We start from the raw sequence: 115,343 nt of genomic DNA on the forward strand, positions 1-115,343 counted from the left end.
TCTGGCGGCAGAAATGGCCAACACGAAGGCAGGCAGAGGCCGCTATCTTCCAGTACATAAACGGGTTCTACAACACCCGAAGACGCCATTCATATCTGGGCGGCATCAGCCCGCTCGCATTCGAAGCAAAGGTGGCATAATGAGATCAGTGACCGGCACAAAACCGGTACAAGTCCAAAAGGACCCAAAGCGAACGAGTGCATTCCACAAAAGTCAGTGGGATTTATCCTGACATATGACGGGTGATCTTGTAGGCTGTGTTGAACCCGGGGGTTCATTTGGACCGAGGTCCATAGGCGCCCAATGCACCAAGTGCCGCGCGCCAGATTCTAGGTTTTTGAGGCGCAATAAGCTTAGTGATGTGTCGGGCATCGGAGGGGCATCAGACGACTTTGATTGTGCGCGTGGACCTGAAAGGGCCTGAAGCGATCCAAACCGGTGAAGATATCTGTGACCAGCAACTTGTGGACGATCTAGGCAGACCGAGAGCGATCTGTGCAGACGTCCAGCCGCGCTTTTAATCAGTAGGTCGCTGGTTCGAACCCAGCAGGGCTCACCACCTATTTCCTTAGCCATTTTCAGATGAGGAATAGCCGTCTGCCCGGTGGCCTCAAAGCAGCGTTGTGCTCACAATCTGTTTACCAAACGCCTTCCAGCGGTGGTTGGGAAGGGGGCGCGCGGCGCCATTTGCGCTTTCTTGTTACCGGTTCGGTTGCTGCCACCTTCGCCGCACAGTGCGATGGTGAACTGGCGGCGGCTGGAAAAGCCTTGGCATGATCACGGCTCAACCGCTGTCCTCACAACAGGAAAAACGATCAAATACTCCGGTATGACGTGTTGGAGGACTGTCATCAGTCCAGTGTGCCCGCCCACATATTGCCGCGCCGCGCGCCTGGTTCAAACGGCGCTGGGTTCCAAAGGAGCTGACGGCCGGCACGGTACGCTGCGGCCCTTACAATCACTGACCAATATATGGTTATGATACGGCATTGGCGTCCGATCATTAATGAAAGTCGCGTGACTTGGGCAGAATTCTGACATCGCGAGGGTGACGATGGCTCGGCCCAGATGTGGGTTGCCGGTGGGCGACTTTGTCTCCAAATGAAGTATCGAGCATCGGGCAATGTGTCTGCGATAGCCGATCGAGATCGCTCGTCCGATCAATGATATTGCTTGCCATTAGGTGGACTACGCCCTCCTTGCTGCGCTGAATTTCTCCTTCAATCAACATCAAGCGCGAAGCCATGACTTGTCGACGCAATCTGTTAAGATGCCGGGCCCATAGCAGCGCATTCACGATACCCGTTTCATCTTCGATGGTAATGAATATTGCATTGCCCTTACCCGGGCGTTGGCGCGTCAGGACGACCCCGGCAGTACGTATGCGAGCGCCATTTTTCGCCGAATCTGCTTCCGCACAACTCAGCACGCCTGCTGCGTGAAAACGCTCACGCAGAAATGCCATTGGATGGCCCTTAAGCGAAAGCCGTGTTGTCTGGTAATCGGCCACGACATGATCGGCAAGCGGCATCCTTGGCAGCGGGGTATCGTTTTCCTCACGCAGCTCGCGCTCCTTTACGGCGGCAAATAGGGGAAGCTCGCCCTTGGGGATGCGCCGCACGTCCCACAATGCCTGCCTGCGGTCCTGCCCGATAGAACGGAATGCGTCTGCATCGGCGAGAAGGCGTAGCGCGCGGCGCGGCAGACCGGCGCGGCGGGCCATGTCTTCGATGCTGGCGAAGCCACCTGTTTGGCGTTCCTGCAGCAGGCTCATCGCCCATTCTTTGCGAAATCCATCAATCTGGCGAAACCCGAGACGCAGTTCCAGTTGAGTATCCTGCCCGCTCTCAAGCGTGCTATCCCACTCACTTGCATTCACATCTGCCGCCCGCACGTTTCGGCCATGCGCACGCAGATCGCTGACCAGCTGTGCCGGAGCATAAAAACCCATCGGCTGCGAATTCAGCAGGGCGCAGGTGAAAATTGCGGGATGGTGGCACTTGATCCAGCTCGATATATAAACAAGCCGAGCAAAGGATAAGGCGTGGCTTTCGGGGAAGCCATAGCTGCCGAAGCCCTGGATTTGCTGATAGCACCGCTGGGCAAAGTCGCGCTGATAACCGCGCGCAACCATCCCTTCGACCATTTTCTTTTCGAATTGTTTTATCGTGCCTGCGTTGCGAAAAGTGGCCATTGCGCAGCGCAGGCGATTGGCATCTTGGGGTGAGAAATCAGCCGCAACGATAGCGAGCTTCATTGCCTGTTCCTGAAACAAAGGCACGCCTTTGGTCCGGCCCAGCACGCCAATCAGTTCGTCGGGATCATGCGGAGGATCAGGTGACGGATATTCGACCGCCTCTTCCCTGCAGCGGCGGCGCAAATAGGGATGCACCATATCGCCCTCTATCGGGCCTGGACGGACAATCGCAACCTGAATTACAAGGTCGTAAAATTCGCGCGGGCGCAGGCGCGGCAGCATGTTGATTTGCGCGCGGCTCTCGACCTGAAAAACACCGATGGAGTCGCCTTTGCACAACATGTCATAGACCTGTTCGTCTTCATGCTGGATGGTGTCGAGCTCATAATCACCAAGCCCGTGCTTGCGCATCAGATCGAAGCTCTTCTGGATACAGGTCAGCATGCCCAGAGCCAGCACATCGACCTTCATCAGCCCAAGTGCATCGATATCGTCCTTGTCCCATTCGATAAATGTACGATTTGCCATCGCCGCATTGTGAATTGGAACGATTTCATCAAGACGGCTTTGACTGAGGACATACCCACCTACATGCTGCGAGAGATGCCGAGGGAATTGCAAAATCCGGTCGACCAGCAGTTTGAGCCGGGCAATCTCAGGGTTGTTCAGATTGAAACCGTTTTCCTCGATCCGTGCATCATTCATCAATCCTGAATGGCTGCCCCACACGGTGCTGACCATGCGATCGGTCACGTCTTCGGACAGACCCAATGTTTTGCCGACTTCGCGCACTGCGCTGCGCGGCCGATAGTGAATGACCGTTGCACAGATCCCGGCGCGCTCTCGGCCATAGCGCCGGTAGACATATTGCATCACCTCTTCGCGCCGTTCATGCTCAAAATCGACATCGATATCCGGTGGCTCGGATCGTTCTTCTGACATGAAGCGCGAAAACAGGAGATTATGCCTGACCGGATCGACCGAAGTAATTTTCAGCAAGTAACAAACGATCGAATTGGCGGCTGAGCCGCGCCCTTGGCACAGAATTGGCGGGTCCTGGTCGCGCGCGAATGTAACCAGGTCATGAACGGTAAGAAAATAACAGGCATAGTTCGCTTTGCGGATCAGGGCGAATTCTTCTTCTATCATTGCCTCAGCTTTGTCGGGGATCCCCTCCGGCCAACGCTCTTCCGCTGCTTGGGAGACGAGGTGTTCGAGCCACTCCTGCGGTTGCCAGCCATCAGGTACAGGTTCGTTCGGATATTCATAACGCAGATCATCAAGAGTGAAATGGATACGCGCCAAGACATCCTGCGTGGCTGCTATCGCTGCGGGATAATCGGCAAACAGGCTGGCCATTTCTGCCGGGCCTTTCAAATGGCGTTCAGCATTTGCGGCGAGCAGCTTTCCAGCATGTGTAACTGTGATACCCTCACGGATACAGGTAAGTACATCGTATAGCTGGCGGTCCTCCGCTTCGGCATATAGCGGCTGGTTGGTAGCAAGCATAGGGATCGAGAGTTCATCGGATAGCGTTGACAGGTATGATAGTTTGCGATGATCGCGCCCCGAACGCGGCATTGTGGCACCCAGCCAAAGACTTGTCGGAGCAGCATCGCGCAAGCTGGCAACAGCAGCCTTATGAACAGCGTCCTGCGGATCGGCCATCGCGATCAATACCATGTCGCCGTAATGATCGAGCAGGTCTTGCAATTGCAGGTGACAGTCACCTTTGGATGCGCGCAGATTGCCGACTGTCAGCAGCCGTGTAAGCCGGCCCCAGCCAGAGCGCGTGGTTGGATAGGCGATTATATCCGGGGTGCCATCGACAAAGCACAGGCGTGCGCCCACAACGAGGCGGAATGTTACCGCTGCACGCTGTTTACCGGATAGCCCTTCGACTGCATCGCGCAAGGCGACATGTGCGCGGACTACACCGGCGACGCTGTTGCGATCGGCGATACCAATACCGTCCATACCCAGATTGAGTGCTTGTGCAATCATATCACTCGGGTGCGATGCACCGTGGAGGAAGGAGTAATTTGTTGCTGCGGCAAGTTCGGCGAAACGGGTCATCAGGCAAACAACCCATGAAGATACCAGTTTGGATCGTTTGTCTCTCTGCCATAGAGGCCATGACGGAAAACCCAGTATCTGCGTCCATCTGCATCCTCAACCCGGTAATAATCTCGGCTCAACTGATTGCGCCCGAGCACGTCGTTTGTATCTTTCCACCATTCTGCACAAATCCGCTCAGGCCCTTCATGGTGCACCACATCGCGTAATTTCCCCCGCCAGCGAAAGCGCCTCGGCGGGCCGTCGGGAATTTCGGCAATCACTGTGATATTCTGTGGCGGGTTGAAAAGTTGCAGCGGGCGCAAGGGCGGTTCACCTACCTTTGAAGATGGCCATTCGAAGGGGTGCGCAGCGTCAATCGCTGGCACAGCCGCCTGCACGTTTTCAGGTATATGGGTGTTTTCCGGGCGAAAACGCAGCAACCGATTCCGGCCCAGTCGAATGGCCAGAACATCAAGAGTTTCGTCAATCGGATTAGAGCGGGCTGCTGTCTGTTCGATATCCTGCTGCTGGGCGCTCAACAGCTCGCTTTGCACAATAGCAAGCTCTACACTGTCAAAGCCAAATCCAGGATCAAGTGGATCGGAGAGGCTGTCGAGCCGTTCATCGAACAAGCCGGCAACCTTGGACGCATCGCGAGTCGGTAAGCTGGTTTCAACGCACAGCCTCTGGACCCGTCCGTCTACCCGGTGAAAATACGCCTCGAACGCGCGTCCGCCGAGATCCTGTTCCGCCAAACTTGCATTCGCTTCATCCAGCAATTCGCGCAGCATTTTGAGCGCATAAGGCTTGCTGGTGATGGGTTCTGCGAAACGGCGGCGGAAAATGCTTTGCACCGGCGGCGCGCGCAGACCGATGGGTTTGGCCGCCGCACTGATCAGACGTTCGAGACGATAGACGCTCGCCGAGCCAAAGCGCGCTGCAATGACATTGCGCGGCCGGTCCATCACATCGCCAATTGTCTTGAGGCCCGCCCGGCGAAGCCCGAGATCGGCTTCTGCATCAAGCTTCAAAGCCGCCACCGGAAGCGCGCGGATTGCTTTGCCCTCATCGCTTTCTGGACCGCGATGAAAGCGGGCGAGGGCATGGGCTGCTTCCGCAGAGGAACCGCGCGCGAGGCAGGCCTCAATCCGTCTGGAACGGAGCCATTCCTGGATAATATGTGCCAGTTGCCCCTCAGTACCGGCGAGATGTATGCTGCCTGTGATATCGAGCACAATCCCATCAGGGGGCTCTACCGCGACCATCGGGGTGTATCGCATACAGCCATCCGCAATGTGGTCGAGTAATTCGGCATCGGCAAAAGCATCATGATCATGCACCACCAGATCGGGCACCAACGCTCGCGCGTCGGCAAGTTTTGTCCCGATTGCCAGACCACAATGCAGTGCCTCGCGATTAACAGCGGTCAGCCGCATTGCACCATTCTGTTTTTCGGCAAAAACGAGCGGGTGTTCGGGTGATGCGTGCAAACGGTTTGCGCGCTGTATTCTATCCGACGCCAAAAACGGGAACCACATCGCCAGGAAGCGGCGCTGGCTGATGCCCGGCATCGCACTCTGTTTGGGAGGGAGTGCGGAAAGTCCGCCCGTCACGATCCCACTCCACCAGCCAGCTTTTGCCCGATGGTCCAGCGCGCTGACGCAGCAAGGTCAGCTCCAGCATTGGATAGCCAGGCGCATTGGCCGCAAGGGGGTTTGATCGCGCCGATCGCACAGCCCAGCGCGTACAGGCGGTGCTCGGCTGCTCCGCAGCGCCAAGCCGCAGCATCACTGCTGTAACCCCGCTCCGTTTTGCGGAAAGCGTCAGACGCCGAGAAGCGGTCAAATCGAGTATGGCAGGCGAACCCCAGCATTCGATTACAACGATCCCGAAACCATCGCAGCGCAAGGCATCGGTGGCAGAGCGCAGCAGCGCCGTTTCATCAGGTGCCACCGCCATAAGCAGGGCCGATGGATCACCGCCCAGTTCGGCAAAGCCTGCCAGATTGAACCGCCCACCATTGCGGATCGCGCTGAGCGTACGCAGCCATAAAATGGTCTTGCCAGGTTCCAGACCGCATTGCGCGAGCATGACTGCAAAGCCAGCTGCAGAGCCATTATCATCAGCACTGCCCGAAAAGATTTCATGCAATTGTCCACGCTGAAAACCTCCACTGAGATAGGCATCAAGAGATAAATGGCCTGAAACGAAAAACTGTCTGCCGCCCGCTTTCTCCAGCAACCGGCCATCGGAACGCTGACCACCCGGCCATTCTTCCGCCACCCCATGACGCACAGGAAGAATGTAAGGCGAATCGCGCATATGTTCCTATTTTGTTCTATTTCAGCTTATTGTCAACTTGCAAAGGCCGGTGCAGCGTATGAAAGTGGAGGCCGAGCAGAGCGCGGCGCGGATCGTTTCATGGCAATGCATTTTTGCCGTATGCTGCACGGTAATGCGCGGTTAGGAAATCGCTTTGTAATAGTGCTCTTGCAACGTCTGCTGGCCAGTTTCCGGCGTTGCTGTGCTGTCATATTCACCGGTTGCGGGGTTCATTACCAACATCGATTCTGTCGCGTAATATCGGCCGATACGAGCATATTCGGCCTTGGCCGCAGCGCGTTTTGATAGCTTGCCGGCAATATTGAGCGCGGCGATAAGCGCGTCCATTGCGCCGACCGGTATAGTCCGGAAATGCGGTTTTCGGCCAGTGAGATCGAACAGCATATGTGCCTGCTCAAGCGGAGTGATGGCAGGGCCAGGGCCGCCAATCGGCAGAATGGCACCGCGCCGCGCGGGGTCATGCAGACAATCGGCGATATAGCGGGCGAGATCGCTATCGCTAATTGGCTTGCAGGATGTGAGCTTCCCATTGCCAAACACCAGAAAGGGTTTGCCGCGGCGAACCCGGTCAATCTGGCCCGAAAGTGACTTGAAAAAAGCTGTCGGCCTGACAATCGAATAGGCTATGCCAGAGCGGATCAACGCGCTCTCAAAAGCAAGCTTCGCATGCTGGAATTCCAGCATTGGCTTTTGCACGCAGATTGCGGACAGCAAGATGAACTGTTTGATGTCCAGCGCCTTTGCTGCGCTGAGTATTTTCAGGTTAGCGGCATAATCCACCAGCCATGCGTCGTCTGGCTCTCCGCTCCTTGAAGCGATGCAGGAAATGACGGCATCAAAGCTGTGGTTTTGAAACAGGGCTTCCAGATCGCAGTGTGTGCCGGTTATCTCAGCATAATGGTACCGGGCCTTGGCCAAGGGCGGCGGCGCTGTGGTAAACGGTTTGCGCATAACGCAGGTTACGTTATGTCCAGCTTCGATCAGTGCGGCAGCGGTCGCCCGACCGATCGTGCCGCTTGCGCCGAATAAGGCAACTTCTTTGGATGCACCCGCAGACATGGTCTGTGCCTACCATGCTGCCCGGAAGGGTCAAATGGCTGTGCCGGTTGGCAGTTTGCGCCGGGTTGTAATTGACCGGCGGGGCAGCACTGGTAAGTACGGGTTTATGGCTACCTTTCCATTTAGCGCCATCGTTGGCCAGCAGGAAATGAAATTGGCGCTGCTTGCGTCCGCTGTTGATGCACGCATTGGCGGGGTCATGATCTTTGGCGATCGCGGGACCGGCAAATCCACTGCTGCGCGCGCGCTGGCATCCACTCTTCCGCCGATCAGGACTGTCGAAGGATGCCGGTATAATTGCGAGCCCGAAACCAGCGGCACGTGCCCCGATCCCTGTACCAGCAAGCGCATACGCAAGATCGCCGTGCCTTTTGTCGATCTGCCGCTGGGTTCGACGGAAGACCGGGTGCTGGGCACGCTCGATCTGGAGAAAGCTCTGGCACGCGGCGAGAAGCGATTTGAACCAGGCCTTCTTGCCAAGGCGCATCGCGGTTTTCTGTATATTGACGAGATCAACCTGTTGGAAGATCACGTTGTTGATCTGCTGCTCGATGTGGCCGCATCGGGCGAAAACCTGGTTGAACGCGACGGGCTGAGCGTCAGACATCCGGCACGTTTCGTGTTAATCGGCAGCGGCAACCCTGAAGAGGGCGAATTGCGCCCGCAATTGCTCGACCGGTTCGGCCTGTCGGTGGATGTGCGCACACCGGATGATATTGACGAGCGGGTGGAAATTATGCGCCGCTGCGATGCGTTGGAGCGTAATCCTGATGCGTTCGCTGCCAAATGGAAAAGCGCCGATGCCAAGGTCCTGCGTCAGATTGAGCGGGCGAAAACCGGGCTGCCAAAAATAAAAACGCCCGCCAAGATACTGCGTGACACCGCAGCCCTGTGCAAAGCCGTGGGTGCAGACGGATTGCGCGGGGAACTGACTTTGATGCGCAGTGCAAGGGCGTTGGCTGCGCTGGAAAGCGCGCCGACTGTCACCCGAGAGCATTTGAAGACGATGGCGCCGCTGACTTTGCGGCATCGCTTGCGCCGCGATGTTCTGGATGAAACCGGCTCTACTGTTCGCATTGAACTGGCGCTGGCAGAGCTGTTCGGTTGATCGCGGAATATATCGCATCAAAGGCAGATGACCGGGCCATCGCGGATACCATTATGGCAGCGCGGCTGTTTATCAGCGATCCGCTGCGCTTTGGCGGCATCGTGCTGCGCGGATATGGGGTGGTGCGTGATCAGATTTTGGCGCGGATGGTGGCTGTCATTGCTGCCGACCGGCCAGTGCAGAAAATACCCATCAATGCCGATCATGAACAATTATTCGGCGGGCTGGACTTAACCCAAACGCTGGCCAGCGGCACCGCCATAAGACGGGCCGGATTGATCAAGCAAGCGGCAGGCGGCGTCGTTATTGTCCCGATGGCGGAACGGATAGAACCGGGGTTGGCCGCCGGTCTGGCGCAGGCAATGGATAACGCCGATGTGGCCATAATTTTGCTGGATGACGGGCTTGCAGATGATGACGCGCCGCCCGAGATTCTGCTCGAACGATCAGCCTTCCATTGCAATCTGGCGCAGGCGCGCTCGCTCGATTTCGATATCCCGACGCACGGCTATGCTGAAAAGCCTGTCCCCGCCTTGAGCCATGCCCAGCGCGCCGCGATTGCCGCCGCTGCTTATGCGACAGGTATTCATTCTGCCCGGCCAATCATATTTGCAGAACGCTGCGCATGCACGCTGGCGGCGCTGCAGCGGGCGGAGGCTGCTGATGACGATGACTTGCAAGCCGCAATGCGGTTGGTTCTGTCACCACGCGCCCGGTACGTGCCCGAAAGCGGTGAACAGACAGGTGAGCCCGCGCCAGACCCTCACGCCAATGAGCCGTCACAGCAGGCGGAAAATGATCGGGCCAATGATAAGGATAATACAGATGGGGAACGCGGCGAGGGCGACGTCCCGCTTGATGAACTGCTGATTGCAGCCGCGCAGGCTGCCATTCCGCCGCATATTCTTGATCAGATAAAGCGTAATGCCGTGCGCTCTTCAGGCGGCCCGTCAGGCAAGTCAGGCCAGCAGGAAAAGTCTGCCCGACGGGGGCGTCCGCGCGGTTCGGAGCCGGGTCTGCCGCGCGGCGGGCGCAAGCTCGCTCTGATTGATACGCTGCGTGCTGCAGCCCCGTGGCAGACGCTGCGGCGCCGCGAAATTTCCGGCATATCAGCGGTGCCGCAAGACCCCGGACACTCGCTGCATATTCGCAAATCGGATATCCGCATCCGCCGCTTTATCCAGAACCGCGAAAGCCTGACGATTTTTGCGGTCGATGCATCGGGATCATCGGCGTTGGCGCGGCTGGCCGAGGCGAAAGGCGCGATTGAGCTGATGCTCGCAGAAGCGCATGTGAAGCGGTCGCAAGTGGCGCTGATTGCCTTTCGTCATCACGGCGCGGACATTCTGCTTCCTGCGACCCGCTCGCTCACCCGTGCCCGCCGCGCTTTAACTGCGCTGCCTGGGGGCGGGGGCACTCCGCTTGCTGCCGGTTTGATCGAAGCACGGCTGATGGCGGATAGCGCCCACAAACGCGGGCAAACGCCCACCATTGCTGTCCTGACCGACGGCAAAGCCAATGTGACTTTGGCTGGCATGGCAAATCGGGTCACTGCGATGAACGAAGCGGAACACGCTGCCAAGGGCATCGCGGCTGCGCGCCATAATGCGATCGTGATCGACATCGCGCCGCGCCCGCGTGAAGAGGCGCAAAGCCTGGCCGCGGCGCTGCATGGCCGCTATGTCCCGTTGCCGCGTGCCAGCAGCGCCGCGATGGTCGCCGCGATTGAAAGCATTGGCGCTGATACGGTGGCTTTATGAGCCGCCGCTATCCCGATTGGAATGTCGAAGGGGCCCATTGGCCCAATCGCGAAGCCAGCCGTTTTGTGACAGCGGATGGTTATGATTGGCATGTGCAGGAAATGTCAGGCGAAAATGCGGATAAGCCGGTTTGCGTGATGATCCACGGGACGGGCGCGGCAACGCATAGTTGGCGTGATCTGATGCCGGCACTGGCCGGGCAATACCGTGTCATCGCGATGGATCTGCCAGGTCATGGTTTCACTCGCCCCAATCATGCGCGCCGCGTGACATTGCCAGCGATGAGCAGGTCGATTGGTATCTTGCTGGACGATCTAGGCGCTGTGCCTGATCTGTTGGTTGGCCATTCTGCTGGCGCGGCTATTGCATTGCAGCTGGCATTGGAAAGGCAGTGGAGCCGGCCCTGTGTGGGGCTAAATCCGGCGCTGTTGCCATTCCCCGGTATTGCCGCAAAAATCTTCCCGACTCTGGCCAAGATATTGTTTACCAACCCGTTTGTGTCGCAGATATTTGCCCGCCGCGCGCGCTATCCGGGCGAAGCGGAGCGTTTCCTTAAAAAGGCGACAGGCTCCAGGATTGATGGCGTGGGGCGTGAGGCCTATCGGTTGCTGCTGACCCGGTCCGGCCATTGTGACGGGGCGATCCGGATGATGGCCAGCTGGCAATTGGACGAGCTGGAAGCGCGACTGGGCGAAATTTCATCGCCGGTTATGCTTGTGCATGGGCGCAAAGATAGCGCGATCCCTCGTTCTGCGGTGCAGAAGGCTGGCGCGTTGATAGCCAATTGTCGTTATGAAGAGATTGCAGACGCTGGCCATCTCGCGCATGAAGAGCAACCAGAACAGATTGCCGCATTGATCACCGGGTTTGTCAAATCGATAAGAGAATAAAGGGCAGGGCATATGGAACCGACTGCATGGGATAATCTGGGCTGGGTCGAGATCATTTTTTCAGGCGCAGTGGCGCTGGGATTTGGCATTTATCAATTATGGTCGGTCAACCGCGAAATTGCCAAGGACAAAGAGCTTGCCGCAGCCAGAAAAGCCGCTGAAGCGGCCAGCGATCAGTCAGATTGATAAAGCCGGTTCGGTAATACTACTCCCTGGGCATCTTGTAAGGCAGCATGAACTGGACGACCGGATTGATCAGCCGGTCTAGCGAGATGCTTTCCTGCACTGCCGTAACGTGCCGGCCAAACATGCCCATCGACAATGCAGATCGGGCATAAAACGGCGAATCCTCCCATGTTCTGATGATCGCAGCATGCCCGCGATCCGCGCGCGTCTGGCGCTTCATGCCCCATAATGTCGGCGGTAACGGAGCGACGAGCGGCAATTCTTCCTCATGCGGCACACCGTGCTTGTCGAACCGTAATGCACTGGCGAAATGGGTGCCATCTCGCCGGTTGCCTTCATAGATCACGCCGACATCTTCGCCAGCATGGGCACGGCACCAATGCCAGTCCTTGAACCCGTCCTCGATCGGCTCGCTACCATGATTGCCGTCGAGATAGGCGCTCCCGCTCCAGCGAATATCGGGCCTATCCATTTTTACCTCGATGCGCGCACGCGGCGCAATGGTGTGCCAGCAATGCTTGCCCTTGCTATCCAGTTTGAAAGATTGCGCATTGAGCACTTCAGGCGTCAGCACAATCTGCCCTTTGACCCGCCGCCGCCACGGAATGCCAAGGCGTATGTCGCGCTCCTCAATATCGATGATCAGCCGGTCACCATTGCCATCGGATTGCCAGCGCATCGCGCTCGGTCCGATGTGCAGTTCATCGCGCATCTGTGACGTGTCCGCCGCGCTGCGCTCGGTCATGACCCAGCGAGCGCCGCGTTTGCCGTATAAAGCAATATTCAGGCAGCTGTGATCAAGCGGCATATCGCGCCCGGATTTCTTGTAATAAGGCGAGAATACACTGCCGACAAAGCCGATAATTGTCAGCCCGAATGCCCCGTCATTGCTGAGCGCGTCGACATACCACCAGCGATATCCTTGCGGCGGAACAGCGGCGTCGAAATACGGTCTGACAGCACGGCTTCGCTGGCCAGTTTCCCCGACAAGGCGGCCATCGGCACGCCCGCGCCAGGATGGGTCGCACCGCCCGCGCAATAAAGCCCAGGGATCCTCGTTCGGCAGCCGGGCCGGAGGAAGGAGGCCGCCCAGCCGTGCGACGCCCGCCCATAAAGCGCCCCGCCGGTCGCCGGGAAGCGTTTCGAGAAATCGCTCGGCGTTACGAGATGGTGTTTCAGCGGTGTGTCCAGCTCCAGCCCGCATGCGCTCAGTCGGCTCAGCATGTTTGACGTGCATTGGTCTTTCTCCTCGGCGGAATATGTATGGCGGTCGCCATTGGCAGGCGCGTTGACGATAATTTGAAAGCGCCTCTGTGTGCGCGGCGCAGCGGCTGGATCATGGTGATCCAATGAACAGACATAGGCGGTGGGGTCTTGGGGGATGCGGCCCGCTTTGATTTGTCCAAACTCGGCCGGGTAATCGCGCGAAAAGAACACATTGTGATGGTCCATCGCAAAACCCTTGGTGCAGCTTTTGGCGAGCCATACCATTGCTGACAGGGAGCGATTTTTCGGAGCCATAGGGCGGGCCGCCTTGCGTGCCGCTGCGCCAAATAATCCGGCACCCAATGCGGATGGGTCGGCATTGCAAATAACCGAGCGCGTTGCGATTGTCTCGCCGCTCTGTAAGCGTACCGCGCGCACACCTCTGCGGTCTGTGTGAATGTCCGTCGCGGTTGCGCCATAGCGGAATTGCGCTCCGCTTTGCCGTGCGACTTTCTCCAATGCGCTGGCAAGCGCGCTCATCCCGCCCTTGATCGCCCACACGCCCTGCGCCTCGACATGAGCGATCAGCATCAGTGTGGCGGGCGTATGAAACGGAGAGGAACCGCAATAGGTGGTATAGCGGCCGAATAATTGCCTCAGACGCGGATCGTCAAAATGCTCGCCCAAGACTTTCCACAAACTCTCATAGGGACGGATAGCAAGCAGAGCATTGAGCCGGTGCAGCCCGATCCGCCACATCAGGCCGGGGGGGTATGTTTTGCTGCCCTGCAGGAACGGTTTATCGAGAATGTCGAAAATCCGGCGGGCTTCGGCAGAGAAGCTGCGGAACCCGGCGGCGGCTTTGGCGCCTGCAAACTGCCCGATTGCATCGACAGTTCGTGCGTGATCGGCAAACACATCAAGATGCCCGTTATCATCCCACGCATGGCGCGCCAGAGTGTCTGCTTTGGTGAGTGTGAGGAGATCGTCAGTATTGGTGCCCGCACTGTCAAAAATCGCATCAATGACAGGCCGCATGGTAAAGACTGTCGGGCCTGCATCAATCGGCGATCCATCGACATCCAACTGGCGCACTTTCCCGCCGCCGGTCATTTCTTTTTCCAGCACGATCACCGGCACACCGCGAGCGGCTAGCAAAACCGCGCTGGTCAGCCCGCCAATACCCGCCCCAATGATGATCGTCGGTGTCTCTGTCATGCGCTGTGCGGCGGTTAAATCCCTCTCTACCATCTTTAAGTTTGACCGAATTGCGCGGAAAGTCCATCTAAATAGACATTTGATTATGTCCAAAATATCAGACTCATCCTTCACAACACTGTCATGGCGGACCCGTTTGGTGCTCCGCCGCAACCGGATTTTGGGAAGTTTGAAATTCCAAAACTGGGCCGCGAAAGTGCCGGTTTTCCGCATGGTTGCACGGCGTAAAGCAGCAGGTCAGTTCGATCTGATCGCAGGGTTTGTCTACTCCCAGATTACTTATGTGTTCGTCCAATCGGATCTGATTGGTTTTCTCGCCTCTCGCCCGCGTAACTTTTCAGAGATTGTTGATTTTCTTGGCCTTTCACCGGCTGCAACCGAGCGCATTGTGAAAGCTGGCGCGGCTTTGAAGCTGTCCGAGTCGCCTCAGGATGACGTGTGGACTTTGGGGGAGGTTGGGGCGGCTATGGCTGTCAATGACGGGGTGATGGCGATGATCCGTCATCACGCATTGCTCTATCGTGACCTGGTTGATCCGCTTGCATTGATGTCGCAGCAAGGCGGCGTGAATAGTGAACTGTCTGCGTTTTGGACCTATGCCTCGGATACACCAGACAGTGCAGAGGCGGCTGCACCCTATTCGGATCTTATGCGCGCAACCCAGCCGATGGTGTGGCAGCAGATACTCGGTCGATATCCGTTTTCCCGTCACCAGAAAATACTCGATATCGGGGGCGGTTCCGGCGCGTTTGCCGAAGCCGTCGGTACGTCTGCCCCCAATGTGCAACTGGGCGTGTTCGATCTGCCCGGTGTAGCGCCGCTGGCGCGCGACCGGTTTGCGGGTTCCCCTCTGCAGCCGCGGGTGCAGATACATAGCGGCAGTTTCCGCGAAGATGCTCTTCCGCGCGGGTACGATCTCATCACCTTGATCCGCGTGTTGCATGACCATGATGATGCTGCGGTGCAGGCCTTGCTTGCCAAGGTGTTCGAGTCGTTACCAACAACGGGCAGATTGCTGATTGTCGAACCGATGGCCGAGACGCGCGGTGCCGAAGGTATGGGCGATGCCTATTTTGGACTCTATTTGTGGGCAATGGGATCGGGCCGGCCAAGATCGTTCAAGGAGAACGCCAAAATGGCCAAAGAGGCCGGTTTTTCGTCTGTAAGAGAAATTTCGACCCCGCTTCCTCTGATCGCAAAAGCCCTCATTGCGATCAAGTGACTGGAAAAGTGTCCAGTTTAGTTGACAATCAAATCTGTTTGCGTAATTTAACACTCGCAAGGGTCTTCACTTCGCGAGACTCGGAAGGGATATTTTGCAGACACCGGCCATCATACTTGACGCACCGGGGCGGTTGGCGATGCGGGAAACCGCGCTCAACGCTATGGAAGCGGCGGATGTGCGGGTTGATATCCATTGGAGCGGCATCAGTACCGGGACCGAGAAATTGCTTTGGACCGGCAAAATGCCCAGTTTCCCCGGGATGGGCTATCCTCTGGTTCCCGGCTACGAGTCGGTCGGGCGGATTGTCGCTGCCGGGCCTCAAGCCAGCAGCCGGATTGGCGAATGGGTATTTGTACCTGGCGCCAATTGTTACCGTGATGCGCGCGGTCTGTTTGGCGGCTCTGCCAAAACCGTCATTCTTCCATCGGTACGGACATTGCCGGTTTCAGAAAGTCTGGGGCAAGACGGTATCCTGTATGCGCTTGCCGCAACGGCGCTCCACGCGATTGCGCATGGCGACTCGCCAGAACTGATTGTCGGCCACGGTGTGCTGGGGCGTTTGATGGCCCGCCTGACGGTTGCAGCAGGCGCCAAACCGCCGGTCGTATGGGATACGAATGCCAGCCGCCGGGTCGGGGCGCAGGGTTATTCGGTCATTCATCCCGATGATGATGATCGCCGCGATTACGCCAATATTTATGATGTCAGCGGTGATGCCGGTTCAATCGAGAGCTTGATTGCCCGCCTGGCCAAGGGCGGCGAACTGGTTCTGGCAGGTTTCTATAACCAGCCGATCAGCTTTGCATTCGCGCCAGCATTCCAGCGCGAGGCGCGTTTGCGGATCGCCGCAGAATGGCAGCCTGATGATCTTGCCTCAATCAATGCGCTGATTGAAACCGGCGCGCTCGATCTGTCGGGCCTGATTACGAATGTGGCGCCAGCCAATGATGCGGCCACCGCATATCCCACCGCCTTTGAAGATGCCGATTGCCTAAAAATGGTACTCGATTGGAGAGACGTCGCATGAGTGTACTGGATATCGAAACGCTTCGCCAGGAAGCAGCTCAGGAGCCCGCCCCTGTCCATACAGGTGAGGTGAAGTCCGAAACGCAAGTGATCGCGATTTACGGCAAAGGCGGTTCGGGCAAAAGTTTCGCTCTGTCCAATCTCAGCTATATGATGGCCCAGCAGGGCAAGCGTGTATTGCTGATCGGCTGCGATCCGAAATCGGACACCACCAGCCTGCTGTTTGGCGGCAAAAGCTGCCCAACCATTATCGAAACATCTTCAGCCAAGAAGCTGGCTGGCGAGGAAGTGACTATCGAAGACGTCTGCTTCCAGCGCGACGGTGTGTTTGCGATGGAACTTGGCGGCCCCGAAGTCGGGCGCGGTTGCGGTGGCCGGGGAATTATTCACGGTTTCGAATTGCTCGAAAAGCTGGGTTTCCACGAATGGGGCTTTGATTACGTCCTGCTTGATTTCCTCGGCGACGTTGTGTGCGGCGGCTTCGGCCTGCCAATCGCGCGCGATATGTGCCAGAAAGTGATCGTCGTCGGTTCGAACGACATGCAATCGCTCTATGTCGCAAACAATGTTTGCAAAGCGGTTGAATATTTTCGCAAAATGGGCGGCAATGTCGGTGTCGCCGGTATGATCATCAACAAGGATGACGGCACAGGTGAGGCCAAGGCGTTCGCCGATGCTGTCGATATTCCTGTTCTGACAGCCATTCCTGCCAATGAAGATATTCGCCGGAAATCTGCCAATTACCAGATCATTGGCACGCCCGGCGGCGAATGGGCCAGCCTGTTTGAGGAGCTGGCGATCAATGTCGCAGAAGCGCCTCCACAGCAGCCCAGGCCGCTGGAGCAAGACGGTTTGCTTGGTTTGTTCACGCCCGAAGAAACTGGCGGCAATGTTCAGCTCGTGCCGGCTACGCAGGCCGATATGCGCGGCGGAACCTACGAAGAAAAACCCTCCCTCGAAGTCGTGTATGACGAGGTTTGATGGATGACTGACGCTTTCGCCCCTGCTGCCAGAACGCCCAAACGCTCCCCGGACCGGATCGATCTCGCTCCGGCCGAAGGCGTCGGCGCTGCGCCGGTTACAGAAGGCTCAGGCTGTCACGGCGGCGCAGGCACCATGCGTGAAGCCGCGAAGAAGGCTGGCAAAAGCGACATTCTCGACCAGTATGAGAAAGATTATCCCGTCGGCCCGCATGACCAGCCGCAAAGCATGTGTCCAGCGTTCGGGTCTCTCCGCGTGGGCCTTCGTATGCGCCGCACTGCAACCATCCTGTCAGGCTCTGCTTGCTGCGTGTACGGTCTCACGTTTACCTCGCATTTCTATGGCGCCCGCCGCAGCGTTGGATATGTCCCATTCAGTTCCGAAACGCTGGTGACCGGCAAGCTGTTTGAAGACATCAAGGACGCTGTCGAGCAGATGGCGGACCCTGAAAAATACGATACGATTGTGGTCACCAATCTGTGCGTTCCCACCGCCAGCGGCGTTCCGCTGCGCCTGCTGCCCGATGCCATCAATGGCGTGCGAATTGTCGGTATTGATGTGCCTGGTTTCGGTATTCCGACACATGCCGAAGCGAAAGATGTGCTTGCTGGCGCGATGCTGAAATATGCCCGCGAAGAAGCCGAGCAAGGCCCGGTTGCCTCTCCTGAACGACGCAATGACAAGCCTTCGGTCACGCTGCTGGGTGAGATGTTCCCCGCTGATCCGGTCGGTATTGGTCAAATGCTGGCGCCGCTGGGTCTGGCGGCTGGCCCGGTTGTTCCGACACGCGAATGGCGCGAGCTTTACACCGCGCTTGATGGGGCGGTGATTGCGGCCATCCATCCTTTTTATACTGCCAGCATCCGTGAGTTTGAAGCGGCTGGCCGTACCGTGGTTGGCTCTGCGCCGGTCGGGCGCGATGGAACGGCTGCGTGGCTAAGAGCGATTGGCGAAGCTACCGGCGCAAGCGCAGAGCATATTGCCGCTGCGCAAAATGCCATGCTCCCTGCCATTGATGGCGCTTTGCTGGCCAAACCGATTAAGGGACGGATCACCGTTTCGGGCTATGAAGGGTCGGAATTGCTGGTTGCTCGCCTGCTGATCGAAAGCGGCGCTGATGTTCCCTATGTTGGCACCGCCTGCCCGCGAACCAAATGGTCCGATCCAGACCGCGACTGGCTGGAAGCCAAGGGCGTGCGCGTCAATTACCGCGCCAGCTTGGAAGAGGATATTGCGGCGGTGGACGAGTTCGGACCCGATCTGTCAATCGGCACCACACCGGTAGTCCAGCATGCCAAAGCCAAAGCCATTCCGGCGCTGTATTTCACCAATCTTATCTCGGCGCGTCCCTTGATGGGCCCGGCCGGTGCTGGAAGCCTTGCACAAGTCGTCAATGCGGCAATGGCCAATAAAGCCCGTTTTGACCGGATGAGCGAATTTTTTGAAGGTGTCGGCGAGGGGTATACGAGCGGTATCTGGAACGAGACACCGGTCGACCGGCCAAAGTTCAAGAAGAAATACGCCGCGCAAAATGCGATGGCTGCCAAAGCGGCAGAGGCGGTGGGCTCATGACTTTGATCCTCGATCATGACCGGGCCGGCGGTTATTGGGGCGCTGTCTACGCCTTTACTGCGATTAAGGGCTTGCAAGTCATTATTGATGGGCCGGTTGGGTGTGAAAATCTGCCGGTTACATCGGTGCTGCACTATACTGACGGTTTGCCGCCCCATGAATTGCCGATTGTTGTGACTGGCCTTGGCGAGGAGGAGCTGGGCAAAACGGGCACGGAAGGCGCAATGCGCCGTGCCTGGAATGCGCTCGATCCGGATATGCCTGCGGTTGTTGTGACCGGTTCGATAGCCGAGATGATCGGCGGCGGAGTGACCCCGGAAGGCACGAATATCAAGCGTTTCCTGCCTCGGACTATCGATGAAGACCAGTGGGAATCGGAAGACCGCGCATTGACCTGGCTATGGACCGAATTCGGCCCTAAAAAAATGCCGGGGCCGAAGGTTTTGGCAGACGGTGAAAAGCCTAAAGTCAATATTATCGGACCGTCCTACGGGATGTTCAACATGCCGTCTGATGTGGCGGAAATTCGCCGGTTGATCGAGGGTATTGGCGCTGAGGTGAATATGGAGTTCCCGTTGGGGAGCCATCTTGCCGATATCCGCCAGCTGGCCAATGCATCGGTCAATGTGTGCATGTACCGCGAATTTGGCCGTAATCTGTGCGAGAAACTGGAACGGCCATATCTGCAGGCGCCCGTCGGGCTCGATTCCACCACCAAATTTCTGCGCCAATTGGGGGCATTGACTGGCCTTGATCCAGAGCCGTTCATTACCAAAGAAAAGCACACCACCATTAAGCCGCTTTGGGATTTGTGGCGGTCAGTTACGCAGGATTTCTTCGGCACTGCCAATTTCGGCATTGTCGCTAACGAGACCTATGCCCGCGGCATACGCAATTTTCTTGAAAATGACATGGGTTTGCCCTGTTCATTCTCATTCAACCGCAGCGCCGGTGTGAAGCCGGATAATCAGGCGGTCCGTGAGGCGATTTTCGATAACCCGCCGATGGTGATGTTCGGCAGCTATAATGAACGGCTGTACATGGCGGAGGCAGGAAGCCGGGGAATATATATTCCGGCATCATTCCCCGGCGCAGCCATCCGCCGCCATACCGGTACGCCTTACATGGGATACTCCGGAGCGACCTATCTGGTGCAGGAAGTATGCAATGCGCTGTTTGATGCGCTGTTCCATATCCTGCCGCTATCCACCCAGATGGACGCTGGCGATACGGCGACGCCGACCAAAATCGATGCGCCGATCGAATGGGACATAGCCGCAAAAGACAAGTTGGACGCAATCGTCGAGGCTCAGCCGGTTCTGGTACGAATATCCGCGGCCAAAAACTTGCGCGATGCGGCAGAGCGCGATGCGCGCTTTGCGGGCGAAAGCCGTGTCACTGCCGACCGTTTGGCAGCGACCCTGTTAAAAGGGGCGAACGCATGATCGCCCCAAGAAACGTGTCTGGCACCTGCCGGGCATCTGCATCCTGCGCGGCATACTCCGCCGCATGGGCAATACTCGTGGGAGACGCCCCAGGCGGCTTGCATGGGGCTAACTTGGAGATGGAAGTATGAGTGAAGATAACGACCGCTTCGGTCCCGGGGCATATCTGACCCCAGAAGAGGCCAAGGAGTTCCATAAGATTTTTATGATGAGCTTCATTGGCTTCACAATTGTCGCGATCATCGCGCACGTATTGGTGTGGATGTGGCGCCCCTGGTTCCCGGGTGTGAACGGCTACGCCGCTTTGGATGATGGTATCCGCATGGCACAGGCCACGCTGATGCCGCTATTGGGATAGGAGAGAGACTATGTGGAGAATTTGGTTAATATTTGATCCGCGCCGGACGCTGGTCGCACTGGCGATCTTCCTGTTCGTACTTGCGCTGCTGATTCACTTCATTTTGTTGAGCACTGATCGCTTCAACTGGATTGAAGGCCCTGGCGCAGCTGAGGTTGCAGCAGTCGCGATTGAACAGACAGAACGCCTAACTTGATCCTGGCCCCATAGGAAGGTGCGGTGTTTCGTCGCCGCACCTCCCACCAGGCCGATCACTACTTTTACGAGCGCACCCTATTCCGGGTGACGAGAATGAGCGCGCAGGGGGAATACCATGTCGCTATTGAGTTTCGAGAGAAAATACCGGGTCAGAGGTGGCACTTTGATTGGCGGCGACCTGTTCGATTTTTGGATCGGGCCGTTTTACGTCGGGTTCTTTGGAGTGGTCACCGCAATTTCGGCGATACTCGGGACAGCACTGATATTCTATGCGGCTTCGCAAGGGACCACATGGAACCCCTGGCTAATCTCCATCAATCCGCCGGATATTTCCTATGGTCTTGGCTTTGCCCCGCTGAATGAAGGCGGGTTTTGGCAGATCATCACGATCTGCGCGACCATCGCCTTTATCTCTTGGGCACTGCGAGAAGTAGAGATCTGCCGCAAGCTGGGCATGGGATACCATGTTCCCGTCGCTTTCGGCGTGGCAATTTTTGCCTATCTCACGCTGGTGGTATTCCGCCCGCTAGCAATGGGTGCCTGGGGGCACGCATTTCCTTATGGCATATTCAGTCACTTGGATTGGGTGTCCAATACCGGCTATGCCTATGTTAATTTTCATTACAATCCAGCGCATATGATCGCGGTTACATTCTTCTTTGTGACCACATTTGCATTGGCGTTGCACGGGGCCTTGATCCTGTCGGCCGTGAACCCACGCAAGGGCGAAACGGTTAAAACGCCTGAATATGAAGATACGTTTTTCCGTGACTTCATCGGCTATTCCGTCGGCACCATCGGCATTCACCGGCTCGGCCTGTTTCTTGCGCTGAATGCAGGATTTTGGAGCGCCGTGTGCATCTTTATCGCCGGACCATTATGGGCCGAAGGCTGGCCCGAATGGTGGGAATGGTGGCGCAACATGCCGATCTGGTCGTGAGGGGAAATAGATAATGGCACGCTATCAAAACATATTCACGCAGGTGCAGCTCGCACATGCGCCCGAAATGGGCATACCGCTTTCCGATCTGGAGCAGGGTGAGCGGACACGGTCGGCCACGTTCAGCTATCTGATGGGAACATTCGGTCAGGCGCAGATTGGGCCAATTTATCTTGGCTGGCTGGGGCTTGCCTCGATATTGTTCGGATTTCTCGCGATTGAGATTATCGGTCTTAATATGCTGGCATCGGTTGACTGGAATCCGATCGAGTTCATGCGTCAATTCTTCTGGCTGTCGCTCGACCCGCCAGGGCCGGAATACGGCTTTTCGCCATTCGTCCCGTTGAATGAAGGCGGCTGGTGGATTTTGGCGGGGTTTTTCCTGACAACGTCAATCCTATTATGGTGGGTGCGGACCTATCGCCGCGCTATCGCGCTGGGTATGGGCACGCATGTCGCCTGGGCTTTTGCCAGCGCGATCTGGCTCTATCTGGTGCTTGGTTTCATTCGCCCGTTTTTTATGGGCTCCTGGTCAGAGGCGGTGCCGTTCGGTATCTTCTCTCACCTCGAATGGACGAACAATTTCTCGCTGCTTTACGGAAATCTGTTCTACAATCCGTTCCACGCCCTTTCGATCGTCTTTCTGTATGGCTCGGCTCTGCTGTTTGCGATGCACGGCGCGACAATTCTTGCCGTGGGGCGATATGGCGGTGAACGCGAGCTTGAGCAGATTACCGACCGGGGCACAGCATCAGAACGCGCGGCGTTGTTCTGGCGCTGGACTATGGGGTTCAATGCGACGATGGAATCGATCCACCGTTGGGCATGGTGGTTCGCCGTGTTGTGTACGTTCACCGGCGGCATCGGTATTTTGCTGACCGGGACAGTGGTCGACAATTGGTACCTTTGGGCAATTGAACACCATTACGCGCCGGAATATTGACGCCGCGCTGCGGCTTGCAACAAAAGCCCGGTCAAATGGCCGGGCTTTTTTGCTTGCAGCCTTGGTGGGATTTGCCCTTGCGATGAAAGCTCTGGTGGCTGCCCGCACGACGCGCGTTTCCTGAAAACAACAATCGCTGCGGTGATCGCCATGGATTTCATTCATCTGGCAGGGCCAATCTATCCGCCGTGCATAGAATGAAAGATGCATAACATTGGGCGGGCTGTTCGGCGCTGCTCTACCGGCGCTGCGGTGCTCGCCACGGAGCCATTCCGCGCCGCGAGAGGTCATAAAGATGAACGGGGAACGCTGCCGCCAAAGGGAACGCAATATACGGCCAGGACAAGCCAGTGAGGGCGGACCGCAAAGCAATCATCATCAATATGGCGGGAAGGAGCGCCGCCACTATATCGGCCCACTTGCAGCGCCGTATTTTCAGCCAGACAGCTTCCGCTAACAATACTGCAAAAACGACATCAACCGCGCGGCCGCTGGTGAAGAACTCCTCCACCGGTCCGCGCTCAGCCAAACGGCCCGTTGAGCTGAACAACTTGATAATTTAGCGTCCCGGCGATGGTCACCCAAATCAGATAGGGCAGCAATAGCAACGATGAAATCCTGGAGAAACGCCCGCAAAACAGCATCAATACAGCAATCGATAACCACAGCATTATCAGTTCATAAAACGCCCAATCGGGGCGCTGCATGCGGAAGAATAGAAAGCTCCAAGCAAGATTGAGAAAACCGTTTAAGGCAAACATACCCAGCATGATTTCTGCATCACGGCGTGTGGGCGCTTTTTCCCAGCCAAAGAACCCAGCAACCGCGATCAGCGCAAAAACACAAGTCCAGATCACTCCAAACATATAGCCAGGCGGTGCCCAGCTTGGTTGCTGAAGGGCATAATACCATTCATCCAATACAGTGATGGTACCGCCAACCGCCGCGGTAGCGAGCGCCAGTATGGCGGCAATCGCAATCGGAAAAAGGGATGCCCGGTTCATATATTTACAGGTTTCAATCCAAATAAGTGGGCCAGATCTTTGAAGAATATCTTCAGATGGGCTTTGGGTTCCCGTTTGACCAGTTCCTTGTTCATATAAGCGTCCCAGGTCAAGCGTTGGACATCGGGATCATCGCACATTTGGACAAAGCGTTCGCGGCGCTTGTCGCTGCTGTACCAGAAATATTGCATGACTCCCAAAATCCAGAATACGCGGCCATGCGCTTTCATAAAGGCTTTGCGGGCACCTTTCAGTGCGTTGGGATTGCCCGTGGAGAGGAACTCGTCAACCGCGTTGGCGCTCATTCGGCCAGCGGCCATTGCATAGTAAATGCCTTCGCCAGATGATGGTGCAACCACGCCAGCGGCATCGCCTGCGACCAATACGTTTTTGCCGTTATCCCACCGTTTAAGCGGTTTCAACGGTATGGGTGCGCCTTCCTTGCGCACGGTTTCCCATTTCGAAAAACCGGTCTGTTCACGCATCAACCGCGTCGTTTCGCGCAGAGGGAAGCCCTTATTCGCACTGCCAAGGCCGATGCTGGCTGTTTTGCCATGCGGAAATACCCAGGCGTAGAAATCTGGCGATAAATGCCCCTGATAATACACGTCGCACCGGTCGGGTTGATAGTCCGCATCGACATTGTGTGGAACCTTGACGATCTCATGATAGGCGAAAACGCATTTCACGTTCTGCCCATTGGGAATGCACTGCTGCGCAACGCGCGAGCGTGCCCCGTCCGCGCCGATGACACAGCGCGCCGTTACTGTGGTGAGTTTGCCATGCCGGTCCGCGCGGTAGCTGATTACGGCCATGCCATCGGCGCGATTGAGCACGTCTTCGCATGACCCGGTCATTCGGGTTACGCCGTTTTCTTCAGCGCGATTGCGCAACCATTCATCGAAAACGTCACGGTCGACCATGCCGACATATCCGTCACCGCACGGCATATTTACGGTTTTGTTAGACGGCGCGATGATCCGTGCTGAATTGGCATGCGCCACCAGCAGCGATTGGGGAATATCGAAATCCTTCAGCAGGCGAGGGGGCACGGCACCGCCGCAGGGTTTAATCCGCCCCGCCTTGTCGAGCAGCATGACTTTGTGGCCCTGCATGACAAGGTCGTGGGCAGCGGTTGCGCCCGACGGGCCTCCACCAACGACGACCACATCATAATCCGCAGCGCCCTGCGCCGGTAGTTCTGCCGGTATACGCGTCTGCACTGTCATAATGCCATACTCTCTTCCTTGCCGGCCGGGCGGATCAAAGTGGTGCCGGTTGCGACCATAGCTGCGGCGAGGAACAACAGTGCCTCCATCAAAAAGACGACCTGGAAAGCGGCTGCATCTTGCCCGGTAAAAGCGCGCAACTGGTCCACCAGGACGGCGCCTGTCAGCCCGCCCAGTCCAAATGCAATGGCCTGTGATGCGCCCCACACACCCATTCGTGCACCTTCGCCGGATGTTTTACCGTTACTGGCCAGGCCAAGCATTGCCCCCACTGCGGCTACTGCAAAAATGCCGTTGGAAACGCCCAATCCAAACACATTGGCCGTCAGCGGCCAGTCGCCCCCGCGCGTCGCGCCGGCGGACAAACCGCCCAGCATAATCGCTGAACCAAGGCATCCGATCACGATCCATAATTTCAGATCTTGACCGTAGCGTTTGCTGTACAGGCTGCCCCCGGCACCAGCGATCGGCATCCCGGCAAGAATGCCGCTATGCTGTAGACTCGATAATTGGGTGGATTCGCCCGGCGTCATTGCAAAAAGGAAACCTGCAAAGGGTTCCATAATCAGATCCTGCATCGAATATGCGAGCATCGACACGAACACGAAAAAAGTGAACCGGCGGGCTTCCTTGTCCTGCCAGATTTCGCGAAGAGCATCTTGGAAACTTTGCGCCTCCGCCTTCGCAATGGGCACGGCTGCTGGCTGCGTCGTCGCTTCAAGATCGTACAAGCCCGCCATAGCAATGCAGAACGCGACAAGAACGACAATACTGCACACTATGGCGAGCCTCGCTTCGCCAAATGGATCAAGAAATGCGCCCGACAGCCCGGCCGCAATTACGATACCGGCAATCATCATTGTCCAACTGATCGCAGCGGCGGCCGGTTTACGGTCAGCACAGACGCGTGATGCCAGCAGTGCAAGCAACGCCGTGCCTGACATCCCGACACCGAAACCGATCATTGTAAAGCTGACAATCGCCAGAACGGTGCCCCAGAAACCCGATGCAGCGATCATAATCGTCGCGTCGACCGCGAGTACGGAACCGAAAGCCAACAGGCTCATCCCGCAGACTATCCACGGTGTCCTGCGCCGTGATTGATCTGATGTGTGGCCCCATAAGGGGCGCGTAATCTGAACGGCGTAATGCCACGCCACCAGTGCCGCCGGGATGGCCGCAGCCACAGAATATTCCACCACCATAACCCGGTTGAGCAAAGATGTGGCGAGCATCACCATCGCGCCAATACCGGCCTGGACACTGCCCAGCCGGATAATGCCGAACCAGCCGATGCCAAGCGGTTCAGAACCGGAAGAAACGTGCGATGTCATATATATCCCCCAAGGCCCAATGCGGCAGCGAGCATGCCCAGGACGTATAGCAAGACACCTGTGGCGTTATACCACGGTGCATAGCTGCACGGATCGCGGACAAGCCGGACCATGCACGCCAGTTGTGCGGCCAGCAATAATGATACGATCGCTGCGGACATGGCGAATTGCTGTATAATCAGCAGCGCAATCACCGCGATTTGTGACAGCGCCATCACCGCGCACGCGGTCAGCGCCGCCCCGCGCACGCCAAGGATCACCGGCAGCGATCTCAGCCCCGTGGCCGCATCGCCTTTGACAGCCTTAAAATCGTTAAGTGTCATAATGCCATGCGCGCCGAGGCTGTAAAGCAGCAGCACAGCGATGATATTGGTGTTGGGCATGGCGTCCAGCATAACCGCTGCGCCGGTAAACCATGAAAGGCCTTCATAGCTTAACGCGCATGCTGCCGGACCCCACCAGCCATTGCGCTTGAGCCGCAAAGGGTGCGCGCTGTAAGCCCAGCCAAAGAACAAGGCGACGCAGGTTGCCAGAAACACCCACACCCCCAGCATGGCGCCAACGACAAGCGAGATAGCGGTGCCAGTCAGTGCAATCCAAACGCCCCAACGGCCCGGTATACGCCCAGAAGGGATGGGCCGGCGCGGTTCATTGATGGCATCAACATGGCGGTCACACCAGTCATTGATAACCTGGCTGGTTCCGCACACGATCGGCCCGGTCAGCACAATGCCCGCCAGCAAAAATGCCCAGTTCTGGGTAAGCGACGCTCCGGAAGACACCACACCGCACATGAAGGCCCACATTGGCGGGAACCATGTGACAGGTTTGGTCAGTTCGGCGATATCCCTCAGCGCCGGAATGCGGATCGAAGGATGGGATAAAGTCGAGTCTGACATCACGCGATGCTATGCCTGATAACGCGGTGTGTCAAACTTTTTGGACAGTTAAAATGTCCAGTTGAAGCCTTGTTGGCAATCAGTCTTTTTCAGGCAAATTCCCAAGACCGTGGCGATGTAATTTTGAATAGAGACTCTGGCGGCTCAGCCCCAGAATTTCAGCAGCCGACGCGCGGTTGTCAGACGTGTGGATCAAGGCGGCTTCAATGCACATCCGCTCGATCAAATCGGTACTTTCCCGGACAATTTCTTTCAACGTCTTGCGCCCGACCAGCTCCGTCAGTTGATCAACCGAACGCAATTCTGTGTTGGCGTTTGGCAAATCGCGTTCGCGGCGTCCAATGGTCCGGACTGAATAGCCAAATAACGGCTCGTCGCGTTCGATCATGATCGCTGAGATCTCGACCGGCTCCTCGCTCCCGCCCAGATCATTGACGACAGAACTGAAATTGCGGACGTTCTGGTAATCTTTCAACTGCTTGCGCAGCAGGTTCAGATCAATATTGGGCCGGCCGATAAATCGGTTCAGCGATACGCCAATCAATTGCTCCAACGAACCCGCCTGAACCAGTTCGGCAAAGGCGCGATTGGCGACGACGATTTCCTGATTATCGTTGGTCAAGACGAAAGCATCGGGCATTTTCTCGACCGCATCCAGGATATACCGGTCCGACGGATTGCTGGGAATGTTATGTTCGCCATCATCGAGATTGATCAGCCAAAACTGCTTTCCCGATTGGCGGAAAGCCGACATCGCCAAGCGTACGGAAACATCCTGCCGGGCAAGCCGCACTTCAACCGGCTCGAAACTATTGCTGACCGAGGCGGCACCAATATGGGCGAGCAGCCGGTCACGCGAATCTGCATGAACCAATTGCGTCAATTTTGTTCCGTCAAGACTGCCGGGAACGGCCTTCATCAGGCCGTGCAAAGAGCGATTTGCCTGCTGGAGCTGCAGATTTGCCGCATCGACAATCATGACCGGATAGGAAATATTATCAAACAGCAGACGGTAGCGCGTTTCGGTCTGGCGCAAATTAAGATAATCGCGTTCCATCGATTGCTGGGTTTTTAGCAATTTCTGCTGAAGCATCGATATCGCCCGCAAATCGCGCCCGACCGCAATCGTCCACGAGCCGTTTTTTGGCTTTATTGCCCGGTATTGTATCGGGATGTCATCACCATCACTGCGATGGTTGACCTGCCGCCACGCAGTGTTGCGATTTTCGCCTTCAGCAAGCATCTGCTCGATCTTGGCCACGCTTTCGACCGTGACCGTCTCAGCCCATTTTTTCCCGATCCACTGATTGGCAAGTTGATAGTCTTTGCCGTTGATGGCGACATCACGAATAATATTGCTCTCGTCAATTGCGAGCATGAAATCGCCCGCGCAATATGCCAGCTCAATAAAGTCCTGCGTCGTAAAACCGGCAAACATCGTTTCGCTATCGCTAAACGCGATCCGCTCGCTGCCGGTTGTATGAATGTCCATCGTGCCAGGTCCAGCCTATGCCAGAAGAGCAGACGAGGCCGCTTTGGCTGCGACAAATTCATTCGCCATAAGTACCGCGTTTTGCGCATCCGCAGCGGTTCCATCGGCGCCGCACTCGTCAGCTATATGCGGATTTTCGTTGACGAAACGTCCGCCGATCATGACACAAATTCCTGGATTGCTGGAAACTGACCTGATCGTGTGGATCAAATCGCTAAGGACGCCGCTAGGGCAATCATTGCTCAGGGTCAATCCGATCATGTCATAATGCCGGTTGGCAAATTTCCCGGTGAGTTCGGACTGGGTAGGCTCCATTAAAACGTCGGTATCCCATCCGGCACGCTGGAAGCATTCGGCCACCATCAGCGTACCCAGACTATGCTGTTCACCTGGCATGGTCGAAAATAGCGCAGAGCGTTGCGGGATGCCCGAACTGATGGGCGGAGGTACCCGCAAGGCCAATTCCCGAAGAATTTCCTGTATGCGCCATAGGCCCATAGTAACGTCAACGAAATCGCCGGTATCCTTTTCCCAATATTCGCCAAGCCGCCGGGCAGCGGGCGCCAGCAGGTCGATATATATGGCCTCGACCGAGCTGCCAGTGGCGAGGCAATTGTCGACGAAATCAAGCAGTGTACTCGCTTCGGAACAGGTCGTCATCGACGTGAACGTTTCGACATCGTCAACGGTGATCGGACGTTTGCGATTTGTGCCGACAGTTTCGGCTAGACCACGCTCGCTGACCCGATTGGCCGGATTATCCCGGTCTGCCATTAATTTCGGGATGACTAGATTCTCAAGTAGAACCGACAGATCGAACGCGCCTTGCGAATCCTCGACGATACTGCAGATGTGCGGCTCCGCATGGCTGTTGGGCGGTTGGAGGCTGGAGGATGATTTAAGGCCAGCCGTCAGATCGACATCCGCCAGGTATTCCGTACCGCGCACGCCATCTTTGCGCCCGGTGCGCCAGTTGTGAAATTTGGATCGAAGTTCCGACATTCCGAAATTCGTGGCCATAGTCAGACTCTCCCAACGAAGTCTGTTCGGCGTAACATAACGCCAACGCGCTGAAGATTTTCATGACGCGCGACTCGGATGCTAAGCCAAATCAAGGACTTTGGCAATTCGCAGTGTCAAAAACATTAGATGTCCAAAAAACTTGACACTTTGATCTGACAGGGCGTAGTTTCGACTTCGAGCAGAGGTGGGAGAAAATACACTGTCCTCACAGGCATCAAAAGCATCGGTGCAAATGTCCGGTAAGCCCGCACAGAACGGGGCATTGCGTGCGTTATATACTCCGGCCCAGCGCAAGCGCCGTGACGAATCGGTTTGGACGCTGGTGCAAGGGATATTGGCCCCGATCCAGTTCCTGATTTTCTGTGTCAGCCTGGTTCTGGTGATCCGATTCCTGACCAGCGGTAAAGGCGAAGCGGCAGCGCACATTTCGATCCTGATGAAAACTCTGACGCTTTACACCATCATGATAACCGGCTCCATCTGGGAGAAGGTGGTGTTTGATGCATGGCTGTTTGCCAAACCATTTTTCTGGGAAGATGTGTTCAGCATGGCCGTATTGGCTTTGCACACGGCTTATCTGTTGATGCTGTTCAATGGCTGGGGCACCGCGCATCAGCAGATGTTCGTCGCGCTGGCCGCTTACGCAACCTATGTGATTAATGCCGGGCAGTTTGTGTGGAAGCTGCGAATGGCGCGCTTGCAAGGACATACGCCGATGGTGGCGGCATGAACGCGCCGGCGGTTTTGCAGACTTCTGGCTCGGGGGCTTTTGGCGGTGGTGATTGCGCGCCGGTGCTAAAAGAGCGCGGCCAGCGCGAGGTGTTTTGCGGGCTGACAGGTATCATCTGGCTCCACCGGAAAATGCAGGATGCGTTTTTCCTTGTCGTTGGATCGCGGACCTGTGCACATCTCATCCAGTCTGCTGCGGGCGTGATGATTTTTGCCGAACCGCGTTTCGCGACAGCGATTATGGAAGAGCGCGATCTGGCCGGATTGGCCGATGCGAATGAAGAGCTCGACCGGATCGTCAACCAATTGCTTGCGCGCCGTCCTGAAATCAAATCGCTGTTTCTGGTGGGAAGCTGTCCATCCGAAGTGATCAAGCTGGATCTGGCCAAAGCGGCGCAGCGTCTGGGGGCGAAACATGCCCCGCAGGTGCGCGTGCTGAATTATTCGGGCAGCGGCATCGAAACAACCTTCACGGAAGGTGAGGATGCTTGCCTTGAGGCGCTTGTTCCCGAAATGCCGGTGCTGGCGGATAACGCTCCTGCTAATTTGATCATAGTCGGTTCGCTGCCCGATATTGTCGAGGATCAGTTCAAGCGCCTGTTTGCTGAAATCGGCATCCAGAATGTCGCCAGTCTGCCAGAGCGCGCAGTGGCTGATTTGCCGGGTGTTGGCCCAAATACACGGTTCCTGCTCGCCCAGCCATTCCTGAATGACGCGGCGCATCTGCTGACCAAGCGGGGTGCGAGACGGATCGACGCACTGTTCCCGTTTGGCGTGGAGGGAACCAGCAATTGGCTGCATGCTGCGGCGGCGGCCTTCGGTATTGACGCAGCACATGTCGACAGGGTGATTGCACCCTATCAAGACCGCGCCCGCACAGCATTGGCACACCAGCGTGACCGGCTGGCAGGCAGAACTATATTTTTCATGCCGGATTCGCAGCTGGAAGTGCCGCTTGCACGTTTTCTGGCTAATGAATTGGGGATGATTCCGATTGAGGTTGGTACACCCTATCTGCACCGGGGCAATCTGGCGCAGGAACTCGCCGCACTGCCTGACGGCGTGCAAATAAGCGAAGGGCAGGATGTAGAAAAACAGCTCGACCGGGTGCGCGCAGCGACGCCTGATTTGACTGTGTGCGGGCTTGGTCTCGCCAATCCGCTTGAGGCTGAAGGCCTTTCGACCAAATGGGCGATTGAGCTGGTATTCTCCCCGATCCACGGTTTTGATCAAGCGGGTGATCTGGCCGAGTTATTCGCCCGTCCGCTGCGCCGCCGCGACGTGTTGCAGGTTTAAGGGAGGGGAGCGAGAGCATGCAACTTTCCGTATGGACATATGAAGGCCCGCCCCATGTTGGCGCTATGCGGGTTGCAACGGGTATGAAGGGTATTCATTATCTGCTGCATTCGCCGCAGGGTGATACCTATGCCGATCTGCTGTTTACCATGATCGAGCGCCGCGATCAGCGCCCACCAGTTACCTACACGACTTTCCAAGCGCGCGATCTGGGCAAAGACACCTCGCAGCTGTTCCAGGATGCGGCGCGGGATGCGATCAAACGGTTCACGCCTGACGCGATGCTGGTGGGTGCATCCTGCACCGCAGAACTGATCCAGGATGATCCGGCGGGTCTGGTTGAGAAAATGGGCTTGCCGATCCCAGTAATTCCGCTGGAATTGCCGAGCTATCAGCGCAAAGAGCATTGGGGCGCGGCGGAGACGTTCTACCAGATCGTCCGCACACTGTCTGACCGAAGCCGCAAGGCGAACAACCCCGCTAGCCGCCGCCCGCTTGCAAATCTGCTGGGACCAACCGCACTGGGTTTCCGCCACCGCGATGATATTATCGAGGTGACCGGCCTGCTTGCCAAGCTCGGCATTGATGTGAATGTCGTTGCTCCGCTGGGGGCGAACGCCGCTGACATCGCCAAATTGGGCGAGGCCGACTTCAATATCGTCATGTACCCCGAAACCGGCGATCTCGCGGCGGAGTATCTCAAGCGCGAATTCGGCCAGCAAGCGATCCGTACCGTGCCCATCGGTGTCGGCGCAACGCAGGATTTTATCCGCGAGGTTGCCGAAATGGCGGGCGTCGATGCAGGGCCTCTATTGGCGGAAGGCCAGTCGCGCCTGTCCTGGTGGAGCCGCTCGGTCGATTCCAATTATCTTACAGGAAAGCGGGTTTTCATTTTCGGTGATGGCACGCACGCAGTCGCTGCGGCGCGCGTTGCAGCCGATGAAATGGGTTTCAAAGTCGTCGGGCTGGGCTGTTACAACCGCGAATATGCACGCGAGGTGCGGGTCGCTGCCAAGAAATACGGTGTAGAACCACTGATCACGGACGATCATCTTGCGGTCGAACGGGCCATACAGGATGCGCAGCCTGAGCTTGTTCTGGGCACTCAGATGGAGCGTCATATTGCCAAGCGGTTTGGCATTGGTTGCTCCGTCATTGCCTCGCCAGTGCATGTGCAGGATTTTCCCGCGCGCTATTCGCCGCATATGGGATTTGAAGGGGCCAATGTGCTGTTTGACGAGTGGGTCCATCCGCTGGTGATGGGGCTGGAGGAGCACTTGCTTACCATGTTCCGCGATGATTTTGAATTTAATGACGGCGCGGTGCCCTCGCATCTTGGCCCGGGCCACTCAGTCCCTTCACAGGAACAGAGTGCCGCGCCTGCCAATGATGCGGACGCCGTGTGGAGCGACGATGCTCAGCGCGAGCTTAAAAAGATCCCCTTCTTCGTTCGCGGTAAGGCGCGCAAGAACACGGAAGCCTTCGCAGCCCAGCAGGGCGTCGCGACGATCGAGCTGGCCACTTTGTACGAGGCGAAAGCGCATTATGCACGGTAGTCTGCCCCCGTCAGTGCGCGTGGTGATTATCACGCTCGACAATCACCTGGCCGGTGCGGTGGAGCGCGCCAATGTGCAGCTGGCCAAGGATAATGTCAGCGCGGCTTTGTATGCTGCGTCTGATTGGGACCGTGATCCGGCAGTGCTGGAGCGTGCGATAGAGGATATTGCTCAGGCCAACGTCATTATCGCAACTATGCTGTTCCTTGAGGATCATGTCCGCGCAATCCGGCCCGCATTGCTGGCGCGCCGCGATGAGTGTGACGCGATTGTCGGCCTGATGTCACAAAGCGATATTGTGAAACTGACCCGGCTGGGCAATTACAGCATGGACAAGCCGGCAAAGGGCCCGCTGGCGCTGCTGAAAAAATTGCGCGGATCGAAAAAGCCGGGTGGAAGTTCGGGCGCGGGGCAGATGCGGATGCTGCGGCGCCTGCCCAAGATTTTGAAATTCGTGCCCGGCGCAGCGCAGGATGTGCGCCAATATTTCCTGACGATGCAATATTGGCTCGCCGGGTCTGACGATAACGTCGTGGATATGATCCGCGGTCTGATTGACCGGTATGCCGCGGGCGAGCGCGCCAGCCTGCACGGCAATATGGCCGCCCAGCCGCCGCGCGAATACCCTGAAGTCGGCGTCTACCATCCTGCGATGAATGGCCTGATGGCACAGGAAGCATCGGCGCTGCCCAAAACGCCCAGGCGCGCAGCAACCGCAGGAACCGTTGGTGTTCTGATGCTGCGGTCCTATCTTCTTGGTCGCGATACGGGCCATTATGATGGCATGATTGCAGCACTGGAAGCCAAGGGAATGAAAGTCATTCCTGCTTTCGCAAGCGGTCTCGATGCGCGCCCGGCGATTGACAAGTTCTTTATCAAAGACGGTCAAAGCATCGTCGATAGCGTGATCAATCTGACCGGTTTTTCGCTGGTCGGTGGCCCGGCTTACAATGATGTTGATGCGGCGGTTGATACGCTGACGGATCTCAATGTCCCGTACATCGCGGCGCATCCAATCGAATTCCAGTCTTTGGAACAATGGGGCGCAAGCAAGCAAGGTTTGCTTCCGCTTGAAACCACCATGATGCTGGCTATTCCTGAACTTGACGGCGCAACCCTCCCCAGCGTGTTTGGCGGAAGGGCCGACGGTTCGCCGCAGGGCTGCACGGGTTGCGCAAGGAATTGCCATTTCGAAGCATCTGACAGCGGTGCATCAAGCAGTGTCCGCGCCATGCGATGCTGCCCCGAGCGCGCGGAAGCGTTGGCAAGCAAAGTATCTGAAATGGTCGCCCTGCGCCGGGCAGAGAAGGCTGCGCGCAAACTGGCAATAGTCTTGTTTAACTTCCCGCCCAATGCAGGCGCGACCGGAACGGCTGCGCATCTTGCGGTGTTTGAATCGCTCCATGCCACATTGCAGCGCCTGCAAAGCGAAGGCTACGCGGTCGAGGCTCCGGCGACAGTCGATGAATTGCGCGATGCGATCCTGCACGGCAATGCCGAACGCTTTGGCGCCGATGCCAATGCGGCGGAGCGGATCAGTGCCGATGATCACGTGCGCGGTGAGCCCTATCTAAAAGAAATCGAAGCGCAATGGGGTCCTGCCCCTGGACGCCAGCAAAGCGATGGCCAGAGTATTCATGTCTATGGCGCGCATTTCGGCAGTGTGTTTGTCGGTGTGCAGCCAGCATTCGGCTATGAAGGCGATCCAATGCGGCTGCTGTTTGAAGGCGGCTTCACGCCCACTCATGCGTTTTCTGCCTTCTATCGCTATATACGTGAAGGGTTTGGTGCGGATGCTTGCCTCCATTTCGGTACGCATGGCGCGCTGGAATTTATGCCGGGCAAGCAAGCGGGGATGAGCGGCGATTGCTGGCCAGAGCGGCTGATTGGCGATCTGCCCAATTTCTACCTCTACGCCTCCAATAACCCGTCCGAGGGTATCATTGCCAAGCGCCGCAGCGGTGCGACATTGGTCAGCTATTTGACGCCGCCTTTGACAGAGGCAGGCCTGACCAAAGGCTTCGGTGAGTTGAAAGCGTTGTTGGAACGCCACCGGACAAGCGATCCCGCCGATGCAGAACGGGCCGAGCTGGAAATCATGATGCGCGATCACTGCGCAAAGCTGGATATTGAAGTTGGCGATCCGGAGACGCTGGCTGGCCGCATCTATGAAATTGAGCGCGCGCTTATTCCGCATGGCTTGCATGTGCTGGGCGGTGCGATGTCGGCCGCAGAGCGCAGCGATCTTGTCGATGCGATGATGGCGGCAACACCATCTCTTGAGCGTGCTGATATAGAGGCCAGGATCGATGCGAATGACGAGCTGGGCGCATTGATGCATGCGCTGGACGGTCACTATGTCGCCCCAGCGCCGGGCGGTGACATTCTGCACAATCCGGACGTTCTGCCAACCGGGCGCAACCTGCACGGTTTCGATCCCTTCCGTATCCCCAGCCAGTTTGCCTGCAAGCAAGGCGCGGCGCAGGCCGATCAACTGATCGCGCGCCACATGAAGGCAGGCGATCCGATGCCCCAGAGCATTGCGATGGTCCTGTGGGGCACGGATAATCTCAAAAGCGAAGGCGCACAGATTGCGCAGGCAATGGCTCTGCTCGGTGCGCGGCCACGGTTCGATGATTACGGACGGCTCGCAGGTGCGGAGTTGATCGCACTGGAGGAATTGGGCCGGCCGCGCATTGATGTGGTGGTGACTTTGTCAGGCATATTCCGTGACTTGCTGCCGCTGCAAACGCGGATGATCGCAGAGGCGACATGGCTCGCGACGATGGCGGACGAAGCTGCGGAGCAGAATTTCGTGCGCAAACACAGTCTGGCCCATGCAGCGAAACATGACTGCGACCTTGAAACCGCATCCTTACGTGTCTTCTCGAACGCGCAGGGGTCTTACGGTGCCAACGTCAATATGATGATTGATGGCGGGACATGGGATGACCCCGAAGAGCTCGCTGATATGTTCGAAACGCATAAAGGCTATGCCTATGGCCGCAGCGGCAAACCGGTACAGCACCGCGCCTTGCTTGAAAGCGAGCTGGCGCAAGTGGACCTGACCTATCAAAATCTGGAATCGGTCGAGCTGGGCGTCACCGATATTGACCATTATGTCGATGGCCTGGGCGGCATGAGCCGGGCCGTGGAAAAGGCGCGCGGCGCGTCGGTGCCGGTCTATGTGGTCGATGCGACGCAAGGCGATACCAAAGTGCGCACCCTGGGCGAACAGATCGATCTTGAAACCCGCACCCGGATGCTCAATCCGAAATGGTATGAAGGCATGCTGAAACATGGTTTCGAAGGGGTTCGCCATATTGAAGGCCATGTGACCAATACGATGGGCTGGTCGGCAACGACTGGGTCGGTATCGCCGTGGGTCTATCAGAAAATCAGCGAAACATTTGTACTTGATGATGCCATGCGCATGCGGCTGTCAGAACTTAACCCCAAATCATCGGCCCGCGTTGCTGAGCGTCTGCTCGAAGCGACCGAGCGCGATTTGTGGACCCCTGATGCAGAAACACTGGCTGCCCTCAAAGCAGCAAGCAACGATCTGGAGGACCGGCTGGAAGGCCTGGTTCCTGCAGAATGAGGAGTACCGGAATATGACTCTACTCGATGGCGCTGATACTCCACCAGACGGTGAAGGGAGCGTTCAAGTCGCGCTCGATCCGCAAGACGAAATCAAGGGCGCGAAAGTTTTTGCGGTATATGGCAAAGGCGGGATCGGTAAATCGACAACCTCGTCAAACCTTTCGGCGGCGTTCTCCAAGCTGGGCCACCGCGTGCTCCAGATTGGGTGTGACCCGAAACATGACAGCACTTTCACGCTCACCAAGAAAATGATGCCGACGGTGATCGACGTTTTGGAGGAGGTGGACTTCCACTCCGAAGAGCTGCGCGTCGAAGACTTTATGTTTGAAGGCTATAACGGCGTGATGTGTGTAGAGGCTGGCGGACCGCCTGCGGGTACCGGCTGCGGCGGTTATGTGGTGGGCCAGACGGTCAAATTGCTTAAGCAGCACCATTTGCTGGAAGATACCGATATCGTGATCTTTGACGTGCTGGGTGATGTCGTTTGCGGAGGCTTTGCCGCGCCGCTGCAACATGCGGATAATGCGATTGTGGTTGCGGCAAATGACTTTGACAGCATCTTTGCGATGAACCGCATCGTCGCGGCCATCAATGCAAAAGCCAAGAATTACAATGTGAAGCTGGCCGGCGTGGTGGCGAACCGTTCTGCAGAAACGGACGAGATTGACCGGTTTGCCAATGCGACCGGTATGAAACGGCTGGCACATTTCAAGGATTTGGACGCCATCCGCCGCTCTCGTCTCAAGAAATGTACCTTGTTTGAAATGGACGACACCCCCGAGGTCGAAGCTGCGCGCGCCGAATATATCAATCTGGCCAAGACGCTGCTTGAAGGCTGTGATCCGCCAACCGCAACACCGATGAAAGACCGCGATATCTTTGATTTTCTGGGTTTCGAATGATGGAGCAAAGCCTGTCATCGCATAGCTACTCAGAAAGCCGTAGCCGCCTCGAAGAATATTTCGACAGGACCGCGCGCAAGGCCTGGGAAGATCTAACGTCTGATGTACCGGTCAGCGGTGTGCGCGCAACGGTGCGGGCAGGGCGTGACGAAATGCGCAATGTGCTGCTGTCAACCTTGCCCGCCGATATGCACGGTATGCGTTTGCTGGATGCGGGCTGCGGGACGGGAGCTTTGGCAATCGCAGCGGCAGAGCGCGGCGCAGATGTGGTCGCGATTGATGTGTCACAAGGTCTAATCGATGTCGCCGCACAGCGCGCACCAAAGAACGTTTCGATCGATTGGCGCGTTGGTGACATGGGTGACCGTGCACTGGGTATTTTCGATCATATCGTCGCAATGGATTCGCTGATCCATTATGACCAGCATGACGTTGTGGCGGTGCTTGATGCATGGTCCAGCCGCTCTAACCAGATGGCGTTCACTTTCGCGCCAGGCACGGCTCTGCTGCGGACGATGCATATGGCGGGCAAATTGTTTCCGCGCAGCAACCGTTCGCCAGCGATCAAGCCGATTTCAGAGGACACTCTGTCGCATGCAATCCGGTTGTCCATGCCGGGGTGGGACATCGATTTCACCAAGCGTGTTTCGAGCGGTTTCTATAAATCGCAAGCCATGCGGATGAGCCGCAAATGAGCCGGCGGCCGTCATCGGTGAACTTTTGGCAGAGCGTTGGTGCACGCTTCCTGCCATTTGCGGATGCGGCCAGCAACACTTTGCCATTGGCGCGCATTCTGCGCCTTGCCCTGTTCCAAGTCAGCGTCGGTATTGCGGCGGTTCTGTTGAACGGTACGCTGAACCGGGTGATGATCGTTGAGCTGGAAACGCCGGCATGGGTCGTTGCCTTGATGATCGCCATTCCGCTGCTGATTGCGCCTTTCCGTGCGTTGATCGGTTATCGCAGTGATACGCATATATCCGTGCTGGGTTGGCGGCGAGTGCCCTATATCTGGTTCGGCACAATGGCGCAGTTTGGCGGCCTGGCGATTATGCCATTCGCGCTGGTTTTATTGACGCGGCCCGACACATTTCCGGTTGGGCTGGGCGCATGCTGCCTGTCCTTCCTGCTGACCGGAGCGGGCATGCATGTCACGCAAACCGCTGGTCTTGCGCTGGCAACCGATATCGCGGCAGAGGATAAGCGGCCCAGTGTGGTCGCATTGCTGTATGTCATGCTCCTCGCCGGAATGATGCTGGCCGCTTTTACCATCGGCAATCTGCTGGCAGATTTCAGCACGACGCGGCTGGTTCAAGTGATTCAGGGCGCAGCGGCGCTGACAATAATCCTGAATATTGCAGCCCTGTGGAAACAGGAAGCACGCCATACGGCACTGATCACAGCAGACATTGTCAATCCGGGCTTTTTCACGATGTGGGCGTCTTTTACTGGCCAACCCAATGCCAAACGTTTGCTGTTGGCGATCGGCGTCGGCGCGATGGCTTTTGCGATGCAGGATGCTTTGCTTGAACCCTATGGCGGGGAAATTCTGGGCCTGTCGGTTGGATCGACCACCAGCCTTACCGGTGCATGGGCGCTTGGCGCGCTGATTGCATTCGCTTTCTGTGCAAAGCGGTTGCCCGGTGGTTCTGACCCCTTGCGGCTTGCCGGATTTGGTGTGGTGGCGGGCGTTGTGGCCTTTTTGATTACGTTATTTGCAGGCCCCTTGGCCATGCCGCCCATGCTGTTTGCCGGTGCGGCTGCGATTGGTTTTGGCACCGGTTTATTCTCGGTTGGAACGATGATTGCGGCGATGAGCCTGGCGCAAGACGGATCAGCAGGCATGGCGTTGGGGGCATGGGGTGCAGTCCAAGCCAGTGCGGCTGGTCTGGGCATTGCGCTGGGCGGCTTGATCCGTGACGGCATGACCCAGATTGCGATGAGCAGCGCGATGGGAACCACATTGGCTGATCGCGGAACCGGCTATAGCGCGGTGTATACGTTGGAAGTGGTGCTGCTGCTCATCACGCTACTGGTGCTGGGTCCGATTGTCGGACAGGCAATTGGTTTCAACCAAAGTAAAAGCAGCGCAGCCCGCCGAGGGCTCGAATTGCAGGAATTCCCGACGTGATGGTGCGATCGCGGCAGGGCTTAGAAAGTGAGCAGGAGAGTGTGAAATGGATGATGTAAAGATTGTTGGCACGTTCGACGTGACGGAGATGGTGTTCCTCGCCTTCACGCTGTTTTTTATCGCGCTCGTTTTTTACCTGCGCCGCGAGGATCGCCGTGAAGGATATCCGGTAGAGGATGAAGTGACAGGGCGGATTGACAAGCCCGGCGGTATTTTGACAACCGACAGCCCGAAAACGTTCAAGATGCCGTTTGGCCGGGACGATGTAACGACCCCAACCGGTGGGCGCGAAAAAGTCGATGTCGCGGGTGTTCGGACATTTCGTTCCCCCGGTGCGCCTTACAAACCAACCGGCAATCCGTTGGAAGACGGCATGGGCCCGGCAGCATGGGCAGAGCGCGCGCGGCATCCAGACCTTGATGCTGAGGGGCATAACCGGATTGTGCCTATCGCGATGGTGGCCGGCATCACTGTACATAAGAAAGACGCCGATCCGCGCGGTATGACAGTGATCGGCGCTGATGGCGGCACTGCGGGTACAGTCACCGATATCTGGATCGACCGCGCTGAGCACCAGATCCGCTACCTGGAAATTGATACCGGCTCCAAGACTGTCCTAGCACCAATGGGTATGTCAAAAATGCAGCCGCGCAAGAAGGCTGTGATTATCGATGCGCTCAATGCTGATCAATTCGCCGCAGCGCCAATACCGGCCAAAAAGGGCGAAATCACTTTTTACGAAGAAGAGCGCGTGATGGCCTATTTCGGCGGCGGCTATCTCTACGCCAATGATGCACGTCAGGAATCTGTACTATGAGCGAGTATGATCATGAGCCCATTCGTGGGTTGCCGGAGGACCTGCCAGCAGATGAACATATCATCTGGCAGGGCGCACCGCAGTGGCAGCGTATGGCTTTGTCCGCGCTGCATATCCGGCTCTCTCTGGTATATTTCGCTGTGATTGCAGGCGCCGCACTGCTGCGTAGCGATGCCGCAACGGCGGCAGCGATGGCGGTTTGCGCCGTTCTGGTTACGGGCTTTCTGTCTGTTTTCGCATTCGGAGTGGGGCGGACCACAGTATATACGCTGACCAACAAGCGGCTGGTGCTGCGCATTGGCGTCGCGCTGAACAAATGCATCAATATTCCGCTGACCGAAATCGACACCGCCAATCTAAAAATGGTTGCCGGTGATACGGGCAGCATTGTCCTGACGCTGAAAGGCATGCCGCGGATGGGCTATGTCATGTTGTGGCCCCATGCGCGTTCGCTGCGCTTTGTCCGGCCGCAGCCCATGCTTCGGGCAATCCCCGATGCGCAGAATGTGGCCGCGATGCTGCGCGATGCGGCGGTGAATATTCAACCATCAGCAGAGGTGCGTGATGGCGCGCCAACCGTTAGCGTCCAAAATCAAGACTTTCGCGGCGTTCCGGCATGAGCGCCGCGCATGATCATGATCCGACGGTGCCCAAGGGGGCGCTGGTTGCAGCTGCCGCGTTAATTTTTGTCATTCTGGGCCTGACGGGCGCGGTCAGTGCGGGCATATTGCCGCAGGAGGCAAACCCTACGCAGTCGCGGGCAGCGGCCAATGTTGCAGCGTTGGAAGAACGTAATCTGCTCTTCGCTGATCGCGCCGACGGAGCGGTGGTTGTCACTGATGCTGAGACGGGTGCGACGGTCAAAGTAATTGGCTATGGCGAGGAAGGCTTTACTCGGGCGACGATGCGCCGTCTGGCCAAGCGCCGTAACGCTGCCGGATTGGGACCGGACGCACCCTTTACAATCACGCGCTGGGATAATGGCGCATTGTCATTACACGATCCCGAAACAGGCGCGGAAGCGGAACTATACGGCTTTGGGCCGGACCATACGGCCGCTTTCGCTGAAATGCTCGAAGGGACACAATCATGATAGGCCTGCTGGCATCCAAATCGTTCGACACCGGTTGTCGAATTGAGATTGAGCAGAGCCCGGATCATTTCCATGCGCATGTAAAACTCGACGGCAACGTGCCGATCTTTCCCGGTGATAGCGTGCAAGTGCATGGTGAACCGGTGATGGTAGCATTTGGCGAGAAGGTCAGTTTTGACCGCAACGTGACCGTGCGCCGCGCCAGCCCGCTACGCCGCGCATGGACTAAACTTTCAGGTCATTTCGAAATGGCTGAATTGTACGAAGTCAGTTTTAATCCAGGGAAGCTGTAATGAACGCGCAAACCAGAATCACCGCCGCTATGACTGATGCGCCTGAAACGGATACCCCACCCGATACGATGGCCATTGCGCGGCAGGATACGGTCCTGTCACCGCGTTTCTACACCACCGATTATGACGCGATGGACAAGCTCGACGTATCGCTTGTTCGCGCAGAGTGGGACAATCTGATGGCCGAAATGGAAGGCGATCCGAATAAGAAACACTTCAAGAAAACCGATGCCTTTGACGGGGTGATCGAACGGCTAGAGCCGGAACTGCGCAAGGAGTTTATCGATTTTCTGGCAAGCTCGCTGACATCAGAATTTTCCGGTTGCATCCTCTATGCGGAAATCGCTCGCCGCACAAAAAATCCCGATATGAAGAAGCTGTTCAAGCTCCTTGCCCGCGACGAAAGTCGGCATGCCGGATTTATCAATGAAACGCTCAAAGGATCGGGCATTGGCGTTGATCTCAGCTTTCTGACCAAGACGAAGAAATATACCTATTTCCGGCCGAAGTTCATATTCTATGCCGTCTATCTGTCGGAAAAAATCGGCTATGCCCGCTACATCACCATTTTCAACGAGCTGTCCAAGAATCCGGAAAATAAATTTCACCCGATTTTCGATTGGTTCGAAGAATGGTGCAACGACGAATTTCGCCACGGTGAAGCGTTTGCATTACTGCTTCGGGCAGACCCGAAATTGCTGCAAGGCGTCAACAAGCTGTGGATTCGTTTTTTCCTGCTATCGGTCTATGCGACCATGTATGTTCGCGATCACAACCGGCCTTTGTTTCACCAGGCACTCGGAATTGATCCGGCGGAATATGGCTATAAAGTCTTCTCGATTTGCACCCAAATCAGCCGGCAAGTCTTCCCGATCACCATCGACACAGATGATCCGCGCTTCCGCAGGGCAATGGAAGATTTGCGGATCGCTTCGGACGGTATCGAAGCTGCCAAGGCACGCGGCGGCATTGGCGGCGCGCTGGGCAAAGCGAAGTATATGGCGAAAGCCGGTTTCGCATTCGCGCGGATGTATTTCATGAAGCCGCAAGCAAATGCATTACCGCAAACAGTTCGGCTTGCCCCCGCGTGGTAGAATTTGCCGGTCTTGGATTGCCTTTTGCAGTGGTGATTGTGCTGTGGTTCGTCAGCACCGGGCTGGTGGCGATGCTTAACCACCGGCTGCGTCAGTCGCTGGGCCGCGCTCTGGTGATTGCCGGTATGTGCGCATTTGGCGGTTTATCGCTGGTGGTTCTGACCAGTAATACCAATGCAGAATGGGCCGTTTACGCGTCCTTTATCGGCGGCCTGATGATCTGGAGCTGGCACGAGATCAGTTTTCTTACCGGAGCCGTGGCTGGATCACACCGTGATCCCTGTCCATCAGGAGCCCAGGGCTGGAACCGATTTTCAGCAGCCACGATGGCGCTGATCCACCATGAGATTGCGCTGGCGATGACGGCTGCTGTGCTGCTGTCTCTGGCGGCGTTTACCGGTAATCCTACCGGCGCATACACATTTGGTCTGCTGCTCATCTTCAGGCTTTCATCCAAGCTCAATATCTATTGGGGCGTGCCCAATATGAGCGATGAATTGCTGCCCCAGCATTTGGAATATCTGAAAACATATTTCGGCCCAAAACAGCTAAGACCGTTTCTACCGCTGAGCATTGCGGCAATTTGCGCGCTCGCATTTTATTTTGCGCAGGCTGCATCTGCCGCTGCCGAAACCGGTACCATGATACGAGACGCTTTACTGTGCTGCCTGTGTTTGCTGGCCGCGCTGGAGCACATATTTCTTGCAATACCTTTCCGCGATTCCGCTTTGTGGCAGTGGGCCCTTGATGGACACGTAGATCGGACGAAGGGTTAAGTTTGGGGGCATACGCTATGGATTATGAGACATTTTTTGGCGGCGAGCTGCAATCCGTAAGGGATGAAGGGCGTTACCGTGTCTTTGCCGAAATCGAGCGCAAGGCGGGCAATTTTCCGCAAGCAACGCGCTATGTCGGCGGAGAGACCAGCGATGTCACGGTCTGGTGCTCCAATGACTATCTGGGCATGGGGCAGCACCCCGAAGTGATCAAAGCGATGCATACCGTTCTGGACGAATGCGGCGCTGGTGCAGGCGGCACGCGCAATATCTCAGGCACCAACCATCATCATGTTTTGCTGGAGAAAGAGCTGGCCGGTCTTCACCATAAAGAGGACGCGCTGCTATTTACCTCCGGCTATGTTTCGAACTGGGCGGCCTTGGGCACGCTGGCGGCACGCATACCCAACTGCATGGTACTCTCCGATGCACTTAATCATGCTTCCATGATTGAAGGTATTCGCCACAGTAAAGCCGACCGGTTGATTTTTGAGCATAATTCGCCTGAAGATCTCGACCGCAAGCTGGCGAGGCTCGATCCCGCCCGGGCGAAGCTCGTGGCGTTTGAAAGCGTGTACTCGATGGATGGTGATATCGCGCCGATCGCAGAAATTCTGGACGTTTGCGAAGCGCATAATGCGATGAGCTATATCGATGAAGTCCATGCGGTTGGCCTTTACGGCCCACGCGGCGGAGGGGTTGCCGAGCGCGAAGGTCTGATGGACCGGATTACGGTTATCGAGGGCACATTGGGTAAAGCATTCGGGGTGATGGGTGGTTACATCGCTGCGTCGAAAAACCTGTGTGATTATGTCCGTACATTCGCCAGCGGTTTCATTTTTACCACCGCGCTACCGCCAGCGATTGCTGCAGGCGCGTGCGCGAGTATCCAGCATTTGAAAAACAGCACGGCCGAACGTGAGCGGCATCAGGAACGGGTCACAAAAGTTCGCCGTGCATTGGATAGGCTGGGCATTCCGCATATTGACAACCCAAGCCATATAATTCCGGTGATGGTGGGGGATGCACACAAATGCAAATTTATCAGCGACTGGCTGATGGACAATCACGGCATCTATGTGCAGCCGATCAACTATCCGACCGTGCCGCGCGGCGAGGAACGGCTACGGATCACGCCATCGCCGGTGCATACCGATGGCGATATTGATCGTCTGCTGTCAGCGTTGAGCGAAATATGGTCACGCTGTGAGCTCGCGCGGTTGGAGGTGGCCGCGTGATCTGATGTCTGCGGTGTAGCTAAGAGACAGTCATTATTTGAAAACCCACCTGAGCCGAGGTTTCACAGGTGCGCGCCAAACACAAAAAGGGGCCGGATAACGGCCCCTTTTCAGCGTGTGTGAATAATCGTGTGATCAGACAGGATTTTTCAAATAAGCGATAACGTCTGCGCGCTTTTGCGCTTCACGCAAGCCCGGATAAATCATCTTCGTTTTGGGAATCACGCGTTGCGGATTTTCCAGATACACATAAAGTTGCTCTTCGGACCATGTCAGGCCGCTGCTCGAATTTGCCGGGGAATATTTGTAACCATCCACAGATCCCGCTTCGCGCCCGATAATGCCTGCGAGTGATGGGCCGACTTTGTTGACGCCTTCCTCCACTGCATGGCACGATTGGCATTGCGCAAATACGACTTTACCCGCCCCGGCATCGCCAGTCAGACTGGCAAACGTAATCCCATCGGTGGTGGCCATCGGATCAAGATCTGCTGCGGCAGTGTCTTCAGCGGGCGTTTCATCGGCAGTCGCTGCAGTTTCCTCTGCTACCGGCTCCTCTGTTGTTGCAGCGTCGCCAGCGGGTTCTGATCCGCCACCTGAGCATGCCGCAGTCATCAGCGCGAGCCCGGCTACGCCCGCAATTGCTTTAATCTTACGCATTAATCCCATCCTCTCAAAATTCTTCCCAACGCTTTTGTATTATCCTAAAAGTTTTATCATTGAAAGCGATTAAGACCCAGAGTGATGATTTCGTCAGTCTTTTCAGTGAGAATCGAGATCGGATTCTTTGAGCACTGTGCCGCGCGTTCGGTGCACGAACGCATAAATCAGCAAGATTACTGGAAAGGTTATCAGCCCGATTATCACGTCGGTACTGATCCCGGCGGATGATGCTGATACGCCTTTCACGACGAATGCAATCAAGCCTACCAGATAGTATGCGGCGGCGATGACTGACAGGCCTTCTACCAGGCTTTGTAAACGGAACTGGAGCTGTATCGAACGCTCCATTCGTTTGGTCAAAACTAGGTTCTGTTCTTTGATGCGCGTGTCAACCCGGACGTCCAATGTGTGCATGACACGTGAAATGCGCTCTGCAATTCTCGCCAGACGTTCGGTAAATACGGAACATGTCCGCGCCGCAGGAACCAGGCGTCGCTCGGTAAATTCAGTGAGGGACTGCAAGTTCGAAACAGGCTTGATCGACAGCGCCTCCAGCCGATCAGCGGTGACACCGGCATAGGCAGCGGTTGCGCTCAAGCGGAAACTTGTGGCTGACCGAATGACTTCAAGCTTGGACGAAATTTCGATCAATTCCTGCAGCAGATCATCGTCTTTTTCGCCCTCTTTAGCCAGCGCAACTCGTTCCGCATGCTCGGATAATTGTTTTTCCAATCGGTCTGCCTGTGGGCCGAATTCCTGTACCACCGGCAGACCGAGTAAGGCCATATTACGATAATTGCCAAGCTCCTGAATACGCTGGATAATTCTGCCGCGCTCTACATCAGAAACGTCCCCTGCTGAGGCGATCAATCTGCCATATCCGTCGCTTCGGATGCCGAAGTCAGACCATATTCTGATCCCGCCATTGATATCCGAACAGACCAGTTCGCGCCGGTCAATTTCATGGGTGTCGAGATATGTGTCGATATTTTCAGGGTCGGATATGATGAATGCGCGTGTGGCGCGAATAACCGGGCCAACCCAATCCTGTAGCCACTGAATATAGGGTGCGGACTCGTCGTGCGTGCAGCTTTCGGGCACTATCAATGTAATTGTACGCGCTTCGGAATGGCGTTCCCACAGGAACTTGATGCCAGATTTATGGGAACCGGACGCGTATCGTTCGCGCAGCATCCAATCATCAAAATCAGGCTTGTCGCCCATTAGACGGCTGTCTTCCGCCGCTTGGTCGCTGGCGGGCAAAAGCCGTACAGCCTGATAGATTTCGCAGGCAGGAGGCACTGGCGCAAATTTACGCAGGTGCATTTCATCGACGGCCCATTGCCGTAACGGATGGTCAGTAGGCCGCACAATTCCCTCCTGTGTTTAAGGCGTAGTAAACTTTCCGAAAGGGGGCATCAAGCTGTTGCCCATAGACAGGCCGGGGCAGGTTAGAGATCGGCAGAATTTACCTGGCCAAATTGGGCATAGGACGCTCTCTCTTGCGCGCCCGTCAGACAGGTGTTGCCGAGCAGCAGCCAAGCGTGCAAATCAAATGGCTTGGCGCTTCTGCTTGTCCGGGCTCCAATCCGGATTACCGTTTCGATGTTGCGAGTGCCAAGATACCATTTCACCGCAAGCGCCTGAGGTAGACAATTTGCCGTGAACGGAACGCGTTTTGATAATTGCCGCGCGTAACGCCCCACCAAAATGCCAGTTTGCATTTGGTCATTGGTGATGTCAGCCGACTGGATATCCGCCGCAATGGCCGCGCGTTTCGGCTGGAAATTGCCGTTCCAGATGTGCAGCGGTACATACAGCACTGCGAAGCGCGCGATCGCCAGCAAAGCGATTATCTCACACTTGGTCAGCCGCCGCGCGAAGCCAGATTGGTGCGCCGGCTGCGGGCGTGGTTGGCGAGCTTTCCTGCACCGCATAAGAGGCTTGCCCGTGCCCAGCCTATCTCTGGTATACCAGCCCACTCAAGCGCCGCTGATCATGTCTGCGGTGACCATGCTTTGTAAAAATGTCGATATTTCTGCGTCACATCGATTCTCATCGTGAATATCGTATTCATCCATTAATGCGGATTTGATCGCATGTGTATCGCGCGCGCCGTCAATCAACCGCCAGATGGCCAGGCCGGTAGTTTTCAGCGTGTGAAATTTACCCGTATCGGTATTCATGACGACCAGTTCGCCATCCAGTTCTGTCTCGATAAATTTCTCTGAACATTTTGTGTAGATCATTGGGCATCCCCTGTTGCGGTACTGTATCCAAAGCGGTGCATCACTGGGCCGTGATCATCGCAGATACGCTGAACCTGACTGGCCGAAAGGTGGTTGCGCCAATCACCACATATGCCCTTACGAAAAAACCGTTTTGCTCTTGGCGGTCTTTCACGAAAGGGCTCTGCCTGCTCTGCCGATTGCAATGCCTCAAAGGTGTTGTCGTTCACCGCTTTGCGAATACGGACAGGATCGATGAGCACCGTAGGCCTCGCAAATGCTATTGCCCGGGTAAGACAGGCCCCGGTGTCGGCGATAAAGTCCTCATAGCGAAGAACCAGCACCGGTATTTCTGTTTGATCAGCCCAGCTGATCACATGACCGCTCCAGCTGTTGATGATTTGGGGCAGCTGCACGTCTTTTCCACCAGCCAGCGTGGCGGCTGGATTACCCATCTTTCTGATTGCACGATCCATGTTTTCATGTCCGTCATGAAATGCAAGCGAAACCGCAACATCCAGCGGGTTACGGACGAGGTACAGTGCAGCGGCTGACGCGCTTGCCGGAAACAGCGCGGTGCCGCTATCCAGCGTCATTTGCGCATCATGCGCCTTAATCCACATAGGCGCCCTTCTGCGGGCAGATAGCGCGTTAAAGAAGTCAGGTTGAAGTGCGCGCACTTCGTCGAGCGTCAAGTCGGAACTGCTTATACCGGTAATTTCGTCAAAGCGTTTTCGGGCGGACGAGATTCCATCGCTGATATTGGGCGTATTGATCCCTACCGCACCGGCATTTTCGTTGAAGTAGCTAGCCAGTAGGAGCCGAAGCCACGTATTGCCCGATTTGGGGTATGATGCCAGCCAGTTGATATTACCCCGGCTCATCGCACGCGCCCATCTGGACGGCTGGCCTGGCCGCAGATGCGATCCAACACAAGGTGGGTGACTGTATCAAATTGCGCGGTGTTTTTCGCCCGGTCTAGCTGGATCATTTTTGTCTGCTGGCTGATGCGCGCAGCCATTCGAAAAAGCGACTGCTTGTCGAGTAGTGCGTTGCAAAAAGCCGGCCGGTAAAGCGATGCCAGAGCCGCTGTGAAGCGTTCCTTGCCGGTAATTTGCGTATAGGCTGGATGCAAGGACCGGCAATCAATCAGCGTCAGGCTAACCAACGGCTGAGGGGTCAGGGCCAATCCTGCCGGCGGTTCAGCGTAAAACTTTGCTATGTCCGGCCGCACCTTTGTGCCCTTTGCAGCGCCGGTGAGGGCGAAGGCATCGTTCCACAGCTTGATCTGCTTATGTCCTGGCTGGCACCATATTGCATCGGGGTCGCTCAGGTCCAGAACCAGCACATCATCTGCCATCATCGGCAATCCATTACGCCCCAAAGCGGCAACGAGTGTCGATTTGCCTGCGCCAGAGACACCGGTGAAGGCATGAACGCCGCCCGCATGGACTATCGCCGATGCATGCAGCGCCGCCAATCGGTTAATCCATATGATTGCGCCGTAAACCGATCCGTTTAGGAACAGCAACACCTCGGCATCGGTAATATCCTTCTTCCGCTCGATAATAACACCCCGTCCTTTCTGGTAGAAAAAGGACAGCCCGCTTGGCAACTTTAACAAAAATTCATTTCGAGATATGCTGTATGTTGCAGTTTCTATTGCTGGATTGGTGATTGCCGAGGGTAAGGGTCCCGATCTCAGTTGGCATTCATGCGCCAGAAAATCACTTATGCTATTCCCTGCCTTGTACATACGCCAATTAATTACAGAAAATACGGTGCAGTCCAGTGAAAAGTTCTAACCAACCCAAATTGCCACGAACGCTCACCATATTTTTATTAAAAATTTCGGGGGTTTAACGAAAATCTGGCGCGTTCAAACAAAATATCGCAGCATGATCACGCTCTTCCGGTTGACAAGCGTAACAATAGATCGCAGATTGCATAATCGATGGGGACGTAGAGGCTTTTTACTATGTAGGGGGTATGATAGTGACTTTAACGTCGAAAAATACGGAATCAGATGCTCAAAAGAAAGAGTGGGAAACGCCCTGTCTGATCGACCTTGATCTCGATGTCGAGGATGTCGCAGCAAATACAGGCATTGGTTCTGACAGCTTCATGTCATCCAGTTAGAAAACCTGCAGGATATTTGGGGCGCGGTTCAAATCATTGTGATATTGATTTCATGAAACGTTCTTTTTAATAGTTAAGTTTCGACAATAATCTCTACAATTTGATAATAGAGTATATTTTGATTCGAGATTTTTAGAGAGATATCACATGTATCGAACAATTTGACGTGATACAATAATCATCGCTAACCCTGCTGATCAATATGCTGCCGCGCATCGGTAATATGGTGCATGATTTTGTCTTATTCGATTGGCTGGCCTGCGCATTATCGTCGGCACTTCGATTGCGTCTTCCATTGCGCGCTATCAGTCTTTCAACCCAGTGATCGTCATATTCATCTGGCCCGCATCACCATGTATGCTGAGTCTCGTGTCGGTTCTGCAGTGAAGCCTTATTGGAAATGAGAGCCGTGCTGACCGCGCAGAACATATTTACCGGCGCATTAGTATGAGCGGCATCGGTGCAATCTACCACCAGGATGGTGCGCCTGCATCGAAAGACAGTCTGAACCGGATGAGTGCCGCGCTAAGTGTGTACGGCTCCGCGCGTCAGACAGCGCGATGCTACGGTGCTGCGGGTCTGTGCTGGGGGCAAGCCGGACATTTTGCGCCGGAAGATAGTTTTGATCAGCAGCCAGTTGTCGCTGGCGATTACCGTCTTGTTTTTGCGGGATTTCTCTATCACCGCAGCGAACTGGCTGAGAAACTCGCCATTCCCGCGCAGCAAGAGAAATCTATGGCCGATAGCGCACTTGTTATGGCAGCCTGGCTGAAATGGGGGATGGCTTCCATGCCTCATCTATATGGCGAATACGCAATAATCGTGTGGGACGAACGGCAGCAAAGCCTGGTCGCTGTTCGATCCGAAACCGCCGCCATCCCGATTTACTTTCATCGAAAAGGCAACCGTGTTGCGCTGGCCTGCGCCCCCAAGGGTTTGTTTGCTCTGGGCGATATTTCCCGCGAATTGAATGAAGAGAAAATCGCTGATGCTCTCACGCTCAATAACGCCGATGTAAAGAACAGCTTTTATCGTCATGTGCACACCCTGCCGCTGGGACATATGCTGATTGCCAGTCGTACTCAATTTCAACTTGAACGGTTTTATCACCCGGACGCCGTAAAAGAAGTACGGTTCGCCAGAAGCCGCGATTACGTCGAGGCAGCGCAGGAGCTGTTTACGCGGTCGATCAGCAGCGCAATGCGGTCTGTACGGACGCCGGTCACGAGTTTGAGCGCCGGATTGGATTCATCAGCAGTCACCGTCGAAGCATTGTCTTATCTCGGCCGAGCGGAAGGCGCGGCTGACCCGCTGATCAGCTTCACCGCCGTTCCTGCGCGTGGGTGGGACGGGCGCGCTCTCGGGCATCGCCGGATGGGGGATGAATCGGGGCCGGTCCGGGCGTTGGCGGAAAAATATCCCCAACTCGATGCTCGGTTCGTGGATTCGGCTGATCTGTCTATCGAACACGAACTTGATAGGCTGATTTTTCTGGCGGAAGCGCCGCCGTTTGCGATCACCAATTTGCATTGGCTGATTAACATTCACGCGCTCGCTTCGTCCGCTGGACGCAGTGTTTTGCTGAATGGCCAAAGCGGCAATCGCACTCTCAGTTTTAGTGGTAAGGCGTTATATGCAAAACTGTTCAGTCAAGGGCGTTGGGTCAAGCTTTGGCACGAGCTTAAACGCTCCGATAATCGCGATTCTAGATATCTCCATGGTTTGTTCTCGCGTGCGATAAAACCGAATTTATCATGTGTCCTGCGGGCCCGCCAAGTACGGGGTGACCATTATATGGGGCGTCGGGGCTGGGCGAATTTTTCTGCAATTCATCCCGATTATGCCGAGGATATGAAAGTTGATGACCGCGCTGAACGGTTAGGCTGGGACAGCTCCTATTCAGGGCACTGCGATCCGCGCGCAATGATGCTGGCCATGAAAGGGGGCACGTATGATTTGGCGCAAACCAGCCAGCACGCCGTGCGGGTGATGTCAGGCGTTACAACCCGCGATCCGTTGGGCGACCGAAAAATTTCGGAGTTCTGTTTGGGCCTGCCCGACGATCAGTTTCTCTCTGACGGTCAGGATCGCCGCTTAATCAGGCGCATGATGGCGGATAAGCTGCCCCATCAAGTGCGTAATGCAAACCGTGGGCGGCAAGCGGCCGATTGGCATATGCGCATGACACGCGATCTGCCTGCCTACCGCGCAGAGATTGCGCGTATGGCTGATGATCCCGATATGGCACGGCGTTTTGATGTTCCCAGACTGACAAGATTGATCAATAGCTGGCCTGAGTGCACGCCGCTATCTGCGAAAGACCACCCAGACGCCGCTATTGCAGCGTTCGGCATGTCACGGGCAATCGCAACATCGCGCTTCATTAACTGGGTTTCGGGCAAAAACTAAGCATCGGCGTAACTTCGCGGCACAGACGCGGCGCTACTGCGTGCGAGATGCCATCTTTACGGCTTTGCGCGCCATCATGCGAACTGTCTTTACGGCGTTTTCGATGGGCACGAGGATCGCATAAAACAGGCGGTTGTTTGCGCTTACGCCGTAGCGGTCCACATGCGCTTGGGAGGGCGCGAAAACCACTCGAAAAGTATACTGCCATATGTTCCCGCCAAGCGCGGCGTATATCTTCCGAGCGTGCAGATTTCGTGATTTTTTCGGTAATCGCAGGAGTGCATCGCGCCCTCTATCTGCATGTATTCTTTTCAGCGCGGGGCTGCACGGCTCAAGCGCCGGCGATTTTCGATAGGCAAAAATTTTAAGCAGATCGCCTCCATCAAGATCGGACGAAGCTGGCGGCCGCTCGGCAAAGCTGTCTGCCAAACATAACTCGCTGAAACGAACGACCTCGGGACTGTCCAGATGGCGTATCAAGGGCGCCGGGATAGTTTTGATGTGCAAATAGTCGCGCGCAATCAGCAGCGCAGACCCCATCGCTATTTGAAGATGCAAATCCTCGCATCTTTCCGCCAAACGCTCTGGATTTACGCGATCTGCCTCTTTCTGTAGAAGGCCTACAAATCCGGTCAGCCAGGCAAGCCTGCTCCACCCGTGTTTCGCGCCATGATAACACAGATAGAGGAGGTTTTCTTCTAACGGCAGAACGGGAACATCATCGTTTCCTAGACGCACCGGCTCAACCTTGTTGAACATGTCTGCCAACGGAAGATGAAAGGGCAGCCAAGGCATGCCGAGGCGCCGATGCAACTCAATATACATGTGATCCGAAGCACGCAGCAGACCGTCATCGACGCCGTTGAGGGCAAAGTTCCGGCTATGTGTAAAGCCGCGTTTCACGATAATGGCGATCGCGTCCTGCGCCCGTTCGGGCGGGATGAGCAGATCAAGATCACCGATCATTCGCTGACCTAACTGCCCGTCAACCAATAGCCCGAGAGCAGGACCCTTCACACTGATTACAGGAACATCTGCATCAGCAAATGCTTTCGTAAGCTGAACAAGTTCACCAGCCAAGCGCAGGGTATGGATACCATTTGCGCGTGCAACGGATGACAGCCCTGCCAAGATGTTCTCCGGCACCCGCCCGTCATTGGCCAAATGACTATGCATCAGCGGAGCCAGCGCGTGGCGCAGGGACAGGCGGGCGAATAATGTCCAGTCAATATCGCGGTCCAGAAGCCTATCGGAAATCCGCTGCGCAGCTTCGCTGGGCTGCGCGAAGGCGAGTGCCATTAATAGGCGGGCCTCCTTGCTTTGCCACGGAATGAATGATGGCTGAGGGTCTCTCATCTGGCTCAGACTATAGCGTGTTTTGTAAACATTATATATGAAATGGTGAATCCGTAACAGTATGCCCTTGTCCGACGCGATCACCGGTTCAACACAACATTATGTCAAAACCATTTCTTACAATATTGACGGCTACTTGGAACAGGGCTGGCCTGTTATTGCGATTATATCAGTCAATTTCAGAAAACTGTCCGAATAACGGCTCAATCGAATGGTGCATTATTGATGATGGTTCATCCGATAATACAAGGGATCTCGTCACGCATTTTCAATCGGAAAGCAACTTTCCAATTCGATATCACTATGTTGCTCATGGCGGGAAGCATCGGGCCATCAATACGGGTTTCCGCCGCGCGCGCGGTGAATGGATCATTATCATAGATAGCGATGACTGGTTTCTGGACGGCGGAATTGATGCATGTCTCGCCGAAATCATCAAGGCGGACAATCACGGCGCGAAGGCTGCATTTCTACCGATGCATGTCGCCGGGCATGATCGGCAGTGGCGTTTTAATCATCCTGGCATATGCAGGTCATTCCTGGATCGGGTGAATCACGAGCGTTGGTTTGATTGCAGCTTTGTTTTCAGCAGGGATGTTGGCCAGTTCAGATTTCCCGAAATAGCCGGAGAGACGTTCATGGCCGAGAGCGCGTTTTTGGCACAGCTTGGGCCGGATATAGGTTTTTTCCTGTCAGATCAGGTGTGTGTCGGTGTCGAATATCAGGCCGATGGCTTATCCCTCACCTCCATACCCACGCGAATGGCGTCACCGGTAGGGTGTACGTTGACCTGCCAATTGATGCTGTCCAAGTCGCTAAGGCCCAGAATTTACTTTCGTACATTGGCCAATTTCGGCCGGTTCTGGTGGCATTCAGTGTTTAGAAAATCGCCAGTCCGTGCCCCCGAAACCATATCGCAATACGCTGTTTTACCAGCTGGATTGATGTTTGCTCTGGCTGATTTTTGGCGCAGCAGAAAGTTCAGGCGATAGTCTGTTCTAAGGTTGGAATGTCGCCGCTATCGCGGATTGGTGGCCGTACCACTCGGACAGGACTATGCGATAACAACCTTGCGCTATTTGGCTCGCGGTTCCGGTTCCGCGTCCTGCGCAGGTGCGGCATACATTTCCAATCCAACGGCCCAGCGGCGCTGAAATCCTTTCCAGTGCTTGGGCTGCTCCGGTCCGGCAAAGCTTCCGTTTAATTGCTCACGAAACCCGATTGGCCATTGCGATGCATTGGAGCCGGTTGTCGGCAGGTCGAGATAGGCTGCTTTGGCAGTGTCACCTTTGAGGTGCAGGTCCAAGAACACAGCGACGAAATGCTGGTTGATGGCATTGAGACGATCACTGCGCCAAACCGGCTCTTTTAGAAATTCGATCGCTGCAAAAGGCGCATCGGCTGGCAATGTAAAATCGTTGCCGACGATATTGTGACGCGCTTCGCGCAACACCAGCAATCGCCTGTCCGTGCCCTGCAAACTGTCATAAATCCATTTGATCCCGTTTTCAAAATCAACGACATCGTCCTGGTTTCCCGCAATGATCATGGTTGGAACGGTGATATTGGCAAGACTGCTTTCTGCCCAGGCGCGATTGTCCGGTGCGCCGCCCCAAGGGGCAAAGGTCACCAATGCATCAATATTGGTCCGCTCTCCTTCTAGGGAAGTCAGCTGTGCCCGGGCATCTTTAGGGATATTTGACAGCGGCGTATTGCTGAAATCATAGGTGGCCCCTGCTGTTGCCAAAGCGCCATATCCGCCCATCGAGTAACCGATCAGACCGATACTCTCCCGATTTATGGCAGCGAGCACCGGTTCGGCGCCATCTACGGACTGCGCGAGGATTGCGGTAAGAACTTGCCGTTGATCCTGTGTTCTGTCGACCAGAACATTGCCGAAGGACACCAGCAATGACGGCAGGCTTGTGGCGGGCATATCGGCATGGTCAATCGAGGCAACAATATAGCCTCGCGATGCTATATGTTCTGCCAGATTGCTAAACTGCGTGCTCCATCCGCGATAGCCATGCGACATCAGAATAAGCGGATAAGTGTCGGTGGTGATGGGAGGAGCGCCTGGTATCGCAATGCCTTGCGTTACCACTTTGACGGCATCTGTATCAGGAATTGCCATAATATGGCTGTAAACGGCTGTGTCTGCGCCGAGGTCCTCTTCAGCCGGATACCAGAACCGCACAGCCAGTTCGCGCTCGGCCGCGCTAACGGAGCCGGTAATCAGGCCAAGAGTACCGATCCGTGTGCGGCCGGGCAGAGAGAACTCTCTGACGATCGTACCGACACTATACGCACCTGTACGACCAAATTCGGGCGCTTCACCTGTGCGTCCGGGGTGCACGGTTGGCGATAGACTATATGCACCGGCACCGACCCCGATCAGGAGGAGAGCCGCACAGACAGCAGCCAGAGTACGTTTTTTCACCACATGTCTCCGCCCGTAATCACTGCGCAATTATTGACGCAAACTGCGCCGCCGCCATCGTGCCGTTTCAAACGACATCACGGTTTACGCGGCGCGAAGCGATTGTGCAAAGGCCTTCACCCTGTCCAATCGAGAATGACTTTGCCGGTGCTGCCTGAATTTATAGTATTAAATCCGGTCTGGTAATCGTCTGCTTTCAGCCGGTGAGTAATAATCGGTTCGATATCGAGGCCCGACTTGATCATCGCGCTCATTTTGTACCATGTTTCAAACATCCGGCGGCCATAGATACCGCGAATTTCCAAACCCTTGAAAATCACATGGTCCCAATCGATGCCGGTGCCGTTGGGCAACAATCCCAGCAGGGCGACCCGGGCGCCGTGATTGAGCACGTCTAGCATCTGGGTGAACCCTTCCGGCGCGCCTGACATTTCAAGGCCGACATCAAATCCCTCCACCATGTCGAGCTCCGCCATGACATCTTCGAGCTTTTCGTTGGCGACATTGACTGTCCTGGTCGCGCCAAGCGTTCGCGCAAGGTCAAGACGGTAATCATTCACGTCGGTCACCACGACATTTTGCGCGCCAATATGCTTGGCGATTGCTGCCGCCATAGCGCCGATCGGTCCGGCGCCTGTAATCAGTACATCTTCACCCACCATATCCTGCGCCAGCGCAGTGTGTACCGCATTGCCAAAGGGATCATACATCGATGCAATATCATCAGATATTTCATCGGGCAATTTGTACACGTTAAATGCAGGGACCGAGATATATTCGGCAAAAGCGCCGGCACGGTTCACGCCAATCCCTTCGGTTTTGCGGCACAGATGGCGGTTGCCGGCACGGCAATTGCGGCACATTCCGCACGTGATATGGCCCTCGGCGGAAACGCGGTCACCTTCCGCAAAGCCGCGCACTTCATTGCCGACTTCGACGATCTGCCCCATAAATTCATGGCCGACCACCATCGGTACCGGGATGGTTCGCTGCGCCCAGTCATCCCAATTGAAGATATGCATGTCCGTCCCGCAAATTGCAGTTTTCCTGACCCGGATGAGGACATCATTCTGGCCGCAGGTCGGCATCGGGCTGTCATCCATCCACAGGCCGGGTTCGTGCTTGGCTTTGATCAGTGATTTCATCGTGCGTACCCCTTAAGAAATAACGCCCAGCGCATGGCCGACTTTGGTGAAAGCGGCGATGGCTGTGTCGATCTGTCCATCGGTGTGCGCTGCGGAAATCTGCGTGCGGATGCGGGCCTGCCCCTTGGGCACCACGGGGTAGGAAAACCCGATTACATAAATCCCTTCATCAAGGAGTTTGGCGGCCATTGTTTGAGCAAGCTTTGCATCACCCAGCATTACCGGAATAATCGGGTGCTCGCCCGGTAATACATCAAATCCCGCTTCCACCACACCGGTGCGGAACCGCTGGGAGTTCGCAATCAGTTTCAGCCGCAAATCATCGGCCTGTTCGACCAGATCAAAAACTTTGATCGAGGCTGCCACCAGCGGCGGCGCGATAGCGTTGGAAAACAGATAGGGGCGCGCGCGCTGTTTCAGCAGATCAATCACATTCTGACGCGCGCAGATATAACCGCCCATGCCGCCGCCAAGCGCCTTGCCCAGCGTACCGGTGATAATGTCAATGCGGCCTTCGACCCCGCAATATTCCGGCGTTCCGCGCCCGTGTGCGCCAAGGAACCCGGATGCATGGCAATCATCCACCATCGTAAGCGCGCCAAATTCATCGGCCAGATCGCACAGTTCGGCGAGATTGGCGATCGTGCCATCCATCGAAAACACACCGTCAGTCACGACCAATATGTGACGTGCGCCGTCAATTTTCGCAACCGCCAGCTGAGCGCGCAAATCCGCCATATCATTATTGGCAAAGCGGTAGCGTTTGGCCTTGCACAGCCGGACCCCGTCTATGATGGAGGCGTGATTTAGGCTGTCAGAAATAATCGCGTCTTCTGCGCCCAGCAAGGGTTCAAACACTGCGCCATTGGCATCGAAACATGCGGCAAATGTGATTGCATCATCATATCCGAAAAACTCTGCAATGCGTTTCTCCAGCGTCCGGTGCAGGTCCTGTGTGCCGCAGATAAACCGGACCGACGCCATGCCGAAACCCGATGCGTGCATCGCCTGGGCAGCTGCGTCTTTCAGCTCTTGCGAATTGGCAAGGCCGAGATAGTTATTGGCGCAAAAGTTAAGCACATCACGCTGCTGGCCATGATCGTCGATCGATATGAACGTATCCTGCGCGCAAGTGAGAATGCGCTCCGGCTTGGTCAGCCCCTGCGCCTCTATATCACTTATTGTGTCATTGACGGACTGGTAAAAACTTGCAGACATCGGGGTCTTTCAAAACGAAATAACTGTCCGGCCTGTTTACCGCGTTGGCGGAGGTGGACAATATGGAAGCTATCGCGGCGCATCAGACTTGCGCAATCGTCTGTCTGCACTTTCCAAGCTGTGCGTTTGGCAGGGTATTTATGAAACACCCTGGTGATGCAAGTCTTGGCCTGCTTTTGTCCTGACGCTAAATATCGTCAGCAGAGACATATTCCTCAATATCGATCTCGCCGGCCATGCGGCCCACTGCCACTGCGACTGTCGCATCGCCGGTCACGTTCGTGGCCGTGCGCATCATGTCCATCACATGGTTGATGCCCGCGACCAATGCGACAGTTTCCAGCGGAACTCCGATTGATGTCAGCACCAATGTCAGCATGATTAGGCCGGAGCCCGGTATGCCCGCAGCGCCAACCGAACCCAGAGTCGCGGTCAATGCGATCAACACATATGAAGTCCACGTCAGATCAATTCCGTAAACCTGCGCGCCGAACACAGCGACCAGCCCGAGATACATGGCTGTGCCATTCATATTGATCGTTGCGCCCAAGGCGACGACGAAGCTAGATACGGACCGGGAAACACCCAGATTGCGCTGCACGCAGCGCAGAGTGACGGGCAGCGCGGCGTTGGAGGATGCAGTTGAAAACGCGACCACCTGTGCATCCACTATGCCGCGATAGAAATCCACAATCGGCAGTTTCGCAATGAATTTGATAATCGCCGGATAGACGAAGAGAATGATGATAAAGCAGCCAAGGTAGTTCAGGCCGATCACCTGCAGCAGGCCAATCAGGACGGCAGGGTCCAAAGTGCCCGCGACCCAGACCATCAGCGCGAATACGCCGAACGGGGCGAGCTCCATCACAATCATCGTCATACGCTGCATCACTGCCGAACCGGCATCCATCGCTTTGACGATGGGCAGGGCTTCCCGGCCCGCCATCAATACTGAAATACCAAACAGCAGTGCGAAGATGATCAGCGGGAGAACCTGCCCCTCTGCCATCGTGGCAACGGGGTTATCCGTCACCATAGACAGGATCATATCAACAGCGGTTGTTGTGGCCGGTTCCGGCACGCTTGCACCTTCGGGCAATTCGATATTCAGCCCGATACCCGGCTGGGTAACGGTTGCGAGCGTCAGGCCCAGCGACACGGACAGTGCGGCGGTTCCGCCAAATATCATCAAGGCCTTGCCGCCGACATTGCCGAGTTTTTTCAAGTCACCCAGCGCCGCGATGCCCGATACGAGCGAGAAGAAGATCAGCGGCACAATCAGCATTTTGATCGCTTTGATGAACAGATCACCGATCCATTTGATACTTTCCGGACTGGCGCCGCCAAACAGCGCAAATTCCTTCCATACCCAGCCGAACACCGTTCCCAAAACCAGTGCCCCGATAACGCGCTGCCACAGGGGGATGGAAAACCAGAGTTTGAACATCATTATTCCTCACAGATGAAGGGCGGCGAGCTTCTGCCAAGGCGCGCCATTGGCGAAAACCCTTTATCAGTCAAATGCCCCTAGGCGAATGACCAGATGTTTCGCCCGCCGCGCGCGGTCAGCGTACCTTTGGCACCGTGTACATCGGCGGAGGCTTCCCTCAGCCGCCCAATTGCGTCACTATCGCCTGACGGGACTATGGCTATGGCGCGCGTTGCCGCATCGATGCGGGCGATAACAACGCCGTGTTTTGGTGCGCCGTTGCGGTCAAACACGATCGTATAGGTTTCCAAGGTTGCTGGCCCGCTATATTCGCCGATCATATTTGGCACATCGCCGCGTAGGGCGTCGGCATCTGCCTGAAAGTCGAAATCCTGCGGGAATGTACCGGCAGGCTGCGGCGTTTTGGTCAGCACGATCGTGTGATTATGCGTGGCATAGCCGCCATTGGCGAACAGCAGTCCATTCGTGCCTTTTTTACGCAGAGCCTCCACCATACACGCCGCCGCATGGGTCATATAATTGCCGATCGGCCCGCCGCCGAAAGTCAATCCGCCAAACACTGTCATGGTCCGGTCTGCACGGATGCCCAGCACGCGCCGCGCCATTTTGGGCACAATCGGGAAGCAGGAATAGATTTCCATATGGTCAAAGTCACTCGCTGACATTGCATTCAGTTCGAGCGTTTTGGTGAGCGATACCGCCATGCTGGCAGAGGATGCATAATCCGGCCGGTTGAGCGGATCTGCCGCCTCATGTGCGGCAGCGCCTCTGCCAACATAGATGATGCGTTCATCGTTCAGACCTGCTCGGCGTGCTACGGCGAGGCTGGTGACAATGACTGCCGCCCCTTGATTAACCGCTGCATTGGCGACCTGAAATTTGGTATAGGGAAAGGCGATCGGGCGGTTTTCGGCCGTGGGCTCGGTAATCTCCGCGGCCGTGCGGCTGCGGCGTATCCATGCATGTTTATTGCTGGCGGCAACATCCGACATGCCCGCCCAGATGGTGCCGCTTTCCGCTTGCGCTTGCGCCAATGTCTGCCCGTAACGAGCGCGTGCCGCATTTTCGAACAGCGGATAGACATCAGTGGGCGTGATCAGCCCATATGCATGGCGCGGCTGCGGCGTGATTGATGTGCGCTTGGGGTAGGGGCCTTTGCTGACCTCCGCGCCCAAAGCAGCGGGTGCAGCTGCGGCTTCGGCCCTGCGCTTGCCCGCAGTCCGGAGCGCCTCTGCGCCGACGATCAGCGCGACATTTGCCTCACCCCGGCCAATTGCGTTGGCGGCTTCATTGATTAGCAGGATTGGGCTGTCACCTGTGGGCGATGGTGTTTCGCGCGCGGTACTTGGTGAAAGGCCCAATGCGTTTGAGACGCCTTCGACCAGAGTGCCCGTCAGTTCCGGGAAAGACAACTGGTTGACGATACCAAGCCAGTCGGTCTGGTATAGGATTCCTTCACCCCCATCTGCGCCCGCTGCGCGGCTGGCGGCCACCATCAATTCCAGCGAGTCCTTTCCGTCCGCGCCGGTTTCCGCGCGGTCGTTAATCTGGCCGCAGCCGATGATCACGGGAATACGCGCCGTATCGCCCAGCTTGGTGCCGGTCATGGTTCAGACCGCAACCACTGTCTGTTTGATCGCGCCAAAGATACTGTGACCATCCTTGTCCTTCATTTCCACTTTGACGGTGTCGCCAGGTTTCATGAAAGGCGTTCTGGCCGCACCGTAATTGATCGTTTCGATCATCCGTATCTCGGCAATGCAGCTATAGCCTGCGCCGCCTTCGCTTACCGGTTTGCCGGGGCCGCCATCTGCGCCTTTGTTAGACACCGTGCCCGAACCGACGATAGTGCCCGCGCCTAGATTGCGGGTTTTCGCCGCATGGGCTACCAATTGCGCCAGATTGAATGTGGCATCGACACCCGCATCTGCGCGCCCGAACGGTTCACGGTTGTAATCGACGCAGAGCGGCAAGTGAATGAGGCTGTCCTGCCATGCATCGCCCAGTTCGTCAGGTGTCACCGCAACGGGTGAAAACGCGCTTGAGGGTTTGGATTGGAAGAACCCAAACCCCTTGGCCAGTTCGCCCGGGATTAGACCGCGTAGCGAAACATCATTGACCAGCATGACCAGCTTGATTTGGCCGGCTGCATCCTTGGCAGATGCGCCCATCGGCACATCACCCGTGATTACGGCCACTTCGCCTTCCATATCGCATCCCCATGCCTGGTCGCCCAGCGGAATATCATCGCGCGGACCAAGGAAAGTATCGCTGCCGCCCTGATACATCAGCGGGTCATGATAAAAACTGTCAGGTACCTCTGCACCGCGTGCTTTGCGGACCAGTTCGACATGGTTGATATAGGCGCTGCCATCGGCCCATTGATAGGCGCGCGGAAGCGGCGAATGCGCCTCGTGTTCGTGGAAGCGTTCGCATGGCACGCTGTGATGTTCAACACTGCGATACAGCACATCCAGATCGCCAGAAACCTCATCCCAATTGTCGAGCGCATATTGCATGGTCGGAGCGATATTATCAGCGGCGCAATAGCGAGTGATGTCTTTGGACACGACAACCAGCTTACCATCACGCGTGCCGTCTTTGATCGATGCGAGTTTCATAGGCGGTTACTCTCCTGCAGGTTGTATATAGTCGGGGCTATCGGTTTGGTTGTCTGGAAATGCCCGCTCGAATTCGGGCAAAGCAAGGCATGCCGCTTCGATGCGCGTGGTATGCGGTTTGTCGCTCAGATCATAGTCGAACTTGCGCGCATTATAGATTTGCGGCAGCAAGACCACTTCGAACAATCCGGGCCGATCAAACAGGAAATCACCTGTGTGCAATTGCGCCAGACGCTGCTCGACCGGGCCCAGTGTGCGGGACAGCCAGTGGCGGTACCAGATGGCGATGTCGTCCTGCGCATGGCCAAGCGGATCGGCCAGATAGCGCAGCACCGGCAAATTATTGATCGCGTGAATTTCAGTCGCGATTGCGTGGGCCAATTCGCGCACGGTGTAACGATCTTCCGAACCGGCGGGCAGCAGCGGGGGGTCAGGATAGGCTTCTTCCAGCCATTCCAGCAGCGCCATCGATTGCGCGCGGTCGCGGCCATCCGCTTCCAGCATGGGTACGCTGCCAAACGGGTTGCGCGCTGTGAAGGCCTCACCCTTTTGTTCAGACGTGCGCAGATCGACCGGAATGTTTTCGTATTCCAGTCCTTTCAGATTAAGCGCAATCCGCAATCGGTAGCTGGTCGAACTGCGAAAATATCCGAACAGTTTCATCAAAACGCAGCCAGCCCGGTAATCGCGCGGCCAAGGATCAACGCGTGGACATCATGCGTGCCTTCATACGTATTGACCGTTTCGAGATTCACCATATGGCGGATGACTTGGTATTCCTCGCTGATACCATTGCCGCCATGCATGTCGCGCGCAGTACGTGCGATATCTAGCGCCTTGCCGACATTGTTGCGTTTGACGATGCTGATCATTTCCGGGGCAAATTCGCCGGAGTCCATCAATCGCCCAACTTGCAATGATGCCTGAAGGCCAAGGCCAATATCGCTCATCATGTCGGCAAGCTTTTTCTGGAACAGCTGGGTATTCGCCAGCGGCCGCCCGAACTGGTGCCGATCAAGGCCGTATTGGCGCGCTGCGTGGAAGCAGAATTCTGCCGCGCCCATGCTGCCCCAGCTAATGCCGTAGCGCGCGCGGTTAAGACATCCGAATGGGCCCTTCAGGCCTTGCACATCGGGCAGAAGCGCACTGGCGGGCAGCTTCACCTCGTCCATCATGATCATGCCGGTGGTCGATGCGCGCAGCGACAGCTTGCCATCAATCTTGGGTGCAGAAAGCCCAGCCATACCCTTTTCCAGAACAAAGCCGCGAATACCATCGCCATGCGCTTCGCTTTTCGCCCAGACGATGAATATATCGGCAAAAGGCGAATTGCTGATCCATGTTTTAGCGCCGGACAAAGAATATCCATCGCCATCTTTTTTGGCATATGTCCGCATGCCGCCCGGGTCAGAGCCCGCATCGGGTTCGGTCAGGCCAAAGCAGCCGATCAATGCACCGCTGGCAAGGCCAGGCAAATATTTCTGGCGCTGTTCTTCTGATCCGTAGGCGTGAATCGGGTACATCACCAGGCTCGATTGGACCGAGGCCATCGACCTGTAACCGGAATCCACCCGCTCAATTTCGCGGGCGATCAAACCGTAGGCGACATAGCTGGCACCTGCGCCGCCATAATTTTCCGGCACCGTCGCGCCCAGCAGGCCCGCTTCGCCCATCAGCGGGAACAATTCCGGCGCGCTGACCTCGTTGCGGTACGCCTCTCTCACACGCGGCTGCAATTCGCTCTGGGCGAAACCGCGCGCCGCATCGCGGATCATCCGCTCTTCTTCGGTGAGCTGGGATTCCAGATTGAAGGGGTCTTCCCAATTGAATGGTGCCATGCCGGCCATAGTTACTCCTGAAACCAGTTTTTTCTGTTTCTTGCAGTGTTGGCCATGCGCCGCAAGTGCGCTGTGTTCAAGCCATGTTGCGCTGCGTTGCTGCATGAAGGGCCAGCGTGCGTTCCGCTTCGCGCAGATGGAGTATCTCGGTCATCCGGCCATTGACTGTAATGACCCCTTTTCCGGTGTTTTCCGGCGCAGCGAAGGCATCGCAAATCATCTGCGCAGCAGCGACTTCGGCCTCCGACGGGCTGAAAGCGGTATTGGCAATGGCAATTTGTTTCGGGTGAATTAGCGTCTTGCCGTCAAAGCCCATATCCGCACCCTGTCGGCATTGTTGCAAGAAACCGGTTTCATCGGCCAGATCGTTAAACACGCCGTCAATGATCATAAGCCCGCCCGCTCGCGCTGCGACTACTGCCTGTGTGAGTAGCGGGGTAATGGCACTGCGCTGGGTGTCCAGTCTACAGCGCATTTCAAGCGCAAGATCATTGGTGCCAACGACCAACGTTGTGACCCCTTCATCAAGGGCATCGTCGGTCAATTGAGCAATATTGAGGAAGGCAGTACACGTCTCAAGCATAGCCCATAATTCGATCTTACCACCAGTTGCGTTGCGGTAACGGACCAATTCTTCATGAGAGGATATCTTTGGCAGCAATATCGCGTCTACGGTGGTATCCCGTAACACTGCGCAGTCTTCGATGCCCCAATCGGTTTCCAGCCCATTGACCCGCACCACCAGTTTTCGGTGGCCGAAACCGCCCTCATTGATTGCAGACACGGCAGCCAGACGGGCTTGCGCCTTGGCCTCGGGCGCGACCGCATCTTCCAGATCGAGGATAACCGCGTCGCACTGCAGCGTGCGGGCCTTGGCAACTGCGCTAGCGCGGTCAGCAGGAACATAGAGCGCGCTGCGCAAGGGGCGGATACTGCCGGTCATGCGCCGCTACAGCTTGCCGAATTTACCTTCGTAACCGGTTGTATCATCGGCAGCGAGAAACCTGGCTTGCTCGGTCCAGTTATCGCGCCGGATGCGCCCCTGGAAACGGCCCATCTTCGCATCAATCGCGTCGATATCGGTGTCGGACCATTCGGCAATCTGGGTGAAGCGGGTCACGCCGTTTTCATGGAGCAGCGCCACCAGTTTAGGGCCGACGCCTTTGATACGCGATAGATCATCCATCACTGTTTTTGGGGGGGTGACAGACGCTGTATCAGCGAGATCTTCAGACTTCAACGGGCCCGCCCGTTCAGCTGCGGGCGGGGCATTTATCAGCGCCTCATTACGCGGCGCAGCGCCTTTGCCTTCGTCCAAAATATCGGAAGAATCGGTCGTGACGCTGGTGCGCCGCATCGCGACAAAGACCCACCACGCGACGAGAAACCCGATGATCAGGGCGATTACGAACACAGGCCAATTGGCTTCGACAAGTTGTATCATGGGGCGATATCCTCTCCTTCAGGGGTTTCAGACGGGGCCGCCGCGCTTGGCGTGATGCGGCCCCACATGGCTGCACCAATGCCAAATCCGGCGATATAGGTCGCAAGCAGCAGGACTATGAGTTCAAACCAGATCGGCATTATTCGCACCTCATCTTTGGTATCATCGCGCATTTCATCACCGCGGGCCGGGCGTATCAATCGGCGTGGGAGCGAGCGGTTCTGTGGCGATCACAGAAAATTCGATACGGCGATTGGCCGGATCGGCGGGGTCGAGCCCATCGACCGGCTCGCCCGAACCGACACCCCGCGTCCGCAATCCATCCCGCGGAATGCCGCGCTGTATCAAGGCATTACGAACCGCGATAGCGCGCTCTCGTGATAGTGCGAGGTTGCCCGGTTCTGGCCCCGAATTATCGGTATGGCCAACCACCGCGATGATACTGCCAAGGCAAGGGCGTAACGCCGCAGCCACTTCATCTAGCAGGCTGATACTGGCGGCATCCATCGCGCTGCTTGACTCTTCAAACCGGATCGTTCGGGCGCGCAGCAGGGCCTCTACATCATCCTGACACCGGGTTGGCTTCAATACCGCCGTACCGCTTTGCGCCACCATCGTCCCATCGGCCCAGCGGATGCCACCAACACCCGGTATTGCGCCGATAGATTGCGCGATATCAGCGCGGGTTTTCTCGTCCAAATCCTCTCCGCCGCTGAGTAACGGATGACGGCTGGGCCAGCCATTGGCGGTGACAAATTCGGCCCGGACCATTGCGGCATCGGAGGCAGAAATAACCCGGGCTGCCTCACCCGACAGACTCGCCGTAAAGTCGCCCGCAGTCCATCCATATCCGGCAAAATAAGCGGCGCTGACGGTCAACGCGCCAGCGATAATCGCAATAGAAGGGCGAATAGGCATGCACAGTCTTTAGCCGCCCACTTCCCCCGCGCAAAGGGGGCGTGTTTTGTTTATATGCTATTCGCCGGTTTTATGCGACAGACCTATTCCGCAGGACTACTCTTCGGGGCCTATGCTCCTAACCTATTCCCCCGGCTCGCCCCGCAGGCTCTGCGCGACATCGGCGAGCCGGACAAATTCCTGCCGCCAATAATCGCCCGATCCGCCCGCAAGCGTCTTGATTTCGCCAAAGCCATAATCATTCAGCAGCGGATCAGCGCGCAGCTTCTGGCCAAACGCCGCCACCGCCGTGGCAAAGGCAAAATCGCCGCGCGGGCTGCGCGCTTCACGCAAAGCAGAGGCGGGCACCACCGTATCGATCAGTTTCGACGTTTCCCCGTCCGGCATTTTGTAGCGTAATTTGATATAGGCCACTTCGCTGATATTGGGGTTTTCCATCTTGGCACTCGCCGCGGCGCCATAACGGCGCGGCGATACCCAGCCGGTCTGGCCAGCGGGCACAATCTCGTAAATCGCGGTAACCTGGTGCCCGGCGCCGATATCGCCCGCATCGACCGCGTCATTGTTGAAATCCTCGTCCCGCAGCGCGCGGTTCTCATATCCAATCAGGCGGTACTGGCTGACCATAGCGGGATTAAATTCGACCTGAATTTTCACATCCTTGGCGATGGTGAACAGGGTGGAAGACATTTCATCACCCAGCACCTTTTTCGCTTCCAGTGCGCTATCGATATAGGCATAATTGCCATTGCCGTGATTGGCGATCTGCTCCATCAGGGCTTCGTTATAATTGCCGGTGCCAAAACCCAGCGTGGTGAGTGTAATGCCCGTATCGCGCTTTTTCTCGATCAGTTCGATCAGCGCCTCCTGACTGCGCAACCCGACATTGAAATCACCATCAGTGGCCAAAATCACGCGGTTGACACCGCCGTCGATCATATTGTCTTCGGCGATCTGGTAGGCAAGCTGGATACCCGCGCCGCCTGCGGTCGATCCGCCCGCTTCAAGGCTGCCCAGAGCGCGGCGGATTTGCCGTTCATCATTGGTCGGCTCCAGCACCAGACCGGCGGCACCGGCATAGACCACGATGGAGACTTTATCCTGCGGCGATAGTTCGCTTGCCAACCCCGCCAATGCAGTTTTGACCAGCGGCAATTTATCCGGGCTGCCCATCGATCCTGACACATCCATCAAGAATACCAGATTGGCAGGAGGGCGGTCTTCACGCGGCAGATCATATCCGCGCAGGCCGATCCGCAGCAGGCGCGTATTCTCATTCCACGGAGTCAGCGCCATATCGGTATTGACGCTGAACGGGGTGCTGCGGTCCGCTGGTTTGGCATAATCATAGCGGAAATAGTTGATCATTTCCTCTGTCCGCACGGCGGCGCGCGGCGGTTTCTGCCCCTGGCTCAGGAAACGCCGTGTATTGGCATAGGCGCCGGTATCGACATCGACAGAGAATGTGGAAAGCGGTTCTGCTGCGGCAATTTTGACAGGCGACACTTCCTCGCCATCATATTGCTCGCGGCCCGGATCGGCTGCGATGATAACCGGCGGGAAATAACGATATACAGGGCTTGTATCTGTGTTTTCTGAACTGACGAGCGGCGCGGGCGCAGATACATCACCCCCGATTTTGTGGCCGGTGACGGTAATCTGACTGCGCGAAGCGGCCACTGACATCGGAGGCGGCGGCGCGGCCGCGACCGGCGGGGTTGGCGCGCTTGCAATGTCATCGCTCGCTGTGCCATTTGGCCCGGCGGCACAGCCTCCCAATAAAGCCGCCATAGAAACACCCGCAACACTCGCCATAAACCGCATCAGATCCACTCCCCTAAATCCTGAAATCGATCCGCCAAACATGATTGCGCGCCGTGAACAGCGACTGAATGATGCGGCCAGCAAAGTGACAGATAGGCGTGTTCGCGGTTCATCTTGCCGAGGCAAAGCCTGACAGAAATTGTAGGGAAGGGACACATGGGACACAGTATAAAGGTTAAAACTTTGGCGGTGCCGGGGAGGGGGGAAAGCGGGTAACCAAACCGGGCAACCGGCGCAAAAGAGGCGCAAAAGAGAAGGATCGGGCGGTGACATTTCCGCAAATTAGCTGACATGTGCGATGTAGGAAATTGCAGCATGTCAGATCCGTCACCCCTCAATCCACCACACTTTTTTTAAACAATACCCGGTCATCCGGCCCGAAGCCTTTGCGCCAGATGACCCAGCCATATGTAGCGAGAATGGCGGGGATACCGAACAGCAGTTCGGCCCATTCGGGCAGCCATGTCGCGGCAAATCCTACCACTACGGCGGGGGCAGCGGCCCAGACCAGCGGCCAGCGTAGCGGGTTGACGCGGTGGCCGAGCAAACGGGCGAGGAACAGCGCCTTGACCAGCGACATCGTCCCCAGCGCCAGCATCAGAGCAGCCGCAGCGGCAGCCGCCTTAAACGGCTCGCCATAGCCGAAATGCTCCGCCAGCATGATCAACGCCACGGTCAGTACGCCCTGCAGCACGATGGTGCTGATTGAAATCCACAGGTTCCTCAGCCGCGCAATATAGACCAGCACCGCCTCGCACACCACTGCGGTGCCCGCGACGACCTCCGCCGCCAGCAAAAATGCCAGCGCGCCAGTGCCGCCGACAAAATCCGGGCCAGTCAGCCCCATCACGGCCTCGCCCGGAACGCCCAATGCCAGCGCGATCGCCGCCTGTGCAGCGATGATCCAGAAGCCCACCTGGCAGACTTGTGACGCGATCGCCGCGTAGTTTTTGGTTTTCAGATTCTTGGTAATTACCGGGCCAAGGATCGGTTCGAAGCTCGTTTTCAGCTTCTGCGGCAGACTGGCGATTTGCTGCGCCATCCAGTAAATCCCGACCGCAGAAGGGCCAGCGAACAGGCCGAGAATAAAAATATCGAGCCGCCGTGTGCCCCATTCGATCGCGTCTGCGGTTACCAGCGGCAATGCGCGCCACACCATTATGCCAAGCCTTGCTGGCGCCGGCCGCCAGCCTTTGGGCAATCCGTAGGTCCGCAGGAAGGACCACAGGCCGACCAGCAATCCAGCATAAATTGATATCAGATAGGCCATCGTCAGGCCGTTTTCGGGGATATAGTAAAACAGCACCCCCGCCATGATCGAAATCGTCCACGGTTCCACCACCGCCCGCGCGCGTACGGTCGTGGCTATATCATATCTATAGGCCTGCGCGGCGAGGACAATCTCGGTCAGCGCAAAGGCAGGAATGGCCCAGACAATCAGCCGGTCGAGATCGGTAAATGCGCCGCTGGGGAACATCGCGGCAGGGATGAAATAGAGCGTCATCGCAGGGATGGCGGAGAGTAAGACCGCAACCAATAGTGCATCGAACACCAGCGCGGAGGGGTGCTCGTCGCTCTCCGCCAACCGCAATGCCAGCCCCCGTTTCTCGCCCAGTGAACAGGCGAGCGCGATCAGTTCGATAACCACCAGGGCAAACGCGAAAACGCCCAGTGCTTGTGTGCCGTAAAGCCGTCCGGCGATAAACAGAAAGGGTATCCGCGCCAGCAGGCGGAGCAGGAAGCCGAACATATTGGTCCGTCCGCCTTTCGCGAGCGCGGCGATGTCGTCCTGATTGCTGTCCTCGGACTTTCGCGCGTCCGGAGTGGTGGGCGTGGTCAACTATCAGGCTCGCTTTCGGCATGCTCGGCGCGCAGCGGGCGCGAAAGCAATCCGGCAACCACTTCACGCGCATCGCCGCCTTGCAGCAAATGGTGCACAGCGGCGACAATCGGCATGGCGATGCCGCGCGTCTCTGCCAATGCGCTCAGTACCGGCGCGGTATGGGCGCCCTCTGCCACTGTATGCCGGTCAGCCATCAAAGCGGCTGCGGACTGTCCTTCGCCGAGCGCTTTACCGAGCGAGAAATTCCGGCTGGAGGTAGACGAGCAGGTCAGCACCAGATCGCCAAGCCCGCACAGCCCGGCCAGCGTATCGCGCCGCGCGCCCAGTGCCTCACCAAAGCGAAGCATTTCAGCATAGCCGCGCGCGATCAGGGCAGCGCGTGCGTTCTGGCCCAGCCGCAATCCGTCCACCACGCCGCAAGCAATTGCGAGCACATTCTTTACCGCGCCGCCGATCTCCGCACCGACGACATCGTCCGAATAATAGGGGCGGAAGGCAGCGCGCGCGATCGCGGGTTTGAGCCGCGCCCATTGGTCCTCTCCGCCTGCGCAAGCCAGCGTTACGGCGGTTGGCAGGCCATCAGCCACTTCATGGGCGAATGTCGGGCCCGACAGGATGGCGATATCGCTGCCGGGGCAGACATTTTTTGCAACATCATTCATCAGGCGGCCCGATCCCGCCTCGATACCTTTGCTGCACAGCACCAGATCGCGCGGATGACGCGCAAGCGTGCCCAAAACTGCGCCGAGATGCTGCGCGGGCGTAACAGCCAGGACGATATCGCAAACAGCCAGATCGGCGATATCGCTCGCCGCGCGGATCGTGGGTGCAAGCGTGGCGGAAGGGAGGAACAGGCTGTTGGTGCGGCTGGCATTGATTTGCGCCACCAGCTCCGTCTCGCGCACCCACAGCATTACATTGCGGCCATCGCTTGCCAGCATTTGCGCCAGCGCCGTGCCCCATGCACCGCCGCCCAATACGCCGATAGTGTCAGCCGTCTGGCTCATGCTTTTGCTCCTGCACCGCGCACCGGCTCGGCATCGGGATCAAGCGGCCAGCGCGGCCGTGCGGATACGTCAAGCGGATCCGATTGACCAGTGATGAAGCGTTCTGCGCCCGCCCAGGCAATCATCGCGGCATTGTCGGTACACAGCGCCATCGGCGGCGCGCTGAAGGCCATATTACGCTTCGCGGCAAATCCCTCCAGAGCCGAGCGGATCGCGGTGTTGGCCGCGACCCCGCCCGCAACCACCAGAGCTGGCAGAGATGCGCACCGATCCAGCGATAGGGCCAGCCGGTCAAGCAGACAATCAATCGCCGCATGCTGGAAACTGGCTGCAATATCGGCGTTCTGGTGCTCGCCGCTTTCTTTCGCGCGCAGGACCGCGCTTTTAAGACCAGCGAAGCTGAAATGCGGTTCCTTGCTTTTCAATAAGGGGCGCGGCAGGGGCACCGCCCTGGCATCACCCGTCAGCGCCAGCTGTTCCAATGCAGGACCGCCAGGATAGCCAAGCCCCAAAATCTTGGCGCTTTTATCAAATGCCTCGCCCAGCGCATCATCAATCGTTGTCGCCAGGCGGCGATATTTGCCTACCCCGTCAACCTGCAAAATCTGGCAATGTCCGCCCGATACCAGCAGCAGCGCATAGGGAAATTGAAGGCGCGCATCGGCAAGGCGCGGGCTAAGCGCGTGCCCTTCCAGATGATTGATCGCCAGCAACGGTTTGTCCGCTGCCATCGCCAAGGCTTTCGCGCTGACGAGCCCGACCATTACGCCGCCAATCAGGCCTGGCCCGGCGGTGGCGGCAACCGCGTCAAGATCGGCCAAGTCCAGACCCGCTTCGGCCATCACATCGGCAATCATCGGCGCCAGTTTTTCCGCATGGGCGCGTGCGGCGATTTCGGGCACCACTCCGCCATAGGGTGCATGCGCCTCGGTCTGGGAGGCAATCCGCTCGGCAATAATCTGCCGCTGCGTCGTGACCAGCGCCACCGCAGTTTCGTCACAACTGGACTCAATTCCCAGGATTATCGCCATGACACTTTCCCTTAGCGACTTGAGTGGGTAGAGCAAGCAGCGCCATGTCGAACCGATCCGAAAATGCAGCCGCTTCGCCTGTAAAACTCCGGCTGGGCACACGCCAGTCCCCGCTCGCAGTCGCCCAGGCAGAAGAAACGCGTCGCCGCTTATGCGCAGCACATGGCTGGCACGAAGGCGCGGTTGAACTGGTGAAGGTTCGCGCATCGGGGGATAAAATACAGGATCGGCCGCTGGCGGATATCGGCGGCAAAGCGTTATGGACGCGCGAGCTGGACATCTGGCTGGCAGAAGGCAAAATTGACGCCGCCGTCCATTCGATGAAAGATGTCGAGACATTGCGCCCTGCCAGTCTCACCATAGCTGCGATCCTGCCACGCGCTGATGTGCGCGACGTGCTGATCGGTGCAGCATCGGTTCGTGCAATCCCGCCGGGCGCTGTAATCGGGACCAGCGCGCCGCGCCGGGCCGCGCAAATGTTGCATCACCGCTCCGATTGCAAAATTGTCTCGTTCCGCGGCAATGTCGCGACACGGCTGGCGAAACTGGCTGCGGGTGAGGCGGAGGTGACGCTGCTGGCCGCTGCCGGGCTTTCACGGCTGGGTGAAACCGGTACGGGAACGCCGCTGGCGGCGGAAGAATGGTTGCCCGCCCCCGCACAGGGCGCAATCGGTATCGAATGCAATACCGCTGATACACATATGCGCGATCTGATTGCGCCGATAAATCACGCCGACAGCTATGCCACTGTCATGGCGGAGCGCGCTCTGCTCGAAGCGTTGGGCGGCACATGCCACAGCCCGATTGCGGTTTTGTGCGCGCAGGAAGGCGGCAAAATCCACATGACAGCATCGGTGTTCAGCAGCGACGGTGCAGAGCGTGTCGATGGCCAGGCGCGGTTCGATGCCGGTGACCTGGATGCGCCGCGCGCGATGGGTGCTGATCTGCTCGCCCGGGCGAGCGAGCGGGTCAGGGCACTTTTTTCGGCCGCATGACGGCATTGCTATGACCGTAGCGTTATGAGCGGCAGACAACCGTATCCGATAGTGGCCATTCGCGGCGAGCCGGGCCTTTCGCAGACGCTGTCGCTGGCCGCCGCGCGCAACCTTGATATCACCGGCATACCGTTATTCGAAGTCCATCCCGCCACGTGGACGGTGCCGCCCCTTACGGATTTTGACGGTCTCCTGATCGGGAGCGCCAATGCCATCCGCCACGGCGGTTCCGCTCTTAACAAGCTGATCGATTTGCCCGTATTCGCTGTTGGACACAAGACAGCCACCGCCGCGCGTAACGCCGGTTTCACCATTGCCCATGTCGGGGAGGGCGGGCTTCAATCGGTGCTGGATCATGAGGCCGCGCATGCGAAGCGGTTCCTGCGTTTATCCGGGCATGAGCGGGTGCCCCTGAAACTGCGCCCTGCACAGAAAATCAAAGAGGTTGTGACCTATTTCAATTATGCGGTTCCAGCGCCTGAGAAGCTGGCTATGGAATTGGCCGGCGGCGGTATCGTGATGCTGCATTCCGCGGCTGCGACCGGCCATTTCATTAGCGAATGCGAGCGTTTAGGGCTGGACCGGCGGCGCATAACGCTGGCAGCCCTTGGTCCCCGGATTACCGAACATGCGGGCAGCGGATGGGCGGGCATTCACATTGCCAGCGCGCCCAATGATGCGGCCTTGCTCACCACCGTAAAATCGTTGGCGCTGGCCTTGGGCCGAAACATCTGCCAATGATTAGGGACCAAAGCGTCACATACAATACGGACCATAATGGACAGACAGCCTTCCAAGCCCCGCAATAGCGGATCCATGCAAGCCATAGTGGGCACGACCTTATGCGCGTTCCTGCTGGGTGCATTGATTGTCGGGTATTTTACTTGGGATGATACCCCCGCCTTTCTGGGCGGCGATAGCGCAGCACAAACACCATCGGCAGAGGCATCAGCGCAAGCTGCTGAAACGGCACTGGCCGATGCAGCGGTGACGCTTGCCGGTGCGACCGATGGGCGCGCAGAGGCGGCTGAAGGTGTCGAAGAGGCTGCCGAGGTGGTTACAGAAGCCGTTTCGAGAGTGGCAAACCAGCAAGGCGGTTTGGATCAACGCCTGGCCGCCGCAGAGCAGAGACTGGCGCGGCTTGACCTGCAAGCGCAGGCGGCATCGGGTAATGCGGGCCGTGCCGAGGGATTATTGATCGCCTTTGCCGCACGGCGCACGCTGGAGCGCGGTGAGCAGCTCGGCTATCTGGCGGATCAGTTGCGGCTGCGTTTTGGCATGGCGCAGCCAGAGGCGGTGCGCACGGTTGTGGAAGCCTCTGCTGATCCGATCCGGCTCGACCAGCTTATCGCCCGCTTTGCCGGTTTGGAATATGATCTGGTCGCAACCGAGCAGGGGCCGTCACTCGACCGGTTCCGGCGCGAAATCAGCCAATTATTTGTGATCCGCCGCGAAAGCACCCCATCTACCCGGCCCGACAGAGCACTCAACCGGGCCCGTTTGTCGCTCGAAAACGGCCGGATACAAAGCGCGATTGATGAAGTGCTGACTTTGCCGGGGGCCAAAAAGGCGGAAGATTGGATTGATGATGCGCGGCGCTATATCCGCATACAGTCGGCGCTCGATATTCTTGAAACATCGGCTGTTCTTGAAACCAGCGGATTGCGGGACCGGACGGGCACGGTGATTGAACAACCCAGCCCCGCCGACATTGGCGGCGATGAATAGCGCAAAATATCCCGCGTGATCAGGCTTTCAGCAGCTCCGGCAAGTCACCGCTAACCCCGCGGGCTTCGTCCATGAACCAATTTTTTATGGCCGGCGTGCGCTGGACACCGCTCATACCCAAACGGCGGATGGCCGATGCGGCTTTGCCCGGTACGCCAAACAGGCGGGTCAGACCGTCCGTGGCGAGCGCAACCATGAAGCTGTCGAGCCCGCGCCAATTTTCATATCGCCGGAGCAATTGGGCATCGCCCGGCTCCAGCCCAAGCCGCATTCCATCGGCGATCACGTCGACCAATGCCCCGACATCGCGCAGCCCCAGGTTCAGGCCTTGACCCGCAATTGGATGGATGCCGTGCGCAGCATCGCCAATCAAGGCCAGCCGCTGACCCGTGATCCTCGCAGTATGATGGAAACCCAGCGGATAGGACGAGCGAGCGGTGGCCGAGGTAACCTCACCCAGAATATCGCCCATGCGTTTCTGTACTTCAGCCAGAAATGCCCGGGCCGATAGCTTGAGCGTTCCTTCCGCGTCGGCCTCGTCCACGGTCCACACCAAAGCACTGCGATGCAAACCGTCCGGTAGACCCCGCATTGGCAAAAGAGCGAACGGACCTGACGGATAGAAAATTTCCCAGGCAACCTGATCATGCGGCTCCGCGTGAGTAAGGCCGGAAATGATCGCCCGGTGGCTGTAATTCCATTTCGCCATCACGATGCCTGCGGCTTCGCGTGTGGGTGAGCCGCGCCCTTCGGCAGCGACCATAAGCTTTCCGGCCAATATACGCCCGTTTGCCAGACAGGCTGATACGCCGTGCTCACCCCGGATACGCTGAGTGACTTCTGATTGCGCGTGCCACGCGATCAGCGGTTCTTTGTCGGCAGCATCGAACAGTGCACTGCGCAATTCGCGGTTGGCGAACATCCGGCCCAGCGATCCCTCCCCCTCGGCCGGAGTGAAATCTATAGCCCCCGGCTTCATCTGGTCATTTACCGCGATGGAGGCAATCGGGCTGCCATGCGGCTCCAGCCGGTCCGCCAGCCCGATATTGGTGAACAGGTTCCAGCTCGCGGTCGAGATAGCCGATGCGCGTCCGTCGAAACCCTGCGCCAACAGATCCGCAGGATCGGCGCGGTCGACCACATGGCTGGATATACCCTGACGCGCAGCAGCCAGAGCGAGCGTCATCCCGGTCAGACCGCCGCCGAGAATTACCAAATCACGCGTATCATTCATATCGTCCATATTGGGCCTTATCGGTTGTTCTGCTGCACCGGCGGGGTGCGCCTGTGGTTCACAGTAATAACCCGGTCAGCATGGCGCAATGCTTCGGGACGGTGTGTGACGAGCAAGATCGAGAACCGGTCGCGCTGACGGAACAGATTGGCCAGAACCTGCCGCTCAAGCTCTACATCCAGCGCATTCGTCGCCTCGTCCAGAATCAGGAATCGCGGTGCGTTGATGACAGCTGCCGCGATACACAGACGTTGCCGTTCTCCGCCCGATAGATTGCCTCCCCGGTCACCCACGCTGCTGTCGAGCCCGCCCGGCAACCCGCTAACAAACGCGGCAATTTCTGCCGTTTCCAACGCTTGCCATATCGCATCATCGCTGACCCCGTTATGATGCCAGGTCAGATTGTCCCGAATACTTGCATCGAATAAAAATGGGTCTTGCGGTAAATAGCAGATGTGGCGGCGCCATCTGGCGAAATCCGTTTCAGTGGACAGAACGGTACCATTGACGGCGATCGTGCCCGATGCAGGCGGTAATAAACCGGTGATGATATCCAGAACGGTCGTTTTGCCAGAGCCTGACGGACCGTTCAGGGCAACGATATCACCTGCACCGACATGCAGGTCAAAGGCTTTGACAGCGGCCCTCTCTGGCAGCGTGCCTGCGCTATGGCTGAAACAGATATTGGACAGGGTCAACTGGGCGGGTTTCGGATCAAGCGGCTTTGCCGCCGCCCCAATATCTATGATTTCACGCGCTGCACGCTCCAGCCTCGTCACTGTCTCCTCGATCGCGGAAAATGCGGGCAGAGTGTTGGATATCGATTGCGCAGATTGGACGATGGTTTGCACCGGATTGACCAGCCGGGCGAGGACGACAAGCGTCACTGCCAATATCGGCAGCGGCGTTTCCAGCACGAAAAACCCGATCACCAACGCGCCGATCACCACCAGTCCGGCAATCAGCTGGAACCACAGGCGTGCTGCGGTTTGCGACCGGTAAAACCGGTTCTGGTGCGCGCGTACATCCCTGATTGCGCTCTCAAACCTGCCCAGAAAAGCGTCTTCGGCATTATTTAGACGGGCAAGTTTCTGGCTGGCGAGAAAGTCACCCAGAACAGCGTGTACGTGCCGGCCCGATAGAGTCAGCCGATTACCCAGTGCGCCCGCTTTGCGCATCATTGGCAGCGCCAGCATGGCGGCCAAGGCGAGCAGAAGGAATACGAGCGCAAGCAGCATGGGGGCGAGTAACGCGATGATAGCCAGCTGCACTGCGGCCATTGCTGCCGCCGCACCGCCGCGCAGCAGCCGGTCGGTGCCGATGCCCAGGCGCGCAATGTCATTGGTGATCGCATGTTCAAGGTCTGCGCGCCGCAAGGTTCGCACTGTCATCCAGTCCGCCGTGCCGATTGCGCGGAACAGGCGGCTTCTTACGCCGTCGACATAATGGAAACCCAGCCAATAGAGCCGGGTATCGCGCTGCCATATGATAACGGCCCTGACAGCCAGAAAGGCTGCAAAACCAGCCGATAATGCCAGTGCTCTGCCGAATTGCGAAGTGATACCGGCGCTGCGCAACATTTGCATCACGCTGTCTGCCGCCAGGCTTTCTGTCTGGCCAGTGATCAGCGCCGCAAATGGCAATATCGCAGCGATCCCGATACCCTCAACCACTGCCCCCATCGCGATCAGCAAGGCTGTAACAGGTAGAGCGTCTTTCGTTCTGCGCCAGATATCGGCCGTATATGCCTTGAACACTTCCATACCGGTGCAAGGCATGACACATGGCGCAGGGGCCAACAAGACATGCATTGATTGCCGCCCACCTCTGCGCAGCCTAAGATGCGCCCCAGAACTGCCTAAGAACCGCCGGAAAGCCGCCCCAAAGGCGCTTATGTCATTGACCAAGCCGAAGGAGAATGCCGCCATGTCAACCGCGAGCCATCAGGCACGGCGTTACGCCATGACCTTGCTGTTCATCGCGGCGATATTCTGGCCGGGGGCTCTGGCGGCTCAGACTATCCCAGGCATCGATCCGAATATAGAGGCGGTTCTGCTGGCCGATGGCGCTGCTCAGCCGGGCGAAACGCTGACGGCCGCGATCCGGTTCACCCCCATTTCAGACGAATGGCACGGCTATTGGAAGAACCCCGGCGATGCGGGCTATGGTATGCAGCTGGATTGGGATTTACCGGCTGGCTGGATCGCTGGTGAGCCGGAATATCCGGTGCCGTCACGCTTGCTGATCTCGGATTTGATGAACCATATTTATGAAGGGTCTTACACGGTACTGGTTCCCCTGACCGTGGCAGCGAATGCGCCGACAACAGGCACGGCGGTGATCGGGCTGGAGGCGCAATGGCTTGCCTGTACGGATGTGATTTGCGTGCCAGAGCAGGGCCGCTTTTCGCTCACGGTGCCGCTGGGCGGACCATCCGTTGCAGACCCAGCGTTTACGACCTGGCGCGCAGCCATTCCGCCTGTGCTGGACCGGCAGGCCAGCTTTACGGTGGTGGGTAACACGCTGCGTTTCGCCGTGCCGGTACCCGCTGCGCTTGATCTGCCTGATCCGCATATCTTCATCGCGACAACGGACCTCGTCCAATATGCCGCTACGCAGCAATTTTCGCGCGATGGCGATCTGTTAATCGCCCAGATACCGTTGGCATATCCCGGCGCGGAACCCGAACGGATCGAAGCAATATTGGCCTTTGGCGGCGGAGACGGGGTGCAGTTCTTGGCAGAGCCAGGTGACGTTTCTGTGTCGGGCACGCCGCTGGCCAGCAGCCATGTTGAAACGCCTGCACTGGGTGTGCTGCTGCTCGCCGCTTTGGTGGGCGGATTGATCCTGAATATCATGCCTTGCGTGTTTCCGATCCTCAGCCTGAAAGCGATCAGTCTGGTGCGCGCTGGCGCTAGCGAGGCAGATGCGAGGCGTGAGGGTATCGCCTATGCCGCCGGCGTTGTGCTCGCCTGTATTGCGCTGGGCGCGGTGATGCTCGCTTTGCGCGCGGCGGGGCAGCAAGTGGGATGGGCATTCCAGTTGCAGGAACCCGCAGTGGTGGTCGCATTATTGGTGCTCGCGGCCGTGATCACGGCCAATTTCGCAGGATTATTTGAGCTGCCATCAATATCGCTGACCCGTAGCGGGAAACCGGCCAGCGCCTTTGCCACGGGCTTGCTCGCTGCGGTTGCCGCGACCCCTTGCAGCGGACCCTTTATGGCGGCGGCGATAGGGGCGGCGCTGTTGCTCCCGGCTGCACAGGCCTTGCTGTTATTTGCCGTATTGGGTTTGGGTTTGTCTCTGCCATTTTTGCTGATCGGTTTTGTGCCTGCACTGCGCCAGCTCTTGCCGAGGCCCGGACCGTGGATGGAACGGTTCCGCCGCGTCATGGCGATCCCGATGGGGCTGACGGCGCTGGCTCTGGTGTGGCTGGTATCGCGTATGGGCGGGCAGGGATTTGCGATGATCGTGATGGTGTTGATCGGCGGATTGATGATTGCGTTGATGGTCACCGGGCGCTTGCAAAAACAAGCGAAGATGGCGTGGCCCGCTTTTGGATTAATCGCTGCGCCATTCGCGCTGTTTGCCGCATTCGCTCTGCCGAGCAGCTATTCACCAGCGCAGTCCCGCGCGAACGAATCGCTGCTCGATCCGCTACCCTATTCGGCACAGGCTCTGGCTGAGGCGCGAGCCAGCGGGCAGCCGGTATTTCTGTGGTTTACTGCCGATTGGTGCGTAACCTGCAAAGTGAATGAACGCGTTGCGATCGAGCGGGAGGCCACGCGCGCAGCGTTTGATGCCGCTGGCGTCATTGCCATGCGCGGTGACTGGACGCGGCCCGATGCGGAAATTACGGCGTATTTGACCAGCCAGGGGGCCGCCGGTGTACCGCTTTACATATGGTACCCGCCTGCCGGCGAGGCACAGCCATTACCGCAGGTGCTGGCGCCCGATAGCCTGATCGATCAGGCTACAGCGCCGTAGCGGCCAGCCTGCGGCACCGGTCAATCAATGCGGCGGGTTTCGCGCTGGGATTGAGGATCACGCTGCCCGCGCCCGGTATGGTGAGTTCAATCTGGCGCGGCCCGGTCAGTACATCTAGATCGGTGCTGGCGGCAGAATATGAACCCTCCCACAGCCAGACCTGGCCGTTAAATGCCGCATCGACCGGCAGCCGCGCCATATGGCCATTCCCAATCAGCGCCATGAGCGCCTGCGCCTCTGGATCGGCAGGGGTAAAGCGCGTGATACGGACCGTTGCTGCGTTCGCTGGACCGGCGCTGCCACGCGCGGCGCCGGTTTCGCACGCAATCCCCAGATAGGGGGGCTGTCCCGCTTGCCCATAGATTATACGCTCCTCCACGCCGCCAGCCAGCCCGGCAGAAGCCCAGAATGCACCGGTACTGTCAGGCGAATCGATCGGTTCTGAAGGCCCCTCATTCTGGTTCGCCGCACTGCCGCGCGAAGAATATTCGTCAGCCGCAGGCGGCTGGCATGCGGTTAACAATGCGCAAGCAAGTATGGAAATTAGTATGGCAGGTTTCATCGGTCGTGATGGATTACGCTGCGCGCGGGGTGATCTGGTCCAGTTCGCCGTTCAATTGGCGCTTGGCGATCCGTAAGTCGCTATCATGCTGCAGACCGAGGAAGAACCCCTCAGACATGCGAAAATAACGGCCTAGACGGAGATCGAGCTCGCCATCGACCAGCGCTTTGCCCTCGATGACGTTCTGCAGGCGCGAAGTATCGACCGCAATGGCTTCAGCCAATGCGCCACAATCCAAATCGAGTGGTTCCATAAATTCCGAAACGAGCAATTCGCCGGCATGCGGAATGTGCAGCCAATCAGCATCAGTGGTAGTCGACGATTTCGACATCGCTTACTTCTCCATCTTTCCAAACAAAGCATATACGCCATTGCATGTTAATGGAAAGGGAATGCTAACCTTCGCGGTCACCGGAGAGGGTGTGCAGCCGATTGGAAGGCGAGTTGCGAAGGTCGTCGAGCGTCGCCGCCCGGTTGAGCAAAGCCAGCTTTGCCAGCGCACGAGGTTGGATGTCGGCAGGCAGCTTGCGACTGGCACGACCACGCCAGATGCGTCCGGCTTCTTTGCTGGCGAAGGATTGGATCATGGCTGCCTCTTTTGTATTGCAGCTACCTAACAATACAAACGAGAGGACTCTGTCAAACAAGCCGTTTGTAGTTGCATCATCTTAGAGGTCTCTTAAGGGCTTCTTAGAACCCTCTTAGAAAAAATTTTTCCAAAAGATCACTTCCCCCACTTCTTCTGACTTTTCCCGTAGCGCGTTTTCCGCGTCCCCGGCTTGCCTTCCATTGACCGGCCCACGATGGGTGCTTTCTTATCCGCATCGGGAATGCCGAGTTCATCGGCTTCCAGTTTGCGGATTTCGTCGCGGAGTCTGCCGGCCTCTTCAAATTCGAGATTGGCGGCGGCGTCGCGCATGCGCTTTTCAAGGTCCTCTATATAACCGCGCAGATTGTGGCCGACCAGATTGTTACGCTCATCATCGCCCAGATCGACTGTGACCCCGTCCTTGCTGGCGGTATCGCCAACAATATCGGCGATATTGCGCTTGATCGTGGTCGGGGTGATGCCGTGTTGTTTATTATAGGCTTCCTGTTTTTCGCGGCGGCGGTCGGTTTCGTTCATCGCGCGTTCCATGCTGCCGGTAATCCGGTCCGCATAAAGAATGACTTTGCCGTCCACATTCCGCGCGGCGCGGCCAATGGTTTGCACGAGCGAGGTTTCGCTGCGCAGAAAGCCTTCCTTGTCAGCGTCAAGGATGGCGACCAATCCGCATTCGGGAATATCGAGCCCTTCGCGCAGAAGATTAATCCCCACCAGAACATCATAGACGCCCAGGCGCAGATCGCGGATCAGTTCAATCCGTTCGAGCGTTTCGACATCGCTATGCATATAGCGGACGCGCAGACCCGCCTCGTGCATGAACTCGGTCAGATCCTCCGCCATCCGCTTGGTCAGCGTGGTGACGAGAGTGCGGTAGCCTTTCTCGGCAGTTTCGCGGCACTGCACGATGCAGTCCTGCACCTGATCCTCCACCGGGCGGATTTCCACCGGCGGATCGATCAGGCCGGTCGGGCGGATGATCTGTTCGGCAAAGACACCGCCGGTCTGCTCCAGCTCCCAGCTGCCTGGTGTGGCCGATACCGCAACCGTCTGCGGGCGCATCGCGTCCCATTCGTTGAAGCGCAGCGGGCGGTTATCGATACAGCTGGGCAGGCGGAAACCATATTGTGCCAGCGTCAGTTTGCGGCGGTGATCGCCCTTGGACATGGCGCCGATCTGCGGCACTGTCTGGTGGCTTTCATCGACGAACAGCAATGCATTTTCGGGCAGATATTCAAACAGCGTTGGGGGCGGTTCGCCGGGCAGGCGGCCGGTCAGGAAGCGCGAATAATTCTCGATTCCCGCGCAGCTGCCGGTGGCGGCAATCATTTCAAGATCAAAATTCGTCCGCTGTTCGAGCCTTTGCGCCTCCAGCAACAAGCCTTCTTCATTGAGTTCTTTCAGCCGTTCCTGCAGTTCAAATCTAATCGCATCGGCGGCCTGTTTCATAGTGGGGCCCGGCGTCACGTAATGCGAATTGGCATAGACGCGCACAGTGTCGAGGCTTGCGCCTTTGGTGCCGGTCAGCGGATCGAATTCGTGAATTTCCTCAATATCATCACCAAAAAAACTGATCCGCCACGCCGTGTCCTCATAATGGCTCGGAAAAATCTCCAGATTATCGCCGCGCACGCGAAAAGTGCCGCGCGTGAAGGCTGTATCATTGCGTTTATATTGCAGCGCGACCAGCTTGCGGATCAGTTCGCGCTGATCGACGGCGGTGTCTTTCTTGATGTCGAATATCATCGCCGAATATGTCTCGACCGATCCGATACCGTACAGGCAGGATACGGAAGCGACGATAATTACGTCGTCGCGCTCGAGCAGCGAGCGTGTGGCCGAATGGCGCATCCGGTCAATGGCTTCGTTTACCGAGCTTTCCTTCTCAATATACGTATCCGACCGCGCGACATAGGCTTCGGGCTGGTAATAGTCATAATAGGATACGAAATATTCGACCGCATTATGGGGGAAGAAGCTCTTAAACTCGCCATAAAGCTGCGCGGCGAGGATCTTGTTAGGCGCGAGGATCAGCGCGGGACGCTGCGTTTCTTCAATCACTTTGGCCATAGTGAAGGTTTTGCCCGACCCGGTCACGCCCAGCAGTGTCTGGGTCTTGTCATCCTCGTGCACGCCGCCAACCAGTTCCGCGATGGCTGCCGGCTGGTCACCAGCGGGCGCATATTCGGACACCAGTTCAAATTTTTTGCCCGGCATCGATTTTTCCGGACGGGCGGGCTTGTGCGGGACGAAGTCCCCGCTGGTATCGGGTTCTTCAAGGCCGCGGCGGATCACGAGTTCTGACATGCTGGAACATATGGGGGGTGAGGGCGCCGCGGACAAGCGCCAGATGCCGCTTGGCACCGGCTGCTTGTATCGCTAGCTTCCGGGATGTTCATTTTAAAAGGGAAGTAACATGATCGCGCGTTTCGCTATGCCACTATTGGCGCTGGGTTTGGCCGCATGCGGAAGCGAGGCCGAAGAGCCTAAGACGGTGGAGCAAGTCGCGGCTGAAATGCAAAAATTGCCGCCCCAGATGCCGGGCCTGTACCGCATAACATCTGAGATTATCGAAATTGACGTGGCGGAGCTGTCCCCCGAGCAAGCGGAACTGATGCGGCAAAAGTCTGACGTGAAACCCGATGTGAACGAGCAATGTGTGACGCAGGAAGAGGCTGACAAGAGCGTTCAGGATATCGTTAAGGGAATTTCTGAAGCGAGCGGCGCGGGCAATTGCAGCTTCGCCAAATTTGCTGTCACCGGCACCAGGCTGGATTCGCAAATGACGTGCACCGGGCCGATGGGTACAGGCGGCGACGTTGCCATTGCCGGTGTGGTTGAGGAAACCGGTCTCGATCTGATCATGGACATGACGATTGATGCCAGCGTTATGGGGGAAATCGGGATGAAGATGAAAATCACATCCGAAAGGATTGGTGATTGCCCGGCATGACATATTCCCGCCTTTCAGGTACCATCGTCGCTGATGGCAGATAGGCTTTCCCCGAAATCGGCAGACCGTTTCTGGACTGCTGAGGAGTTCGCGCGGAGGCTCGCGCTGGCCCGTGCAGCAGATCCCGAGCCTGCGGAAAAGCCCAGCGTGTGGCAGTTACTGGCCGAAATCAGCGTGCTGCGCGAACCCTTGATCCGCCCCTTCCGAACGCTCGATATCGCGCGTGCCGAAACACCGCAGACGGTTATGCTATTGCCGGGTTTTGCCACGCATCCCACCCGCATGCGCTTTATGGCCAGGCAACTGGAACGGGCAGGCCACACGGTCAAACGCTGGGGATTGGGATTCAATCTTGGGCCCACGCCGGACAATATTGAGTTTCTTGAGCAACGGCTGACCGATGTACAGCAGCGATATGGCCGCGATGTGGTTCTGGTAGGCTGGAGCCTGGGCGGGCTGTTCGCGCGCGAATTGGCCAAGAGGCACCCTGGCAAAGTCGCCAAAGTCATCACTATGGGGTCGCCATTTTCAGGCAATCCGCGTGCCAATAATGCCTGGCGCGCATATCAATTCATTGCCGGGCATCCGGTGGACGAGCCGCCGATACCCGGCGATGTGAAACTGAAACCGCCTGTTCCAACAATAGCGTTCTGGAGCAAGCGGGACGGGATTGTCAGCCCGGCTGCATCGCGCGGTATCGCGGGGGAACGGGACCGTGCGGTGTGCGTGGACTGCAATCACATCGGTTTTTCAAACAGTGCCGCAAGCATCTTGGCCATTTTGAAGGAACTTGAAGACATCTGAACATTTGTCCCTATAGTAAGGTGCGGCAGAGGGCTTCGCACTGCCAAACGGCATTCGCCCTCTATTCCGCGACATCAGGAGCCCATGAGCGAAGATAACACAAATTTTGACGAGATGCGCAGCGCAAGCGGCGAAGTCCGGCCAGCCTATGCAGGGTATTGTGACTGGTTTGATGCACAGGATGCCAAATGGCTGAAGCGTAAGCATGCTGATTGCGAGAGCAGTTTTCGTAAAACGGGCATTACCTTTAATGTTTACGGCGAAAATGAAGCCGAAGAGCGGTTGATCCCCTTCGATATGGTGCCGCGGGTAATTTCGGCGGCCGAATGGCGCAAGCTGACGCGCGGCATTGAACAGCGGGTGAGTGCGCTCAATGCCTTCATGTATGATCTGTACCACCGGCAGGAGATCATTCGCGCCGGCCGCGTTCCTGAACGGTTGTTCAAAGACAATGCTGCATGGTTGCAGCAAATGGTGGGGTTTACGCCGCCGGGCGGGGTTTACACCCATATTGTCGGGATTGATCTGGTGCGTACCGGCCCGGATGAATGGTTTGTACTGGAGGACAATGCGCGCACCCCGTCAGGTGTTTCCTATATGCTGGAAAACCGCGAAACGATGATGGGCATGTTTCCTGAACTGTTCTCTCAGGTAGGTGTGGAATCGGTGTCCAACTATCCGCGCCGCCTTGCCAAAAGTCTCGCCGCGTGTGCACCGCAAGGCTTGAAACGCAAGCCCAATGTCGCGGTATTGACGCCGGGCATCTATAATTCAGCCTATTTCGAACATGCGTTTCTGGCGGACCAGATGGGGGCAGAACTGGTCGAAGGCAGCGATCTGCGTGTGGTGGGCGGCTGTGTGCAAATGCGCACCACCAAAGGCTTTGAACCGGTGGATGTGATATACCGGCGGGTCGATGATGATTTCCTCGACCCGCTCACATTCGACCCCAGCAGCGTGCTGGGCATACCGGGGATAATGGACGTATACCGCGCTGGCGGCGTGACCATAGCCAATGCGCCGGGGACGGGGGTATGCGATGATAAGGCGGTGTACAGCTTTATGCCCGAAATTGTCGAGTTCTATACCGGAGAGAAACCGCTGCTGCCCAATGTGCAGACCTGGCGCTGCGCGGATGAGGACAGCCTTGCCTATGTGCTCGACAATCTGGAACAGCTGGTGGTTAAGGAAGTGCATGGTTCGGGCGGATACGGAATGCTGATTGGCCCGACGTCATCCAAGAGCGAGATCGCCGCGTTTCGCAAGAAACTTACCACCAACCCTGCCAATTATATCGCTCAACCAACACTCGCTCTGTCGACGACGCCGATCTTTACCAAAAAGGGACTGGCCCCGCGTCACGTTGATTTGCGTCCCTTCGTGCTCGTCTCGCCAGAGGGGGTTGATATCACCCCGGGCGGCCTGACGCGGGTTGCGCTGAAAGACGGTTCACTGGTGGTCAATTCCAGCCAGGGCGGGGGGACCAAAGACACATGGGTACTCAAAGACTGATGGCCGGCAATCAATCACTGGCAGGCCGCCAATGCTAGGCCGCACAGCCAATGGGCTGTATTGGATGTTCCGCTATCTCGAGCGGGCGGAAAATACCGCGCGCCTGGTTGATGCAGGGTTGCGGATGGCGCTGACACGCGATCATACCAAGGCGGAAGATGAATGGCGCTCGGTGATCGTCACTTCGGGCCAGAAGGCGGCGTTTGAAGCCAAATATGATGAATATGCAGGCGCAACCGTGTGGAATTTCATCCTGCGCGACAAGGATAATCCATCCAACGTGCTAAGCACGTTTGAACAGGTCCGTACCAATGCGCGGCTGGTGCGCAACGCAATCAGCACAGAATTATGGGAAGCGATCAATGAAGGGTGGATGCAGCTGAAATCGGATCTGTCGCGTCCGGTGGCGCAGGGTAGCCTGGGCAAAGTGGTGGCCGATGTACGCCGTGCGGGTATGCAGGCGCATGGCGCAATGCAGAATTCGATTTTGCGCGATGCGGGATACCATTTCGCGCGAGCTGGCACCTTGGTCGAGCGCGGTGACAGCATTGCGCGTATCCTTGACATCAAATATTATCTGCTGCTGCCATCGCTTTCGCATGTCGGATCCAGCCTTGATAAGGGGCAATGGGACAATGTATTGCGGTCTGTATCGGGCGACCGGGCCTATCGCTGGCTGAATGCGGGACGGATTGATGCGCGCGGTATTGTGGAATTTCTGGTGCTGGACGAGCGGTTCCCGCGCAGTCTGGCGTTCTGCCATTCCGATCTGCGCGATAATCTGGCCGCACTGGCGCGCATCCATCACCGCGAGGGGCTGTCTAACGAATTAATGCGCGAGGCCGATATGCGGATAAGCAATACCAATATTGATGCAGTATTCGAACGGGGATTGCACCAATTCCTGATTGATTTCAGCAACAGCAATTCTGCCATCGCAGCGGCGATTGCCGAAGATTACCGGTTTGTGGATTGAGCCTATGAGATTATCGATCCGTCACACCACGCATTACAGTTTTGAAGAGCCGGTCGTGCATGCATTGCAGCGATTGCGGCTGACCCCCAAGGCGACGCAGGGGCAGGAGGTGCTCGAATGGGAGATGAACTATTCCAATGCGCGCAAGGAAATTGAATATGAAGACCAAAATTACAACACAGTGACACTGGTTGCGGTCGAGCCCGAAGCGCGCGAAGTAACGATCGAGTGTAAAGGGATGATCGATACAGAAGACAATGCGGGCGTAATCGGCCAGCATTCGGGGCATTTGCCGTTGTGGAGTTTTGTCAGCCAGACGCCTTTGACCAAGCCGGGAGCGGAAGTGCGCCGATTGGTCCAGAGCCCGGCCGTCGGCGGCACACCAACGGTCGATGATCTGCACGCCCTGTCACAGCGTATCCGCGATGCAGTTGCGTATAAAACCGGCCAGACCGGTGTAACCACCACGGCGGAAGAATCGATGAAGCAAGGCTCCGGCGTATGTCAGGACCATGCGCATATCTTTATTGGCGCCGCGCGCGCGATGGATATACCGGCGCGCTATGTCAGCGGTTATCTGATGATGAATGACCGCATCGATCAGGAAGCCACTCACGCATGGGCAGAAGCGCATGTGCAGGGGCTCGGCTGGGTCGGTTTTGACATCTCCAACGGGATCAGCCCCGATCCGCGCTATGTACGGGTTGCAACTGGCCGCGATTACCGTGATGCCGCGCCAATTACGGGCATCACATTCGGGACCCGTAACGAGGACCTGCGGGTCGAAGTGTCTGTGGAACAGCAGCAAGTGGTGCAGCAGCAATAATCTGTCTGGACCGGCGCAAGGGTCTGCTATATCTGGCCTGCTTCGCCGGTACCGGGCCGGCATAAGGATTTCTCAATGACATATTGCGTTGGTTTGGTGCTCGATAAGGGCCTCGTTTTGATGAGTGACACGCGGACCAATTCTGGCGTGGACAATATCTCTGTCTTTTCAAAAATGTTCCATTGGGAAGTGCCAGGCAAGCGTATCCTGACTGTCATGACCGCGGGTAATCTGGCGACGACGCAGTCGGTTATCAGCCAATTGGAAGAACGCACCAAAGCGCCCGAGGACCGCGACAATGTCATTCTCGAGGCGCCAACCATGTTTCAGGTCGCAGCTGAGATTGGCAAATTGCTGCGTGCAACGATCCAGCACACGCAGGAAACCAATGGCGTGCGCGGCAAGGGCCGGTTCAGCGCAACCATCATTCTGGCCGGTCAGATCGAAGGTATGGAACCACGCATGTTCATGATCTATCCAGAGGGAAATTTCATTGAGACATCAGCGGACACCCCGTTCCTGCAAATCGGCGAAACCAAGTATGGTCGCCCCATCATCCTGCGAGCCTATGACCGCAATATGAGTTTTGAAGATGCCGCCAAGCTGTTGATGGTGTCATTTGATTCCACTTTGAAGGCCAATCTCTCGGTGGGATTACCGCTGGATATGATGGTGGTTGAACGGGACAGTTTTACCGCCACGCACCAGCGGCGGATCACGCAGGATGACCCGTATTTCCAGCAGATATCCTCCAGCTGGGGTAATGCGCTGAAAACCGCTTTCCATTCTCTGCCTGATTACAGCTTCGCCGCAGAGTAGTAATATCCAGCGGGCAACCGCTTACGTATTTCCAGCTGGGCAATTGCGCGTAATTTGCATCCGTTTTCGATCAAATCATGCCGCTTTGCAGCACCGCATTTCACCTGACTTAGGTCCAGAACCGAGCCAAGACCGCGTGCTTTTTGCCGGAATGCAGCGATCATCACGGGATGGAAAACGCATTCGCGATACATTTCGTCGATCCCGACAGCCGCAGCCGGGCTGAACTGTCCCGGACTGCTTTTGATCTGGGGTATCATGCAGAAGTCTATGCCGATTTTGACGAATTGGCGATGCGGCCACTATCTGGCGGGATTGTCGTGGCGCGCGATGTCGATGCCACTGGCGGCGTGGCGCGGCTGATGCGCGAGATGGCTGAGGCCAGCATCTGGTTGCCGCTGATTGCGTTGGCCGACAATCCGCGGCCAGAGCGTGTGGTGATGGCGATGCGCGCTGGCGCTTTGGATTATCTCAGCGCGCCGCTCACCCTGGCCGTGCTGGACGAGGCGCTGTCCCGATTGGAGGATGAGGCCGTGGAATATAGCAAGGCGCGCCGTAGACTGGTGGAGGCGCGTGACCGGATTGACCATTTATCCGTAAGGGAACGTGAAGTGCTCGATTGGCTCACGCATGGTCTTAGCAATAAAGCGATCGCACGCGAACTGGATATTAGCCCGCGCACGGTCGAGATACACCGCGCCAATATGATGACGAAGCTGGGCGCAAAACATTCTGCAGAAGCGGTACGGTTGCGGTTGGAGGCGCGAATTTAAGCGTTACCGGCAGAAGCTGCCATTCCCCTGTTCGAGATGAAGATGATCGCGGTGTGCCGCATTGTAATCCGGCCCCAATACCGTGCCAAAGCGTTTGCACGCGCTGCTGTGTACAACCCGCAGAAATCTGCGTTCCGCCGCGCTGCCATTATTCCAGCCACTTGCCAGCGAAATCCGGCGGCCATCGGCCAGAACAAAGGCGGCAATATCAATCGCCTCGGCCCGGGAATGGGCGGAGCGTTTGCTTGATCCCGCAATATTGCGGCAGTTGTAACTGCCCATTGTTTCAATCCGTGAAAGTGCGCTGCCAAGGATGTGCCGCGCAGCGCGGTCCACGCCGTAACGGGCCCATGCTGCAAAGGCATTGGCGGTCGGACACGTCACCGGGCCGATATTGGCAAGTTCGAAATTGGCGGTGTCGCCGCGCAGTTGCGCTATAGTGACCGCGTTGATGGCCGAGCAGCCTGCGCTGTAATAGCGATCGGGCATTGCGGAAAAGCGTGATCCGGTTTTGCCGAGCTGGCTTAGGCATTGCCGAGCCCCGGCCGATATGGCGACCGGCGCAGAGGATGCAGCGCGCACTTTGGCTGGCTCACCGCCGCCCAGGCTAGCAGGCACAAGGCTGCACGCGCTTAGCGCCAATCCCAATCCCAAAGCTGCCACTTGTTTGACCATGCCGCCAATATTGGCATGACAGGGTTAACCCGCCCCGAACTGGTTTGGTTAGCAGCGCGTTAAAGCCGCAGGCCAGATCCTGGCCTCAAGCCGTTTCAACCTGTTGCCACAATTCGATCTTCACGCCGTCAGGGTCGAGTATCCATGCGAATTTGCCATATCCTTCATCCACAACGCCAAGCACGTCGACATCACGGCTTTTCAGCACTGCGAGAAAGCCATCGAGATCATCGACGCGCAGATTGATCATGAAGTGGGTATTGCCAGGCTTTAGATAGTCCGCATCCCTGAAATGGCTGATCAGCGAATAGGGCTGCTCACCGGTCTCTTCCGACCAGCTGATCTGCGGCCCATAGTCACCGTCAAGCCCCAGCTTTTCACGGTACCATGCCCGGGTGGCAGCGGGGTCTTTCACAACATAGAAGACGCCGCCCAGCCCGGTTATTTTTGCCACGTCTACGCCTCTGCAGGTTTCGTGATCTGGCTCACCGCAACAATCGCTATCCAGGCGGCGATGAAGCCAGGGATGATTTCATACAGGCCGGGCCCGCCCATAAACGTACTATTCCAGCCCAGCGAGATCCAGGCGATAACTGTCACTGCCCCTGTGACCAGGCCCGCCACCGCGCCATTACCGGTCATTTTGTCCCATGTCAGTGAGAGGATGATGAGCGGGCCAAACGCCGCCCCAAACCCCGCCCATGCGTTGGACACTAGGCCGAGCACCTGGCTGTCAGGATCGCTGGCGATGATCACCGCGAGCAGCGCGACAAGCAGCACGCTGATGCGCCCAACATTCACTGTCTCGCGTTCACTAGCGGTTTTGCGCAGGAACAGCCGGTAGAAATCTTCAGTCAGCGATGATGACGCAACCAGCAATTGCGAGCTTATCGTACTCATGATCGCGGCCAGCAGCGCAGCCAACAGGAACCCGGTAATGAGCGGGTTGAACAGCAGGTTGGCCAAAATGATGAAGATCGTTTCGGGGTCCTCCACGATGATGCCGTTCTGTTCAGCATAGGCACGGCCCGCAATCCCGACACCGATGGCGCCCAGCAGCGCGACGCCCATCCAGCTCATGGCGATATTGCGCGCGGTGGATACCTCCTCGACGCTGCGTACCGCCATAAACCGCACGATAATATGCGGCTGCCCAAAATATCCCAGACCCCAGGTGACTGCGCTTAGGAAGCCGATCAGCGTCAAACCGGTAAACAGGTTTAGGTAATCGGGATTGCCAGCCTGTGCAGCGGCGGCAGCGGCTGCACCCAGATCGGTCCCGCCCCAGATCACCACCAGCGGCATCAGCACCAGCGCGACCACCATGATGCATCCCTGAACGAAATCGGTGAGGCTAACGGCGAGAAACCCGCCCACCATCGTGTAAGCCAACACGACCCCCGCCGTGATCCAGATACCGAGCATGTAATCGCTCATGGTCACATCCCCGAACAGATTGGCAAAACTGGTTTCAAACAATTTCCCGCCGCCAACCAGGCCAGCAGCCGTGTACACTGCAAAGAACGCGACGATGATAATCGCTGCGGTAACGCGCAATGCCGTCGCGCGTTCGGGAAAGCGGTTCGCCAGAAATTGCGGAATGGTGAGCGCATTGCCCAATTCTTCGGTCTGTTTGCGCAGACGCGGGGCGACGACCCACCAATTGACCAGAGCGCCCACAAACAGCCCGATGCCGATCCATGCCTCTACCAGGCCAGCGGCGTATAATGCGCCCGGCAGGCCAAGCAGCAGCCAGCCTGACATATCAGAAGCGCCCGCCGATAAGGCAGCGACTGCGGGATGCAGATTGCGCCCTGCGAGCAGATATCCGGCGCTATCCGAAGTCGATTTGCGCCACGCATATACACCAATGCCAATCATCAGAAGAAAATATGCGGCGAGCGAAATAAGCGTTTCTGTTTCCATGATCGCCCGCGTAACAGCTGTTCGCGGGGCTGGCCACAACCGCTGAATATTTATCTTCGATCCGTCCGGCGCCTAGCCGGTTGCGGACCGGTTTCTGCCAGGATCGGTATAGCCAGCCAGACCGCGTGGTTGACGCCCCGGCTCCGCGAGAGCAGGCGTGATCAGCACACGGGCCAGTCCGGCGAAGGCTTCATGAGTGAAGGGTTTGGGCAGCATGTCCTGGAAGCCGGCCTCGAGGCAACCATCCTTAAGGCCGGGTGATGCGGCTCCCGACAGCGCGTAAACTGGCAGTACAGTCTGGGAAAGACCCGCCGATCTGATGGTGCGGATGACATGCAGGGCGGCATCTGCATCATCATCAACATCGACCAGCGCCGCGATATAGGGCCGTGCGCTATGTTCGGTAGAACGCAGCGCCGTGATGAACTGCCCGGGGGTATCTATGCAATCAAACTGAAAGCCGAAGGCTTGCAGAACGGCCTCGCTGATCATCCGTTGGCTTTGGCTGCGCTGGACGAGCAGGATGCGCGGCAAGTGCAGGCTGCTTAGGCCCGATATCGGCACCTTAGCAGGGGCTGGGCGGGCCAAAGGCTGATGGAAAGTGAAGATCGAACCGCGCCCGATCGTGCTGCGCACTGTTATGCGGCCGCCCATTTTTTCGGCCAGCTTTTGCGATATGGAAAGGCCCAGACCTTTGCCGCCCTTTGCTGTGCGGCCAGCGCCGCGTTCGAAAGGCAGGAAGAGCCGTGATCGCTCCTCGGTTGACAGGCCGCTGCCATTGTCGAGAATGCTCCACAGCAATTTTGGACTGTTCCGGCTGCCCCGGTGCCGCACGACCAGTTCGACTGCACCCTGGTCAGAGGCGGCGGCTGCATTGGCGATCAGGTTGACGAGAATCTGGCCGATGCGCTGCCTGTCCCCGCGCGCGGTATTCGGTACGCCGGAACCAATATGGCAGCCGATCGAAACTGCCGCACCCTCGTTTGCCGCAGCGACCAGTGACGTGCAATCGCGGGCCAGCCGTGCGGGCGAGAACGGCCGATCGGCAATCCGTACATCGCCGCTTTGCGCCATTGCTTCATCCAGAACATCATTCACAAGATCAAGCATCGTTTTGCTGCATTCATTGATCCGGTTGACCAGTTGGTGCTGTTCCTCTGTTAAATCGGGCCCCTCCAGCAAGGCGGCAAATCCGGTGATGCCTGCCAGCGGTGTGCGCAATTCATGGCTGATTTCCGCCACATGTCGTGCCCAGCGAGCATTGATCCGGTCCGCATCATGATCGGCATCCGGTTCGCCGCTGCGCGATCCGCCGTTTTGCGATGCCCCGCACCGCGTGCACGGCACCGGGATGGGCGATGCGTCAAACTGGGCGGCGGGGAAGGGCAGAGGCAAGCTGGCGCGCGGCCGTGTACGGTGCACGGGCTCCAACGGGGCAGGCTGGGGCTGTGGGGGTTCATTGCTTGGCATGCGTCACTCCTGCTGGGGAGCTTTCAATAGTGCCGTGTGCTTAAATCAGGCTCGGGAGCGGATTAGGCATTGCCCCGTATTTTTAAGCAGCTGACCGTTAGTGAACATCTATTTGGGCCGGGTGTAACCTTGCCGGTGCCGGCGACGAATGCGTGAAGTATACGCATCTGGATTGTTCACTTTCCTTGGGGAAATTTTATGAAAAAACTGCTTTCACTCATCGCTGCGTTTGCGGCGCTGTTCGCTTTGACGCCCGTGGCCGCCGCACCGCCTTGGACGAATTACACCGACATGAGCTTCGCCCGCGCACAATCCGCGGGCAAGACTATTCTGGTTGACGTGCACGCCGCGTGGTGCCCGACGTGTAAAGCGCAGCAACCGATCCTGAACGAGCTGCGGGCGGACAGCCGGTTGAAAGACGTGGTTTTCTTCAAAGTCGATTTTGACAGCGACAAATCATTCTTGCGCGCAAACAATATTCCGCGCCAATCGACCATTGTGGTGTTCCAAGGCAAAAAAGAAACCGCGCGCTCGATTGCAGAAACCAATCGTAAACGTCTGCGCGGCGTCGTCCTGAGCGCGATCTGACTGCCGCGTAATCAGGCAAGGATACGGTAATGATCGGCAGCACGTTTCTGGCGTATATCGCAGGATTGGTGACAATCCTGAACCCGTGCGTGTTGCCGCTTATCCCGATTCTGATAGCTTCTGCATTGGGGAAGGGCGCATTTGGTCCGGCTGCGTTGGCGGCGGGCATGGTGACCGCGTTCACGATATTCGGTTTTATCGTGATTGCGTTCGGTTTCTCTCTGGGCATTAATGAGCAGTCGGTACGGATATTCGCCGGAGGCTTGTTACTGCTCGCCGGCCTGTTGCTGCTGGTACCGCGCGCTCAGGCCGCGCTGAGTGCAGCGGCCGTACCGCTCACCAATGCGGGCAACAGAGCACTTGGCAATGTGAACCAAGAAGGGATGCTGGGCCAATATATGATTGGCGCTTTGCTCGGCCTTGTCTGGGCCCCATGCGTTGGCCCGACCCTGGGCGTTGCGATCGCTGCGGCCAGTCAGGGTGAGAACCTCGCATCTGCATTTTTCACCTTTTTCACATTCGGCCTGGGTGTCGCGACATCCATCCTGCTATTCGCATATGGATCGCGTAAAGCCTTGGGCGAGCGAAGCAAGACCATGCAATCCATTTCCCGCTACGCCAAGCCGATTTTTGGTGTGTCACTGCCGTTGGTGGGCGCGCTGGTCCTAACCGGCTTTGACAAAGCAATTGAAATTGTCTTGCTGAATATACTGCCCGACTGGCTGATCGCCTTTACGACGCGGTTCTAGGCTGTGAAGCCTTGATCAAGCGCCGCCACGCACCTGCTCGCTGTATAGAAATCATGAATTCTGTCTGTTTTCATCGCCCCGCCAAAGGCCCTGTACATGGCCGCTTCACGGCAAGGTTTTGCCGGTCTGCTTGCCGGTCCCACCGCGCACGGGTTCAGCCAGCCTGATAATGGGGACAGGAGAAGATAGCTGCTGGCTGAGCGCGCCAGCCGCAGCGGAACTGTCCTGCAAGTCGCGCATTAATCCTGCATCCGCATATCCAAATTAAACAAGGGCATATTCATGGAAACGCTTTCCCGCTTTGGCGACAAAACTGTAATCGTGACAGGCTCCTCCGGTGGCATCGGCGAGGGTATTGCCCGCCGCTTCGCGTCTGAAGGTGCCAATGTCGTACTCAATTCGCGCAACCGTGACGACCTGGAAAAGGTCGCAGCCGATTTTGATGCCGCGCGTACGCTGATCGTCGAAGGGGATGTGAGCGACGCCGATTTTGCCGGAAAGATCGTGACAAAAACGGTCGAAACATTCGGAAGCCTCGATGTTCTGGTCAATAATGCGGGCGTGGCCGCATTCGGTCAGCTGGTTGATGCAAGCGACGAGGATATCGACAGCACGCTCAACATAAATGTGAAGGGTGTTCTGTATCTTTGCCGCGCCGCAATCCCCGAATTGGCGAAAACCAAGGGATCAATCATCAATGTCTCGAGTGTGTCTGGTGTGGGCGGAGACTGGGTATTGCCGATCTACAATGCATCCAAGGGTGCGGTGAGCAACCTGACCCGCAGTCTTGCATTGCAGCTCGGCTCGCAGGGTATTCGGGTGAATGCCGTGCTACCCACTATCACACGGTCGGACATGAGCGCCGGAATGCTGGACCAGGACGCGATGATGGATGCTTTTCACAACCGCATTCCGCTTGGCCGGATTGGCGAACCGGAAGACATTGCCGGGCCCGTTGCGTTTCTGGCCAGTCAGGACGCTGGGTTTGTGACCGGTGTGAACCTAGCAGTGGACGGCGGTACAAACGCGTCCAACGGACAGCCGAACATGATGGCGATCGGCGGCTGATCCGCAGCTCTGGCTGGGCCAGAACCGGCGACGCGGTAACGGCGGCAGGACCCCTCCCGCCAAGCCATCAGTCTTCCAGTCTTTTCTTCTCTTTCTTGCGCTCGTTGGGATCAAGTGTCGCCTTGCGCAAGCGAATATTTTCCGGTGTCACTTCAACCATCTCGTCATTGTCGATATAGGCGATAGCCTGCTCCAGCGTCATCAATGTCGGGGGGGTCAGGCGGATCGCATCATCTTTGCCAGTGGAACGGAAGTTGGTCAGCTGCTTGGATTTCATGGGGTTCACTTCCATGTCCTCGGGCTTGGCATTCTCGCCGATAATCATGCCCTCATACAGCTTTTCCTTGGGCTTCACGAACAGGATGCCGCGTTCTTCCAACATGTTGAGAGCATAGCTGACGGCTTCGCCATTTTCACGGCTGATCAACACACCGTTCTGGCGGCCTTCGATCTTGCCTTTATACGGCCCGTATTTTTCGAACAGCCGGTTCATGATCCCGGTACCGCGCGTATCGGTCAGAAACTCACCGTGGTAACCGATCAAGCCGCGCGACGGGGCGCTGAAAGTTATGCGGGTCTTGCCGCCGCCCGATGGCCGCATATCGGTCATTTCGCCCTTACGCATCGCCAGCTTCTCCACCACGGTGCCTGAATATTCGTCATCCACATCGATAACCACTGTTTCGTACGGCTCGGTACGCTTGCCATTTTCATCCTCGCCAAACAGCACACGCGGGCGGCTGATGCCCAGTTCAAACCCTTCGCGGCGCATCGTTTCAATCAGCACGCCCAGTTGCAGCTCACCGCGGCCGGCAACCTCGAAGCTGTCCTTGTCAGAGGATTCGGTCACTTTGATCGCAACGTTGCTTTCTGCCTCGCGCGCCAGACGGTCACGGATCATGCGCGAGGTGACTTTGGAGCCTTCACGCCCGGCCAGCGGGCTGTCATTCACCGCAAAGCGCATCGACAATGTCGGCGGATCGATCGGCTGTGCTTGCAGCGGTTCGGTGACGCTTGGGTCGCAGATCGTGTTGGATACGGTGGCGACGGCGAGACCCGCAAGAGAGATGATATCGCCCGCTTTGGCCTCGTCGACCGGGACACGCTCCAGACCTTCAAATGACATCAGCTTGGATGCACGGCCCGTTTCGATCACTTTGCCTTCTGCGTCGAGAGCGTGGATCGGCGAATTGACCTTGATCGTGCCTGACTGGACTTTTCCTGTGAGGACGCGGCCGAGGAAATTGTCGCGGTCGAGCAACGTCACCAGAAATTTGAACGGCGCGTCCACATCGGCTTGCGGAGGAGGCACGTGATCGACGATCTTCTCAAACAAGGGCGTAAGATCGCCTTCGCGGGCGTTGATGTCTTCGCTCGCATAGCCGTCACGGCCCGAGGCATACAGGACAGGAAAATCGAGCTGCTCGTCATTTGCCTCAAGCGAAACGAACAGGTCAAATACCTCGTCCAATACTTCAACCGGGCGGCCATCCGGGCGGTCAATCTTGTTCACGACTACGATTGGTTTCAGACCCAGCGCGAGCGCCTTGCCGGTCACAAATTTGGTTTGCGGCATCGCGCCTTCGCTGCTGTCCACCAGCAGGATTACGCCGTCCACCATCGACAGGATACGCTCCACTTCGCCGCCGAAATCGGCGTGCCCCGGCGTGTCGACAATGTTGATCCGCCGGGCATCCTCACCATCGCCATACTCCACCGAGGTACATTTCGCCAGAATGGTGATGCCCCGCTCTTTTTCCAGATCGTTGGAATCCATTGCGCGTTCATCCACCCGCTGATTGTCGCGGAACGTGCCGGATTGGCGGAAAAGCTGGTCAACAAGAGTGGTCTTGCCGTGATCGACGTGCGCGATGATCGCCACGTTACGCTGGTTAGCGGACATTATATGGTGCTTTCGGTTAAAGGCACTGCATTGTTGTGCGGTGCAATATCGCGCGCGCCCTAGCCCAGAGGGGCGGCAAGAGCAAGGCTTGTCAGGGCGCCGGATTCGGCAATTCTGGCTGATCCGCACTGTGTCCAACGCGCAACAAATGGTGGAATCCACCGGGGCATGGCGCATTATGCTTGTCCTTACGGCGTTGCATACCTATTCGGCAGACAGAGGCGAACTGCGCGAGAACGGTTCGTAAGGTAGAGGATAGTCTATGAAATTCACCGTGTTTGACAGCAAAGCTGTGCGTGCAACATTGTTCGCTGGCGTCGCCGCAGCAGGTTTGACCGCCCCGTCCGCTGTTCTGGCGCAAGACGCCGATGGCACCGAAGACGAGGTGCTGGAAGAAGATGATAGCGGGTTTGACGACAATGTTATCATTGTGACCGCTACCAAGCGAGCCCAAACACTTCAGGAAACGCCAGTGGCTGTCTCCGTGACTAGCGCGGCAACTATCGAGCAGGCACAGATCCGTGACATCAACGATCTGCAGTCAGTTGTCCCGTCTCTTCGCGTTCAAACCTTGCAGAGCGCATTTGCAACCAGTTTTGCGGTTCGCGGCTTTGGAACTGACGGAAACAATCTGGGGCTTGAGCCATCAGTAGCGGTTTTCGTCGATGGAGTTTATCGTAGTCGCGCAATCTCACAGATTTCTGATCTACCTAACCTAGAACGCGTTGAAGTCTTGCGCGGCCCGCAGTCGACATTGTTCGGCAAAAATGCCAGCGCAGGGGTTATTTCGCTGGTTAGCTCTGCGCCATCGTTTGATTTCGAAGGCAGTCTTGAGGCTTCCTATGGTAATTACGACGCTTTCGTAGCCAAGGGTTACGTTACCGGACCACTTACTGACACTATCGCTGCAAGCATTGCAGGTGGCTATAACCGTCGGGACGGCTTCATAACGAATGGCTTCAACGGAGATGACCTCAACGACCGGAACCGCTGGTTCACGCGCGGTCAGTTGTTGTTCGAGCCAAATGATGATCTGAGTGTCCGCTTGATTGCGGACTACGATGAAATCGATGAATCATGCTGTGCTGTTGCCAATCTCCAGCAGTCTATAGAAACATTCGTCATTCAGCAGATCGGCGGCCAAGTAAACGATTTTGATGACCGATTCAGCACAGTATTTTCTGATGTTGATCCGTTCAATAAGGTGAAAAATTGGGGCGTTTCTGGCCAGATCGATTATGATTTTGGCGCGCTATCACTGACATCAATCACCGCCTATCGCGATACAAGCATTCGGGCAGATCAGGATGTCGATTTCACCAGTGCCGATATTACCAGCGGCGCAAATATCGGCCAGTCCGAGATTCAGACTTTCACGCAGGAGCTTCGCATTGCAAGCGACTTTGACGGCTTTTTCAACTTCTTGGTCGGCGGATATTATTTTGACGAGAGTTTGGAAACGGCTGACCAGATCAGATTTGGTCCTGGGTTCCGTCCGTTTGCCGACCTGTTAATCCAAGGCGCAACCGGAGGAGCGTTGAATGTTAACGCTCTTGAATTGTTGCTGGGTGCGGATAACAATACTTTCTTCGCTGTCGGCACTGGATTTGAAAGCGAATTTACCCAAAACAACGAAGCATATTCGTTGTTCGGTCAAGTCGACCTCGAGTTGACCGATCGTTTGACTGTCACTTTGGGCGCAAACTACACGAAGGATAAAAAACGGGTCGTTTCCAATGGTGTGGCAACCGAACCGTTTTCTTTGATAGATCTTGACGCGCCGCAATTCGCGGGGTCCCGTCAATTGTTGTTGCAAGGCGCAGGGGTCGATCCTGCAACAGCCGCTTTCTTGGCCGCAAACCCTACCATCGTATTGGCAGACGGTTCCAGCGCGAACCCATTCGATGGTTTGCGTGCTTTTCAGTTCTTGCCGCAAATCTTGAATATTCCAAATGCGGTGGAAGATGGACGTTCGAACGACGATGATGTCACGTATATTGCGCGGGCGGCCTATGAATTGAGTGATACGGTCAATGTGTATGCTAGCTATGCAACGGGCTTCAAAGCGAGTTCTTGGAACCTTTCACGCGACAGTCGGCCACTGCCTGCCGATTTGACTTCAATCTTGGCACAAAATTTGGGTACGCCCAACCTCGTCGCCGGAACCCGTTTCGCATTGCCCGAGCAATCGACTGTGTATGAAGTAGGTATCAAAGGGAATTGGGGTCTCGCAGGCGCTAATTTGACTGTATTCCAGCAGAATATTGATGACTTCCAAGCCAATACCTTTGTCGGTTCGAGCTTCGTCCTGTCAAATGCAGGAAAGCAGGAGACCTTTGGGATTGAGTTTGACGGTTTTGTGAGACCGACTGATTCGCTGACGCTATCTCTCGCAGCAACATATCTCGATGCTAAATATGATAGCTTTGTTGGCTCACCGGTCGGTGATCTGTCTGGTGTGTTTGTGGCTGGCGTGGCTCCGCTCAGTGCAAATTTCGGTGCCACATGGAACAAAGAGCTGTCCAACTTTGACCGGATCATTCTGCGTGCGGATTATGCATATGAGTCAGAGGTTCAAATCTTGAATGGTTTAACTAATTTCATCGGTACAAATGCTGATGGTTCACAGAACTTTGAACCGGCACGTGCGGCAGCGAGAAACTTCACCCGTGCAACAAATAATGTAAACGCCTCGGCGACATATGCGTTGGACAATGGTCTGGAATTCTCGGTTTGGGCGCGTAACCTGTTTGACGATCGTGTTATTACGACCATCTTCCCATCAGTTGCTCAGGGCCAATCAATTTCCGGTTATCCCAACGCACCGCGCACTTATGGTGGTACGGTCCGCTTCAAGTTCTAAGCGATTTACCGCGATGATTACGAGAAGGGGCTGCCGAGAGGTGGCCCCTTTTTCGCGGTGTCATCTGGCCATCTGCGGAGGGTTGGGTATGGTGCTTCGGCAATCTGAAAATTTCTAAGGGACAGACAGTATGGGGCTTAATATCCCGAGAGTTTTATCGGTCACGATTGACATGATCAGAGGCCGTTTTTTCAGGCTGTTGGCATTATGGCTGCTCTTCGTCATCTTCCAGCTCGCCGGGCTAATGCTGGTCGGCGCATTTACCGGCGTTTCTGCAATGGTAGGGGGCATGACGGATAGTGCGGCCGGTATGGGCGGCCTGGGCGCTGCCACCATTGCGGTGATGGTTATTTTTTATGTAGCCTATTTCTATATCTACGCCGCACAGTCCGTTTCCATGAGCGCTGCGGCCTCGCCATTATTGCAACCTGAATTTGGAATCACCCTATCCAGGGGGTTTCGCGGGGGGCTGTCATTGCTATGCGTGTATATTCTCCTGATGATCGGCTATCTGATCGTCTCCGTTGCTCTGGGACTGCTCGTCGGCATTCTGGCGTTTCTGGGCGACGCAGGAACTATCTTGGGGGTGATCATACTCCTGCCGGCCCTGCTATATCTGGCCTGCCGCCTGAGTTTGCTTGCACCCGTAATCGCGGTCGACGGAGTGTCGAACCCCGTAGGCGTGATTGCGCGAACATGGCAGCTGACCGCCGGCAACGCTTTCAAAATTTTCATCGCTCTGGTGGTGTATTCACTGTTTGCGATTGTGCTGGTTGGCATGATTTTGGCAGTGTTTTGGGGATCCTTCAGCGACATGACGGTCACTGAAACAATGTCTAATCCTGCCGTGATCGTTTCTCTGACACTTGTGTTTGTGTTCGTAATGATTGTGCTGTCAGTGGCAGGTTCTGCGTTGTTTTCTGTCTTGCATTCTGAATTAACCGATAGCGACACTGCGAGACTGGGCCGTACGTTTGAATAATCGGTCCTGATCCTAAAGCGTTCTGAGCGCCTGTGCCGGTTTCGCTCTTAATAACGGGATCGAACCGGCCAGCGCGAATATCAGAACGAAGGTCAGCCCGCCGCCGAGCACGGCCAGTATCTCGCCCCAATTGGGTAGCCAGTCAAATTCGAACAATTGCGTGATGACCAGCCATGCCAGCCCGCTGCCGAGCCCCAGCGCGACGATGGCTAACGTCACTGCGAGTAATCCATACTCGGCCAATTGCATAATCAGAACCTGCCGTCTGCTGGCACCAAGCACGCGCATCACGACTGTATCATAGGTGCGCGAGGCGCGGGCAGCGGCAATCGCCCCGATCAACACGGCAAGTCCTGCCAGTACAGCAACCGATGCGGCGGCGAATGTGGCCAGGCCCACCTGGCTCAAAATCGTCCGTGCTTCGGTAAGCACCTGCCCGATTTCAATAACCGAGCTGGAGGGGAAGTTCTGCACCAGTTGGCGCAGCAGCGGCCCGGTGGCCGCGCCTGATGGCAAGTCAATGGTGGCGGTGAGATTATGCGGCGCATCTGCGATTGCATTTTCCGAGAACACAAGAACGAAATTGAAGCCCATATTCTCCCAATCGATCCGACGGAAATTGGCCACAGTCGCGGTTTTTTCCACACCCAGAATACCAATGGTCAGCTGATCACCGATTTCCAGATCAATCGCTTCGGCAAATTCTTCATCGACCGATACAAGCGGATCACCGGAATGATCTGCATCCCACCACTCACCTTCGATCAGCGAGTTGCCCGCAGGCAGCATGCCCGAATAGGTCAGACCGCGTTCCCCGCGCAGCGGCCAGGCACCATCGGGGATGTCGTCCAGTTCTGACACGCGGATCATGGCATCGGGGGGCCCATATGCGAGGATTGCACCGCGCAGAGTGGGGACCTTGCGGATCACCGCTTCAGGGTGATCGGCCTGTACCAGGGCGTTAAAGTCTGCCGATTTGCCGCGCGGGATATCCAGCACGAAATAATCCGGTGCCTGGTTCGGTACGCGGCTGTCAATATTGCCATTGATGCTGCTTTGGATCGCGGCGAGCAAGACGAATGCACTCAGCCCGAAACCGAGCGCCGTTACCAGTGCCCCGGTCGATGCGCCGGGCCGGTGCAGATTGGCAAGAGCATTGCGGATCAGCGGATTGGCCGGGCGCGGGACCGCCCCCGCTAATTTGCGGATACCCACACCGAGCAAGGCCAGCAGACCAAGCACGACAGCAGCGCCGGCCAGGAAACCACCAGACAGCAGCGGCTGGTTGGCCGTCAGCAAAGCGAGCGCGATAATGGCCGCAAGACCGCCCATGACCCATCCAAGCGCCGTACCGTCTTTCGTGAGCGGTACAATCCGCGCCCGCATCAGTGCCATTGCCGGAAAACGCCGTGCGCGCAGAACAGGTGTCGCGGCAAATATCAGCGCGACCAGCAATCCATAAGCGGCTGCGACCAGCAGCGCAGCCGGTTCAAACACAAAACCGGTATTAACGGGCAACAACCCGTCCAATGCCGCGGCAAGCGCCGGGGTGACCAATATACCCGCAAGCAGGCCGAGCAGACTGCCCGCCAAGGCTGCGGCACCGATTTGCAACGCATATATGCGCGCAATATCCCGGCTCGATGCGCCTAAAACCTTCAGCGTGGCAATGCTCGCGCGGCGCGCCTCGAGATAGGACGACACGCCCCCGCCAATGCCGATACCCGCGATCACGAGAGCGGCCAGACCGACCAGGGTCAGAAATTCTCCCATCCGCGATACGAAGCGGTCCGCGCCGGGGCTGGCGCGGTCGCGGCTGCGATAATCGAAACCAGCATTGGGGAAGCGAGCCTCGATTTCCTCTTCCACATCACCGGGATCGCGCGCGGCATCATCAAAGGCGATGCGGTATTTGCTCTCATACAGCGATCCGGGCTCGACCAGTCCCGCCCGCGCCGGAATATCGGCCGCAACCAGGACAGTCGGGCCAAGCTGAAAGCCTTCGCTCAGCCGGTCCGGCTCGTTGCCGATAATGCCCGCCGCGCGCAATGTGGCAGTGCCGACGGTGAAACTGTCACCCACTTCGATACCGAGCCGGTCAATCGCGCCCTGCGCCAGCCACGCATCATTGCCCGAAGGAGCGGAGGATTCGCTGCCGTCAATAAGAGTGAATCTGCCGTAAAGCGGCCACTTGTCATCAACGGCTTTCAGTTCCACAGGCGCCGCATTTTCCGGGGTGCTGGCCATCGCCTGCAAACGGGTACCTCCGGAAATTTCGCCATATCCGGCCAATGCGTTCTTTTCCTCTGCGGAAAGATCGCGCTGCCAGATTTCAATTTCCAGATCGCCGCCAAGCAATTCTTGCCCGCGCCCTTCCAGCTCCTGCTCGATAGCGCCTGTCAACGTACCGATTGCGGCGAGGGCACCGGTCCCAAGAAACAGACATACCAATAGCAGGCGCAGCCCCTTGAAGCGGCCGTTCAAATCGCGCCGGGCGATGCGCCAGGCGGTTGACCAGGGAATCGAGCCGCTCACGCTGGCTGAATATCTTTGGCTGTGTCTTTCGCAATCAGGCCGTCGCCAATGGTCACAACCCGGTCGCATCGCTGCGCCAATTCCACATCATGCGTAATAACCAGCAATGTCGCGCCGGTTTCTGCGCGGCGGGCGAAGAGCAGATCGATAATGTCATGACCGGTCGCACCATCAAGATTGCCGGTCGGCTCATCGGCGAAAATCAGGGCTGGGCCAGGGGCAATCGCGCGCGCGATCGCCACGCGCTGCTGCTCGCCTCCTGATAGCTGCGTCGGGTAATGGCCCAGCCGGTGGCCAAGGCCAACCGCTTCCAATTCCGCCTTGGCCCGTTCGGTCGCATCCTCTGCGCCAGCGAGTTCCATCGGGGTGGCGACATTTTCGAGCGCGGTCATTGTCGGCAACAAGTGAAATGCCTGCAGCACGATCCCGATCTTGCCGCGCCGCGCCTGCGCCAGCCCATCTTCATCCAGCGCCATGAAGTCTTGTCCTGCAACCGATAGCGATCCGCCGGTGGCGCGCTCCAGTCCGCTGAGTACAGCCATGAGTGAGCTTTTGCCCGAACCCGATGGGCCGAGCAGCGCAATCACTTCGCCAGTGGCGACGTCGAGATCAATTCCGCGCAAGACAGTGACCGGCGTATTCTCCGGATCATAGGTAAGCGTCAGATTGCGGGCAGAAATAGAGTTAGGACTTGTCACCAAAAACCAATCGCATAGGTAAGGGGGCCGAGCAAGGAGGCTCGCATATGAAACACAGCCGTTTGTCGATAGTTCCCGCCCTGATGAGTGCCGCATTGCTGACCGCATGCGGCGGTGAGCCTGCGACAGCACCCGACACGGCGCGCGAGGATGCCGCTGCGCAGGCCGCTCTGCAGCAGCCCGTGATGGGGCCGGAGCGGCGCATTCTCGCCTTTGGAAACAGCCTGTTTGCCGGGTATAATGTGGCGCAGACAGACAGTTACCCTGCCAAGCTGGAAGCCGCGATGCGCGCGCAGGGCATCAATGCGCGTGTCACCGGCGCCGGGGTTTCCGGTGACACGACGGCGGCTGGATTGCAGCGATTGGCGTTCACTCTTGATACGCAACAAGAAAAGCCGGAGCTGTTTATTCTGGAACTGGGCGGGAATGATCTGCTGCGCGGCATCCAACCGGATCAAACCCGCGCAAACCTCGCGGCGATGCTGGATGAGCTGCAAAAGCGCGGCATCCCAGTGCTGCTGATGGGCATGCGCGCACCGCCCAATTACGGCCCAGAATTCCAGGCGCAGTTTGACGGGCTCTATCCGGCGCTGGCAGAAGAATATGGCGCGCAGCTCGTGCCGTTTTTTCTGGAGTCGATTTACGACAAGCCAGAGATGATCCAGTCTGACCGGATCCATCCGACAGAGCAGGGGATCGAGACGCTGGTCGGCGCGACAGTGGATGCGGTGACGGCGGCTTTGCCTGAAGACTAAATCCGCATGGCTTCTCCGCCATCAATCCGCCAGATCGCCGCGTCGCCCTGAATTGCGGCAAAGGGTGCCAGCTCTGTGCCTGTCAGCCACACTTGTGCGCCGCTGCCGCGTAGCCGGTCAAACAGGGCATCACGGCGGATCGGGTCAAGATGCGCGGCAACCTCGTCCAGCAGCAGCACATTAGGGCGTCCGCGTGTGGCAAGCTGCGAATGGGCCAGAATAATCGCGATGAGCATCGCCTTCTGCTCGCCAGTTGAGCACAGCGCGGCGGGCGCGCTTTTGCCCGCCATATGAACGCCCAGCTCATCGCGGTGCGGGCCGATCAGCGTACGTGAGGCCGCGCGGTCTTTCCGGCGGTTCTGTTGCAAAGCCTCCGCCAAATCGGCCTGTAACAACGGCCCGCCAGCCTTGTAAGACAGGGCAGGGCGAGCAAAGGGTTCTTCGGGCAGTGTAGCCAATTCCTGCATCAGTGCAGAGATGAGCCGCGCTCGCCCTGCAGACAGTGCCGCGCCATACTCGGCCAGATGCGCTTCCACCCCGTCCAGCCAAGCGGGCTCGGGCTCCCGCTCGTCGCCAAGCAGTCGGTTGCGTTCACGCAGGGAGGCTTCGTAGCGCGCAGCTGCGCGTGCGTGGGAGGGGTCAATGGCGAGTACCATCCGATCGACAAAGCGGCGTCTTGCACCTGCGCTGTCAGTGAATAAACGGTCCATCGCCGGCGTAAGCCAGCCGATGGCAAGCCATTCCCCCAAACTGACCGCGCTGGCATCGCTGCCATTCACGCGCACCAATCGCCGCCCTGGCCTGGCCGCATTGATATAGGTGCCGAGTCTGACAGCGTCCTGGCCGGTGTCCGCGATGAGCGACGCACCAACGGTGAAGCCGCCGTCGCCATATTGGCCGGCCATCTCTGTCAACGATGCCCGCCGTAACCCGCGTCCAGGTGCAAAGAGCGACAGAGCCTCCATTATATTGGTTTTGCCCGCACCATTATCGCCCACCAGCAGATTGAACTGGCAGGTTCCATCCAGCCGGCTGTCAGCGTGATTGCGGAACGTGGAAAGAGTGATGTGATCCAATACCATATCGTCACAGCCAGTAGCTGTAGAGCGGCGGCGGCGCCACTTGAATTGAGTAAACCAAACATTGGTATAAAATACCAATATTCAGTATTTGTTAATCTAACTATCACGGTGTAAAATCCGGAAAATCCCAGAATTCCAAGATTTCTCAAAACTGGCACGCTGTCTGCAAAGTGAATGGCATGGCGGAATGATCCACCACACTAACCATTAAGAAGAGGGAACCACCAATGAACAATCTCAACACCATCTCCAGCCGCGTCGTTGCAGCCGTTAGCTCACTGGCCCTTTCGGTGGTGATATTCGCCGCCGCAATCATGCCGGCCAATCAGGGCGCCATCCTGCCGCTGGTTGCATAAATCAGACAGTTTCACACCCATTCAAATCTAAGGACATTACCATGCAAGCACTTCAAAACATCTCTGGCCAAGCCGTCGCAGCGATCAGCTCGGTAGCATTCTCATTCATCATCTTTGCCGCAGCTATCACTCCGGCGAACCAGGGCGTCCTGCTCCCTATCGTTGTCTGATCGCTTGCATCAAAATCCGTATTTGAAAGACCAAAACATGATTACCCTGAATGAATTGAGCAACCGCGCCGTCGCCGCTGCTGCATCACTCGCGATATCGGCTGTGTTACTTGCCGCTGCTATCGTCCCAGCCACACATAATTTCTCCGGAGTTTTCGCATGAGCCAGTTGGAACATAAAAATGCAGGCGGTTCGCCATCCAAGGGTTTCCGGCTGGACCGCGCCAACGCCAAAATCTGGGGTGTATGTTCAGGAATTTCAAACTCGACCGGCATCGACCCGGTGTTCATCCGGATCGGCTTTGTGATCGGCGCGCTGGCCAGTGTTGGCACGGCTGCTCTTATCTACGCCGGAATTGGATTAATCGCCGACTGACGGCTGTCTTAATCGGGACCGTCAGCCAGCGGTGAAATGCCCCAGACTATATCCGCTACATCGCCGAAATGCCGCCATCGAGTTTGAGCTCGGCGCCGGTCATGAACCGGCTTTCATCGCTCGCCAGATACAGCACAGCATTGGCGATATCGTTGGGCTCACCGACAAATTTCAGCGGAATTTGACGGGCAAGCTTATCCAGCAATACGTGTTTATCCAGCCCCGCATGCCTCGCCGTGCCGTCCAAAATCGGTGTATCAACAAAGGTGGGATGCACCGAATTGCTGCGAATATTCATATTCTTTTTTGCGCAGTGAAGCGCGATGGATTTGCTGAGCATCCATACTGCTGCTTTGGACGCATTATAGGCGGGCATTGTATCACTGGCGATCAGGCCCGCGATAGAACTGATATTGATGATTGACCCGGGCGCATGGTCACGCATCAGAGGCAAAGCTTTCTGACAGCCGTGAAAGATCGAATCGACATTAACCGAGAAGCAGCGTTGCCAATCGGCAAAATCGCATGTTTCGATATTCCCGGCGACACCAATACCGGCATTATTGACCAGTACGCTCAGCCCGCCCAGATTATCACGGGCGCTGTCAATGGCAGCCTCCCATGATACAGGGTCGGTAACGTCATGCTGGATGGAAAACGCGGTGCCAGCGCCCAGCGCATCATTGATCCCCTTGGCGGTTTCTTCAGCCCCTTCGCCGTTCAGATCGCTGCACAAAACACGTGCGCCCTCCTGAGCGAGGAGCATAGAATGGGCCGCGCCAAGCCCCTGTGCCGCACCAGTTACGAGAGCGAGTTTGCCCTTAACGCGATCAACCATTGCCACTATCTCCCATCAGATGCTCCGCCATCAATATGGCCAGACGCACATCAACCGCATGGCCGCTGGCGCGCCAATCGGCAACAAATTGTCGTAAATCACTAAGCTTGACGCGGTGGACGGTGATATTCTCACCCGGCAATCCGCCGCCTTCGCCAACCTTGGACAGCCCATGCGCGCGCAGCAGAGTGAAACTTTCGCTGACCATGCCCGGGCTGGAATAATATTCGCCCAGATTGTCCATCCGAGCAGCTTTATAGCCGGTTTCTTCCTCCAGCTCGCGCATCGCGGCCGTTTCCGGGGTATCGTTTGCGCCGCCATCATCATCACCAATCAGACCGGCGGGAATTTCCAGACTGCGTTTGCCCAAGGGGATGCGGTATTGTTCGACCAGCAGAACATGTCCATCATCTATGGCGATAATCGCCGCGGCGCGGATATTGCGGGCACGACCGGCATATTCCCACCGGCCGCGCCGTTTGGCGGTGATGAACCTACCTTGCCACATGATCTGTTCGGGCAGGGCGGCATCGGGGTCTGTATCACTCATGGAAAAGGTGCTTAGACCTCTATCAACCGGTCAGGCAATTCGTTTTGGTCATCATGTGCGCGGGGGAAATGTTCGGAGAGAACCTCCCCCACATCGCGGACACCAGCGGCCATACCCTCGGCGATTTTGCCCTGCCTGATTTCCGACAGCATATCGGCCATAGCATCACCCCAAACCTCCGCCGGGACTTTGTTGGCGATGGGTTCATCGGCGACGATTTCTGCGCGGTGTTCCTGCATGGACAGGTAGATCATAATCCCGGTGCGGCCATGCGTGCGCTTTTCCGCGCCGACCTTGAAATGCGCCACCGCGCGGGCATGGACGCGCAGCGTCTTGACTTTGCCGGGGACGAGCGCGAACCGGATCGTATCGGACAGTTGCAGCAGCCAGACCGCCAGGAACCAGAATATCGCTGCGCCTGCCGCCATCGAGAATATCTCGCGCGGGGTCCAGTCAGTGTTCCACCCGCCGTGAAGCCCGGCATAGCTATCGAGCAGTAGGTCAGGAAACGTCACGCAGAATGTCAGCGCCAGAAATGCGGCGAGGGCGCTCCACGCCAAGGCGATGTCAGTATATCCATCCGACCGGTCGGCCAGAACGGTGACGATTTCGCCCGATGTCTGCAATTCTGCGGTTGCCACAGCGTTAGTGACGATTTCATGTGACCGCGCGTCGAGGTATGATTTACGTGCCATAGCCTGTCTCCTACCAGCCACCCGAGGCACCGCCGCCGCCAAAACTGCCGCCCCCACCAGAGAAACCGCCGCCGCCGAGGCCGCCTCCACCGCCCCAGCCGCCGCCGGAACTTCCGCCGCCCGCTGCACCGCGCAGAACCGCGCTACCAACTTCCCACAGGATAATATCGCCAACGCCGCTGCCGGTCAGAGTACCATTGCCGCGCCGCCCGCCTTTGCCGCGATATTTCTTGCCGCTCGCCCCGCGCAGCATAGGCAGGATGATGAACAAGAGAAAAAATGCGAGGAAAATGATTGTCGGAAAATCAATTCCCCCGCCGCTGCTGCGTTGCGGTTCCTGAACTGCCTCAGCAGCCACTGCGCGGGCTTCATCAGGGGGTAACGTCAATTGTTCGATGATGCTGTCGGTCGCCGCTGTAATGCCGCCCGCATAATCGCCTTCGCGAAAACGCGGGACCATTTGCTGGTTGATAATAACCGATGACAGGCCATCGGTGATGATGCCTTCAAGCCCGTACCCCGCTTCAATCCGGGTCTTGCGGTCATTGGGCGCCACGATAATCAGCGCGCCATCATTGCGCTCCTTATCCCCAATGCCCCATTCACGGCCCAGCTGATATCCGTAATCGGCAATGTCATAGCCCTGCAAATCGGGAATGGTGGCAATGACCAATTGCCGCTGCGACTGCGTTTCCAATGCTTGCAGTTTGGCCGTCAGCGCCGCTTCCTGATCATCAGGAATGATATCCGCCGCATCGACCACGCGCCCAGACAGAGCAGGGAAGTCTTGCGCCAATGCGGGCTGCCCGAAAAGCAGTCCTGCACTCAGCACGAGGACAGCGGCAATACGGTGTAATGCGTTCATCGGCGGATTAGCTACCCGAAGTCATATCAAGGACAGGGGCCGCTTCAGCGCCTTCGGTCACAGCCGAATAGGGGACCAGCGGTTCCGCGCCGTGGATCAAATTCGCGCCGATTGTATCGGGAAATGTGCGGATGGTTGTGTTATAATGGCGAACCGCTTCGTTGTAATCGCGCAAAGCCACTGCAATCCGGTTTTCGGTGCCTTCAAACTGGCTCTGGAATGACAGGTAATTCTGGTTGGACTGGATATTGGGATAGGCTTCAAAACTTGCGAGCAAGCGCCCGATCCCCTGGCTCATCTGCCCCTGCGCCGCGGCAAGTTCAGCCATTTTGTCGGGATTGCCCAGATCATCAGCTGAAACATTAATACTGGTCGCTTTGGCGCGTGCTTCTGTCACCTGGGTCAGAATTGTCCGCTCATTTTCGGACGCGCCCTGGACGATTTCCGCCAGATTGGGGATCAGATTGGCACGGCGCTGGAACTGGGCCTCCACATCAGCCCATTTGGCTTTGGCGTTTTCCTCAGCAGTCGGAACCGAATTAATGCCGCACGCAGACAGTGTCATCGCAGCAGCAGCAGCCAGCGCAGCGCGCGGGATAAAGGTCAATTTCATGTGTCGTAGCTCCCCAAAATATCTGTAGCGGCGCCCGGAATAGTCGCGCATTCCACCTGTATTACCAAGATAGCACGGTAAACTTGTGTTTCAAGATAGCATGGGCGGTTGGCACTGCGGTGATTTAATGGCATGGGCGCCGCCTTCACAACCAAGATGGGGGGCGCATAATGCTCGCAGAATTTAAGGACTTTATTGCCAAGGGCAATGTTATGGAACTGGCCGTTGCGGTCATAATCGCTGGCGCATTCGGCGTTATTGTCGCATCGCTCACCGCTGATGTGATTATGCCACTGGTAGGCATGGTGGTTGGCGATGTCGACTTCAGCAGCCAATATATCGTGTTGAGCGGCGACGTGGAGGCTGGCATGTCATTGGAGGCCGCGCGCGAAGCGGGCGCCAACGTATTGGCCTATGGCGCTTTCGTTACATCGATCATAAACTTCGTCATCCTCGCCTTCGTCATCTTCATGCTGGTCCGCTACGTGAACAAGATTCAGGCGAAATATGAGAAACCCGCCGCAGAAGAGGCGCCAGCGGGCCCGACCGAGATCGAATTGCTGACCGAAATTCGCGACGCTTTGAAAAAGTAACAGGCTGATAAATCGGGGCCTCAACGCCCTCCTGTTCCGCTGATTGCGGGATACACTTCACATTAAGCCGGGATCGACTATATAGGTTGGTGCCGGCTTTTTGCTGGCTATGGCGATAAATTGCAGTGTGCAATAAGCATAACGGACCCGGGGGCAGTACCCGGCGGCTCCACCAAAAGCGGCAGACGCTCTTGATTGATAAGAGTGTGGGCCGTTCCTGATGGGGCCGAACTAGGATCGACGTGTGCCGAAAAGCATTGTTTTTGCCCGGGTTGAGAATTCCCGCCAAAGCTCATTTTTATAAGTGCAAACGATAACGAAGCACTCGCTCTCGCAGCGTAATTTGATGGCCTAACGGCCGGACATTACAAAGCCTAAGCGCGGTTGGACCCACCGGGCAACAGAAGCGGATTCCGGGGGCCCGAGGGGGGGCCTAGCAACAGAACCCCCCTCATTTTTCCCCGATTGAGAGAACGATGCGTGAACATATTACGGCGTTCATCCCCCCGATGAAAAGAACGTGGGGGGCCTAGCAACAGAACCCCCCTCATTTTTCCCCGATTAAGAGAACGATGCGTGAATATATTACGGCGTTCATCCCCCCGATGAAAAGAACGTGGGCGGCCTAGCAACAGAACCCCAATTTCCTGCAGAAATGCCGCGCATGGGTGGCGCGCGGGAGCCAGCAAAAACACCGTGCGCATGGCAATGTACCGGCCAGCGCGTCAACAGTTCCCCGCGCTCGCTGCGGTTTTACTGGTCCTCATCGCGGCCATGCTCAATTGTGTTTACGCCGCCATCGGCAGCGGTCTGGTACTGCCCGCCGGATTTCAGAAAAGCTCTTGTGGTCAGCAAATGCGGACCGGAACGCGCCGAGTACATAGCAGCCGGTATATTACGGGCGTTCGCCGGTTAGCCGGCCTCTTCCTGATCGCGTTCCAAGCGCAAGCAATCGAGTATCTTGGCACCGGCCAGAAACACCGCTCCGGTCGTTGCGAGGAACAGCAGTCTGCCGCCCCAGCCGGGGAAATCGGCGAGATATTGTGCACCGCGAGCGGTGGAGCCCAGCGCCAGCGCATAGATAATCAAATAGGCTTCCAGCTTCGTCTTGATGACAAACAGCCTACTGATCTTGTGTAACATGCGCGTCTCTTCCCTAACCTATGCCCGTCAAAACCGTTTCTGAGCGGCCAGGAGCTACCGTTCACAATGGTTAATCCGCAGATGATCTTAGCGATACATTGTGCGGCGTCCAGCGCGTTAACTTAGTTCATCGAGGTCCAGCGCGGTCAACATGGCATGGCGTGCCGCAATGACACGCTTTCGCAGCTCCGCGTCACCGATCTGACCGGGGGCAATTTCCTGTGGCCAATGGTCGCTGATGACATTGCCGAGCAGCTCGGCCTTGGCCTCGTCCAGCATAAAACGCGGATCAACAGTGGCGGGGTCGGCCACCACGCGCAGCCGCAAACAGGCCGGTCCGCCGCCATTGGCCATACTCTGGCGCACATCCACGAACCGGATCGTGCGGATCGGCTGGTTGCCGCCGATCGCCTCTTCCGCCCAGCGCAGGATAGGCTCGGTCCGGGCTTCCTCAGGCGCAATCAGCTCCGCCCCGCCGCCTGGCATTGTCACAAGCTGCGAATTGAACAGATAGGTCGTGATGGCCTGTGACAGACTGACGGCGCGGGCCGGGACCTCGACCACTTCGAGTTCAGGGAATTTTGCGCGGATGGCAGCGTAGGCGCCGTGCTGGTCAGCAAAAGCAAGGGCGTGTGTAAACAGCACCTGTTCATTTGCCACAGCCACCACATCATTGTGGAACGCGCCCGCCGCAATCGCTTCCGGGTTCTGTTCGATGAAAACGGTTTTATCCGGCGGCAGACGATTGAGACGGGCCACAGCCCGGCTGGCTTGCTCGTGCTGGCGGGCTGGGAATGCGCCGCCTGTGCGGCCATATACGAAAATCTCGACCCCGGCGGCGCCATGCTCTCTGCACAGCCGCATGTGATTGGCCGCGCCTTCATCACCGAAACTGGCGGGCACGGCATCGTGCACCGCAAAATATTCCGCATTGCTGAATGCTACGCGTAATTGCTTGACCGTATCGGGCCATTCCTGGCCGCGATGGACCATCGTTGCCAGATTGGCGGCGGTAAGGTGGCATTTGCCGTCGAGCGTATCGGCAGCCGGGCTGACCGTGGCCGCATTGGCAGTCCACATCGCGCTCGCGGACCATGCAGCGCGGAGCAGGGCCGGATCGGCGGTGTTGTCCACGCCGAGAGCCCGTATTAGCCCGTCATTCGGGCGCGGCAGGGGGAGCAGATATCCCTGCGCCAACCCCACTGCATGATTGGCCTGCATTTTGGCCAGGCCCTGCAGTGCTGCGGCACGCGGATAAGACGTCTCGCCCGCATTATTGGTGGCG

At 57.1% G+C, this 115,343-nt stretch carries 110 protein-coding genes and 1 other RNA gene (1 of these 111 running past the window's edge); 52 read left to right on the top strand and 59 right to left on the bottom strand.

The window, feature by feature from the left end:
• Positions 1–140: IS3 family transposase (locus WA922_RS07170; RefSeq protein WP_424771215.1), on the top strand; the 140-nt coding region annotated here is incomplete at its 5' end.
• An 863-nt stretch (positions 141–1,003) separates the two neighbouring features.
• Here the strand turns inward: WA922_RS07170 and WA922_RS07175 are convergent.
• The 4 genes from WA922_RS07175 to WA922_RS07190 form a co-directional block, all read right to left on the bottom strand.
• The gene (locus WA922_RS07175; RefSeq protein WP_424771012.1) at positions 1,004–4,273 is read right to left on the bottom strand and encodes an error-prone DNA polymerase; all 3,270 of its coding nucleotides are present in this window, start codon (positions 4,271–4,273) and stop codon (positions 1,004–1,006) included.
• Complete coding sequence (locus WA922_RS07180; RefSeq protein WP_424771013.1) at positions 4,273–5,826, bottom strand: Y-family DNA polymerase; 1,554 nt, start codon at positions 5,824–5,826, stop codon at positions 4,273–4,275. Before WA922_RS07180 ends, WA922_RS07175 begins: the two co-directional genes overlap by 1 nt.
• Positions 5,765–6,577: an ImuA family protein gene (locus WA922_RS07185; protein ID WP_424771014.1), complete on the bottom strand. Its 813-nt coding sequence runs from the start codon at positions 6,575–6,577 to the stop codon at positions 5,765–5,767. The genes WA922_RS07180 and WA922_RS07185 overlap by 62 nt, the downstream gene beginning before the upstream one ends.
• 141 nt (positions 6,578–6,718) lie before the next feature.
• Positions 6,719–7,657 (bottom strand): NAD(P)H-binding protein, encoded by a 939-nt coding sequence (locus WA922_RS07190; protein ID WP_424771015.1) that lies wholly within the window; start codon positions 7,655–7,657, stop codon positions 6,719–6,721.
• 106 nt (positions 7,658–7,763) lie between these two features.
• Between WA922_RS07190 and bchI the strand changes: the two genes are divergently transcribed.
• From bchI to WA922_RS07210, 4 genes are read left to right on the top strand one after another with little or no spacing between them, the layout of a single operon-like run.
• Entirely contained in the window at positions 7,764–8,765 is a 1,002-nt protein-coding gene (gene bchI / locus WA922_RS07195; protein WP_424771216.1) for a magnesium chelatase ATPase subunit I, read from the top strand.
• A 53-nt stretch (positions 8,766–8,818) separates the two neighbouring features.
• Positions 8,819–10,525 carry a VWA domain-containing protein gene (locus WA922_RS07200; protein WP_424771016.1) on the top strand — a complete coding sequence of 569 codons (1,707 nt, stop codon included), beginning with the start codon at positions 8,819–8,821 and terminating at the stop codon, positions 10,523–10,525.
• Positions 10,522–11,415 (top strand): alpha/beta fold hydrolase BchO, encoded by an 894-nt coding sequence (bchO, locus tag WA922_RS07205; protein WP_424771017.1) that lies wholly within the window; start codon positions 10,522–10,524, stop codon positions 11,413–11,415. The genes WA922_RS07200 and bchO overlap by 4 nt, the downstream gene beginning before the upstream one ends.
• A gap of 12 nt (positions 11,416–11,427) precedes the next feature.
• The gene (locus tag WA922_RS07210; RefSeq protein ID WP_424771018.1) at positions 11,428–11,601 is read left to right on the top strand and encodes a hypothetical protein; all 174 of its coding nucleotides are present in this window, start codon (positions 11,428–11,430) and stop codon (positions 11,599–11,601) included.
• Between the two features lie 19 nt (positions 11,602–11,620).
• On the opposite strand, the gene WA922_RS07215 is transcribed toward WA922_RS07210, so the two are convergent.
• Positions 11,621–12,409 (bottom strand): hydroxyneurosporene dehydrogenase, encoded by a 789-nt coding sequence (locus tag WA922_RS07215; RefSeq protein ID WP_424771019.1) that lies wholly within the window; start codon positions 12,407–12,409, stop codon positions 11,621–11,623.
• Positions 12,410–12,468: 59 nt separating this feature from the next.
• Positions 12,469–14,025 carry a 1-hydroxycarotenoid 3,4-desaturase CrtD gene (gene crtD, locus WA922_RS07220; RefSeq protein WP_424771020.1) on the bottom strand — a complete coding sequence of 519 codons (1,557 nt, stop codon included), beginning with the start codon at positions 14,023–14,025 and terminating at the stop codon, positions 12,469–12,471.
• A gap of 85 nt (positions 14,026–14,110) precedes the next feature.
• On the opposite strand from crtD, the gene WA922_RS07225 reads away from it, so the two are divergent.
• From WA922_RS07225 to pufM, 9 genes are all read left to right on the top strand, one after another.
• Complete coding sequence (locus tag WA922_RS07225; RefSeq protein WP_424771021.1) at positions 14,111–15,247, top strand: methyltransferase; 1,137 nt, start codon at positions 14,111–14,113, stop codon at positions 15,245–15,247.
• A gap of 94 nt (positions 15,248–15,341) precedes the next feature.
• Entirely contained in the window at positions 15,342–16,277 is a 936-nt protein-coding gene (gene bchC, locus WA922_RS07230) for a chlorophyll synthesis pathway protein BchC (protein WP_424771022.1), read from the top strand.
• Complete coding sequence (locus WA922_RS07235) at positions 16,274–17,257, top strand: chlorophyllide a reductase iron protein subunit X (protein ID WP_424771023.1); 984 nt, start codon at positions 16,274–16,276, stop codon at positions 17,255–17,257. Before bchC ends, WA922_RS07235 begins: the two co-directional genes overlap by 4 nt.
• A 3-nt stretch (positions 17,258–17,260) precedes the next feature.
• Positions 17,261–18,829 carry a chlorophyllide a reductase subunit Y gene (bchY, locus tag WA922_RS07240; RefSeq protein ID WP_424771024.1) on the top strand — a complete coding sequence of 523 codons (1,569 nt, stop codon included), beginning with the start codon at positions 17,261–17,263 and terminating at the stop codon, positions 18,827–18,829.
• Positions 18,826–20,274 (top strand): chlorophyllide a reductase subunit Z, encoded by a 1,449-nt coding sequence (bchZ, locus tag WA922_RS07245; RefSeq protein WP_424771025.1) that lies wholly within the window; start codon positions 18,826–18,828, stop codon positions 20,272–20,274. The genes bchY and bchZ overlap by 4 nt, the downstream gene beginning before the upstream one ends.
• A 127-nt stretch (positions 20,275–20,401) precedes the next feature.
• Entirely contained in the window at positions 20,402–20,632 is a 231-nt protein-coding gene (gene pufB, locus WA922_RS07250; protein ID WP_424771026.1) for a light-harvesting antenna LH1, beta subunit, read from the top strand.
• Between the two features lie 10 nt (positions 20,633–20,642).
• The gene (gene pufA / locus WA922_RS07255) at positions 20,643–20,828 is read left to right on the top strand and encodes a light-harvesting antenna LH1, alpha subunit (protein WP_424771027.1); all 186 of its coding nucleotides are present in this window, start codon (positions 20,643–20,645) and stop codon (positions 20,826–20,828) included.
• Positions 20,829–20,945: 117 nt separating this feature from the next.
• Positions 20,946–21,770 (top strand): photosynthetic reaction center subunit L, encoded by an 825-nt coding sequence (gene pufL, locus WA922_RS07260; protein WP_424771028.1) that lies wholly within the window; start codon positions 20,946–20,948, stop codon positions 21,768–21,770.
• 13 nt (positions 21,771–21,783) lie between these two features.
• Complete coding sequence (gene pufM, locus WA922_RS07265) at positions 21,784–22,713, top strand: photosynthetic reaction center subunit M (RefSeq protein WP_424771029.1); 930 nt, start codon at positions 21,784–21,786, stop codon at positions 22,711–22,713.
• 521 nt (positions 22,714–23,234) lie between these two features.
• Here pufM and WA922_RS07270 read toward each other — a convergent pair.
• The 6 genes from WA922_RS07270 to WA922_RS07295 form a co-directional block, all read right to left on the bottom strand.
• Positions 23,235–23,717: a TspO/MBR family protein gene (locus WA922_RS07270; protein ID WP_424771030.1), complete on the bottom strand. Its 483-nt coding sequence runs from the start codon at positions 23,715–23,717 to the stop codon at positions 23,235–23,237.
• The gene (locus WA922_RS07275; RefSeq protein WP_424771031.1) at positions 23,714–24,946 is read right to left on the bottom strand and encodes a geranylgeranyl diphosphate reductase; all 1,233 of its coding nucleotides are present in this window, start codon (positions 24,944–24,946) and stop codon (positions 23,714–23,716) included. The genes WA922_RS07270 and WA922_RS07275 overlap by 4 nt, the downstream gene beginning before the upstream one ends.
• Positions 24,943–26,280 (bottom strand): BCD family MFS transporter, encoded by a 1,338-nt coding sequence (locus WA922_RS07280; RefSeq protein WP_424771032.1) that lies wholly within the window; start codon positions 26,278–26,280, stop codon positions 24,943–24,945. The genes WA922_RS07275 and WA922_RS07280 overlap by 4 nt, the downstream gene beginning before the upstream one ends.
• A complete protein-coding gene (gene chlG, locus WA922_RS07285) occupies positions 26,277–27,179 on the bottom strand; it encodes a chlorophyll synthase ChlG (RefSeq protein ID WP_424771033.1) in 903 nt (300 codons plus the stop codon). The genes WA922_RS07280 and chlG overlap by 4 nt, the downstream gene beginning before the upstream one ends.
• A gap of 79 nt (positions 27,180–27,258) precedes the next feature.
• On the bottom strand, positions 27,259–28,671 hold the full coding sequence (ppsR, locus tag WA922_RS07290; protein ID WP_424771034.1) for a transcriptional regulator PpsR: 1,413 nt from the start codon (positions 28,669–28,671) through the stop codon (positions 27,259–27,261).
• Between the two features lie 15 nt (positions 28,672–28,686).
• Complete coding sequence (locus WA922_RS07295; protein ID WP_424771035.1) at positions 28,687–29,691, bottom strand: cobalamin B12-binding domain-containing protein; 1,005 nt, start codon at positions 29,689–29,691, stop codon at positions 28,687–28,689.
• Between the two features lie 235 nt (positions 29,692–29,926).
• Between WA922_RS07295 and bchF the strand changes: the two genes are divergently transcribed.
• Genes bchF through hemA form a run of 14 tightly spaced genes read left to right on the top strand, consistent with a single transcriptional unit; the run spans position 29,927 to position 45,219 of the window.
• Entirely contained in the window at positions 29,927–30,424 is a 498-nt protein-coding gene (gene bchF, locus WA922_RS07300) for a 2-vinyl bacteriochlorophyllide hydratase (protein WP_424771036.1), read from the top strand.
• Positions 30,421–31,719: a ferredoxin:protochlorophyllide reductase (ATP-dependent) subunit N gene (locus tag WA922_RS07305; RefSeq protein WP_424771037.1), complete on the top strand. Its 1,299-nt coding sequence runs from the start codon at positions 30,421–30,423 to the stop codon at positions 31,717–31,719. The genes bchF and WA922_RS07305 overlap by 4 nt, the downstream gene beginning before the upstream one ends.
• Before the next feature lie 17 nt (positions 31,720–31,736).
• Positions 31,737–33,275, top strand: coding sequence for a ferredoxin:protochlorophyllide reductase (ATP-dependent) subunit B (bchB, locus tag WA922_RS07310; RefSeq protein ID WP_424771038.1), 1,539 nt, complete (start codon positions 31,737–31,739; stop codon positions 33,273–33,275).
• Positions 33,265–36,876: a magnesium chelatase subunit H gene (locus tag WA922_RS07315; protein ID WP_424771039.1), complete on the top strand. Its 3,612-nt coding sequence runs from the start codon at positions 33,265–33,267 to the stop codon at positions 36,874–36,876. Before bchB ends, WA922_RS07315 begins: the two co-directional genes overlap by 11 nt.
• Before the next feature lie 13 nt (positions 36,877–36,889).
• Positions 36,890–37,780 (top strand): ferredoxin:protochlorophyllide reductase (ATP-dependent) iron-sulfur ATP-binding protein, encoded by an 891-nt coding sequence (bchL, locus tag WA922_RS07320; RefSeq protein WP_424771040.1) that lies wholly within the window; start codon positions 36,890–36,892, stop codon positions 37,778–37,780.
• A complete protein-coding gene (gene bchM, locus WA922_RS07325) occupies positions 37,777–38,475 on the top strand; it encodes a magnesium protoporphyrin IX methyltransferase (protein WP_424771041.1) in 699 nt (232 codons plus the stop codon). Before bchL ends, bchM begins: the two co-directional genes overlap by 4 nt.
• Positions 38,472–39,908 carry a BCD family MFS transporter gene (locus tag WA922_RS07330; protein ID WP_424771042.1) on the top strand — a complete coding sequence of 479 codons (1,437 nt, stop codon included), beginning with the start codon at positions 38,472–38,474 and terminating at the stop codon, positions 39,906–39,908. The genes bchM and WA922_RS07330 overlap by 4 nt, the downstream gene beginning before the upstream one ends.
• Before the next feature lie 46 nt (positions 39,909–39,954).
• The gene (gene puhA, locus WA922_RS07335) at positions 39,955–40,725 is read left to right on the top strand and encodes a photosynthetic reaction center subunit H (protein WP_424771043.1); all 771 of its coding nucleotides are present in this window, start codon (positions 39,955–39,957) and stop codon (positions 40,723–40,725) included.
• Complete coding sequence (gene puhB, locus WA922_RS07340) at positions 40,722–41,345, top strand: photosynthetic complex putative assembly protein PuhB (protein WP_424771044.1); 624 nt, start codon at positions 40,722–40,724, stop codon at positions 41,343–41,345. The genes puhA and puhB overlap by 4 nt, the downstream gene beginning before the upstream one ends.
• On the top strand, positions 41,342–41,818 hold the full coding sequence (gene puhC / locus WA922_RS07345) for a photosynthetic complex assembly protein PuhC (RefSeq protein ID WP_424771045.1): 477 nt from the start codon (positions 41,342–41,344) through the stop codon (positions 41,816–41,818). The genes puhB and puhC overlap by 4 nt, the downstream gene beginning before the upstream one ends.
• Positions 41,815–42,111 carry a hypothetical protein gene (locus tag WA922_RS07350; RefSeq protein WP_424771046.1) on the top strand — a complete coding sequence of 99 codons (297 nt, stop codon included), beginning with the start codon at positions 41,815–41,817 and terminating at the stop codon, positions 42,109–42,111. The genes puhC and WA922_RS07350 overlap by 4 nt, the downstream gene beginning before the upstream one ends.
• The gene (gene acsF, locus WA922_RS07355; protein WP_424771047.1) at positions 42,111–43,205 is read left to right on the top strand and encodes a magnesium-protoporphyrin IX monomethyl ester (oxidative) cyclase; all 1,095 of its coding nucleotides are present in this window, start codon (positions 42,111–42,113) and stop codon (positions 43,203–43,205) included. Before WA922_RS07350 ends, acsF begins: the two co-directional genes overlap by 1 nt.
• Complete coding sequence (puhE, locus tag WA922_RS07360; protein WP_424771048.1) at positions 43,199–43,981, top strand: putative photosynthetic complex assembly protein PuhE; 783 nt, start codon at positions 43,199–43,201, stop codon at positions 43,979–43,981. The genes acsF and puhE overlap by 7 nt, the downstream gene beginning before the upstream one ends.
• Positions 43,982–43,998: 17 nt before the next feature.
• Positions 43,999–45,219, top strand: a complete 1,221-nt coding sequence (gene hemA / locus WA922_RS07365) for a 5-aminolevulinate synthase (protein ID WP_424771049.1) — start codon at positions 43,999–44,001, stop codon at positions 45,217–45,219.
• Positions 45,220–45,354: 135 nt separating this feature from the next.
• On the opposite strand, the gene WA922_RS07370 is transcribed toward hemA, so the two are convergent.
• From WA922_RS07370 to WA922_RS07395, 6 genes are all read right to left on the bottom strand, one after another.
• On the bottom strand, positions 45,355–45,879 hold the full coding sequence (locus WA922_RS07370; protein ID WP_424771050.1) for a c-type cytochrome: 525 nt from the start codon (positions 45,877–45,879) through the stop codon (positions 45,355–45,357).
• A 102-nt stretch (positions 45,880–45,981) separates the two neighbouring features.
• A complete protein-coding gene (locus WA922_RS07375) occupies positions 45,982–47,253 on the bottom strand; it encodes a DUF3422 family protein (RefSeq protein WP_424771051.1) in 1,272 nt (423 codons plus the stop codon).
• Between the two features lie 80 nt (positions 47,254–47,333).
• Positions 47,334–47,729, bottom strand: a complete 396-nt coding sequence (locus WA922_RS07380; protein ID WP_424771052.1) for a lasso peptide biosynthesis B2 protein — start codon at positions 47,727–47,729, stop codon at positions 47,334–47,336.
• Positions 47,730–47,864: 135 nt separating this feature from the next.
• Positions 47,865–48,131 (bottom strand): PqqD family protein, encoded by a 267-nt coding sequence (locus WA922_RS07385; RefSeq protein WP_424771053.1) that lies wholly within the window; start codon positions 48,129–48,131, stop codon positions 47,865–47,867.
• A complete protein-coding gene (locus WA922_RS07390; RefSeq protein WP_424771054.1) occupies positions 48,128–48,994 on the bottom strand; it encodes a sulfotransferase domain-containing protein in 867 nt (288 codons plus the stop codon). Before WA922_RS07390 ends, WA922_RS07385 begins: the two co-directional genes overlap by 4 nt.
• Positions 48,991–49,734 (bottom strand): hypothetical protein, encoded by a 744-nt coding sequence (locus tag WA922_RS07395; protein ID WP_424771055.1) that lies wholly within the window; start codon positions 49,732–49,734, stop codon positions 48,991–48,993. Before WA922_RS07395 ends, WA922_RS07390 begins: the two co-directional genes overlap by 4 nt.
• Before the next feature lie 365 nt (positions 49,735–50,099).
• Here WA922_RS07395 and WA922_RS07400 point away from each other — a divergent pair, with 365 nt between their 5' ends.
• Both WA922_RS07400 and WA922_RS07405 read left to right on the top strand, forming a co-directional pair.
• Positions 50,100–50,249 carry a hypothetical protein gene (locus tag WA922_RS07400; RefSeq protein WP_424771056.1) on the top strand — a complete coding sequence of 50 codons (150 nt, stop codon included), beginning with the start codon at positions 50,100–50,102 and terminating at the stop codon, positions 50,247–50,249.
• A 447-nt stretch (positions 50,250–50,696) separates the two neighbouring features.
• Entirely contained in the window at positions 50,697–52,658 is a 1,962-nt protein-coding gene (locus WA922_RS07405; protein ID WP_424771057.1) for an asparagine synthase-related protein, read from the top strand.
• A gap of 33 nt (positions 52,659–52,691) precedes the next feature.
• On the opposite strand, the gene WA922_RS07410 is transcribed toward WA922_RS07405, so the two are convergent.
• Positions 52,692–54,014: a nucleotidyltransferase domain-containing protein gene (locus WA922_RS07410; RefSeq protein ID WP_424771058.1), complete on the bottom strand. Its 1,323-nt coding sequence runs from the start codon at positions 54,012–54,014 to the stop codon at positions 52,692–52,694.
• A gap of 101 nt (positions 54,015–54,115) precedes the next feature.
• On the opposite strand from WA922_RS07410, the gene WA922_RS07415 reads away from it, so the two are divergent.
• The gene (locus WA922_RS07415; RefSeq protein WP_424771059.1) at positions 54,116–55,006 is read left to right on the top strand and encodes a glycosyltransferase family 2 protein; all 891 of its coding nucleotides are present in this window, start codon (positions 54,116–54,118) and stop codon (positions 55,004–55,006) included.
• A gap of 83 nt (positions 55,007–55,089) precedes the next feature.
• Here WA922_RS07415 and WA922_RS07420 read toward each other — a convergent pair whose 3' ends face one another.
• The 16 genes from WA922_RS07420 to tsaD all read right to left on the bottom strand — a co-directional run bounded on the left by WA922_RS07420 (position 55,090) and on the right by tsaD (position 72,793).
• Complete coding sequence (locus WA922_RS07420) at positions 55,090–56,454, bottom strand: alpha/beta hydrolase family protein (protein ID WP_424771060.1); 1,365 nt, start codon at positions 56,452–56,454, stop codon at positions 55,090–55,092.
• Positions 56,455–56,570: 116 nt separating this feature from the next.
• Entirely contained in the window at positions 56,571–57,599 is a 1,029-nt protein-coding gene (gene tdh, locus WA922_RS07425) for an L-threonine 3-dehydrogenase (protein ID WP_424771061.1), read from the bottom strand.
• A gap of 12 nt (positions 57,600–57,611) precedes the next feature.
• On the bottom strand, positions 57,612–58,817 hold the full coding sequence (locus WA922_RS07430) for a glycine C-acetyltransferase (protein WP_424771062.1): 1,206 nt from the start codon (positions 58,815–58,817) through the stop codon (positions 57,612–57,614).
• A 187-nt stretch (positions 58,818–59,004) separates the two neighbouring features.
• Positions 59,005–60,267 carry a dicarboxylate/amino acid:cation symporter gene (locus WA922_RS07435; RefSeq protein WP_424771063.1) on the bottom strand — a complete coding sequence of 421 codons (1,263 nt, stop codon included), beginning with the start codon at positions 60,265–60,267 and terminating at the stop codon, positions 59,005–59,007.
• 77 nt (positions 60,268–60,344) lie between these two features.
• A complete protein-coding gene (locus tag WA922_RS07440) occupies positions 60,345–61,874 on the bottom strand; it encodes an acetyl-CoA acetyltransferase (protein WP_424771064.1) in 1,530 nt (509 codons plus the stop codon).
• A gap of 3 nt (positions 61,875–61,877) precedes the next feature.
• A complete protein-coding gene (locus WA922_RS07445; protein WP_424771065.1) occupies positions 61,878–62,888 on the bottom strand; it encodes a fumarylacetoacetate hydrolase family protein in 1,011 nt (336 codons plus the stop codon).
• Positions 62,889–62,894: 6 nt separating this feature from the next.
• Positions 62,895–63,551 (bottom strand): maleylacetoacetate isomerase, encoded by a 657-nt coding sequence (maiA, locus tag WA922_RS07450; protein WP_424771066.1) that lies wholly within the window; start codon positions 63,549–63,551, stop codon positions 62,895–62,897.
• Positions 63,551–64,735 (bottom strand): acyl-CoA dehydrogenase, encoded by a 1,185-nt coding sequence (locus tag WA922_RS07455; protein ID WP_424771067.1) that lies wholly within the window; start codon positions 64,733–64,735, stop codon positions 63,551–63,553. Before WA922_RS07455 ends, maiA begins: the two co-directional genes overlap by 1 nt.
• 67 nt (positions 64,736–64,802) lie before the next feature.
• Positions 64,803–65,669: an HpcH/HpaI aldolase/citrate lyase family protein gene (locus tag WA922_RS07460; RefSeq protein WP_424771068.1), complete on the bottom strand. Its 867-nt coding sequence runs from the start codon at positions 65,667–65,669 to the stop codon at positions 64,803–64,805.
• Positions 65,670–65,675: 6 nt separating this feature from the next.
• Positions 65,676–66,170, bottom strand: a complete 495-nt coding sequence (locus WA922_RS07465) for a hypothetical protein (RefSeq protein ID WP_424771069.1) — start codon at positions 66,168–66,170, stop codon at positions 65,676–65,678.
• Positions 66,167–66,343: a hypothetical protein gene (locus WA922_RS07470; RefSeq protein ID WP_424771070.1), complete on the bottom strand. Its 177-nt coding sequence runs from the start codon at positions 66,341–66,343 to the stop codon at positions 66,167–66,169. The genes WA922_RS07465 and WA922_RS07470 overlap by 4 nt, the downstream gene beginning before the upstream one ends.
• Before the next feature lie 4 nt (positions 66,344–66,347).
• Positions 66,348–67,088: an OmpA family protein gene (locus WA922_RS07475; RefSeq protein ID WP_424771071.1), complete on the bottom strand. Its 741-nt coding sequence runs from the start codon at positions 67,086–67,088 to the stop codon at positions 66,348–66,350.
• Positions 67,089–67,211: 123 nt separating this feature from the next.
• A complete protein-coding gene (locus WA922_RS07480; RefSeq protein WP_424771072.1) occupies positions 67,212–68,912 on the bottom strand; it encodes a vWA domain-containing protein in 1,701 nt (566 codons plus the stop codon).
• A 334-nt stretch (positions 68,913–69,246) separates the two neighbouring features.
• Positions 69,247–70,752, bottom strand: a complete 1,506-nt coding sequence (locus WA922_RS07485; protein WP_424771073.1) for a lipopolysaccharide biosynthesis protein — start codon at positions 70,750–70,752, stop codon at positions 69,247–69,249.
• Positions 70,749–71,762 (bottom strand): NAD(P)H-dependent glycerol-3-phosphate dehydrogenase, encoded by a 1,014-nt coding sequence (locus WA922_RS07490; protein ID WP_424771074.1) that lies wholly within the window; start codon positions 71,760–71,762, stop codon positions 70,749–70,751. Before WA922_RS07490 ends, WA922_RS07485 begins: the two co-directional genes overlap by 4 nt.
• Positions 71,759–72,793: a tRNA (adenosine(37)-N6)-threonylcarbamoyltransferase complex transferase subunit TsaD gene (tsaD, locus tag WA922_RS07495; RefSeq protein ID WP_424771075.1), complete on the bottom strand. Its 1,035-nt coding sequence runs from the start codon at positions 72,791–72,793 to the stop codon at positions 71,759–71,761. Before tsaD ends, WA922_RS07490 begins: the two co-directional genes overlap by 4 nt.
• A 44-nt stretch (positions 72,794–72,837) precedes the next feature.
• On the opposite strand from tsaD, the gene hemC reads away from it, so the two are divergent.
• The 3 genes from hemC to WA922_RS07510 all read left to right on the top strand — a co-directional run bounded on the left by hemC (position 72,838) and on the right by WA922_RS07510 (position 75,516).
• Entirely contained in the window at positions 72,838–73,788 is a 951-nt protein-coding gene (hemC, locus tag WA922_RS07500; protein WP_424771076.1) for a hydroxymethylbilane synthase, read from the top strand.
• A 24-nt stretch (positions 73,789–73,812) separates the two neighbouring features.
• Complete coding sequence (locus tag WA922_RS07505) at positions 73,813–74,529, top strand: uroporphyrinogen-III synthase (protein ID WP_424771077.1); 717 nt, start codon at positions 73,813–73,815, stop codon at positions 74,527–74,529.
• A gap of 75 nt (positions 74,530–74,604) precedes the next feature.
• On the top strand, positions 74,605–75,516 hold the full coding sequence (locus WA922_RS07510) for a hypothetical protein (RefSeq protein WP_424771078.1): 912 nt from the start codon (positions 74,605–74,607) through the stop codon (positions 75,514–75,516).
• Positions 75,517–75,535: 19 nt separating this feature from the next.
• Here the strand turns inward: WA922_RS07510 and WA922_RS07515 are convergent, their stop codons facing one another.
• Together WA922_RS07515 and WA922_RS07520 are read right to left on the bottom strand one after the other, a co-directional pair.
• The gene (locus WA922_RS07515; RefSeq protein WP_424771217.1) at positions 75,536–76,750 is read right to left on the bottom strand and encodes an FAD-dependent monooxygenase; all 1,215 of its coding nucleotides are present in this window, start codon (positions 76,748–76,750) and stop codon (positions 75,536–75,538) included.
• 17 nt (positions 76,751–76,767) lie between these two features.
• The gene (locus WA922_RS07520; RefSeq protein WP_424771079.1) at positions 76,768–78,561 is read right to left on the bottom strand and encodes an ATP-binding cassette domain-containing protein; all 1,794 of its coding nucleotides are present in this window, start codon (positions 78,559–78,561) and stop codon (positions 76,768–76,770) included.
• An 88-nt stretch (positions 78,562–78,649) separates the two neighbouring features.
• On the opposite strand from WA922_RS07520, the gene WA922_RS07525 reads away from it, so the two are divergent.
• A complete protein-coding gene (locus WA922_RS07525) occupies positions 78,650–80,737 on the top strand; it encodes a protein-disulfide reductase DsbD family protein (protein WP_424771080.1) in 2,088 nt (695 codons plus the stop codon).
• Here the strand turns inward: WA922_RS07525 and WA922_RS07530 are convergent.
• From WA922_RS07530 to uvrB, 4 genes are all read right to left on the bottom strand, one after another.
• Positions 80,724–81,299 (bottom strand): hypothetical protein, encoded by a 576-nt coding sequence (locus WA922_RS07530; protein WP_424771081.1) that lies wholly within the window; start codon positions 81,297–81,299, stop codon positions 80,724–80,726. The genes WA922_RS07525 and WA922_RS07530 overlap by 14 nt on opposite strands.
• A 13-nt stretch (positions 81,300–81,312) precedes the next feature.
• The gene (locus tag WA922_RS07535) at positions 81,313–81,630 is read right to left on the bottom strand and encodes a HigA family addiction module antitoxin (protein ID WP_424771082.1); all 318 of its coding nucleotides are present in this window, start codon (positions 81,628–81,630) and stop codon (positions 81,313–81,315) included.
• A 64-nt stretch (positions 81,631–81,694) separates the two neighbouring features.
• The gene (locus WA922_RS07540) at positions 81,695–81,886 is read right to left on the bottom strand and encodes a type II toxin-antitoxin system RelE/ParE family toxin (RefSeq protein ID WP_424771083.1); all 192 of its coding nucleotides are present in this window, start codon (positions 81,884–81,886) and stop codon (positions 81,695–81,697) included.
• Positions 81,887–82,023: 137 nt separating this feature from the next.
• Positions 82,024–84,210, bottom strand: coding sequence for an excinuclease ABC subunit UvrB (uvrB, locus tag WA922_RS07545; protein WP_424771084.1), 2,187 nt, complete (start codon positions 84,208–84,210; stop codon positions 82,024–82,026).
• Between the two features lie 109 nt (positions 84,211–84,319).
• Between uvrB and WA922_RS07550 the strand changes: the two genes are divergently transcribed.
• From WA922_RS07550 to WA922_RS07575, 6 genes are all read left to right on the top strand, one after another.
• On the top strand, positions 84,320–84,856 hold the full coding sequence (locus WA922_RS07550; RefSeq protein WP_424771085.1) for a DUF3617 domain-containing protein: 537 nt from the start codon (positions 84,320–84,322) through the stop codon (positions 84,854–84,856).
• Positions 84,857–84,889: 33 nt separating this feature from the next.
• On the top strand, positions 84,890–85,660 hold the full coding sequence (locus WA922_RS07555; protein WP_424771086.1) for an alpha/beta fold hydrolase: 771 nt from the start codon (positions 84,890–84,892) through the stop codon (positions 85,658–85,660).
• Between the two features lie 84 nt (positions 85,661–85,744).
• Complete coding sequence (locus tag WA922_RS07560; RefSeq protein ID WP_424771087.1) at positions 85,745–87,172, top strand: circularly permuted type 2 ATP-grasp protein; 1,428 nt, start codon at positions 85,745–85,747, stop codon at positions 87,170–87,172.
• A 31-nt stretch (positions 87,173–87,203) separates the two neighbouring features.
• Entirely contained in the window at positions 87,204–88,148 is a 945-nt protein-coding gene (locus tag WA922_RS07565; RefSeq protein ID WP_424771088.1) for an alpha-E domain-containing protein, read from the top strand.
• Between the two features lie 4 nt (positions 88,149–88,152).
• Positions 88,153–88,974, top strand: a complete 822-nt coding sequence (locus WA922_RS07570; RefSeq protein ID WP_424771089.1) for a transglutaminase family protein — start codon at positions 88,153–88,155, stop codon at positions 88,972–88,974.
• 75 nt (positions 88,975–89,049) lie between these two features.
• Positions 89,050–89,793 carry a peptidase gene (locus tag WA922_RS07575; RefSeq protein WP_424771090.1) on the top strand — a complete coding sequence of 248 codons (744 nt, stop codon included), beginning with the start codon at positions 89,050–89,052 and terminating at the stop codon, positions 89,791–89,793.
• Here the strand turns inward: WA922_RS07575 and WA922_RS07580 are convergent.
• The gene (locus WA922_RS07580; RefSeq protein ID WP_424771091.1) at positions 89,772–89,960 is read right to left on the bottom strand and encodes a hypothetical protein; all 189 of its coding nucleotides are present in this window, start codon (positions 89,958–89,960) and stop codon (positions 89,772–89,774) included. The two genes, WA922_RS07575 and WA922_RS07580, sit on opposite strands and share 22 nt — an antisense overlap.
• Positions 89,961–89,963: 3 nt before the next feature.
• Between WA922_RS07580 and WA922_RS07585 the strand changes: the two genes are divergently transcribed.
• Positions 89,964–90,566, top strand: a complete 603-nt coding sequence (locus WA922_RS07585; protein WP_424771092.1) for a response regulator transcription factor — start codon at positions 89,964–89,966, stop codon at positions 90,564–90,566.
• A gap of 3 nt (positions 90,567–90,569) precedes the next feature.
• Here the strand turns inward: WA922_RS07585 and WA922_RS07590 are convergent, their stop codons facing one another.
• From WA922_RS07590 to WA922_RS07605, 4 genes are all read right to left on the bottom strand, one after another.
• On the bottom strand, positions 90,570–91,241 hold the full coding sequence (locus tag WA922_RS07590) for an extensin family protein (protein WP_424771093.1): 672 nt from the start codon (positions 91,239–91,241) through the stop codon (positions 90,570–90,572).
• A gap of 85 nt (positions 91,242–91,326) precedes the next feature.
• Positions 91,327–91,695, bottom strand: coding sequence for a VOC family protein (locus tag WA922_RS07595; RefSeq protein WP_424771094.1), 369 nt, complete (start codon positions 91,693–91,695; stop codon positions 91,327–91,329).
• 2 nt (positions 91,696–91,697) lie between these two features.
• Positions 91,698–93,167, bottom strand: coding sequence for a sodium/proline symporter PutP (putP, locus tag WA922_RS07600; RefSeq protein WP_424771095.1), 1,470 nt, complete (start codon positions 93,165–93,167; stop codon positions 91,698–91,700).
• Positions 93,168–93,239: 72 nt separating this feature from the next.
• Positions 93,240–94,637 carry an ATP-binding protein gene (locus WA922_RS07605; protein ID WP_424771096.1) on the bottom strand — a complete coding sequence of 466 codons (1,398 nt, stop codon included), beginning with the start codon at positions 94,635–94,637 and terminating at the stop codon, positions 93,240–93,242.
• A 198-nt stretch (positions 94,638–94,835) separates the two neighbouring features.
• Here WA922_RS07605 and WA922_RS07610 point away from each other — a divergent pair, with 198 nt between their 5' ends.
• Positions 94,836–95,225 (top strand): thioredoxin family protein, encoded by a 390-nt coding sequence (locus tag WA922_RS07610; protein ID WP_424771097.1) that lies wholly within the window; start codon positions 94,836–94,838, stop codon positions 95,223–95,225.
• A gap of 29 nt (positions 95,226–95,254) precedes the next feature.
• Entirely contained in the window at positions 95,255–95,974 is a 720-nt protein-coding gene (locus WA922_RS07615; protein WP_424771098.1) for a cytochrome c biogenesis CcdA family protein, read from the top strand.
• A 105-nt stretch (positions 95,975–96,079) separates the two neighbouring features.
• On the opposite strand, the gene WA922_RS07620 is transcribed toward WA922_RS07615, so the two are convergent.
• Complete coding sequence (locus WA922_RS07620) at positions 96,080–96,214, bottom strand: hypothetical protein (protein ID WP_424771099.1); 135 nt, start codon at positions 96,212–96,214, stop codon at positions 96,080–96,082.
• A 42-nt stretch (positions 96,215–96,256) separates the two neighbouring features.
• Between WA922_RS07620 and WA922_RS07625 the strand changes: the two genes are divergently transcribed.
• Positions 96,257–97,042, top strand: a complete 786-nt coding sequence (locus WA922_RS07625; protein WP_424771100.1) for an SDR family NAD(P)-dependent oxidoreductase — start codon at positions 96,257–96,259, stop codon at positions 97,040–97,042.
• Between the two features lie 67 nt (positions 97,043–97,109).
• Here the strand turns inward: WA922_RS07625 and typA are convergent, their stop codons facing one another.
• Positions 97,110–98,945, bottom strand: a complete 1,836-nt coding sequence (gene typA / locus WA922_RS07630) for a translational GTPase TypA (protein ID WP_424771101.1) — start codon at positions 98,943–98,945, stop codon at positions 97,110–97,112.
• A gap of 262 nt (positions 98,946–99,207) precedes the next feature.
• Here typA and WA922_RS07635 point away from each other — a divergent pair, with 262 nt between their 5' ends.
• Positions 99,208–101,808 (top strand): TonB-dependent receptor, encoded by a 2,601-nt coding sequence (locus WA922_RS07635; RefSeq protein ID WP_424771102.1) that lies wholly within the window; start codon positions 99,208–99,210, stop codon positions 101,806–101,808.
• 130 nt (positions 101,809–101,938) lie between these two features.
• Positions 101,939–102,790, top strand: coding sequence for a hypothetical protein (locus WA922_RS07640; RefSeq protein ID WP_424771103.1), 852 nt, complete (start codon positions 101,939–101,941; stop codon positions 102,788–102,790).
• Positions 102,791–102,802: 12 nt separating this feature from the next.
• Here WA922_RS07640 and WA922_RS07645 read toward each other — a convergent pair whose 3' ends face one another.
• A complete protein-coding gene (locus tag WA922_RS07645) occupies positions 102,803–105,325 on the bottom strand; it encodes an ABC transporter permease (RefSeq protein WP_424771104.1) in 2,523 nt (840 codons plus the stop codon).
• Positions 105,322–106,023 carry an ABC transporter ATP-binding protein gene (locus WA922_RS07650; protein ID WP_424771105.1) on the bottom strand — a complete coding sequence of 234 codons (702 nt, stop codon included), beginning with the start codon at positions 106,021–106,023 and terminating at the stop codon, positions 105,322–105,324. Before WA922_RS07650 ends, WA922_RS07645 begins: the two co-directional genes overlap by 4 nt.
• Before the next feature lie 47 nt (positions 106,024–106,070).
• On the opposite strand from WA922_RS07650, the gene WA922_RS07655 reads away from it, so the two are divergent.
• Positions 106,071–106,778 (top strand): arylesterase, encoded by a 708-nt coding sequence (locus WA922_RS07655; protein ID WP_424771106.1) that lies wholly within the window; start codon positions 106,071–106,073, stop codon positions 106,776–106,778.
• Here WA922_RS07655 and recF read toward each other — a convergent pair.
• The gene (recF, locus tag WA922_RS07660; RefSeq protein WP_424771107.1) at positions 106,775–107,860 is read right to left on the bottom strand and encodes a DNA replication/repair protein RecF; all 1,086 of its coding nucleotides are present in this window, start codon (positions 107,858–107,860) and stop codon (positions 106,775–106,777) included. The two genes, WA922_RS07655 and recF, sit on opposite strands and share 4 nt — an antisense overlap.
• A 227-nt stretch (positions 107,861–108,087) precedes the next feature.
• Here recF and WA922_RS07665 point away from each other — a divergent pair, with 227 nt between their 5' ends.
• Together WA922_RS07665 and WA922_RS07670 are read left to right on the top strand one after the other, a co-directional pair.
• On the top strand, positions 108,088–108,216 hold the full coding sequence (locus WA922_RS07665; protein ID WP_424771108.1) for a hypothetical protein: 129 nt from the start codon (positions 108,088–108,090) through the stop codon (positions 108,214–108,216).
• Between the two features lie 329 nt (positions 108,217–108,545).
• A complete protein-coding gene (locus WA922_RS07670) occupies positions 108,546–108,761 on the top strand; it encodes a PspC domain-containing protein (protein ID WP_424771109.1) in 216 nt (71 codons plus the stop codon).
• Positions 108,762–108,816: 55 nt separating this feature from the next.
• Here WA922_RS07670 and WA922_RS07675 read toward each other — a convergent pair whose 3' ends face one another.
• Genes WA922_RS07675 through WA922_RS07695 form a run of 5 tightly spaced genes read right to left on the bottom strand, consistent with a single transcriptional unit; the run spans position 108,817 to position 112,322 of the window.
• On the bottom strand, positions 108,817–109,599 hold the full coding sequence (locus WA922_RS07675) for an SDR family oxidoreductase (protein WP_424771110.1): 783 nt from the start codon (positions 109,597–109,599) through the stop codon (positions 108,817–108,819).
• A complete protein-coding gene (locus tag WA922_RS07680) occupies positions 109,592–110,149 on the bottom strand; it encodes an NUDIX hydrolase (protein ID WP_424771111.1) in 558 nt (185 codons plus the stop codon). The genes WA922_RS07675 and WA922_RS07680 overlap by 8 nt, the downstream gene beginning before the upstream one ends.
• Before the next feature lie 11 nt (positions 110,150–110,160).
• A complete protein-coding gene (locus WA922_RS07685; RefSeq protein WP_424771112.1) occupies positions 110,161–110,844 on the bottom strand; it encodes a TPM domain-containing protein in 684 nt (227 codons plus the stop codon).
• Between the two features lie 10 nt (positions 110,845–110,854).
• On the bottom strand, positions 110,855–111,709 hold the full coding sequence (locus WA922_RS07690) for a TPM domain-containing protein (RefSeq protein WP_424771113.1): 855 nt from the start codon (positions 111,707–111,709) through the stop codon (positions 110,855–110,857).
• Positions 111,710–111,716: 7 nt separating this feature from the next.
• Complete coding sequence (locus tag WA922_RS07695; protein ID WP_424771114.1) at positions 111,717–112,322, bottom strand: LemA family protein; 606 nt, start codon at positions 112,320–112,322, stop codon at positions 111,717–111,719.
• Between the two features lie 170 nt (positions 112,323–112,492).
• Between WA922_RS07695 and mscL the strand changes: the two genes are divergently transcribed.
• Both mscL and ssrA read left to right on the top strand, forming a co-directional pair.
• Entirely contained in the window at positions 112,493–112,915 is a 423-nt protein-coding gene (gene mscL / locus WA922_RS07700; protein ID WP_424771115.1) for a large conductance mechanosensitive channel protein MscL, read from the top strand.
• Positions 112,916–112,967: 52 nt separating this feature from the next.
• Positions 112,968–113,330, top strand: a transfer-messenger RNA (tmRNA) gene (gene ssrA / locus WA922_RS07705).
• Positions 113,331–113,668: 338 nt separating this feature from the next.
• On the opposite strand, the gene WA922_RS07710 is transcribed toward ssrA, so the two are convergent.
• The 3 genes from WA922_RS07710 to WA922_RS07720 all read right to left on the bottom strand — a co-directional run.
• Positions 113,669–113,797, bottom strand: a complete 129-nt coding sequence (locus WA922_RS07710; RefSeq protein ID WP_424771116.1) for a hypothetical protein — start codon at positions 113,795–113,797, stop codon at positions 113,669–113,671.
• A gap of 30 nt (positions 113,798–113,827) precedes the next feature.
• Entirely contained in the window at positions 113,828–114,058 is a 231-nt protein-coding gene (locus tag WA922_RS07715; protein WP_424771117.1) for a hypothetical protein, read from the bottom strand.
• Between the two features lie 117 nt (positions 114,059–114,175).
• Positions 114,176–115,343, bottom strand: the 3' portion of a protein-coding gene (locus tag WA922_RS07720; RefSeq protein ID WP_424771118.1) for an N-succinylarginine dihydrolase. It continues 80 nt past the right edge of the window; the window shows 1,168 of its 1,248 coding nt (coding positions 81–1,248); the start codon falls outside the window, past its right edge; it ends in the stop codon at positions 114,176–114,178.

Source organism: Pontixanthobacter sp. (assembly GCF_049682855.1).
In the GTDB taxonomy this organism is placed as follows: domain Bacteria; phylum Pseudomonadota; class Alphaproteobacteria; order Sphingomonadales; family Sphingomonadaceae; genus Pontixanthobacter.

What these genes read in the sequence shown, in the direction of transcription:
- WA922_RS07175 (WP_424771012.1), bottom strand. Translation starts at nt 4,273, where the DNA reads ATGACCCGTTTCGCCGAACTTGCCGCAGCAACAAATTACTCCTTCCTC.
- WA922_RS07180 (WP_424771013.1), bottom strand. Translation starts at nt 5,826, where the DNA reads ATGCCGGGCATCAGCCAGCGCCGCTTCCTGGCGATGTGGTTCCCGTTT.
- WA922_RS07185 (WP_424771014.1), bottom strand. Translation starts at nt 6,577, where the DNA reads ATGCGCGATTCGCCTTACATTCTTCCTGTGCGTCATGGGGTGGCGGAA.
- WA922_RS07190 (WP_424771015.1), bottom strand. Translation starts at nt 7,657, where the DNA reads ATGTCTGCGGGTGCATCCAAAGAAGTTGCCTTATTCGGCGCAAGCGGC.
- bchI (WP_424771216.1), top strand. Translation starts at nt 7,764, where the DNA reads ATGGCTACCTTTCCATTTAGCGCCATCGTTGGCCAGCAGGAAATGAAA.
- WA922_RS07200 (WP_424771016.1), top strand. Translation starts at nt 8,819, where the DNA reads ATGGCAGCGCGGCTGTTTATCAGCGATCCGCTGCGCTTTGGCGGCATC.
- bchO (WP_424771017.1), top strand. Translation starts at nt 10,522, where the DNA reads ATGAGCCGCCGCTATCCCGATTGGAATGTCGAAGGGGCCCATTGGCCC.
- WA922_RS07210 (WP_424771018.1), top strand. Translation starts at nt 11,428, where the DNA reads ATGGAACCGACTGCATGGGATAATCTGGGCTGGGTCGAGATCATTTTT.
- WA922_RS07215 (WP_424771019.1), bottom strand. Translation starts at nt 12,409, where the DNA reads ATGCCGCTTGATCACAGCTGCCTGAATATTGCTTTATACGGCAAACGC.
- crtD (WP_424771020.1), bottom strand. Translation starts at nt 14,025, where the DNA reads ATGACAGAGACACCGACGATCATCATTGGGGCGGGTATTGGCGGGCTG.
- WA922_RS07225 (WP_424771021.1), top strand. Translation starts at nt 14,111, where the DNA reads ATGTCCAAAATATCAGACTCATCCTTCACAACACTGTCATGGCGGACC.
- WA922_RS07235 (WP_424771023.1), top strand. Translation starts at nt 16,274, where the DNA reads ATGAGTGTACTGGATATCGAAACGCTTCGCCAGGAAGCAGCTCAGGAG.
- bchY (WP_424771024.1), top strand. Translation starts at nt 17,261, where the DNA reads ATGACTGACGCTTTCGCCCCTGCTGCCAGAACGCCCAAACGCTCCCCG.
- bchZ (WP_424771025.1), top strand. Translation starts at nt 18,826, where the DNA reads ATGACTTTGATCCTCGATCATGACCGGGCCGGCGGTTATTGGGGCGCT.
- pufB (WP_424771026.1), top strand. Translation starts at nt 20,402, where the DNA reads ATGAGTGAAGATAACGACCGCTTCGGTCCCGGGGCATATCTGACCCCA.
- pufA (WP_424771027.1), top strand. Translation starts at nt 20,643, where the DNA reads ATGTGGAGAATTTGGTTAATATTTGATCCGCGCCGGACGCTGGTCGCA.
- pufL (WP_424771028.1), top strand. Translation starts at nt 20,946, where the DNA reads ATGTCGCTATTGAGTTTCGAGAGAAAATACCGGGTCAGAGGTGGCACT.
- pufM (WP_424771029.1), top strand. Translation starts at nt 21,784, where the DNA reads ATGGCACGCTATCAAAACATATTCACGCAGGTGCAGCTCGCACATGCG.
- WA922_RS07270 (WP_424771030.1), bottom strand. Translation starts at nt 23,717, where the DNA reads ATGAACCGGGCATCCCTTTTTCCGATTGCGATTGCCGCCATACTGGCG.
- WA922_RS07275 (WP_424771031.1), bottom strand. Translation starts at nt 24,946, where the DNA reads ATGACAGTGCAGACGCGTATACCGGCAGAACTACCGGCGCAGGGCGCT.
- WA922_RS07280 (WP_424771032.1), bottom strand. Translation starts at nt 26,280, where the DNA reads ATGACATCGCACGTTTCTTCCGGTTCTGAACCGCTTGGCATCGGCTGG.
- chlG (WP_424771033.1), bottom strand. Translation starts at nt 27,179, where the DNA reads ATGTCAGACTCGACTTTATCCCATCCTTCGATCCGCATTCCGGCGCTG.
- ppsR (WP_424771034.1), bottom strand. Translation starts at nt 28,671, where the DNA reads ATGGACATTCATACAACCGGCAGCGAGCGGATCGCGTTTAGCGATAGC.
- WA922_RS07295 (WP_424771035.1), bottom strand. Translation starts at nt 29,691, where the DNA reads ATGGCCACGAATTTCGGAATGTCGGAACTTCGATCCAAATTTCACAAC.
- bchF (WP_424771036.1), top strand. Translation starts at nt 29,927, where the DNA reads ATGTCCGGTAAGCCCGCACAGAACGGGGCATTGCGTGCGTTATATACT.
- WA922_RS07305 (WP_424771037.1), top strand. Translation starts at nt 30,421, where the DNA reads ATGAACGCGCCGGCGGTTTTGCAGACTTCTGGCTCGGGGGCTTTTGGC.
- bchB (WP_424771038.1), top strand. Translation starts at nt 31,737, where the DNA reads ATGCAACTTTCCGTATGGACATATGAAGGCCCGCCCCATGTTGGCGCT.
- WA922_RS07315 (WP_424771039.1), top strand. Translation starts at nt 33,265, where the DNA reads ATGCACGGTAGTCTGCCCCCGTCAGTGCGCGTGGTGATTATCACGCTC.
- bchL (WP_424771040.1), top strand. Translation starts at nt 36,890, where the DNA reads ATGACTCTACTCGATGGCGCTGATACTCCACCAGACGGTGAAGGGAGC.
- bchM (WP_424771041.1), top strand. Translation starts at nt 37,777, where the DNA reads ATGATGGAGCAAAGCCTGTCATCGCATAGCTACTCAGAAAGCCGTAGC.
- WA922_RS07330 (WP_424771042.1), top strand. Translation starts at nt 38,472, where the DNA reads ATGAGCCGGCGGCCGTCATCGGTGAACTTTTGGCAGAGCGTTGGTGCA.
- puhA (WP_424771043.1), top strand. Translation starts at nt 39,955, where the DNA reads ATGGATGATGTAAAGATTGTTGGCACGTTCGACGTGACGGAGATGGTG.
- puhB (WP_424771044.1), top strand. Translation starts at nt 40,722, where the DNA reads ATGAGCGAGTATGATCATGAGCCCATTCGTGGGTTGCCGGAGGACCTG.
- puhC (WP_424771045.1), top strand. Translation starts at nt 41,342, where the DNA reads ATGAGCGCCGCGCATGATCATGATCCGACGGTGCCCAAGGGGGCGCTG.
- WA922_RS07350 (WP_424771046.1), top strand. Translation starts at nt 41,815, where the DNA reads ATGATAGGCCTGCTGGCATCCAAATCGTTCGACACCGGTTGTCGAATT.
- acsF (WP_424771047.1), top strand. Translation starts at nt 42,111, where the DNA reads ATGAACGCGCAAACCAGAATCACCGCCGCTATGACTGATGCGCCTGAA.
- hemA (WP_424771049.1), top strand. Translation starts at nt 43,999, where the DNA reads ATGGATTATGAGACATTTTTTGGCGGCGAGCTGCAATCCGTAAGGGAT.
- WA922_RS07370 (WP_424771050.1), bottom strand. Translation starts at nt 45,879, where the DNA reads ATGCGTAAGATTAAAGCAATTGCGGGCGTAGCCGGGCTCGCGCTGATG.
- WA922_RS07385 (WP_424771053.1), bottom strand. Translation starts at nt 48,131, where the DNA reads ATGATCTACACAAAATGTTCAGAGAAATTTATCGAGACAGAACTGGAT.
- WA922_RS07390 (WP_424771054.1), bottom strand. Translation starts at nt 48,994, where the DNA reads ATGAGCCGGGGTAATATCAACTGGCTGGCATCATACCCCAAATCGGGC.
- WA922_RS07400 (WP_424771056.1), top strand. Translation starts at nt 50,100, where the DNA reads ATGATAGTGACTTTAACGTCGAAAAATACGGAATCAGATGCTCAAAAG.
- WA922_RS07405 (WP_424771057.1), top strand. Translation starts at nt 50,697, where the DNA reads ATGAGCGGCATCGGTGCAATCTACCACCAGGATGGTGCGCCTGCATCG.
- WA922_RS07410 (WP_424771058.1), bottom strand. Translation starts at nt 54,014, where the DNA reads ATGAGAGACCCTCAGCCATCATTCATTCCGTGGCAAAGCAAGGAGGCC.
- WA922_RS07415 (WP_424771059.1), top strand. Translation starts at nt 54,116, where the DNA reads ATGTCAAAACCATTTCTTACAATATTGACGGCTACTTGGAACAGGGCT.
- tdh (WP_424771061.1), bottom strand. Translation starts at nt 57,599, where the DNA reads ATGAAATCACTGATCAAAGCCAAGCACGAACCCGGCCTGTGGATGGAT.
- WA922_RS07430 (WP_424771062.1), bottom strand. Translation starts at nt 58,817, where the DNA reads ATGTCTGCAAGTTTTTACCAGTCCGTCAATGACACAATAAGTGATATA.
- WA922_RS07435 (WP_424771063.1), bottom strand. Translation starts at nt 60,267, where the DNA reads ATGATGTTCAAACTCTGGTTTTCCATCCCCCTGTGGCAGCGCGTTATC.
- WA922_RS07440 (WP_424771064.1), bottom strand. Translation starts at nt 61,874, where the DNA reads ATGACCGGCACCAAGCTGGGCGATACGGCGCGTATTCCCGTGATCATC.
- WA922_RS07445 (WP_424771065.1), bottom strand. Translation starts at nt 62,888, where the DNA reads ATGAAACTCGCATCGATCAAAGACGGCACGCGTGATGGTAAGCTGGTT.
- maiA (WP_424771066.1), bottom strand. Translation starts at nt 63,551, where the DNA reads ATGAAACTGTTCGGATATTTTCGCAGTTCGACCAGCTACCGATTGCGG.
- WA922_RS07455 (WP_424771067.1), bottom strand. Translation starts at nt 64,735, where the DNA reads ATGGCCGGCATGGCACCATTCAATTGGGAAGACCCCTTCAATCTGGAA.
- WA922_RS07460 (WP_424771068.1), bottom strand. Translation starts at nt 65,669, where the DNA reads ATGACCGGCAGTATCCGCCCCTTGCGCAGCGCGCTCTATGTTCCTGCT.
- WA922_RS07465 (WP_424771069.1), bottom strand. Translation starts at nt 66,170, where the DNA reads ATGATACAACTTGTCGAAGCCAATTGGCCTGTGTTCGTAATCGCCCTG.
- WA922_RS07470 (WP_424771070.1), bottom strand. Translation starts at nt 66,343, where the DNA reads ATGCGCGATGATACCAAAGATGAGGTGCGAATAATGCCGATCTGGTTT.
- WA922_RS07475 (WP_424771071.1), bottom strand. Translation starts at nt 67,088, where the DNA reads ATGCCTATTCGCCCTTCTATTGCGATTATCGCTGGCGCGTTGACCGTC.
- WA922_RS07480 (WP_424771072.1), bottom strand. Translation starts at nt 68,912, where the DNA reads ATGCGGTTTATGGCGAGTGTTGCGGGTGTTTCTATGGCGGCTTTATTG.
- WA922_RS07490 (WP_424771074.1), bottom strand. Translation starts at nt 71,762, where the DNA reads ATGAGCCAGACGGCTGACACTATCGGCGTATTGGGCGGCGGTGCATGG.
- tsaD (WP_424771075.1), bottom strand. Translation starts at nt 72,793, where the DNA reads ATGGCGATAATCCTGGGAATTGAGTCCAGTTGTGACGAAACTGCGGTG.
- hemC (WP_424771076.1), top strand. Translation starts at nt 72,838, where the DNA reads ATGTCGAACCGATCCGAAAATGCAGCCGCTTCGCCTGTAAAACTCCGG.
- WA922_RS07505 (WP_424771077.1), top strand. Translation starts at nt 73,813, where the DNA reads ATGAGCGGCAGACAACCGTATCCGATAGTGGCCATTCGCGGCGAGCCG.
- WA922_RS07510 (WP_424771078.1), top strand. Translation starts at nt 74,605, where the DNA reads ATGCAAGCCATAGTGGGCACGACCTTATGCGCGTTCCTGCTGGGTGCA.
- WA922_RS07515 (WP_424771217.1), bottom strand. Translation starts at nt 76,750, where the DNA reads ATGAATGATACGCGTGATTTGGTAATTCTCGGCGGCGGTCTGACCGGG.
- WA922_RS07520 (WP_424771079.1), bottom strand. Translation starts at nt 78,561, where the DNA reads ATGCATGTCTTGTTGGCCCCTGCGCCATGTGTCATGCCTTGCACCGGT.
- WA922_RS07530 (WP_424771081.1), bottom strand. Translation starts at nt 81,299, where the DNA reads ATGAAACCTGCCATACTAATTTCCATACTTGCTTGCGCATTGTTAACC.
- WA922_RS07535 (WP_424771082.1), bottom strand. Translation starts at nt 81,630, where the DNA reads ATGTCGAAATCGTCGACTACCACTGATGCTGATTGGCTGCACATTCCG.
- WA922_RS07540 (WP_424771083.1), bottom strand. Translation starts at nt 81,886, where the DNA reads ATGATCCAATCCTTCGCCAGCAAAGAAGCCGGACGCATCTGGCGTGGT.
- uvrB (WP_424771084.1), bottom strand. Translation starts at nt 84,210, where the DNA reads ATGTCAGAACTCGTGATCCGCCGCGGCCTTGAAGAACCCGATACCAGC.
- WA922_RS07550 (WP_424771085.1), top strand. Translation starts at nt 84,320, where the DNA reads ATGATCGCGCGTTTCGCTATGCCACTATTGGCGCTGGGTTTGGCCGCA.
- WA922_RS07555 (WP_424771086.1), top strand. Translation starts at nt 84,890, where the DNA reads ATGGCAGATAGGCTTTCCCCGAAATCGGCAGACCGTTTCTGGACTGCT.
- WA922_RS07560 (WP_424771087.1), top strand. Translation starts at nt 85,745, where the DNA reads ATGAGCGAAGATAACACAAATTTTGACGAGATGCGCAGCGCAAGCGGC.
- WA922_RS07565 (WP_424771088.1), top strand. Translation starts at nt 87,204, where the DNA reads ATGCTAGGCCGCACAGCCAATGGGCTGTATTGGATGTTCCGCTATCTC.
- WA922_RS07570 (WP_424771089.1), top strand. Translation starts at nt 88,153, where the DNA reads ATGAGATTATCGATCCGTCACACCACGCATTACAGTTTTGAAGAGCCG.
- WA922_RS07575 (WP_424771090.1), top strand. Translation starts at nt 89,050, where the DNA reads ATGACATATTGCGTTGGTTTGGTGCTCGATAAGGGCCTCGTTTTGATG.
- WA922_RS07585 (WP_424771092.1), top strand. Translation starts at nt 89,964, where the DNA reads ATGGAAAACGCATTCGCGATACATTTCGTCGATCCCGACAGCCGCAGC.
- WA922_RS07590 (WP_424771093.1), bottom strand. Translation starts at nt 91,241, where the DNA reads ATGGTCAAACAAGTGGCAGCTTTGGGATTGGGATTGGCGCTAAGCGCG.
- putP (WP_424771095.1), bottom strand. Translation starts at nt 93,167, where the DNA reads ATGGAAACAGAAACGCTTATTTCGCTCGCCGCATATTTTCTTCTGATG.
- WA922_RS07605 (WP_424771096.1), bottom strand. Translation starts at nt 94,637, where the DNA reads ATGCCAAGCAATGAACCCCCACAGCCCCAGCCTGCCCCGTTGGAGCCC.
- WA922_RS07610 (WP_424771097.1), top strand. Translation starts at nt 94,836, where the DNA reads ATGAAAAAACTGCTTTCACTCATCGCTGCGTTTGCGGCGCTGTTCGCT.
- WA922_RS07615 (WP_424771098.1), top strand. Translation starts at nt 95,255, where the DNA reads ATGATCGGCAGCACGTTTCTGGCGTATATCGCAGGATTGGTGACAATC.
- WA922_RS07620 (WP_424771099.1), bottom strand. Translation starts at nt 96,214, where the DNA reads ATGCGCGACTTGCAGGACAGTTCCGCTGCGGCTGGCGCGCTCAGCCAG.
- WA922_RS07625 (WP_424771100.1), top strand. Translation starts at nt 96,257, where the DNA reads ATGGAAACGCTTTCCCGCTTTGGCGACAAAACTGTAATCGTGACAGGC.
- typA (WP_424771101.1), bottom strand. Translation starts at nt 98,945, where the DNA reads ATGTCCGCTAACCAGCGTAACGTGGCGATCATCGCGCACGTCGATCAC.
- WA922_RS07635 (WP_424771102.1), top strand. Translation starts at nt 99,208, where the DNA reads ATGAAATTCACCGTGTTTGACAGCAAAGCTGTGCGTGCAACATTGTTC.
- WA922_RS07640 (WP_424771103.1), top strand. Translation starts at nt 101,939, where the DNA reads ATGGGGCTTAATATCCCGAGAGTTTTATCGGTCACGATTGACATGATC.
- WA922_RS07655 (WP_424771106.1), top strand. Translation starts at nt 106,071, where the DNA reads ATGAAACACAGCCGTTTGTCGATAGTTCCCGCCCTGATGAGTGCCGCA.
- recF (WP_424771107.1), bottom strand. Translation starts at nt 107,860, where the DNA reads ATGGTATTGGATCACATCACTCTTTCCACGTTCCGCAATCACGCTGAC.
- WA922_RS07665 (WP_424771108.1), top strand. Translation starts at nt 108,088, where the DNA reads ATGAACAATCTCAACACCATCTCCAGCCGCGTCGTTGCAGCCGTTAGC.
- WA922_RS07670 (WP_424771109.1), top strand. Translation starts at nt 108,546, where the DNA reads ATGAGCCAGTTGGAACATAAAAATGCAGGCGGTTCGCCATCCAAGGGT.
- WA922_RS07675 (WP_424771110.1), bottom strand. Translation starts at nt 109,599, where the DNA reads ATGGTTGATCGCGTTAAGGGCAAACTCGCTCTCGTAACTGGTGCGGCA.
- WA922_RS07680 (WP_424771111.1), bottom strand. Translation starts at nt 110,149, where the DNA reads ATGAGTGATACAGACCCCGATGCCGCCCTGCCCGAACAGATCATGTGG.
- WA922_RS07685 (WP_424771112.1), bottom strand. Translation starts at nt 110,844, where the DNA reads ATGGCACGTAAATCATACCTCGACGCGCGGTCACATGAAATCGTCACT.
- WA922_RS07690 (WP_424771113.1), bottom strand. Translation starts at nt 111,709, where the DNA reads ATGAACGCATTACACCGTATTGCCGCTGTCCTCGTGCTGAGTGCAGGA.
- WA922_RS07695 (WP_424771114.1), bottom strand. Translation starts at nt 112,322, where the DNA reads ATGAAATTGACCTTTATCCCGCGCGCTGCGCTGGCTGCTGCTGCTGCG.
- mscL (WP_424771115.1), top strand. Translation starts at nt 112,493, where the DNA reads ATGCTCGCAGAATTTAAGGACTTTATTGCCAAGGGCAATGTTATGGAA.
- WA922_RS07710 (WP_424771116.1), bottom strand. Translation starts at nt 113,797, where the DNA reads ATGTACTCGGCGCGTTCCGGTCCGCATTTGCTGACCACAAGAGCTTTT.
- WA922_RS07715 (WP_424771117.1), bottom strand. Translation starts at nt 114,058, where the DNA reads ATGTTACACAAGATCAGTAGGCTGTTTGTCATCAAGACGAAGCTGGAA.